The organism is Pseudoflavitalea rhizosphaerae (assembly GCF_003991355.1).
Classification (GTDB): Bacteria; Bacteroidota; Bacteroidia; order Chitinophagales; family Chitinophagaceae; genus Pseudobacter; species Pseudobacter rhizosphaerae.
The window spans coordinates 173,014-288,356 of record NZ_RCSU01000007.1; the positions used below are offsets into that span (position 1 = coordinate 173,014).

90 protein-coding genes (2 of these 90 only partly in view) are annotated in these 115,343 nt (G+C 46.6%); 50 read left to right on the forward strand and 40 right to left on the reverse strand.

Annotation, left to right across the window (positions count from 1 at the left end; translation table 11 throughout):
• The 4 genes from D9Y29_RS13970 to D9Y29_RS13985 all read left to right on the forward strand — a co-directional run.
• On the forward strand, positions 1-1,248 hold the end of the coding sequence (locus D9Y29_RS13970) for a SusC/RagA family TonB-linked outer membrane protein (protein WP_127129153.1). 1,854 nt of this gene lie to the left of the window's left edge; only the last 1,248 of its 3,102 coding nucleotides appear in the window; the start codon falls outside the window, past its left edge; its stop codon occupies positions 1,246-1,248.
• Positions 1,249-1,271: 23 nt separating this feature from the next.
• Positions 1,272-2,714 (forward strand): RagB/SusD family nutrient uptake outer membrane protein, encoded by a 1,443-nt coding sequence (locus tag D9Y29_RS13975; RefSeq protein ID WP_127129155.1) that lies wholly within the window; start codon positions 1,272-1,274, stop codon positions 2,712-2,714.
• A 254-nt stretch (positions 2,715-2,968) separates the two neighbouring features.
• Positions 2,969-6,199, forward strand: a complete 3,231-nt coding sequence (locus tag D9Y29_RS13980; RefSeq protein WP_127129157.1) for a SusC/RagA family TonB-linked outer membrane protein — start codon at positions 2,969-2,971, stop codon at positions 6,197-6,199.
• An 18-nt stretch (positions 6,200-6,217) separates the two neighbouring features.
• Positions 6,218-7,714: a RagB/SusD family nutrient uptake outer membrane protein gene (locus D9Y29_RS13985; RefSeq protein WP_127129159.1), complete on the forward strand. Its 1,497-nt coding sequence runs from the start codon at positions 6,218-6,220 to the stop codon at positions 7,712-7,714.
• A gap of 508 nt (positions 7,715-8,222) precedes the next feature.
• Here the strand turns inward: D9Y29_RS13985 and D9Y29_RS13990 are convergent.
• The 5 genes from D9Y29_RS13990 to alaS all read right to left on the reverse strand — a co-directional run bounded on the left by D9Y29_RS13990 (position 8,223) and on the right by alaS (position 15,682).
• Positions 8,223-9,443: a TlpA disulfide reductase family protein gene (locus tag D9Y29_RS13990; RefSeq protein ID WP_241237935.1), complete on the reverse strand. Its 1,221-nt coding sequence runs from the start codon at positions 9,441-9,443 to the stop codon at positions 8,223-8,225.
• A gap of 10 nt (positions 9,444-9,453) precedes the next feature.
• Positions 9,454-10,902, reverse strand: coding sequence for an Asp-tRNA(Asn)/Glu-tRNA(Gln) amidotransferase subunit GatB (gatB, locus tag D9Y29_RS13995; protein ID WP_127129161.1), 1,449 nt, complete (start codon positions 10,900-10,902; stop codon positions 9,454-9,456).
• A 177-nt stretch (positions 10,903-11,079) separates the two neighbouring features.
• The gene (locus tag D9Y29_RS14000) at positions 11,080-12,111 is read right to left on the reverse strand and encodes a PDZ domain-containing protein (protein ID WP_127129163.1); all 1,032 of its coding nucleotides are present in this window, start codon (positions 12,109-12,111) and stop codon (positions 11,080-11,082) included.
• A gap of 172 nt (positions 12,112-12,283) precedes the next feature.
• A complete protein-coding gene (locus D9Y29_RS14005; RefSeq protein ID WP_127129164.1) occupies positions 12,284-12,895 on the reverse strand; it encodes a class I SAM-dependent methyltransferase in 612 nt (203 codons plus the stop codon).
• A 156-nt stretch (positions 12,896-13,051) separates the two neighbouring features.
• Entirely contained in the window at positions 13,052-15,682 is a 2,631-nt protein-coding gene (alaS, locus tag D9Y29_RS14010; protein ID WP_127129165.1) for an alanine--tRNA ligase, read from the reverse strand.
• 200 nt (positions 15,683-15,882) lie between these two features.
• Between alaS and D9Y29_RS14015 the strand changes: the two genes are divergently transcribed.
• From D9Y29_RS14015 to D9Y29_RS14035, 5 genes are all read left to right on the forward strand, one after another.
• Positions 15,883-16,854: a M23 family metallopeptidase gene (locus D9Y29_RS14015; RefSeq protein WP_127129166.1), complete on the forward strand. Its 972-nt coding sequence runs from the start codon at positions 15,883-15,885 to the stop codon at positions 16,852-16,854.
• A gap of 202 nt (positions 16,855-17,056) precedes the next feature.
• The gene (locus D9Y29_RS14020; protein ID WP_241237936.1) at positions 17,057-17,983 is read left to right on the forward strand and encodes a helix-turn-helix domain-containing protein; all 927 of its coding nucleotides are present in this window, start codon (positions 17,057-17,059) and stop codon (positions 17,981-17,983) included.
• A 708-nt stretch (positions 17,984-18,691) separates the two neighbouring features.
• The gene (locus tag D9Y29_RS27060) at positions 18,692-18,802 is read left to right on the forward strand and encodes a hypothetical protein (RefSeq protein ID WP_206513780.1); all 111 of its coding nucleotides are present in this window, start codon (positions 18,692-18,694) and stop codon (positions 18,800-18,802) included.
• Positions 18,803-18,987: 185 nt separating this feature from the next.
• On the forward strand, positions 18,988-20,160 hold the full coding sequence (locus tag D9Y29_RS14030; protein ID WP_127129185.1) for a PepSY-associated TM helix domain-containing protein: 1,173 nt from the start codon (positions 18,988-18,990) through the stop codon (positions 20,158-20,160).
• 395 nt (positions 20,161-20,555) lie between these two features.
• The gene (locus tag D9Y29_RS14035) at positions 20,556-21,173 is read left to right on the forward strand and encodes a hypothetical protein (RefSeq protein ID WP_127129187.1); all 618 of its coding nucleotides are present in this window, start codon (positions 20,556-20,558) and stop codon (positions 21,171-21,173) included.
• 67 nt (positions 21,174-21,240) lie between these two features.
• Here D9Y29_RS14035 and hemL read toward each other — a convergent pair whose 3' ends face one another.
• The 7 genes from hemL to hemA form a co-directional block, all read right to left on the reverse strand.
• Entirely contained in the window at positions 21,241-22,530 is a 1,290-nt protein-coding gene (gene hemL, locus D9Y29_RS14040; protein ID WP_241237937.1) for a glutamate-1-semialdehyde 2,1-aminomutase, read from the reverse strand.
• Between the two features lie 142 nt (positions 22,531-22,672).
• On the reverse strand, positions 22,673-23,647 hold the full coding sequence (gene hemB / locus D9Y29_RS14045; RefSeq protein WP_127129189.1) for a porphobilinogen synthase: 975 nt from the start codon (positions 23,645-23,647) through the stop codon (positions 22,673-22,675).
• A 38-nt stretch (positions 23,648-23,685) separates the two neighbouring features.
• A complete protein-coding gene (hemF, locus tag D9Y29_RS14050; RefSeq protein ID WP_127129191.1) occupies positions 23,686-24,603 on the reverse strand; it encodes an oxygen-dependent coproporphyrinogen oxidase in 918 nt (305 codons plus the stop codon).
• 139 nt (positions 24,604-24,742) lie between these two features.
• Positions 24,743-25,771, reverse strand: a complete 1,029-nt coding sequence (gene hemE / locus D9Y29_RS14055) for a uroporphyrinogen decarboxylase (RefSeq protein ID WP_127129193.1) — start codon at positions 25,769-25,771, stop codon at positions 24,743-24,745.
• A gap of 15 nt (positions 25,772-25,786) precedes the next feature.
• Positions 25,787-26,506, reverse strand: coding sequence for a uroporphyrinogen-III synthase (locus D9Y29_RS14060; RefSeq protein ID WP_241237946.1), 720 nt, complete (start codon positions 26,504-26,506; stop codon positions 25,787-25,789).
• Positions 26,507-26,508: 2 nt separating this feature from the next.
• On the reverse strand, positions 26,509-27,435 hold the full coding sequence (gene hemC / locus D9Y29_RS14065) for a hydroxymethylbilane synthase (RefSeq protein ID WP_127129197.1): 927 nt from the start codon (positions 27,433-27,435) through the stop codon (positions 26,509-26,511).
• Positions 27,436-27,530: 95 nt separating this feature from the next.
• Positions 27,531-28,772, reverse strand: coding sequence for a glutamyl-tRNA reductase (gene hemA / locus D9Y29_RS14070; RefSeq protein ID WP_127129199.1), 1,242 nt, complete (start codon positions 28,770-28,772; stop codon positions 27,531-27,533).
• Between the two features lie 172 nt (positions 28,773-28,944).
• Here hemA and hemH point away from each other — a divergent pair, with 172 nt between their 5' ends.
• The 4 genes from hemH to D9Y29_RS14090 all read left to right on the forward strand — a co-directional run bounded on the left by hemH (position 28,945) and on the right by D9Y29_RS14090 (position 36,085).
• Entirely contained in the window at positions 28,945-29,970 is a 1,026-nt protein-coding gene (gene hemH / locus D9Y29_RS14075) for a ferrochelatase (protein ID WP_206513781.1), read from the forward strand.
• Between the two features lie 21 nt (positions 29,971-29,991).
• Positions 29,992-30,519, forward strand: a complete 528-nt coding sequence (locus D9Y29_RS14080) for a CopD family protein (RefSeq protein WP_127129201.1) — start codon at positions 29,992-29,994, stop codon at positions 30,517-30,519.
• A 1,287-nt stretch (positions 30,520-31,806) separates the two neighbouring features.
• Positions 31,807-35,178 (forward strand): isoleucine--tRNA ligase, encoded by a 3,372-nt coding sequence (ileS, locus tag D9Y29_RS14085; protein WP_127129203.1) that lies wholly within the window; start codon positions 31,807-31,809, stop codon positions 35,176-35,178.
• A 4-nt stretch (positions 35,179-35,182) separates the two neighbouring features.
• Positions 35,183-36,085 (forward strand): TraR/DksA family transcriptional regulator, encoded by a 903-nt coding sequence (locus tag D9Y29_RS14090; protein ID WP_127129205.1) that lies wholly within the window; start codon positions 35,183-35,185, stop codon positions 36,083-36,085.
• Positions 36,086-36,263: 178 nt separating this feature from the next.
• Here the strand turns inward: D9Y29_RS14090 and D9Y29_RS14095 are convergent, their stop codons facing one another.
• The gene (locus tag D9Y29_RS14095; protein WP_127129207.1) at positions 36,264-38,372 is read right to left on the reverse strand and encodes a S9 family peptidase; all 2,109 of its coding nucleotides are present in this window, start codon (positions 38,370-38,372) and stop codon (positions 36,264-36,266) included.
• 171 nt (positions 38,373-38,543) lie between these two features.
• On the opposite strand from D9Y29_RS14095, the gene D9Y29_RS14100 reads away from it, so the two are divergent.
• Positions 38,544-39,431 carry a hypothetical protein gene (locus tag D9Y29_RS14100; protein WP_127129209.1) on the forward strand — a complete coding sequence of 296 codons (888 nt, stop codon included), beginning with the start codon at positions 38,544-38,546 and terminating at the stop codon, positions 39,429-39,431.
• Positions 39,432-39,548: 117 nt separating this feature from the next.
• Here the strand turns inward: D9Y29_RS14100 and D9Y29_RS14105 are convergent, their stop codons facing one another.
• Complete coding sequence (locus D9Y29_RS14105; protein WP_127129211.1) at positions 39,549-41,387, reverse strand: ABC transporter ATP-binding protein; 1,839 nt, start codon at positions 41,385-41,387, stop codon at positions 39,549-39,551.
• A gap of 63 nt (positions 41,388-41,450) precedes the next feature.
• On the opposite strand from D9Y29_RS14105, the gene rbfA reads away from it, so the two are divergent.
• On the forward strand, positions 41,451-41,825 hold the full coding sequence (gene rbfA, locus D9Y29_RS14110; RefSeq protein ID WP_127129213.1) for a 30S ribosome-binding factor RbfA: 375 nt from the start codon (positions 41,451-41,453) through the stop codon (positions 41,823-41,825).
• Between the two features lie 32 nt (positions 41,826-41,857).
• A complete protein-coding gene (locus tag D9Y29_RS14115) occupies positions 41,858-43,081 on the forward strand; it encodes an FtsX-like permease family protein (protein WP_127129215.1) in 1,224 nt (407 codons plus the stop codon).
• A gap of 50 nt (positions 43,082-43,131) precedes the next feature.
• On the opposite strand, the gene D9Y29_RS14120 is transcribed toward D9Y29_RS14115, so the two are convergent.
• The gene (locus D9Y29_RS14120; RefSeq protein WP_127129217.1) at positions 43,132-43,968 is read right to left on the reverse strand and encodes a transketolase; all 837 of its coding nucleotides are present in this window, start codon (positions 43,966-43,968) and stop codon (positions 43,132-43,134) included.
• A gap of 257 nt (positions 43,969-44,225) precedes the next feature.
• Here D9Y29_RS14120 and D9Y29_RS14125 point away from each other — a divergent pair, with 257 nt between their 5' ends.
• The 8 genes from D9Y29_RS14125 to D9Y29_RS26685 all read left to right on the forward strand — a co-directional run bounded on the left by D9Y29_RS14125 (position 44,226) and on the right by D9Y29_RS26685 (position 50,783).
• The gene (locus tag D9Y29_RS14125; protein ID WP_127129219.1) at positions 44,226-45,359 is read left to right on the forward strand and encodes an MraY family glycosyltransferase; all 1,134 of its coding nucleotides are present in this window, start codon (positions 44,226-44,228) and stop codon (positions 45,357-45,359) included.
• Positions 45,360-45,496: 137 nt separating this feature from the next.
• Positions 45,497-46,060: a ribosome recycling factor gene (gene frr, locus D9Y29_RS14130; RefSeq protein ID WP_127129221.1), complete on the forward strand. Its 564-nt coding sequence runs from the start codon at positions 45,497-45,499 to the stop codon at positions 46,058-46,060.
• Between the two features lie 128 nt (positions 46,061-46,188).
• The gene (locus D9Y29_RS14135) at positions 46,189-46,938 is read left to right on the forward strand and encodes a PPK2 family polyphosphate kinase (RefSeq protein ID WP_127129223.1); all 750 of its coding nucleotides are present in this window, start codon (positions 46,189-46,191) and stop codon (positions 46,936-46,938) included.
• Positions 46,939-47,050: 112 nt separating this feature from the next.
• The gene (gene mscL / locus D9Y29_RS14140; RefSeq protein WP_127129225.1) at positions 47,051-47,431 is read left to right on the forward strand and encodes a large conductance mechanosensitive channel protein MscL; all 381 of its coding nucleotides are present in this window, start codon (positions 47,051-47,053) and stop codon (positions 47,429-47,431) included.
• Between the two features lie 26 nt (positions 47,432-47,457).
• Positions 47,458-48,504, forward strand: coding sequence for a DUF3078 domain-containing protein (locus D9Y29_RS14145; RefSeq protein WP_127129227.1), 1,047 nt, complete (start codon positions 47,458-47,460; stop codon positions 48,502-48,504).
• 134 nt (positions 48,505-48,638) lie between these two features.
• Complete coding sequence (locus D9Y29_RS14150; RefSeq protein ID WP_241237938.1) at positions 48,639-49,715, forward strand: segregation and condensation protein A; 1,077 nt, start codon at positions 48,639-48,641, stop codon at positions 49,713-49,715.
• A gap of 250 nt (positions 49,716-49,965) precedes the next feature.
• Complete coding sequence (locus tag D9Y29_RS26905; protein WP_206513782.1) at positions 49,966-50,430, forward strand: Fic family protein; 465 nt, start codon at positions 49,966-49,968, stop codon at positions 50,428-50,430.
• 26 nt (positions 50,431-50,456) lie between these two features.
• Positions 50,457-50,783: a hypothetical protein gene (locus D9Y29_RS26685; RefSeq protein ID WP_206513783.1), complete on the forward strand. Its 327-nt coding sequence runs from the start codon at positions 50,457-50,459 to the stop codon at positions 50,781-50,783.
• 96 nt (positions 50,784-50,879) lie between these two features.
• On the opposite strand, the gene D9Y29_RS14165 is transcribed toward D9Y29_RS26685, so the two are convergent.
• Positions 50,880-51,509: a murein L,D-transpeptidase catalytic domain-containing protein gene (locus tag D9Y29_RS14165; RefSeq protein ID WP_127129229.1), complete on the reverse strand. Its 630-nt coding sequence runs from the start codon at positions 51,507-51,509 to the stop codon at positions 50,880-50,882.
• A gap of 165 nt (positions 51,510-51,674) precedes the next feature.
• On the reverse strand, positions 51,675-53,603 hold the full coding sequence (gene dxs / locus D9Y29_RS14170; protein WP_127129231.1) for a 1-deoxy-D-xylulose-5-phosphate synthase: 1,929 nt from the start codon (positions 53,601-53,603) through the stop codon (positions 51,675-51,677).
• Between the two features lie 232 nt (positions 53,604-53,835).
• Between dxs and D9Y29_RS14175 the strand changes: the two genes are divergently transcribed.
• From D9Y29_RS14175 to D9Y29_RS14205, 7 genes are all read left to right on the forward strand, one after another.
• Positions 53,836-54,888: a sensor histidine kinase gene (locus D9Y29_RS14175; protein WP_127129233.1), complete on the forward strand. Its 1,053-nt coding sequence runs from the start codon at positions 53,836-53,838 to the stop codon at positions 54,886-54,888.
• 8 nt (positions 54,889-54,896) lie between these two features.
• On the forward strand, positions 54,897-55,631 hold the full coding sequence (locus D9Y29_RS14180; protein WP_192909907.1) for a LytR/AlgR family response regulator transcription factor: 735 nt from the start codon (positions 54,897-54,899) through the stop codon (positions 55,629-55,631).
• A gap of 36 nt (positions 55,632-55,667) precedes the next feature.
• Positions 55,668-56,951 (forward strand): M20/M25/M40 family metallo-hydrolase, encoded by a 1,284-nt coding sequence (locus D9Y29_RS14185; protein ID WP_127129235.1) that lies wholly within the window; start codon positions 55,668-55,670, stop codon positions 56,949-56,951.
• Positions 56,952-56,996: 45 nt separating this feature from the next.
• A complete protein-coding gene (locus D9Y29_RS14190; RefSeq protein ID WP_127129237.1) occupies positions 56,997-58,097 on the forward strand; it encodes a hypothetical protein in 1,101 nt (366 codons plus the stop codon).
• Between the two features lie 582 nt (positions 58,098-58,679).
• On the forward strand, positions 58,680-59,831 hold the full coding sequence (locus D9Y29_RS14195; RefSeq protein ID WP_127129239.1) for a hypothetical protein: 1,152 nt from the start codon (positions 58,680-58,682) through the stop codon (positions 59,829-59,831).
• Positions 59,832-59,836: 5 nt separating this feature from the next.
• Positions 59,837-60,304, forward strand: coding sequence for an Imm26 family immunity protein (locus tag D9Y29_RS14200; RefSeq protein ID WP_127129241.1), 468 nt, complete (start codon positions 59,837-59,839; stop codon positions 60,302-60,304).
• Positions 60,249-61,280 (forward strand): DUF6263 family protein, encoded by a 1,032-nt coding sequence (locus D9Y29_RS14205; RefSeq protein ID WP_127129243.1) that lies wholly within the window; start codon positions 60,249-60,251, stop codon positions 61,278-61,280. Before D9Y29_RS14200 ends, D9Y29_RS14205 begins: the two co-directional genes overlap by 56 nt.
• Positions 61,281-61,294: 14 nt before the next feature.
• Here the strand turns inward: D9Y29_RS14205 and argH are convergent, their stop codons facing one another.
• The 9 genes from argH to D9Y29_RS14250 all read right to left on the reverse strand — a co-directional run bounded on the left by argH (position 61,295) and on the right by D9Y29_RS14250 (position 70,746).
• Entirely contained in the window at positions 61,295-62,596 is a 1,302-nt protein-coding gene (gene argH, locus D9Y29_RS14210) for an argininosuccinate lyase (protein ID WP_127129245.1), read from the reverse strand.
• Positions 62,593-63,666 (reverse strand): M20 family metallo-hydrolase, encoded by a 1,074-nt coding sequence (locus tag D9Y29_RS14215; protein ID WP_127129247.1) that lies wholly within the window; start codon positions 63,664-63,666, stop codon positions 62,593-62,595. The genes argH and D9Y29_RS14215 overlap by 4 nt, the downstream gene beginning before the upstream one ends.
• Positions 63,659-64,444 (reverse strand): acetylglutamate kinase, encoded by a 786-nt coding sequence (gene argB, locus D9Y29_RS14220; RefSeq protein ID WP_127129249.1) that lies wholly within the window; start codon positions 64,442-64,444, stop codon positions 63,659-63,661. Before argB ends, D9Y29_RS14215 begins: the two co-directional genes overlap by 8 nt.
• Before the next feature lie 6 nt (positions 64,445-64,450).
• Positions 64,451-65,422 (reverse strand): Rossmann-fold NAD(P)-binding domain-containing protein, encoded by a 972-nt coding sequence (locus D9Y29_RS14225; RefSeq protein WP_127129251.1) that lies wholly within the window; start codon positions 65,420-65,422, stop codon positions 64,451-64,453.
• Between the two features lie 8 nt (positions 65,423-65,430).
• Positions 65,431-66,585 (reverse strand): aspartate aminotransferase family protein, encoded by a 1,155-nt coding sequence (locus D9Y29_RS14230; RefSeq protein ID WP_127129253.1) that lies wholly within the window; start codon positions 66,583-66,585, stop codon positions 65,431-65,433.
• 21 nt (positions 66,586-66,606) lie between these two features.
• Positions 66,607-67,617: an N-acetyl-gamma-glutamyl-phosphate reductase gene (argC, locus tag D9Y29_RS14235; RefSeq protein WP_127129255.1), complete on the reverse strand. Its 1,011-nt coding sequence runs from the start codon at positions 67,615-67,617 to the stop codon at positions 66,607-66,609.
• Positions 67,618-67,619: 2 nt separating this feature from the next.
• Complete coding sequence (gene argG / locus D9Y29_RS14240) at positions 67,620-68,819, reverse strand: argininosuccinate synthase (RefSeq protein ID WP_127129257.1); 1,200 nt, start codon at positions 68,817-68,819, stop codon at positions 67,620-67,622.
• Between the two features lie 18 nt (positions 68,820-68,837).
• Entirely contained in the window at positions 68,838-69,560 is a 723-nt protein-coding gene (locus tag D9Y29_RS14245; protein ID WP_127129259.1) for a GNAT family N-acetyltransferase, read from the reverse strand.
• A gap of 427 nt (positions 69,561-69,987) precedes the next feature.
• On the reverse strand, positions 69,988-70,746 hold the full coding sequence (locus tag D9Y29_RS14250; protein ID WP_127129261.1) for a phosphoglycerol geranylgeranyltransferase: 759 nt from the start codon (positions 70,744-70,746) through the stop codon (positions 69,988-69,990).
• 925 nt (positions 70,747-71,671) lie between these two features.
• Here D9Y29_RS14250 and D9Y29_RS14255 point away from each other — a divergent pair.
• The 3 genes from D9Y29_RS14255 (at position 71,672) to D9Y29_RS14265 (ending at position 77,111) form a co-directional block, all read left to right on the forward strand.
• Entirely contained in the window at positions 71,672-75,052 is a 3,381-nt protein-coding gene (locus D9Y29_RS14255) for a vitamin B12-dependent ribonucleotide reductase (RefSeq protein ID WP_127129263.1), read from the forward strand.
• A gap of 206 nt (positions 75,053-75,258) precedes the next feature.
• Positions 75,259-76,362 (forward strand): Fic family protein, encoded by a 1,104-nt coding sequence (locus D9Y29_RS14260; protein WP_127129265.1) that lies wholly within the window; start codon positions 75,259-75,261, stop codon positions 76,360-76,362.
• 17 nt (positions 76,363-76,379) lie between these two features.
• Positions 76,380-77,111, forward strand: a complete 732-nt coding sequence (locus D9Y29_RS14265) for an SMI1/KNR4 family protein (RefSeq protein WP_127129267.1) — start codon at positions 76,380-76,382, stop codon at positions 77,109-77,111.
• A gap of 51 nt (positions 77,112-77,162) precedes the next feature.
• Here D9Y29_RS14265 and D9Y29_RS14270 read toward each other — a convergent pair whose 3' ends face one another.
• The 6 genes from D9Y29_RS14270 to D9Y29_RS14295 form a co-directional block, all read right to left on the reverse strand.
• A complete protein-coding gene (locus D9Y29_RS14270; protein WP_127129269.1) occupies positions 77,163-77,984 on the reverse strand; it encodes a hypothetical protein in 822 nt (273 codons plus the stop codon).
• A gap of 124 nt (positions 77,985-78,108) precedes the next feature.
• On the reverse strand, positions 78,109-79,551 hold the full coding sequence (locus D9Y29_RS14275; RefSeq protein ID WP_127129271.1) for an MBOAT family O-acyltransferase: 1,443 nt from the start codon (positions 79,549-79,551) through the stop codon (positions 78,109-78,111).
• 27 nt (positions 79,552-79,578) lie between these two features.
• Entirely contained in the window at positions 79,579-79,824 is a 246-nt protein-coding gene (locus D9Y29_RS14280; RefSeq protein ID WP_127129273.1) for an acyl carrier protein, read from the reverse strand.
• Positions 79,825-79,830: 6 nt separating this feature from the next.
• Complete coding sequence (locus D9Y29_RS14285) at positions 79,831-81,570, reverse strand: HAD-IIIC family phosphatase (protein ID WP_127129275.1); 1,740 nt, start codon at positions 81,568-81,570, stop codon at positions 79,831-79,833.
• A gap of 645 nt (positions 81,571-82,215) precedes the next feature.
• Positions 82,216-84,630 (reverse strand): hypothetical protein, encoded by a 2,415-nt coding sequence (locus D9Y29_RS14290; protein ID WP_127129277.1) that lies wholly within the window; start codon positions 84,628-84,630, stop codon positions 82,216-82,218.
• A complete protein-coding gene (locus tag D9Y29_RS14295) occupies positions 84,596-85,666 on the reverse strand; it encodes a hypothetical protein (RefSeq protein ID WP_127129279.1) in 1,071 nt (356 codons plus the stop codon). The genes D9Y29_RS14290 and D9Y29_RS14295 overlap by 35 nt, the downstream gene beginning before the upstream one ends.
• A 72-nt stretch (positions 85,667-85,738) precedes the next feature.
• Between D9Y29_RS14295 and D9Y29_RS14300 the strand changes: the two genes are divergently transcribed.
• Positions 85,739-86,215 carry a YcxB family protein gene (locus D9Y29_RS14300; RefSeq protein WP_127129281.1) on the forward strand — a complete coding sequence of 159 codons (477 nt, stop codon included), beginning with the start codon at positions 85,739-85,741 and terminating at the stop codon, positions 86,213-86,215.
• Between the two features lie 9 nt (positions 86,216-86,224).
• Here the strand turns inward: D9Y29_RS14300 and gldB are convergent, their stop codons facing one another.
• Entirely contained in the window at positions 86,225-87,268 is a 1,044-nt protein-coding gene (gene gldB, locus D9Y29_RS14305; protein ID WP_127129283.1) for a gliding motility lipoprotein GldB, read from the reverse strand.
• Positions 87,269-87,351: 83 nt separating this feature from the next.
• Between gldB and D9Y29_RS14310 the strand changes: the two genes are divergently transcribed.
• The 6 genes from D9Y29_RS14310 (at position 87,352) to rsgA (ending at position 93,919) form a co-directional block, all read left to right on the forward strand.
• Complete coding sequence (locus D9Y29_RS14310; protein ID WP_127129285.1) at positions 87,352-89,076, forward strand: NAD+ synthase; 1,725 nt, start codon at positions 87,352-87,354, stop codon at positions 89,074-89,076.
• 114 nt (positions 89,077-89,190) lie between these two features.
• A complete protein-coding gene (locus tag D9Y29_RS14315; RefSeq protein ID WP_127129287.1) occupies positions 89,191-90,192 on the forward strand; it encodes an AAA family ATPase in 1,002 nt (333 codons plus the stop codon).
• Between the two features lie 9 nt (positions 90,193-90,201).
• On the forward strand, positions 90,202-91,074 hold the full coding sequence (locus D9Y29_RS14320) for a DUF58 domain-containing protein (RefSeq protein WP_127129289.1): 873 nt from the start codon (positions 90,202-90,204) through the stop codon (positions 91,072-91,074).
• A 5-nt stretch (positions 91,075-91,079) separates the two neighbouring features.
• Positions 91,080-91,967, forward strand: coding sequence for a BatD family protein (locus D9Y29_RS14325; protein WP_127129291.1), 888 nt, complete (start codon positions 91,080-91,082; stop codon positions 91,965-91,967).
• Between the two features lie 2 nt (positions 91,968-91,969).
• A complete protein-coding gene (locus D9Y29_RS14330) occupies positions 91,970-92,977 on the forward strand; it encodes a vWA domain-containing protein (protein ID WP_127129293.1) in 1,008 nt (335 codons plus the stop codon).
• 12 nt (positions 92,978-92,989) lie between these two features.
• Positions 92,990-93,919 (forward strand): ribosome small subunit-dependent GTPase A, encoded by a 930-nt coding sequence (rsgA, locus tag D9Y29_RS14335; RefSeq protein WP_127129296.1) that lies wholly within the window; start codon positions 92,990-92,992, stop codon positions 93,917-93,919.
• Here the strand turns inward: rsgA and D9Y29_RS14340 are convergent.
• The 3 genes from D9Y29_RS14340 to D9Y29_RS14350 all read right to left on the reverse strand — a co-directional run bounded on the left by D9Y29_RS14340 (position 93,916) and on the right by D9Y29_RS14350 (position 95,073).
• Complete coding sequence (locus tag D9Y29_RS14340; protein ID WP_127129298.1) at positions 93,916-94,248, reverse strand: DUF3630 family protein; 333 nt, start codon at positions 94,246-94,248, stop codon at positions 93,916-93,918. The genes rsgA and D9Y29_RS14340 overlap by 4 nt on opposite strands.
• 34 nt (positions 94,249-94,282) lie before the next feature.
• A complete protein-coding gene (locus D9Y29_RS14345; RefSeq protein ID WP_127129300.1) occupies positions 94,283-94,471 on the reverse strand; it encodes a hypothetical protein in 189 nt (62 codons plus the stop codon).
• Between the two features lie 65 nt (positions 94,472-94,536).
• Positions 94,537-95,073 (reverse strand): gamma carbonic anhydrase family protein, encoded by a 537-nt coding sequence (locus D9Y29_RS14350; RefSeq protein WP_127129302.1) that lies wholly within the window; start codon positions 95,071-95,073, stop codon positions 94,537-94,539.
• A gap of 88 nt (positions 95,074-95,161) precedes the next feature.
• Here D9Y29_RS14350 and D9Y29_RS14355 point away from each other — a divergent pair, with 88 nt between their 5' ends.
• Both D9Y29_RS14355 and D9Y29_RS14360 read left to right on the forward strand, forming a co-directional pair.
• Positions 95,162-96,361, forward strand: a complete 1,200-nt coding sequence (locus D9Y29_RS14355) for an aspartate aminotransferase family protein (RefSeq protein WP_127129304.1) — start codon at positions 95,162-95,164, stop codon at positions 96,359-96,361.
• Positions 96,362-96,760: 399 nt separating this feature from the next.
• Positions 96,761-97,822, forward strand: coding sequence for a PDDEXK nuclease domain-containing protein (locus D9Y29_RS14360; RefSeq protein WP_277601127.1), 1,062 nt, complete (start codon positions 96,761-96,763; stop codon positions 97,820-97,822).
• 31 nt (positions 97,823-97,853) lie between these two features.
• Here D9Y29_RS14360 and D9Y29_RS14365 read toward each other — a convergent pair whose 3' ends face one another.
• Positions 97,854-99,416 carry a glycerol-3-phosphate dehydrogenase/oxidase gene (locus D9Y29_RS14365; RefSeq protein ID WP_127129309.1) on the reverse strand — a complete coding sequence of 521 codons (1,563 nt, stop codon included), beginning with the start codon at positions 99,414-99,416 and terminating at the stop codon, positions 97,854-97,856.
• Positions 99,417-99,530: 114 nt separating this feature from the next.
• Here D9Y29_RS14365 and D9Y29_RS14370 point away from each other — a divergent pair, with 114 nt between their 5' ends.
• Together D9Y29_RS14370 and D9Y29_RS14375 are read left to right on the forward strand one after the other, a co-directional pair.
• Positions 99,531-102,986, forward strand: a complete 3,456-nt coding sequence (locus tag D9Y29_RS14370) for an amidohydrolase family protein (protein WP_206513784.1) — start codon at positions 99,531-99,533, stop codon at positions 102,984-102,986.
• Between the two features lie 60 nt (positions 102,987-103,046).
• Positions 103,047-103,556: a DUF4399 domain-containing protein gene (locus tag D9Y29_RS14375; protein WP_127129311.1), complete on the forward strand. Its 510-nt coding sequence runs from the start codon at positions 103,047-103,049 to the stop codon at positions 103,554-103,556.
• A 189-nt stretch (positions 103,557-103,745) separates the two neighbouring features.
• Here D9Y29_RS14375 and D9Y29_RS14380 read toward each other — a convergent pair whose 3' ends face one another.
• A complete protein-coding gene (locus D9Y29_RS14380; protein ID WP_241237939.1) occupies positions 103,746-106,250 on the reverse strand; it encodes a DUF5686 family protein in 2,505 nt (834 codons plus the stop codon).
• A gap of 254 nt (positions 106,251-106,504) precedes the next feature.
• Between D9Y29_RS14380 and D9Y29_RS14385 the strand changes: the two genes are divergently transcribed.
• From D9Y29_RS14385 to D9Y29_RS14400, 4 genes are all read left to right on the forward strand, one after another.
• Positions 106,505-107,149, forward strand: a complete 645-nt coding sequence (locus tag D9Y29_RS14385) for a hypothetical protein (protein ID WP_206513785.1) — start codon at positions 106,505-106,507, stop codon at positions 107,147-107,149.
• A 7-nt stretch (positions 107,150-107,156) separates the two neighbouring features.
• The gene (locus tag D9Y29_RS14390; RefSeq protein WP_127129315.1) at positions 107,157-107,456 is read left to right on the forward strand and encodes a winged helix-turn-helix domain-containing protein; all 300 of its coding nucleotides are present in this window, start codon (positions 107,157-107,159) and stop codon (positions 107,454-107,456) included.
• Positions 107,457-107,609: 153 nt separating this feature from the next.
• The gene (locus D9Y29_RS14395) at positions 107,610-109,190 is read left to right on the forward strand and encodes a DUF4153 domain-containing protein (RefSeq protein WP_127129317.1); all 1,581 of its coding nucleotides are present in this window, start codon (positions 107,610-107,612) and stop codon (positions 109,188-109,190) included.
• A 26-nt stretch (positions 109,191-109,216) separates the two neighbouring features.
• Positions 109,217-110,686, forward strand: coding sequence for a M28 family peptidase (locus D9Y29_RS14400; protein ID WP_127129319.1), 1,470 nt, complete (start codon positions 109,217-109,219; stop codon positions 110,684-110,686).
• Between the two features lie 4 nt (positions 110,687-110,690).
• Here D9Y29_RS14400 and D9Y29_RS14405 read toward each other — a convergent pair whose 3' ends face one another.
• On the reverse strand, positions 110,691-114,242 hold the full coding sequence (locus D9Y29_RS14405) for a hypothetical protein (protein WP_241237940.1): 3,552 nt from the start codon (positions 114,240-114,242) through the stop codon (positions 110,691-110,693).
• A 102-nt stretch (positions 114,243-114,344) separates the two neighbouring features.
• On the opposite strand from D9Y29_RS14405, the gene D9Y29_RS14410 reads away from it, so the two are divergent.
• Entirely contained in the window at positions 114,345-114,986 is a 642-nt protein-coding gene (locus D9Y29_RS14410) for an MBL fold metallo-hydrolase (protein ID WP_127129323.1), read from the forward strand.
• A gap of 3 nt (positions 114,987-114,989) precedes the next feature.
• On the opposite strand, the gene D9Y29_RS14415 is transcribed toward D9Y29_RS14410, so the two are convergent.
• Positions 114,990-115,343, reverse strand: the 3' end of a protein-coding gene (locus D9Y29_RS14415) for a lipopolysaccharide biosynthesis protein (protein ID WP_127129325.1). Its footprint extends 1,176 nt past the window's final position; the window shows 354 of its 1,530 coding nt (coding positions 1,177-1,530); the start codon falls outside the window, past its right edge — the gene reads right to left on this strand; it ends in the stop codon at positions 114,990-114,992.

The window sequence follows — 115,343 nt, forward strand, 5'->3', positions numbered from 1 at the left end:
GATGCCAATAAGGAGATCACTACCTGGTCTGCCGGCGCCATATGGAATGTAATTCGCGAAAAATTCATGGAGAAACAAAATATTGTTTCTGATTTGAGATTGAGGGCCAGTTATGGATCCGTTCCAAATATCGGAAGTATTACTACCGGTAATTATGCCATGTCTCTTGCTGGTATGTATACTATTACCAACTATCTCGGGCCACAGATGCCCTTGTTCGGAACTACAACTGCCTTCGGAGGATCACCTATTACAGGTTTGGTTCCCACTACTCCCGGAAATCCAAGTTTGAAACTTGAATATGTAGTTAAGGCGAATCTCGGGCTTGACTTTTCTGTGTGGAATGACAGGGCAAGGTTTACGGTAGATGCCTATAAGAATACTACTAAAGACCTTTTTGTGAATCAACCAACATCTTATACAGCTGGATTCAATAATGCCAGCCTGCCTATTAATGCTGGTACCATGGTGAATAAAGGGTTTGAATTTTCTGCATTTGTAGACATTATCCGGAACAGCTCAACCAAACTTACCTTCAACTGGAACCATGCCATCAATAAAAACGAGGTTACTGATCTGGGTTTGGTGAATGAATATGTTGTTGGCACTTATATCATCCGTAAAGGACTGCCGTATGGTTCTCACTATACATACCACTACCTGGGTGCTGATGTTCAAACCGGAAGGCCAAGATATCTTACAGAAGATAACAAAGAAACCAATAGTCTTGGTGATGCTGGTAGGTTTGCCACTTTTGGGACTTTTCTTCCGGTTCATGTAGGTGGTTTCGGATTGGATCTTAGCTATAAGCGTTTCAGCATTGGAGTAGGATTCTCATATCAAACGAAGGTTAGCCGCTATAATAACATCTGGAACTGGGTAACAAGAGGTACGCCGGGATATCATAATGCTGTTAACGCATCTAAGGTGATGCTAACAGATCAATGGCAGAAACCTGGCGATGTAAAACTTTATCAATCGCCTCAATATGATCGTGACTTTACATCCGCAGACATCCAGGATGCTAAATTCCTGCGCTTCCGTACACTTAGCGTTGGATATGATATTCCAGGCTTTTCTGCTGGTTCTACCAAGATCATTAAAGGAGGGCGCTTTTTCATACAGGCATTTAATCTCTTTGTATGGAGCCCATGGAAAGGTCCGGACCCGGAAGATAATAATAATATCAGTCTGAATGAATTTCCAAACCCCCGTGCTATGACTGCCGGAATTGAGATTAATTTCTAAGTACTAATATTAAATCTATTATAATGAAAATTGTGAAATATCTATTATTAGCGTCAGTGCTTGCGATAGTGGTATCCGGTTGCCAGAAACTACTGGATGTGCCAGAAACAGATGTGATTGCAGGTGATGTTGCTCTCAAAACTGTTGCGAATAATGAACAGGGAGTAATTGGCGCTTATGCTGCACTTGGTGTAGAAATGAACATCCTGTTAAATGCAACATTTTCTGATGAAGTAAAAACTGTAGGAGAATTCTACAATGCTGCCACCACGCATGAATGGCAATATAGCTCCCAGGATGTGGGTATCAGAGATAATTTTACTGCAATGGGGCCCAACTACCAGATAGTTGATCGGGTTAACAGGGTACTAGCTGCATTACCTACTGCAGACTCAACGCGAACAGGTGATGAAAAGCTGCGTTCAAGATTGCGTGGAGAAGCACTATTCCTGCGCGCATATGCGCATTTTGAGTTGTTCCGTTACTATTGTGAAAAATACACACCTGGTGGACTGGCAATGCCATACCTGGAAAAGTCTATCCTGGAACCAGTTGCCAGGATAGATATGGCAACCTATTTTAGTAAGTTAAATGCCGATATCAGTGAAGCGAAAGGACTACTTCCAAATAACCTGAGCGATAAATTCAGAGCCAATGTTGCCAGTGCTCACGCTTTGCATGCAAGGATAGCGCTTTACCAGGGAGATTGGCCTACTGCTGAATCAAATGCCACGGCTTACATAAATTTACTGCCACTGGCGAGCAGGGCAGACTTTCCTAAAATCTGGACTGATGAAATAACAGACGAAGTATCATTCCAGCTGTTGCGCAACCCTCAGGTTGGCCCGCGAATGGGTAGTTTGTTCAGGGGGATTTCAAGTGTTGTAAATGGGAATATTCAACTGGGCACCATTGTATGGGGAGTGAGCGATAAATTATGGAATAGCTACGATGCTGATGATATCCGGTTTGATGCATACGTAATTGATGAGCCCCTGCTTGCTGACAATGGCCGTCCTTCCAAAATTGTAAAAAAATATGCGGGAGGCGCCTATACAACCGCAACAGAAAACTTCACCAACGGCAAAGTTTTCCGTACAGGAGAAATGTACCTCATCAGGGCTGAAGCACGTGCCGAACAGAACAAATTTTCCGGGGCAAACAGCGCTGAGTCTGATCTTAATGAACTAGGGGCTATGCGGATCTCTGGATACACTCCGATTAGTCTTGGTTCGAAAGATGAGGCTATTACTGCGGTTATGAATGAACGTTTTATTGAGCTTCCATTTGAAGGGCATAGATTTTTCGACTTGAAAAGGAGAGGATTGCCTGTACAAAGAAATGCTTCCGATGCGCCTACAACAAGTTCGGCAACATTAGAGGCAGGTAATTTCAGGTTCGTTTTACCTATTCCACAAAGAGAATTGGAGGCGAATGTATTAATGGAGCAGAATCAGGGTTATTAACTACTGCATCCTGAAAGGAATACGGCCTGCTAAATGATGCAGGCCGTATTTTTTTATGTGATGCCCGCACAGATTCTAATTTCGCTCATGGTAAGTGGGTAGAAATGCTGATCGTACTTATCAAGTATTAATTTTTTGCTAAAAAAAATTAGCACGGTAAGCAGCCAGATCAATACATTTGCTGTCCATAAAGTTGATAACTGTTTCAAAATGCAGTTTCCACTTTAGTTTTACAAAAACATAAACTCACGCACATGAGAAAAATGCTGTTGCTTTTAGCAAGCTTCTTGCTATTATCGTGGCAACTATTCGCCCAAACCCGAACTATCTCCGGGAAAGTTACTGATGACAAATCTAATCCAATTCCCAACGCATCCATCACAGTTAAAGGTGCATCAGTAGGAACAACTACCAACACAGATGGTGTGTTTTCAATTACAGTTCCCGATAACGCAAAAGTGTTGATCATTTCTGCAATTGGAATGACCAGTCAAGAAGTGACAATTGGTTCAAAGACTAATATTTCTGTAGCACTTCTCATTGAGGATAAATCCCTTCAGGAAGTAGTGGTAGTAGGCTATGGTAAGACAACGAAACAGGCCTACACGGGTTCTGCGGTTGTTGTAAACAGTGAGAGACTTACAAATAAAGCAGTGGCGAATGTTTCACAGGCACTCGCTGGCGAGGTTGCTGGCGTACGTGTTATAAATACTTCCGGTCAGCCGGGAACCGCTGCTACTATTCGAATCAGAGGTATTGGTTCTGTAAATGGAAACAGAGATCCTCTCTATGTAGTCGACGGTATACCCTATACTGGAAGTATCAACGCCATCAATATGGCTGATGTTGAATCTACCACAGTGCTGAAAGATGCAACTGCAACTGCGATCTATGGAGCACGTGGCGCAAATGGGGTAATTGTAATTACTACTAAGAGTGGCAGAGGTAAAAGTTTCATCGAAGTGGATGGATCAATCGGCGTGAACAAGGCTATCCTGCCTCGTTACGATGTGATCAGAAGCCCGGAAACATTTGCGATCCTCAGTTGGGAGTCTCTGTATAATGAAGCGCCAAGTTATGGCGTAACCGATCCTGCTGATCGAATAGCTTATGCGAACGAAGAGTTGTTTGGCACGGCCTATGGTATCGGCCCGGAATATAATATGTGGAAGGTTGCTGATGGAGGAGAGCTTATCGATCCTACTACTAAAACTATCAAACCAGGTGTTCAAAGAAAATATGATCCTGAAAATTGGTCTGATTATGCCTTCCAATCTTCCACGCGCCAGGAGGTGAACCTGAAAATCGGTGGGGGAGATAGCAAGACCAGTTTTTATACAGGTTTAGGTTATCTCAATGATGTTGGCTACTCGCTCAATACTGACTACAAAAGGCTTTCTGCCCGACTTAATGTTACTCACGAAGTGAAAAAGTGGTTGAGCGGTTCAATGAATCTTTCTTATGCCAACTCCAAAAATAATACGAACGGACAGGGAAATAACTCCAACAGTGTATTCTGGTTCGTAGATAATCTTCCTCCAATCTATCCCCTTTTTAAGAAAGATGCAAACGGTCAAAATATTCCTGACCCCTATTTCGGAGGGAGTATCTACGATTATGCAGATGAGGCGAATACAGTTGTGGGTAGAAGATTTGGTGCATTTACCAATGCAGTTGCTGATGCAAAGTATGACACTAGAAGGCATGATAAAAATGAATTGGTTGGCGCAGGCGCACTTACTATCAAATTCACGAAGGATTTGTCACTTGAAAATCGTGTTGGTGTACAGTACTTTAATAACAATTATGTCAATAGGTCTAATAAATATTATGGTTCATCTGCATCTCAGTTCGGCTCAATCTACCAGCGAAAATCTGAAATGATTAATTACAATGTGCTTAATCTTCTGCGATATACAAAAGGATTCGGCGATCATAGTATCGAAGCCTTGGTGGCGCATGAGAATGCAGACAACAAACTAACAATCACAGATGCATCAAAATATCGTCTGGTGCAGAATAATAACGAAGATTTCAATAATGCAACTGTTACCAACCCTACTTCACAATGGGTGAATCAATACAGAATTGAAAGCTATTTTGGTCAGGTGAATTATGATTTCAGGAACACTTATTATATTTCTGGTAGCTTCAGAAGAGACGGGTCTTCAAGATTCCTTAAAAATAAGTGGGGTAACTTTGGATCAATTGGTGCTGGCTGGATAATGACGAACGAGAATTTCTTAAGCAACCTTGATTGGCTTACCTTTCTGAAATTGAAAGCCAGCTACGGACTTATCGGCGAACAGGCTGGAATTGGATTCTATCCAGGTTTTGATCTTTTCAGCATTGATAACTTGAACGACAATCCTGCTTTCTCATTTAACTCAAAAGGTAACCCTGATTTAACCTGGGAAAAGTCAAAAATGTTCCAGGTTGGTACTGAGTTCAGGATCGGTAAATTCCTGACTGGTTCATTGGATTATTACATCAAGAACACTGATAATTTGATCTTCGACAGGAGGGTAGGGCCTTCAATCGGTTATGCGCTGTTGAAGGTAAATGATGGTAACTTGCGAAACCAGGGCTTTGAATTTGACTTAACCGGGCATATAATTCAGAGGAAAGATTACTATGTTAATCTGACAATCAATGGTGAGATGTTCAAGAATAAGATTACCGCAATGCCTGTCGATCCTGTTACCAACAAACCGAAGCCTATCGATATTCAGGGTAACTATGGTTGGTCTAAAGGGCACTCAATTTATGACTTCTACCTGCGTGAATGGGCCGGTGTGGATGCTAAAGATGGCAGAGCTATGTGGACACAATACTATGATGATGCTAACAACAACGACCAACTTGATGCCGGTGAGGGTATTGCTTCTCTGACTCAGTATGTAAATGAAAATCCCGACAAAGCCGGCCAATTGAAAACTACAACTACCAAAACCTACGCGAATGCGACCCAGTTCTTTGGTGGCAAATCCGCCATTCCCAAAATAAGGGGTGCAGTAAACCTTACTGCCGGTTATAAGGGGTTTGATTTGGCGGTTCAATTGTTGTATAGCTTTGGCGGTTATGCTTATGATGGGGCATATGCAGTATTGATGAGCAATGATGCTATAGGCTCCAATAACTGGCATACAGACATTCTAAACAGGTGGCAAAAAGAAGGTGATATCACAGATGTTCCAAGGTTGGATAATGGAGTGAACTATCAGGTGAACTCTGCTTCAACCAGATTCCTCACAAAAGCAAACTTTTTTGCTCTTAATAACGTGCGTCTCTCTTACAATATACCTTCAAATGTACTGGGCAAAGTGAATATTACTGATACCCAGATCTGGGTTTCCGGAGATAATCTCTGGGTTCATTCAGCACGTAAAGGTTTCAACCCTGCAACTGCAGAGAGTGGTGCTTCAGATATGTACCGTTATTCACCTCTGTCCACACTTACAGTTGGTCTGAGAGTTAAGTTCTAATCCAAAAAATTGAATCGTATGAAACTTAAATATATTCTTCTGTCTGCCGTTGCTGGAGCGACCATGATCCTCACTGGCTGTAAGAAAGACTATCTGGAATTAAATTCAACTGAATTCATTTCTTATGACCAGCTTCTTGAAGCATCCAGGAAAGATCCTGGACTGCTGGCTGGTACTGTAAATGGCCTTTATGCTACTATGTATCAGGTCGGATCTGGTGGAACGACCGGCCATGACGACTTTGGTCAGAAAGGGTATGATATTTTCCTCGATATGTTAAGCGGAGATATGGCGCTGATTGGTGTAACCTATGGTTGGTATACTCCTGTAGTTCGCTTCCAGGCTTCCCTGGATTATACCCGCAACAACAACTATCAACCATGGCGCTTTTATTACAGACTAATTCTTGGCGCCAATACCGTGTTAGACGCACTCGGCGGTGACACGATTCCACAAACAGAACCTGAAAGGCGCCATATTGCGGGGCAAGCCAAAGCAATGAGGGCCTATGCTTATTTCTATCTGACCCAATTCTATTCTAAAGAATATGGTGACGGTACTGAAAAAATCCTGCCAATTTACACCAATACGAAAATGGTGAACCAACCAAAGAGTACTACAAAACAAGTGTTCGACCTGATGGTGAAGGACCTGGATACTGCACAGAATTATCTTTCAGATTTCAATCGTGCTACAAAAGACCAGGTAAATTCCAATGTGGCGAAGGGTATGCTTGCATATGTACTTGCCTACCGCGGAACACAGGAAGATCTTGAAAGAGTTGTAACACTTACGCAGGAAATTGTAGATGCCAATCCACTCACAACACCTGATGAAACTGTTGCGCGTTTTGTGAATGGTGTACTTCAGAATCCTCAATCTGGGTTCAATAACGTAGCTACTCCAAGTTGGATATGGGGTGTAGACCTCACTCTTGCCAGTAACCTCGACCTTGTTTCTTGGTGGGGACAAATGGACTATTTTACCTATAGTTACGCAGGAGCTGGAGATGCTAAAGTGATGGATGCAAGTCTTCAAGCTTCTATAAAGGCAGATGATATCCGTCGGGGACAATTCCATAGTACCGGCCGCCCACTTCAGAAGTTCTTTGATCCGGCAAGAAAGGCAATGGGACAGCGTTCAGTGACCACGGACTATATTTATATGAGAACAGATGAATTCCTCTTATTGAATGCAGAAGCCAAGGTTCGTCTCGGTCAGGATGGCCCAGCAAGAGATGCACTGAAACTGTTGCTGGATGAAAGAGTTACTGATTACGCTTATGTTGATGCACTGAGTGGCCCAGGATTGTTGGATGAGATCTACAAGCAAACAAGGATTGAACTCTGGGGAGAAGGAAAATCCTACCTTGCAATGAAGAGACTTAAAAAATCAATTACCAGAGGTCCCAATCACTTATATTTTGCCGGCAATACATATGCGTATAATGCACCGGAACTTACCTTCCCTATTCCTCAGGCCGAAGTATTGAACAACCCCGTGTTGAATAACTAAGCTTTTCAATAGAATTCAGGAGAGGCTTTCTGCTTTATAAAAAGCTATTTTCTGCGACAGCACTTTTGAAGGGGCGACCAAAATGGTTGCCCCTTTCTGCGTAGTGAGTTCGGCATGGGTACGCAATTCAGAAATAGAAACAATTCCCAGATGAAGCCATTCTTTTTATTTACAGGAAACTAACTTTTATGATCAGTCTCACAATACAAACTAAGTGTAATTACTTAGTAACCCGGATACAACCAGCCCCTGGATGTATTGATCTGCATTTAATCAATCGAAAATTATAGAGTGTTTTTAGTTAGCTCATATTTTATCGTGATTGGATTACTTTGGCTTTATAATGAAAAAACAATCAGAACGGATTCGTTGCATTATCAACTGGGCTATTTTTTTCTTCCTTGTTGCGAGTTAGGGTACTTAAATATCATGATTAGCCGGATTGATAGTGCAGTTAAAAAAAACGCCGGAGAACTCTCCAGCGTTTTTTATATCAGTTAACAATTACTCACTTCAACACTTCCGCCAGCTTCTCACTCAACGCTTCCCCCCTCAACTCTTCAGCAATCACAATTCCCTTCGGATCCACCAGTACATTATAAGGAATCCCTTCAAACTTATACAACTCAACTGCCTTGCTTTTCCAGAAAGCCAGATCACTGATCTGTGGCCAGTTCAGATTGTCTGCCTTAACAGCCTGTACCCAGGCAGCTTTATCTTTGTCCAAAGAAACGCCAAGCACTGTAAAATTTTTGTCCTTGAATTTATTGAAAGCATTCACCACGTTAGGGTTCTCAGCACGACAAGGCCCGCACCAACTTGCCCAGAAATCCACAAGCACATATTTGCCTTTGAAAGATGAAAGAGAAACATTCTTTCCGTTTGGATCAGGCATAACGATTTCCGGTGCAGGTTTGCCGATCAAAGAATTGGATTTGCGTCTTTCGGCTGCTGCTTCCTGTTGCTTCTGCATCTCTGCCGATTGCACTTTATAAGCTTCATATTTTTTCTTCAACTCACCGAGATTGCCATCATTGGGGAATTTTTTTGTGAGCTTACCGAGTTCAGCTTCAAATTCGCTCTGCTCCAATGTTTGCGCAGAACGTCCTAATGCGAATGCGGCAACAACCGGTTGGTTGATCTCGCTGAGTGATTTCTTCAGGAAGTTGTTCAGGCTGCTCATGGCGGCATTCTTCTTGTTGGTGGCAAGAATGATCGCAGAATCCGGCGCAGAAAATCTTTTCAGGCTGTCCATTGCTTTCATTGATTTTTCGATCTCGTCCTGGTGATCGCTGTAGCCGAAGAGGAAGTCGCGCAATTGAGTGGTAGCGCCTGATCCGGATACAGTGTAGAATTTCTCTTTTCCTGCAAAGTCGATATCGATCGAAATGGGAGAAGCATCATATACTATTGGAGCCATCGGGCCATTCTTGATGATCACATTGAAAAGCCCGCCACTGGCGCCTTTGCCTTTCAGTGTAAATTCTTTCGTGGTTGCGGGAATGGTAATGGAATCCAGTTGCACGGGGGGCAGCTCTCCACCGAAGGGGATTTCGTATAGGAAAAGGGTGATCTTTCCGTCCTCGATCGCTTTGGGATAAAGTTCACTTACCTGGTCTGCGTTGGCCACTGTGCCTTTTACTTCCAGGGATTGTTGGGAACCTCCGGAACATGCCGCTGCCAATGCCATCACTGCCACAACCAGGATCCGGTTGAATTGTTTTTTCATGTAATTTTTTTTAGTTCAGTTTCTTCAATAAAATATCGTTCGTTAACCGGGGGTCTGCTTTTCCTTTGGATACTTTCTTTACTTCTCCAACAAACAAACCCATCAATCCTTTTTTCCCTTTCCTGTATTCGGCCACTTTCTCCGGCATCTTCTGCAATACTTCTTCCACCCAGGCTGCTACATTGCTTTCATCTGAATCCTGCACAAGGTTAAGCGATGCGGCAATATCGAGCGGATTGCGGCCCGGCTCGGCCACCAATGCAGGCAATACCCTGGTGGAGGCAATGGAGAAGTTCAGCTTACCCTCATCAATAAGCGCTATCAGCGCCGCGATTCCGGCTGGCTGTACGGGAAACCCGGAAATAGAGGCACTCTTATCGTTCAACCATGATTTCACGGGGCCCAGCATCCAGTTGGCTGCTGCCTTGTAATTGGAAGTATGGGTAATTACAGATTCGAAATAATCGGCTGTTTCCTTTTCATCACAGAGTACGCGTGCGTCGTATGCTGGTAGTTGCAGTTGCTGCGTGTAGCGGGCGATGCGTTGTTCAGGCAGTTCGGGAATGCTTTCTTTGATGGATTGAAGCATGGCTTCCGTTACGCGGAAAGGCACCAGGTCAGGGTCTGCAAAATACCTGTAGTCGTTCGCTTCTTCCTTGGTTCGCATGGCGAATGTAGTACCGTTGGCGGCGTCGAAGCTGCGTGTTTGCTGAATGATGGTCTCACCGTTCTCCAGCATCTCGATCATCCGTTTGGCTTCCAGTTCGATGGCGCGCTTCACGTTGCGGATGGAATTGAGGTTCTTCACTTCCACCTTGGTGCCAAGTTTGGTGTCGCCTTTTTTCCTGACAGACACGTTGGCATCGCAGCGCATACTGCCTTCTTCCATATTGCCATCGCAGATACCGAGATAGCGGAGCAGTTTGCGGAGCTCGGTAAGATACGCATACGCTTCCTCTCCGCTTCGTATAACCGGGTCCGTTACGATCTCCAGCAATGGAACGCCGGCGCGGTTGTAATCCACGCAGGTATTTTCCGGGTCAACATCATGCAGGCTCTTGCCGGCATCTTCTTCCATATGGATACGGTTCAGCTCGATGGGCCTTTCCGTATCGCCAATGCGGATGGTTACATAACCACCGATACAGATGGGAGTAGTATGCTGGGAGATCTGGTATCCTTTGGGAAGATCGGGGTAGAAATAGTTCTTGCGCGCGAAATAATTATTGGGGCTGATGGTGCAATTACAGGCCAGTCCCATGCGGATAGCGTATTCAACAGCTTTTTTGTTGAGTTTGGGCAGGGTGCCGGGATGCCCGAGGGTAATCGGACTGATATGCGTATTGGGTTCGCCTCCAAAGGCAGCACTGTCGCCGCAAAACAACTTGCTTTCTGTGAGCAGCTGAGCGTGGACTTCCAGTCCTGCCACTAATTCGTATGCATCGTAATTGATCGCCATAAAATGTGTAATGGTCAGAGCATACAAAAATACCTTATTCCATGCGGATTGCAAGCGCGCATAAAAATGCCCGGAATATGGCGCAGATAATACTGATCACATATTCCGGGCTCGTATATCGGGCTGTTTCTGATGGCTATTGGCATTGGGGCCAGCGCCCCAGAATGCTGATATCTTCTACAAATTGGCGGTTTTCAGTTTTTTGGGGAAGGATACTTCCACATTTACTGTTTTTCCATCGCGAAGTATTTTCACGGGGATCTTCACCTTATTGTCTTTGGAAGCAGTAGCCGCTTCTTTGGCGAGCTCTTCTGCGCTGTTCACTTTTTTATTGTTGAACTCAGTGATGAGATCATCTTCTTTGATACCTGCTTTTTCTGCAGCGGATTCATCGTCTACGTTCAGCACTTTTACGCCAACACCATTCTCTGTATCCTGGGCTTTGATACCCAGCCTGGGACCACGATTGGTATTGAACTGTCCGTAAGGCGCATTGAATTCAAAGTTCTTCGGGAACAATTCACCCAATTCATCGAGCCTGAAACTTTTGCCACCTTCCGGGATCGCGAAGCCCTGAGCTTGCGAATCGGTTGTTTTGCCCAGTTTGGCATTGATCACTTTTTCTTTGCCATCGCGCAGCACAGTGATCTTCACTTCTTCATCCGGTTTGCGGGCGCGGATGAGGCGGCTTACATCATTTGCGTCCTGTACTTTTTCTCCGGCGATCTTTGCGATCACATCTTTCTCTTTCAGTCCGGCTTTTTCAGCAGGACTCCCTTTAGATACCTGCAGGATGCGGGCTCCGCCGGGCGCTTCTTCGGTTACTACTCCAAGGAATGTTCTGGTAGCTCCGGCTTTGAAAAAATCATTATTGAAGTTGTAAGACTGGGCGCCACCATGTTCACGGAAAGGCGATAAAGTGATCACCCTGCCAGACCTGCTACGGCGTACACTGATATTGTCGTTCTCAAAATCTTCCAATGGTTTACCATCCACAAACACATCGCCATCCTTGATCTCGATCACAACTTTGCTGTCTTTGTCTCCGTTCTTGCGGATAATGAGCTCGTCGTATTGTTTGAGTTTTTCCTTAGGCTCTTTTGGTTCTTTGGGAGCTTTGGGATCTTTTGTGTCCTGGGCTACGACAGCAGTACCGGCGAGCAAGGCGGTAGTGGCGAACGCGAAGGCCAGGTGAGTGTATCTTTTCATGTCACGAATGATTTATTAATTGTCTACGGAATGTTTCGTAGATCAAATATAAGGAAATAATTGAAATACGAAACAGTTCGGAAATGAACAGGGGGATTTAACGGATCGTTAAGAGCAGTTGGGAAGCGCCACTCGCCGGGCGGCAAGCGACTACCAGCACCAGGCGGGGTTGTCAGCTGTTGCGTTCCATAGCGCAAAAAATAAAGTTCTGTGTTGTGTTGAAAGGAGTTAGATGGTCTTCGGTCTTACAATTGATGACGCTGAATTCAGGTTCAAAAAGTTTTGTAAGCGAGGTCTCATCATACCTTTTAATATAGAGCCCACTGCATTTTTCAGGGCCGTTGGTAGAGAAAGTGCCGATAGATAAGAATTTCCTTACATGCTTTTTCACCAGTTGAACGTAAGTATCTATCTGTTCATCAGTGGTGAGAAAATGGAAAGCGGCCCTGTCGTGCCAGATATCGAAATCCTGTGCCGGTACAAAGCTGGTGATATCGCTGACGATCCAAATCACTTTGGCGGCTTTGTTTCCCAATCTTGTTTGTGCGCGTTCCAGCGCTTTGGCGGAGATATCCAGCACCGTTATGTTTTCATAACCTTCATCTATGAGGAAGTCAACCAGTTTGCTGTCACCACCGCCGATATCGATGATACGGGCGGATTTGCCGAGACCGGACTGATGAATGAGGTCCAGCGAGGTTTGCGGTTTATCCTGCGTCCAGCTTACTTCCTGCGGTGTTTTCGTTTCGTATACTTTTTCCCAGTGTGCTTTGAGGTTATCCATGACAAACTGATTAATAATAACCGGAGAGCTGGCAGTCGCTCGCCTCCCGGCGAGTGACTTGTATTCCGTCGCCTCCGGCGACACGTTGTTCGCCGGAGGCGAACCAATAAAACTCACTCGCCAGAGGCGAGCGAGTGGCGACTCCCGAACATATTCTTACAGTAATCCTTTCACTTTTTCAATAACAGCCTTCAGCTGGCTGGCATCCTGCCCGCCTGCAGTGGCCAGGTTTTTCTGTCCGCCGCCGCCGCCTTTGATCAGCGGCGCGATATGTTCCTTGATGATCTTGCCGGCATCCAGTTGCTTGGCTGCAACCACCGTATCAGAAATACCAACGGCAACAAACGGTTTACCGCCGATATTGGCGCAGAGCACGGCCACATAATCATGTAGGTTGTTTTTCAGATCGAAGGCGAGTTTCTTCAGGGCATCGGCATTGCCTACTTCAATGATCTCACCGATATAGGTGACTCCATCGATGATCTGGTCTTTCTGCAGTAGTTCATTTCTAACGCCAACCAATATGCGGTTTTCGAGATTATCGAGTTTCTTTTTCAGATCGCTGTTCTCGGCCTGTAGCTGTTCAACGGCTTTCACCAGGTCTTTCGGGTTCTTGAGCGTCTGCTTTACCTGTTTCAGTTCTGCGGATTGTTCATCGATATATTTTTCAGCAGCGAATCCACTCACGGCTTCCACTCTTCTTACCCCGGCGGCTACTGCCGATTCGGATTTGAAGCGGAAGATGCCGATCTCTCCGGTGGAGCCAACATGCGTACCACCGCAGAGCTCTACCGAATAATTCGGATCGATGATCACTACGCGCACCACATCAGCGTATTTTTCACCAAACAGGGCCATGGCGCCGGATTGCATCGCTTCTTCCTTCGGCATTTCTTTGATCACTACGGGAATATTCTCGCGGATCTTTTCGTTCACGATGGCTTCCACTTTGCTGATCTCTTCGTCGGTCATTTTAGCGAAGTGGGAGAAATCGAAGCGGAGATAATCTTCATTGACCAGCGAACCTTTCTGTGCTACATGTGTGCCGAGTACCTTGCGCAATGCTGCATGCAGCAGGTGAGTAGCAGAATGATGAACAGCCGTGCATTTGCGGCGTTCAGCATCAACCCTGGCATCCACGGGGGCCGCGATATTCACAGGTAGTTTATCGGTGAAGTGAATGATGAGGTCATTCTCTTTTTTAGTATCGGTAACGGGCACCATTTCTCCATCAAAGCTGAGGAAGCCGGTATCGCCTACCTGACCGCCGCTTTCGGCATAGAATGGTGTGGTATTGAGTACGAGTTGATAAGATTCTTTGCCTTTTGCTTTGATCTTGCGGTACTTCAGCACTTTGGTTTGCAGTTCCAGCATATCATAGCCTGCGAAATTGGGGCTTTGGCTTTCTTTTCCATCTTTCACCAGCAGCACCCAGTCTTCAGTATCCAGTGTGGTTGCGGCACGGCTGCGGTCTTTCTGTTGCTGCATTTCTTTCTCGAATCCTTTCTCATCAACAGTGAGGTTATTCTCACGGGCGATGAGCCGGGTGAGGTCGATTGGGAATCCATAAGTATCAAGTAATTCAAATGCCGCACTACCTTCGATAGTTCCGTTAGTGGCAGTTTTGATTACATCATCAATTCTTTTAAGGCCTTTTTCCAGTGTACGGAGGAAGGCTTCTTCTTCTTCCCTGATCACTTTCATTACAAAATCCATTTGTTGATTCAGTTCGGGGAAAACATTCTTGAACTGAAGTGCAATCACAGGCACCAGTTGGTGCAGGAGTGGTTGTTTGTAATCGAGGTAAGAATAATAATAACGGACTGCGCGACGAAGAATGCGACGGATCACATAACCGGCTTCTGTATTTGAAGGCAATTGCCCATCGGCAATAGTAAAGCTGATAGCGCGGATATGGTCAGACAAAACGCGGAAGGCGATAGCCTGACGGCTATCACTGCCATCATATTTTTTATGAACGATATTACCGATTGCTGCAATGGTTTCGCTGAATACATCAGTGTCGTAGTTGGACTGTTTGCCCTGGAGCACACGCACCAGTCGTTCAAAACCCATACCAGTGTCAACATGTTTGGCGGGCAGGGGTTCGAGAGAACCATCTTTCAGGCGGTTGAACTGTATGAATACATTGTTCCAGATCTCGATCACCTGGGGATGATCGTTGTTCACGAGGGTAGCGCCATCCACTTCGGCTCTTTCATCATCAGTGCGGCAGTCCACATGAATTTCAGTACAGGGGCCGCAAGGACCTGTATCGCCCATTTCCCAGAAATTATCTTTCTTTTTGCCCAGCAGGATACGGTCTTCCGCAATCCATTTTTTCCATTCTGTTGCTGCTTCTTCGTCTTTGGGGAGTTTGAGTTCTGCATCGCCTTCAAAAACGGTCACGTATAAGCGGTCTTTTGGGATCTGGAAAATGCCTGTGAGCAGTTCCCAGCTCCATTCAATAGCTTCTTTCTTAAAATAATCACCAAAGCTCCAGTTGCCGAGCATCTCAAACATGGTGTGGTGGTAGGTATCAACTCCCACTTCTTCGAGGTCGTTATGTTTGCCGCTGACACGAAGACATTTTTGAGTGTCCGCAACCCGCTTGCTGGGCGCCTGTTTGTTACCAAGAAAAATATCTTTGAACTGGTTCATCCCTGCATTGGTGAACTTGAGGGTAGGATCATTTTTCAGAACGATGGGAGCGGAAGGAACAATGGTATGGCCCTTCGATTTGAAAAAATCCAGAAAATGCTGGCGTATGTCGGCACTTGTGATCATAAACGGAACAATCTTTGATAATGTGAAAGCCTCACTGCATACATTCATTTCAACAGATAACTACCGGAATTTTAAGAGAATGCAAAAAAATCCGCTTTTTCCTGTAGGTTTGTAGCGTTGGCTCTGAATAACGTGGTGCAAAGGTAATCCAATTCGTGCTGTTTTATAATGAAATCAAATCCTGGTGACCACGGATTCTCATGAAAAAGATTAAGTATTACTATAATACCAATACGCTTCGTTACGAGAAGCTTGAGACCCCCCTGCGGGTGAAACTCCTCCGGGTACTGGGTTTCATTTCCGCTGCCATCGTTACCGCTATTATAATTGTATCGATCGCTTACCGATACTTCCCTTCAGCTAACGAAAAAAAACTGATGGAAGAGAACGAAAAGCTGGAAGATCAGTTCGAAAGCCTGGAACAGGCAGCCCGAAAATTATCACAGCGATTGACTGAACTGGAGAGCCGCGACAATGATATTTACCGCACCATCTTTGAAGCCAATCCAATCCCGGACAGTATCAGGGCGCTTGAAATGGCGCAGCAGAAAGAATGGAAACTGGTCAATAGTATGACCAACTCTGAACTGGAGAACTCCATCGTTCAAACGCTCAACAACCTGAACAACCGGATGTCTAACCAGGACAAATCTTATAGTGAGATCACCAAGTTCATCGCCAACAAAGAAGAGCTTCTCGCCTGTACTCCGGCCATTCAGCCTGTCAGCAACTCCGATCTCAAGCGTGTGGCATCCGGTTTCGGAAGCCGCATCGACCCGGTATACAAAACCATCAAATTCCACGCTGGTCTTGATTTCTCTGCACCCCAGGGAACGCCCATCTACGCCACCGCCAATGGTTCCATCCGCACTGCCGGCAATCTCGGCAACGGTTATGGCAACCACGTGATCATCAACCACGGCTACGGATATGAAACACTTTACGGGCACATGTTCAAAGTGAAAGTGAAGTCCGGCCAGAAAGTGAAACGCGGCGAGATCATCGGATGGGTAGGCAGCACCGGAAAATCCACCGGTCCGCACTGCCATTACGAAGTTCACAAGAACGGCAGGCCCATCGATCCCATTTATTTCTTCTACAATGACCTCACTCCTGAACAGTTCGACAGGTTGCTGAAAATGGCGGCGAGTAGCAACCAGAGTTTTGATTAACAGGGCATAATCCCTTACAAGCAGGCTGAAACCCAATGCAGGCACGAACTCCCGACAGTTTGCCAGACACCTGACAATCAGGATATTGTCATGGAGGTTTGACAATTTCATGACCCGGTGGCTCAACCTTATTGAGAACTTATGCGTTGTTAGCTGTACATTTGCACCGCCGTATATGCACCATCCGCCCGACATATTAGCAATGGCTTACAAGCAGCCGATCATGCAGGAAGAGATGAATCTGTTGTTCGAGAAAGAGCAGCAGATCCCTGGTTCTGTTCAGTACATGATCCATCGTTACGAAAAGCATTCGCAATGGAGCATCGAGGATACAGGTATGATGGTGTATCATTTTCGCAAGAACGATCCCAAAGAAAATTACCTGGAGCTTCGCTTCTGTTTGTCTGGTAATGTTTATTGCAAACAAAAATCCACTGAGTGCGACCAGTGCAAATTTGGCAACAGCCGATCCTGCAGCGACCGTGCTGAAACAGTGGACGTATTGAGTTTTCGTTTTGCCCCGGCCCATTTATCCCAGTTTGTCCGTTCCAATGCCCCGGTGAATTCTTCATCAGATGAGATCCTCCAGTTCCTGCATCCTTCTTCATTCACCAAACTGCTCAACCTTTGCGGCAGAACACGTATGGTGCTGGAAGCCGTGTTGAATCACAACTACACGGGCAGCATGGAGAATATATACATCAATGCGCAGGTCCAGATGCTGTTGCTCTATAGCCTGGAATGTATGCTGGGTGAAGAGAAAGGCGAAAAAGGGATCGAAGCGTTCCAGTGTAAGTTCCTCGCCAATGAAGCTGATCGCGACAAGATCGTGAAAGCCCGCGAGATCCTCATTCAGCATATCGGTGAGCCCATCACCATCAAGGAGCTGAGCCGCAAAGTAGCGATCAATGAATGCTACCTCAAGAAAGGTTTCAAAGAGCTCTTCGGTACAACTGTTTTCGACTTCTATCAGAACCAGCGAATGGAACATGCGCGTTACCTCCTTTATGAAAAAGGACTGAGCGTAACCGAAGTTTCCATGATGCTTGGCTATTCATCCATTTCACATTTCTCTACGGCGTTCAAGCGTCATACCGGCATCAAGCCATGTGAATTGCTTCTCCATTAATTTCTTTAGTCAAAAGGATATGACGATCCGGGCTGATGAAACATACCAGCGCGGGAGGATTTTTTTGAGCTGTGGTTTGGTTGGATTGGCTGTGGAAATACTATTCAACTTCTTCGCTTATGTTTCAAAGGCCGGATCATTCATATCCTTTTGCCATGGGCCCTCAGGGTGTGCTGCAATTCCATTTCATAATGTCATTCCCATATGCAGCCTTCACATAAGAAATGCTTCACAGGATTTCCCTTTCATCTGTCATAAAGAATACGCCGTACTTTTTCCCCTCCCTTTCTCCCCCGTGAACAGGGACTGGAGCGGGTGAGAGGTGGGGCAGATCCGGCCTTTGAAACAAAAGCGAAAAAGCCCGGTACTGCACCATCGCCCAACCCACTCCAACAACAGCTCAAAAAAATCCTCCCGCGCTGGTTTGTTTCATCAGCCGGATCTGCCCCACCCCTCATTCGCTCCAACAACCCACTCTCAACACATATTTCTTTTCGCGTAAACACTCTTTCCCGTTCCAGTAACCTGTTCACCTCCTCCCCGCTCTACTTTTGCTTCTTATTCAAGGAGGGCAAGGGATAGTGTGTTCTTTCGCATTAGTTTGCCAGAGGTGATGGAGACAGTACAAATCAACCTCAATCACTTTGCAACTCTGTATACCAGGTAAGACTATTTGGGCTGAACGCATTTCGCGTTCCGGCACATTCAGTGAAAATATTTGATGCATCAGGTGAACTCATTGTACAATTTTTTGGAAAAAGGAAACCCGGTTATCCTGAACTGTCCGCCTGGTCGGCTTTTGCCGCTGGCCTGCAGTAACCGGTTGCGTCCCGCTAACTTTTTTCCATAATGTGGAAGGTGCGGCCCTGTTCCCAGGGCGGCACTAAAAATTTTTTTGAACTGGTTATTTCGGCAATTCTCATAGCTGTGTCAAAAATCAGCATTGTAGCAGCTCCTGAGGTCAAATCCAGTGAAAACATTTATTTCTAATTTATTTTCGTGAAATGACCCTCAAAAAACTTGTTGGCAAGCTGCATTTGTGGCTCGGACTGGCGTCCGGGCTTGTTGTTTTTATAATTGCCATCACAGGTTGCATCTATGCATTCCAGGCTGAGATCAGCGATCTCAGCCAGCCTTACCGTTTTGTGGAGAAAAGTGATAAGCCGCAATTGACGCCATCACAATTCAAAGCGATTGCAGACAGCGTGCTTCCCGGGAAACATCCGCACAGCATCAATTACGATACCCGCGAAGGACGCGCTGCCGCCATCATATTTTACAGTCCAGATCCCGAATACTACTATTCGGTTTATGTAAATCAATACACCGGTGAAGTCTTGAAAGTGAAAGACATGCTCCACGGGGATTTCTTTCGCTTCATTCTCGATGGACATTTTTATCTCTGGCTGCCGGATGCGATCGGACAACCTGTAGTGGCCTGGAGTACAGTAGTATTTGTTGTGATGATGATCTCCGGGGTCTTTCTCTGGTGGCCTCGCAACAGGGCAGCCCGAAAACAAAGGTTCAAAGTGAAATTCAACGCCAGCTGGAAACGCGTGAACTACGATATCCATAATGTACTGGGCTTTTACATGAGCTGGGTGGCCATCATCCTGGCTGTAACAGGACTGGTCTGGGGCTTCCAGTGGTTTGCGAAAACGTTGTATGCAGTTACCGGTGGTGAAAAGACCTACGAATTCTACGAACCTCATTCCGCAGACAAGAATATCGCTACCTATACTCCAACAGCAGCAGTGGATGTGATCTACGAGAAAATGAAAGCGGAATATCCCACTGCGGAAATGTTCGAAGTACATTATCCTGAAACAGATTCCTCTTCGCTGGGCGTAGCTATCAATCCCGATGCTGATACCTACTGGAAGTCTGACTACCGCTATTTTGATCAATATACTTTGAAAGAAATTGAAGTAACACATATTTACGGCAAATTCAAAGATGCGCATGCGGCTGATAAGCTGGCGCGAATGAACTATGATCTGCATACCGGCGCTGTATGGGGATTGCCGGGAAAGATCCTCATGTTCTGCGCAAGCCTTATTGCGGCCAGCCTGCCCGTGACTGGCTTTCTGCTCTGGCGTGGAAGGCACAGGGCTAAAAAGAAACTGGCGGGTAAACCTGCTTCCTCCCAAAAAACATTAAACCTGCAGCAAGCTTAATTGATGATGTAACCCAGTGTGCATCTGCTTTTGCATACATTCTAAAAGCAGGGTGGGGTTGTATTGCGCACATTTTCGTTTTTTGATCAACGTCAATGAATACCCGTTTTTTTATTATTTGTTTTTAAGTGAATGGTTTTTTCGTTTCCTTTGCAGCCGCAACATTGATCCAAACCATGAAAAATCAAAACACTGCTCTGAAAACCTGCTGCCGTTACACCCACCACGATAGCTATAAACCGGATTTGTTATTTGATGCAGTAACCAGCATTACCGGATAAGACAGTTTTAAATTTTTCCCATCTACAATTAAACGCTCTGAACAGGCATGAAAATGCCTGAATGGAAATGCTATTGTTCAATATTCAAATAACCTCAATTCAAAACTCAATCAAATGAAAAGATCGTTTGTGTTTTTTTGCGCCTTGATGGCCGGTGCTCTGTCTTTCTCCTCTTGCAACAAAGACCTGAAAGATGACCTTAATGAATTAAAAAGAGATATCGGTGAGGATGAGCCAATCACCGCTACAACCACTTTCACTGATTTAAAGAATACGGAGCGCAAACTGACTGCTACCTTCAAATACAAATGGGATAACAGTTATACAGACGCAATGCACAAGAATTCAAATGGTACTTACGATATCAATATTCGCAGGTATGCGGATAGATATAGCGAGAACGAAATTGAGCTGTCTTTTGTTTATGATCCTGCCACCAAGAAAATTCTTTACAAGTACTTCGAACTCAATTGGGATGACTTGGGACTTTCAAATGGAGAAATTGAGGTTTATGAGGAAGGCGAACCACGAACCGGCCTCACTTTCAATATCGATATCAAAAGCATCGATGTGCAGGCGGGTACCATCAATTTTGATGTGAAGATTGAAGGGACCAAAGAGTTTTCAACTAATAACCCCTACGATGTTCCTAACCGGAATTCCGCTTTCGCAACTGCCTTTTCATTCAATGGAAAGCTCAGTGTGTACGACAATAATGAAATGCCAAACTAATTTGGTGAATCACACATAAAAAGGATGGTCGTAGTAAACAGCGACCATCCTTTTTTATACAAGTATTTTAAAATATCTCTTTCAAACTCTCTTCAGTAGCCTTAATAGTTGCATCCAGGTGTTCCTGCTGCATGGCATTGTTCAGGAACCAGCTTTCAAAGGCAGAAGGCGGAAGATACACGCCGCGTTTCAGCATGGCATGGAAATATTTCTTGAAGAGATCATTGTTGGCGCTGGAAGCAGAAGCGAAATCAGTTACAGGCTTATCGCTGAAATGTACGCTGATCATGGACCCCAGTTGATTGATCACATAAGGTGTACCGGAAGCTTTCAACACTTTGTCAAGTCCATCTCTCAAATACGTTGTTTTATCATCCAGCTCATTCAGCAGATTCGGTTGCTCATTAAGGATAGACAATAATGTATAACCTGCGATCATGGCAATAGGGTTTCCGCTGAGGGTACCCGCCTGGTAAACGCTACCAAGTGGGGCTACCATTTCCATGATCTTGCGTTTGCCGCCGAATGCGCCAACGGGTAATCCACCTCCGATCACTTTTCCATAAGTGACAAGGTCCGCATCGATTTTCAATTTCTCCTGGGCACCACCGCGGGCAAGCCTGAAGCCCGTCATCACTTCATCGAAAATGAAAACGATCCCTTCTGCATCGCAGATCTTACGGATACCTTCCAGGAAACCAGGTTGCGGAATGATGCATCCCATATTGCCGGCAACTGGCTCCACGATGATGGCCGCCACCTGTGATTTGTTTTCAGCAACAAGTTTTTCAACCGCCGCCAGATCGTTGTAAGCGCAGGTTAGTGTATCGGCGGCTGTGGTAGCAGTAACGCCAGGCACAGCCTGGATATTCAATGTGGCCACGCCGCTTCCCGCTTTCACGAGAAAGGAGTCTGCATGGCCATGATAACAACCTTCGAACTTGATGATCTTATTCCTGCCGGTGTAACCGCGGGCCACGCGGATAGCGCTCATACAGGCTTCTGTTCCACTGCTCACCATGCGGATCAGGTCTACGTTTGGCGTCATGGTTTTGATCAGTTCCGCCATTCTGATCTCCAGTTCAGTAGGAGCTCCGTAAGACGTGGAGAACACTGCCTGCTCCTGGATGGCTTTCACCAACGGCGCATATGCATGACCGAGGATCATCGGCCCCCAGGAAGCAATGTAATCGATATAACGGTTGCCGTCCACATCGTACAGGTAAGTGCCTTCAGCACGCTGGATGAAAAGTGGCGTGCCGCCTACGCTTCTGAATGCACGAACGGGAGAGTTAACACCTCCCGGAATGCTTTCCTGTGCACGGTTGAACAGCTCAATGCTTTTAGTATTGTTCATAGAAAGAATGTTATGTTTTGTTTCGCTGCCGCCAGTAGCTCGCCTCTGGCGAGTTACTTCTATTTGTTCGCCTCCGGCGAACACTGCGTCGCCGGAGGCGACTAATCAAAAGTCACTCGCCGGAGGCGAGCGACTGGGCACCCTAACTGATCAGCCTCACTGCGTCCTTTGCGAAGTATGTGGCAATCAGATCGGCTCCTGCACGCTTGATGGCGGTGAGTGTTTCAATGATAGCCTTGTCTTCATCTAAAATGCCGGCTTTCGCAGCCATCTTGATCATGCTGTATTCGCCGCTGATATTGTAGGCGCTAACGGGAATAGTTACGCTATCTTTTACTTCTCGGATGATATCCAGATATGCGAGTGCAGGTTTCACCATTACGATATCTGCACCCTCATCCACATCCATCAATGTTTCTTTGATGGCTTCAATACGATTGGCGTAGTTCATCTGGTAAGTTTTCTTGTCGCCAAAGCCTGGAGCAGAATCCAGGGCATCGCGGAAGGGGCCATAGAAGCAGGAAGCGTATTTGGCGCTGTAGCTCATGATGCCGGTCCGGGTGAAATTGTTTTCTTCCAGGGCTTCACGGATAGCCGCGATACGACCATCCATCATGTCGCTGGGAGCAACAAAGTCGGCGCCGGCCTGCGCGTGGCTCACGCTCATGGCTGCCAGCACTTCCACGGTAGCATCATTCACAATCTCCTGTCCTTCCACAATTCCATCATGACCAAAAGAAGAAAAAGGATCGAGGGCCACGTCCGTCATGACCAGCATATCCGGGCAGGCATTTTTCGCGGTCTTGATGGCGCGTTGCATCAGGCCGTCTGGGTTCACTGCTTCGGTTCCTTTATTATCTTTCAGTTCATCCGGCACTTTCACGAAAAGCAGGATGCTTTTCAAACCGAGACTCCACAATTCTTTCACTTCGCGTGCGAGGTTATCCAGGCTCAGCCTGTAATAGCCGGGCATGGTGCTGATCTCTTCTTTAACGTCTTTACCTTCCACAACAAACAACGGCACGATAAAATCTTCCGGTCTGAGAATGGTTTCTGCCACCATCGCGCGGATGGCGGGAGATTGCCGGAGGATCCTGTTTCTTCTTTGTAAATACATGATCGTTTTATTTTAGTGAGATAACAGTTTTCTTTTTTCTATACCCATTCTTTTGGACGAAGACAGGCTTCGAGTAATCTTTCTTCCTCGCTACCCGGAGCCGGCTGGTAATTGTATTCGAAGCGCACTGTTGGAGGCAGGCTCATCAGGATGCTTTCGATACGACCGTTGGTCTTCAGTCCGAAGAGCGTACCGCGGTCGTGCACCAGGTTGAACTCTGTATAACGGCCACGGCGGATTTCCTGCCAGTGTTTGTTGGCTGCATTCCATTCCATATTTTTCCTCTTTTCCACAATCGGTACGTAGGCGGAAATGAAAGCGTTGCCACATGCCTGTCCGAAACGAAACCAGAAATCAACGTCTTTCGTTTCATTGGGGCGTTGGTGATCGTAGAAAATGCCGCCAATGCCCCTGCGCTCGTTGTTGCGATGCGTATTCACGAAATACTGATCGCATTCGCGTTTGAAATCAGGGTAGAAAGATGTGTCGAACTGATCGCAAACATTTTTATAGGTCGAATGAAAATGGATGGCATCTTCATTGATCAAATAATAAGGTGTGAGGTCTGTGCCGCCACCGAACCAGCGGTCTGTAACGTTGTGGTTCTTATCGTACAATTCAAACATACGATAGTTACAATGTACAGTGGGCACGAAAGGGTTGAGCGGGTGGACCACCAGCGAGAGGCCGCAGGCGAACCAGTTATCTCCATCAATTTTCAATTGATTGCGCATGGCATCGGTAACGGGACCGTACACTACGGATGTGTTCACGCCTCCTTTCTCGAATACTTTTCCATTGGCGATCACGCGGGTCTTGCCGCCGCCGCCTTCCGGACGTTCCCATTTGTCTTCGAAAAAGCGGGCCTGTCCGTCTGCTGCTTCCAGCGCAGCACAGATGTGGTTTTGAAGGTCGTGGATGAACGCGATCCAATTGTCTTTGATGGGATTGTTCATTTATTTTTTTTTTCGAGAGTGGCCAGTCGCTCGCCTCTGGCGAGTGACTTCTAATGGTTCGCCTCCGGCGAACACCGCGTCGCCGGAGGCGACTAAATAAAAGTCACTCGCCAGAGGCGAGCGACTGGGCGGCACTCCGCTATTTTTTCGTATAGGCTTTCACGGTATCAACAAACGCCCTTGCATGATCTACCGGTACATTCGGCAGAATACCATGACCGAGATTGGCGACATGTTTATAGCCGCCGAATCCGTCCAGCATTTTCTTTACAGACTTTTCAATTTCCGGAATGGGGGCTAACAGTCTGGCAGGATCGAAGTTGCCTTGCAGTACCACGCGGTCGCCGGCTTGCTGACGTGCGAACTGTGGTGTATTGCACCAATCGATACCCAGGCCATGTGCGCCGGTTGCCGCCATGCGGTCCAGGCTATGCCAGGCGCCTTTGGCGAAGATGATGGTGAGCACTTCGTCTTTCAGTGCTTCCACGATCTGGCGGATATAGAAAAGACTGTAAGTTTCGAAATCATCCTGGCTCAGGAGTCCGCCCCAGCTATCGAAGATCTGGATCACGTCTACACCCGCCTGCACCTGACCTTTCAGGTAAGCGATGGTAGTATCAGTGATCATCTGCAGCAGTTGGTGAGCTGTTTCAGGTTGGGTATAACAAAATGCTTTGGCTTCGTCGAATGTTTTGGAACCCTTGCCCTGCACCATATAGCAGAGGAGGGTCCAGGGAGCGCCGGCAAAACCGATCAGCGGTACGCGGCCTGCCAGTGTTTTTTTAGTGAGTCGAAGGGCATCGTAAACATAGCCAAGATGCTCATTCACATCAGGGATACGGAGTTTGGAAAGATCATTGATATGCTTGATAGGATCGGGTAAGAGCGGGCCCTTGCTTTCGATCATCTGTACTTCCATTCCCATGGCTTCAGGCACTACCAGGATATCCGAGAAAATGATTGCTGCATCCACACCCACCTGTTCAACAGGCTGAATGGTGATCTCTGTTGCCAGTTCGGGTATGCGGCACCGTTCGAAGAAAGAATACTTTGCCTTCAGTTTCATATAATCCGGGAGATAACGGCCAGCCTGACGCATCATCCATACTGGGGTACGTTCAGTGACTTCTCCTCTCAGTGTTCTTAATAACAGGTCGTTTTGCAGCATCTTTATTTATATTAATTACTTCTTGATAAAATATTCCTTCACCAGGTCAAGCATACATTGCTGGGTAGGCGTTTTACATATGATCACTGTATTGTTCGTATAATCGGAAATGGCTTTGGCTGTTGTGTTACCGATGGCGAAGCATACGGTGGAAGCGGGCAGTTTATTGGCAGAGAAGAAACTGCTTACAGCGCTTGGACTGAAGAACAGTACACCATCGATATTCTCTTTCAGTGTTACCGGTGTTTCGATGGTTTCATAGGTGATTACTTCGTTCACTTCAATGTCATGTTCACTGAGGATATTGGGCAGTTCATCTCTTCGCTGGTTGCTGCAAAAGAAGACTACGCGGTGGATATCGTCGGCGGCAAGAATGGTCTCTGCCAGCAGCGCGCCAGTAAATACATCGCCGGTGGGCTCATTGTCGAATAGCTCGAGAATAGCATCCCTGGTGGTGCCTGCGAGTGAAAAGATCTGCCAGTGCGTAGGTGCGGCATCCAGGTCTTCATTGGCATGCAGTACTGCTGCCACAATTTCCACTGCGTTGCGGCTGGTGAAAATTACTGCCGTGCCTGGCTCATAAGTGAGTGGCAGCACGGTTTCCAGGGTTTCACCGCTGAGCACCGGTTCGATGAGGATCAGTTCTTCCTGGTGGAAGGCGATGCCCTGCTTCACTAAATTTTGTGTGAGTGAAGGGATCAATTTTTTTGTACTAAGGATACTGTATTGCGTCATTTTCAATCAGGAAGATCAGTTTTTTGAATACCATCGGCAATTTCCTGTCCGCCGTTGGCGAGCAGTTCTGCTGCATAAGTTTTTCCTATTCCTGCAGCTTCTGAGATCTGTATCGTTTTATCGATTTCCACTTTATGTTTTCCGTCAACGGAAAGAATGTTACCACGGAAATGCACCTGGTTGTCTGAGATCTGCGCCAGTGCGCTGATAGGAGTTGAACAACCGCCGAGCAGAGCGCGGAGAAAATCCCTTTCAATTTTGGTACAGAGGTCGGTATTGGTATCGTTGAAGGTGCTGCATGTTTGCAGCAGTGATATGTCATTGGTTCTGCAGGCTACGGTGATGGCGCCCTGTGCGGGAGCGGGCAGCATCCAGTCGAGTTCCACGGAGTTTTCCGGACGGAGTGCGATACGTTCCAGTCCTGCTGCGGCGAAGATGGCGCCGTTCCAATTGCTTTCCTCCAGTTTGCGAAGCCGTGTATTCACGTTGCCCCGGAGGTTTTCGATGGTGTGATGCGGATAACGGTTCAGCCATTGTGCTTTGCGGCGGATGCTGCTGGTGGCAATGATGCAATCAGCAGCAGCGAGCTTATTGTCGAAAATAAAATGTTCTCCTTTATAGATCAGCAGGTCTTTCCAGGAAGCCCGTTTGAGAACGGCGGCCTGTGCAATGCCTTCGGGTAATTGTGTGGGCACATCTTTCATGGAGTGTACGGCCAGGTCGATCTTATTATTGAGCAGGGCAATATCGAGGCTGCGGGTGAAGATCCCCTGCACGCCCATTTCATAAAGCGGGGTTTTGAGATCAACGTCTCCTTCGCTTTTGATATAAACCAGTTCTGCTTCAACGCCCTGATCGCTGAGCAGGCTTTTAACCTGGTTGGCCTGCCAAACTGCGAGCTGGCTCTCTCTTGTTCCTATTCTGATCATAACATTTATATACCGGTGATGATAGCGCTGCGGAGGCGCGCGGATGGCCGCAAGGTAGTTGATACCCTGTTATCATCACTCAATTGATGGCAAAGTTAATTCGAACCTGTTGTAATAAACTCGTTGATGGCTTCGATGTACTGGCAGCCGCGAGTGTTTTGCTGGCGCATCTTGGTAGCCATTCCATTGATTACCCGCTGAATCTTCAGATCGGAATCAACCGGGCGGGTTGTTACTGTACCCGGACAAAGTTGAATATATGAAGGGAAGGTTTGAATTTCTTTCAGCTTGGTTTTAACCGCTTTGAGAACGGGCACATGCTTGCGCATCTCGTGCCAGTCTGTGAAGTCTGCAATATGCTCTTCGATAATCGCGAGCGCAAGCGGCACTTCCGCTTCCCTTTTCTGTAAAGTGGCGTCATTGATCTTCGACAGCTCATCAACATTTACAAGTTGAACGTTGGAAAGTTGGCGGGAGGATTCTTCCACATTGCAGGGGATCGAAAGATCGATCACCAGCTTATTGCCCTGGCCCTTGAGATGGGAAGCCAGAATGGTGGGCGTAGCAGCATTGGTGGCTACGATGATAATATCTGATCTGCGGATATGATCTGTGAGCAGATCGGCAGGCACATATTGTACACCCAGTTCAAAAGCCAGTTCCGCAGCTTTTTCCTGCGTACGGTTGATGAGGGTGATATTGGTAGTGCCTAAATAATCGATGATATTCTTGCAGGTGCTTCTGCCGATCTTTCCCGTGCCGAGCAGCAGGATCTCTTTACCGGCAATATCTGCTATGTTTTCTTTGATGAACTGGATGGCGGCAAAAGAAACGGAAACCGTTCCACCACTCAGTCCAGTATTGTTCTTGATGGCTTTGGAAGATTGAAGCACGCTGTTCACCAGCCTTTCCGTGAATGTGCCGATAAATCCTTTCTCGCGTGCAAACTTCACTGCTACTTTCAGTTGACCTACAATCTCATAGTCTCCGAGGATCTGCGAATCAAGTCCTGCGCCCACGGAAAACGTATGTTGAATAGCGCTCATGCCACTTTTCACATAAGCGAGTTGCGAAAAAGTATCTGCATTGCCTTCCGTTTGATGGCACAGTAATTGGATTAATTGTTCCGGCTGATCGGCGAAACCATAAATCTCTGTTCTGTTACAGGTGGAGAGGATGAATAATTCGTTGAGGCCATAAGAAGGCGCCAGTGAAAGAAGGGAAGCGTATTGGTCATTGTTGATAGCGAATTTTCCCCTGATGGCAGCATCTGTCTTCTTATAGTTAATTCCGGCAATAAAAAACTTCGATATGTCTTTGCTACTCTGTCCTGGCATGAAAGTGAATTTCTAAATCACAGCGCAAAAATACCCTCGGAAGCGTCAATCACCTAATCTGTCTGTCATTCTACTGTCATTTTACTGTATGATAAAGGTCACATAAAATAGTGATCAACCTCAGTGAACTTTTCATTCAATACAAAGTTACTTTTGCAAATCATTCGAAAATATGGCAATGGTTAAAAAAGGAATTGTATTGATGAATCTCGGCAGCCCGGATTCTACAGCAGTAAAAGATGTGCGCAGATACCTGGATGAATTTCTGATGGATAAGCGGGTGATCGATACTCCCTTACTCTGGAGAGCTCTGTTGGTGAAAGGTATCATTGTGCCTTTCCGCGCACCAAAATCAGCTGAAGCTTATAAGAGTATCTGGACAAAAGACGGATCTCCGTTGATCGTGATCAGTAAACAACAACAGCAGGCATTGCAGGAACAGGTGGAAGAGCCTGTGGCCATCGCCATGCGTTATGGCAATCCTGCACCCTGGGATGCTTTTGATGAGCTGATGCAGAAAGCACCCGGGCTGGAAGAAGTGGTACTGGTGCCGATGTATCCGCATTATGCCATGAGCAGTTATGAAACTGCTATGGAATATGCTAAGAAAGTGCATAGGGATAGAAAATATCCATTTAAACTGTCGGTTGTTCCCCCGTTCTATAAGGATCCCCGTTATATCGATGCGTTGTCTGAAAGCATCAGGCCCTTCCTGACTGAAGACTATGATCATATTGTATTCAGTTATCATGGGATCCCGGAAAGGCATGTTGAAAAAACAGACCCTTCAGGAAAACATTGCCTGAAGATAGGTGACTGTTGTAATGTTGCTAATCCGGCGCATGCTTTCTGCTATCGCCATCAAATTCTGGAAACTACAAAGCTGGTGGCTGAAAAGCTGAATATCCCGAAAGAGAAATACAGTCATTCCTTTCAAAGCAGGCTGGGGCGTGACGAATGGCTGAAACCCTATACAGCTGTGCGTTTGGCCGAAATGCCGAAGGAGGGGATCAAAAAACTGCTGGTGGTTTGTCCGGCCTTTGTAGCTGATTGCCTGGAAACCCTGGAAGAGATGGCAGAGGAAGGAAAGGAAATATTTTTACATGCGGGTGGAGAATCATTTACATTGATCCCCTGTATGAATGAGCATCCCAAATGGATCGGGGCTTTGAAGGAATTAGTGCAGGACGCGAAATAAATCCTGACCAAACTACTGTTTATGTATCTCTATATCAAAGCGCTTCATATCATTTTTGTGGTCACCTGGTTTGCGGGTCTTTTCTACATGCCCCGGCTGATGGTGTACAATGCGGAGGCTGGCGCACAGCCCGAGCCGGCCCGCGATATTTTGCGGAATCAGTATAATATCATGATGAAACGACTATGGTTCGGGATCACCTGGCCATCGGCGGTACTGACCCTGATCTTTGGGTTAACAACCTGGTACCAGCTCGGCGTTTTTCCGGAATGGTTAAAGATCAAATTACTCTTTGTTACCGGCCTGTTCATTTATCATGGATCACTGCATATAATTGCGAAGCAACAGTGGGGTGGGAACTTCAAATACAGTGGTCAGCAATTGCGCATCTGGAATGAAGTTGCAACAATATTCCTGGTAGCGATTGTGATGTTGGTAGTAGTGAAAGAAAATATGAGTGTTGTGTGGGGGCTATTGGGATTGATATTATTTGTAGTGGTGTTGATGAGTGCGATAAAAATTTACAAACTGGTACGAACGAAGAAATAAAATGTAGAGAATCCGATACAATTCCAGAAAATGGTTTCCCATATCGGGGAAGTATAACCGGAGAAATGTATTTAAACAAAAAGAGCGTGCAGGTTTCTGCACGCTCTCAGCATTTTATAGGGATAGAAATACAGTGGAATAAAGGGAGCCGACTAATTAGCTGCAATCGCTTGTTTTCCTTGTGGATATTGAGTTACAGCGATTTCCATCGAGATGCAATATTACCGGATACCGGAAATTAAAAACGGGAAATGGCGATGATGGAAATGTATTAAAAGAAAAAACCTTTCCTAGTTTTTAGAGTTTTAAAAGGAAAGGGGAGCAGGAATACTCCCCTTTTTAACCCCTAAACCCTAAACCGTAGAAAAGGTTTTTCATATAATGAGTTCAGAATGTCGATTCAAAAAGCTGTTGTTGTCTTTTTCGTTTCAGCATTGCTGTTCACTGACAACATTTATACAGTTTCATAAATTGTGCCAAAGCTTTTAAATGTGGAAAAAGCTGAAGCAAAATTCAAAGAACTTGATCGTTTTAATTTTGTTTTAACGTACCTGCTCCTGATCGGAATTGATGTTTCTATATTCCGAAATCATTCACGGAAAAGCGTCAACAAAACAAGTCAAAACGAACCTGGCTTGCAAGCCGTTTTTTCTTTACAACGATAAAATGAACTGTGCTACTTAGTAATCAGATGAGTCTCGAATTAGTATAACGGTTGTCGTTAGACATGGTGCCGCGTTTCATTGCTACGAATTGACTAATTCAAAAGGAACAGTGGAGCTTTTAACCAGAGTGTATCTCAATCCGGAGGATTGAATGCCTTGTTTTCGGCAGCGTTTCAGAGTTATTTACGAAAAGCAGTTGCTTTCGGTTTTTCAAATATCAGAAATAATTTAACACGACAGCATTAAATCCTGTAATTTTTTTTTAATATATACTTTGATGTAATCGGTGACGTATAACCGAAGTTGTAACAGCTACGCATCACTACCTGCCAACAGGCTGAAAATCTGTGTGGTAAACGGTTTCATCCGACCGTAAAAACACGGTTTCATCGTAAATTGACTAATGACAAAAAAATAAGCGCATTTTTTGCATGCCTGATCCGGTTATTTATCATGACTGATGCAGTGCTTTTTGCCTCCCCGGCATCTCAATTTTATAACAGAGGACCATCCCGGATACCCTGAAAATTCAGTACCTTTGCACACTTTTAAACCACGGATTTTACCAGTTCCGGCCTGCCCCTCCGGGGGAAACGGTCTGGATATTAGCTCGAATCATTATATGTCAGCCAAATACCAGGAATTCTCCAGATTGAACCTGCCTGAAATTGAGCAGGAAACCCTTGCCAAATGGGATGCTTCCCAGGCTTTTGAGCAAAGTGTGTCGCTCCGCGAAGGCGCACCCCATTTCGTTTTCTACGAAGGACCGCCCTCTGCCAACGGTATGCCCGGCATTCACCACGTGATCAGCCGCACCCTGAAAGACCTGGTATGTCGTTACAAGACCATGCAGGGCTTCCAGGTAAAAAGGAAAGCCGGATGGGACACCCATGGCCTCCCCATCGAACTGGGCGTAGAAAAAGAATTGGGCATCACCAAAGAAGATATCGGTAAGAAAATCACCGTTGAAGAATACAACCTGAAATGCCGCGAAGCAGTAATGCGCTTCAAAGACAAATGGGACGATCTTACCCGCAAAATGGGCTACTGGGTTGATCTTACCGATCCCTATATCACTTTCGATAACAGCTATATCGAAACACTCTGGTGGATCCTCCAGCAATTTTACAAGAAAGGATTGCTCTATGAAAGCGTGAGCATCCAGCCATATTCCCCCGCTGCAGGTACCGGCCTCAGTTCCCATGAACTGAATATGCCCGGCACTTACAAGAACGTGAAGGACACTTCCGCCGTGGTGATGTTCAAAGCCATCGAGAACAACCGTACCGCTTTCCTCTTCGAAAAGGCAAGGGCTAACGGTAATGCAGAGTTGTTTTTCATGGCATGGACCACTACTCCCTGGACCCTTCCTTCGAACCTCGGACTCACCGTAGGCGCCAATATCGATTATGTACTCGTGAATACCGTGAACCCTTATACGCATATCCCGGTGAATGTTGTATTGGCGAAGGACCTCCTCGGAAAATATTTTAAACCCGAAGGTGAAAACCTGACGGTTGATACCTACAAAGAAGGCGACAAAATTCTCCCCTGGACCATCCTCACCACTTTCAAGGGGGCCCAGATCGAGGAAGCACGCTACGAACAGCTCCTCCCATACGAAGCCAACAGTGCTGCTGTAGCAGGCGGCGATCCGTTCCGCGTATTGCTGGGAGATTTCGTTACCACGGAAGATGGTACCGGTATCGTACACACGGCGCCGGCATTTGGTGCGGATGACTTTAAAGTGGGTAAAAAATATGGCATCGGCATCCTGATCATGGTTGACAAGCAGGGGAAATTTGTTGATGGCCTCGGAGAATTCAGCAACCGTTACGTAAAAGATTACAAGAACGAAAAGGACTATGTAGATGTGAATGTAGACATCTGCGTGAAATTGAAAAAAGAGAACCGCGCCTTCAAGATCGAAAAATACGAACACAATTATCCGCACTGCTGGCGAACAGATAAACCCGTTCTCTATTATCCGCTGGAAGCCTGGTTCATAAAAACAACGGCACTCCGCGAGAAAATGGTGGAGCTGAACAAGACCATCAACTGGAAACCGAAATCAACCGGCGAAGGCCGCTTCGGCAACTGGCTGGAAAATATGGTGGACTGGAACCTCAGCCGCAGCCGCTTCTGGGGAACGCCGCTGCCCATCTGGAAAACGGATGGAGAAGAGAATATCGAATTCAAATGTATCGGCTCCATCGAAGAGCTGAATACCGAAATCAGGAAGGCCAGTGAAGTATTGGGCGGTGATGTGAACAAGAACTATCTCCATGAAGGTATCCTCGATCTGCACAAACCATATGTGGACGAGATCGTACTGGTTAGCACTACGGGCAGGCCAATGAAGCGCGTTCCTGACCTGGTGGATGTTTGGTTCGATTCAGGCGCCATGCCTTATGCGCAATGGGGGCTGGATTACGAAAAACTGAAAGCCGGCGACCCGCGCCCCTTCAAAGCGCCGTTCGGAACAAACTATCCCGCTGATTACATCGCAGAAGGTGTTGACCAGACCAGGGGATGGTTCTATACCCTGCATGCCATTTCAAGCCTGCTCTATGAGAATGTGGCTTACAAAACCTGCGTGAGTAACGGCCTTGTGCTCGACAAGGACGGCAACAAAATGAGTAAGCGTCTCGGTAATGTGGTGGACCCTTTCAAGACCATCAATGAATTCGGCGCCGATGCCACGCGCTGGTACCTGGTGACCAACGCATCTCCCTGGGACAATATGAAATTCGACCTGGAGGGCATCAGGGAAGTACAACGTAAATTTTTCGGTACCTTATTTAATACATACCAGTTCTTTGCCCTTTATGCCAATGTGGATGGATTTGCCTTCAAAGAAAAATACATCCCACTGGCAGATCGCCCGGAGATCGACCGCTGGATACTGAGCTCCCTGAACACCCTCATCAGCAAAGTGAAAGCGAGCCTGGATGATTATGAACCTACACCGGCAGGACGTGCGATAGAAGAATTTGTTGGAGAGCAGCTCAGCAACTGGTATGTGCGCCTTTGCCGCCGCCGTTTCTGGAAAGGAGAATATGAGCACGACAAGATCTGTGCTTACCAGACATTGTACGAGTGCCTGGAGAAGATCAGCTTGCTGATGGCTCCAATCTCTCCGTTCTTCAGCGACAGGCTGTACAATGCGCTGAATGACGTTACCGGGCTCCGCAAGGAAAAATCCGTACACCATGTGCTGTTCCCTGAAGTAGACAACACTGCAGTGGACGCATCGCTGGAAGAGAGGATGCAACTGGCCCAGGATGCATCTTCGCTGATCCTCAGTCTCAGGAAAAAGGTGAACATCAAGGTTAGACAGCCCCTGCAAAAAGTACTGATCCCCGTTCTGAACCCGGATATGAAAATGCAGATCCAAAAAGTGGAAGACCTCATCAAGAGTGAGGTGAACGTGAAGGAACTGCAATACCTGACCGAAGATGGGTTCATCAAGAAAAAGATCAAGCCGAATTACATTGCACTGGGCAAAAAGCTTGGTCCAAAAATGAAGTCAGTAGCGGCTGCGCTTGGTAGTTTTACACAGGATGATATCAATCGTTTAGAAAAAGAAGGGTCAATTTCATTGTTAATTGATAACGAACCCTTAATATTACAGGCTAATGAAGTAGACATCACCAGTGAGGATATTCCAGGCTGGATGGTAGCGAACAAAGACTCTCTGACTGTAGCGCTCGATATCACCGTAACCCCTGAACTGATCAGCGAAGGCAATGCCCGCGAACTGGTTAACAGAATCCAAAAGATCCGGAAAGACAATGGGTATGAACTAACGGACAGGATCATGGTCCAGTTGACCGATCATCAGGAATTGAAAGGTTCAATCGCTCAATTTAATACCTATATTTGCGCGGAAATTTTGGCAGATAAACTGGAATTGGTCCCTGAATTGCCTGATGGCACTGAAATTGAGGTGAATGATATTCCATTAAAAGTGTTTGTCACTAAAAAAGCCTAACAGTATGGCAACCAAGAAGAAAGCAGCTAAGCCAGCAAAGAAGGCCGTCGCACCGAAAAAAGCGGCGCCGGCTAAAAAGCCTGCTGCCAAACCTGCTGCTGTCAAGAAAACAACTAAGCCTGTTCCGAAGAAGGCAGCAAAACCTGCGCCGGCAGCGAAGTCTGCACCGGCTAAAAAAGTTGCGGCACCTGCGGCTAAGAAGCCTGCTGCTAAACCAGCTGCAAAGCCAGTTGCAAAGGCCGCTTCTGCGCCAGCTAAAGCTTCCAAACCGGAACCTAAGAAAGTAGTGGCTGCCACTGTGAAGGCTGCGGAAGTAAAGAAAGTTGCAGAGCCCAAACCAGAAGTGAAGAAAACTGAAGTAAAAAAACAGGAGCCCGTTGCTCCCCCTCCAATTCCGAAGAAAACTGTACCCCCAACTCCCCCGAAACCGGTTAAAGTGGTGATTCCGGAACTGAAGACGAAGTCTGTTCGTAAGTATGAGCCGGATTTTACCAAATCTGTATTAGATCAACCTGAAAACATACAAACGGGACCTACCATGAGATACAGCGACAGTGAATTACAAGAATTCAAAGACCTGATTCTGAAGAAGCTCGAACAGGCAAAGAAAGAATTGACTTACCTGCAGGGATTAATCACACGCAAGGATGAAATGGGCGGCGATGAGAATGAGAATCGCTATATGACCATGGAGGATGGAAGTGTGAGCATGGAACGCGAACAACTGGCACAAATGGCCAGCCGTCAGATCAATTATATTGATCACCTGGAAAAAGCGCTCATGCGTATTGAGAATAAAACCTACGGTATCTGCCGTGTCACAGGTAAGCTCATCGACAAAGCACGTCTTCGTGCTGTGCCCCATGCTACATTGAGCATCGAGGCCAAACAGATGATGAACAAATAGTAATTAACCTCAAAATTTTAATAGATCCCGGCTGTGAAATCAGCCGGGATTTTTTTTGTCTCAGAGTGGGCACAGTCGCCAGGAGGCGATGCGGTGTTCGCCGGAGGCGAACAAATAGAAGTCACTCGCCGGGAGGCGAGCGACTGCCAGCTCTCCGATCTTTTAGTCAGCCTCTGTTCTATTTGAATTCAGCCGGTACAGGCTTGTTCAGCAGGTTCACATACCAGAACCGTACTGCTTCGTTCCTGTTATGAATGCGTTTGTTCATGCTGTTGGCGCCGATGCTGTGGCGTTCACCAGGATAGATCATCAACTCGAAATGTTTTCCCAGTTCTTCCAGTTTATCAACCAGCACCATGCTGTTCTGCATATGCACGTTATCGTCTGTAGTACCATGCACGATGCGCAGACCGCCCTTGTATTTATTGGCGTAGGTCATCACTGAAGTGTTCTTATATCCTTCAGCATTGTCTTGCGGTGTATCCATGAAGCGCTCTGTATAATGCGTATCATAGAATTGCCAGTCCGTAACCGATGCATTGGCTACGCCGAATGAATACACATCAGCGCCATAGGTGAGTGCCATGCAGGTCATGTAGCCACCAAAGCTGCCTCCTGTCATCGCAAGTTTAGCAGGGTCAGCCCAGGGCTGGCTTTGAAGCCATTTGCCTGCTGCCATGAAATCTTCGATCTCATGAACGCCGAGTTTGCGGTAGATATAGTTCAGTCCATTTTTTCCGAAATGACCACTGGCGCGATTATCAATTGCCACCTGCACCAGGCCTTCCTGGGCCCACCATTGTGTGAGTCCGCCAACAGGTCTCCAGCGATCATACACGGTGCCGGCATCAGGGCCACCATAAATGCTCACAAGGATGGGGTATTTTTTTGTGGGATCGAAGTTGATGGGATAAGTGATGGTCACCGGCAGGTCGAACAATCCATCAGTGGACTTTACGCGTACCAGTTCTGTACGGGGGATTGCGTAGTTGTCGAACTCAGTGCCTTTGGAATCTCCGAGCATACGCACCAGTTTTCCTTTGCCGTCAACAAGCGCCATTGCAGGGGCAGTTGAGAGGTTGGAGTAAGTGGTAATGAAGTATTTTCCACTGGGTGAGATTTGGACCATATCGTGTGAGTAATCCCCGAAACTCAGGCGGGTAAGGCCCTTGCCATTGAGACCAACTCTATACAGATCGAAGCGGGCGGAATTTTCTTTCCTGGCCCTGATATAAAGCATACCTGCTTTCTCATCAAATTTCAGCAGCGATGTACTCCAGAAATTACCATTGGTGATCTGGTTGATCAGTTTGCCGGACATATCGTAATGGTAGAGGTTCTGCCAACCGTCCTTATCGCTTTTCACGATGAAGCCTTTGTTGTTGGAGAGGAATTCGATACGATCATTGTCATCAAGCGTGATCCAGGTTTTCTGTTCTTCTTCGTATACAATATTCTTACTGCCATTGGCTGTATTCACATTAAATATCTTCAGTTGATTCTGATCGCGGTTCATCCATTGGATCCAGAGTTGTCCGCCAGGAGTCCAGTAAGGAGCGCCGAAGTACTGATCATCTTTCTCATTGAAATCGGCCCATGTTGTAGCAGCGGTTTCGATATTCACCACACCCATTTTTACTTCAGGGTTTTTGTCGCCTGCTTTGGGATAGCGTGTGTTCTCGAGATAACCATGCTGGTCTTTCAATACATAGATAGGGAAAACAGGCACCATGGATTCATCAAAGTGCATGTAGCAGATCTGTTTGCTGTCAGGACCCCACCAGAAAGCGCGGTAGTTGCTGGCGCGGCCGAGGATCTCTTCAAAATATACCCAACTCGCATAACCATTAAGGGTAGTAGCGGAACCATCGGTGGTGAGTTGTTTTTCTTTTCCTGAAGCCAGTTCCCTGGTGTAAAGGTTATTGTCTTGTTTGGTATATGCGATCCATTTGCCATTGGGGGAGGCGGTAACGTTGCGGGCGCCCTCAATTTTGGGGAGAGGAGGATAAGAAAAAGCATGATTGGCGGAAGCGATATACGGAGCGGTCTTTCCTGTTTTCGCATTTACGGATACAGTAATGGATTGTCCATTTTCTCCTTTTTGCATTTCAAGATAATGGTCATCATCTGCCCATCCCCTGATATTGGGTAATGGCTTCGTTACATTGGCGGGGAGGTTGTTCTTCAGCAACTGGTCTGCTGTGAATTGTTTTTTTTGTGCTGCTGCAGGGAGACCAATAGTCACCAGCAGTAAACATACAGCAGCAGAGAGCAATCTCTTCATCATGAAAATTTTAATTAAGGGGTGAATGTACGAAAAGAGAGGCCAAAAATGACTGTCAGACCATAATTGGATAACCTGTGTTGCAGAAATGAAAATTTAGGAATCCTGCAGGGAAATATCAATTTCCTTCATTTCCTTTGCACTGGTTTCAATACCCTAATCAAAACTTTATTTATGAAAAAACTAATCTTACCCTTCCTCTCGCTCTCTTTGTTTATTTCCGCTTGCAGCAAAGACGATGACAAAGATCCCAAAGAGATCATTCAGCTCCAGGAAGTGGAAATGGAAGACAGCAAACTAAGTTTTACTTACAATGAGCAGAGCCAGCCTACAAAAATTCAGTTCAGTATGAAGGTGAATGATGAGGCATACCTGCCCATGTATTATCTCGATTTTACTTACAATAATGGTAAGCCGGCAACTGCTGATTTTTTTATCAGGCCGCAAATCAATGAAGGCTACAGGCGTCAGACCAGCGCCAAATTTGTACATGAGGGAGGAAATCTGTCTTATACGGCTTTGTTGGGGTACGATGAAAACGGCACACCTGATGAAGACAGGAGAGATACTCTTTTTTACACTTTCAACGCAGCCAATCGATTGACATCATTAAAAGCCGGGAGTAATGGAGCCGCGATCTCACTCGGATGGGATGGGCGCAATAATCTTCTGGTACCCCCCCATACGCAGGAAACTTCAGGTGAGCGTATCACCTCAAGTTTTGAACATGGTTACGATAATAACACCAATCCCTATTCATTAAACGGACTGGGCTTTTTGTTGATTATCCTTAATTTGAGTCAGGTGGAAATGCCGGATCAATTATTGTCGCCCAATAACGGGTTGTCTTATAAACAAACCATCAAAAGAGAAACGCTCGATAATGGCCAGGTAGTGGGTGAGCCCGCCTACGATTATACGACCATTACCCGTACCATTACACTGGGTGAAAAAGGTTTGCCGGCAACCATTGAATTGAAGGAGAAGAAGACTACCTCTTCCGGATCCGAAGAGAACCAAACGAGAAATTACAAATTCAAGTACAGCATTATAAAACAGTAGATCAATTACAGGAATACCGGGGCTGACTAAAAGGGCGGAGAGCTGGCAGTCGCTCGCCTCCCGGCGAGTGACTTGTATTTGTTCGCCTCCGGCGAACCGCATCGCTTCCCGAAATATTTATTTCACTTCCTGCATTTTCACCAGTTTGTGGTAGAACCCTTCCATGGCAATCAGCTGATCGTGTGTGCCGCGCTCAACGATCTGCCCGCGCTGCAGTACGATGATCTCATCAGCATGCCGGATGGTGCTAAGCCTGTGTGCAATTACGATACTGGTCCTGTTGGCCATCATTTTATTGATTGCGTCCTGCACCAGTCTTTCACTTTCGGTATCCAGGGAAGAAGTGGCTTCGTCCAGAATCAGGATGGGCGGGTTCTTCAGCACTGCGCGTGCAATGGTAAGCCTTTGTCTTTCTCCTCCGCTGAGTTTGCTGCCACGGTCGCCGATATTGGTCTCATAGCCTTCTTCTTTTTTGGAGATGAAGTTATGCGCATTGGCGATGGTAGCTGCATGCTCGATATCGGTCAGCGAAGCATCGGGATTACTGAGTGCGATATTACTGGCAATGGTATCATTGAAAAGGATCGGCTCCTGCGTAACAATACCGATCTGGTCTCTCAGCGACTTCAATGAATATTCCCTGATATTGATGCCATCGATAAGTAATTCACCGCTGCTGACATCGTGGAATCTTGGCACCAGGTCGGCCAGCGTTGATTTTCCCGCGCCTGAAGATCCCACCAGTGCAATCGTCTTGCCTTTCTCGATTGTGAGATTGATATTATCCAGGATGGTAACATCCTCGTATTTGAAAGAAACGTTTTTGAACTCGATGCGGTTATTGAAGCTGGTTAGTGTTTTGGGATTGGCAGCCTCTTCCACTACCACCGGCGCTTTCAGAATTTCTTCCACACGGGCGATGGCGGCGCTTCCGCGTTGTGCATTGTAGAAGGCTGTGCTCAGGGATTTGGCGGGGTTGATGATCTGTGTGAAAAAAACGATGTAGGTGATGAAGGCTTCCGCAGTAAGGCCGCTGGTTTCTCCGTTTGCTTCATTGCCTAATACCATTTGCCCCCCGATCCAGAGGATACAGCTCAGTACAAGTACTCCCATAAACTCGGATAACGGTGATGCCAGATCGCGGCGAAATGCCATCTTCACGCGGAGTGTATGAAGGCGATGGCTTGTATTGAGAAAACGGTTATTGAGCAGTTTCTCTGCATTGAATGCTTTCACCACGCGAAGGCCTGAGATGGTTTCATCGAGGATGGAAAGGATCAGGCCCTGTTGTTCCTGTGCCTGGTTGGATTGTTTTTTCAGTTTACGGCTGATCCTGCCGATGATGAAACCGGTAGCAGGCAACAATACAAGCAGGAACAAACTTAAAGTGGGGCTGAGGAATACAAGGGTAAAAAGAATGATGAGGATGTTGAGCGGATCGCGGATCAAACCTTCCAGTGTACTCATTATGCTCCATTCGATCTCATTCATATCGTTACTCATCCGGCTCATGATATCGCCCTTGCGTTGTTCTGTGAAAAAGCCGATGGGCAGTTTAAGGATCTTCGTATACATATCATCCCGGAAAGTGGTCATTACCCGGTTGCGAAGCGGGATCATGATCCGGAACGAAAGATACAGGAACAGGTTCTTCAGCAGCACAGAAACGATCACCGTGATACAGATGGCTGCCAGCGCATATACCTTGTTATTGTATTTATCGATAAGAAGTGTAAGAAGATATTTAAGATATGTGATCACATACGCCGAACTGAAACTTGCTTCCGGCAGTTCCCGCACCAGCGCTTCCTTTCCGAACAACAATTGCAAAAAAGGCGCTAACATGGCCAGTGATAAGAGTGAAAACACTATCGATAATAAAATACATATAAGGTATAGCAGGAGATTGCCTTTCTGGTTCCGGAGATAAAAGAGAATCGTGGAAAATCGCTTCATGGATTAAAATATAGATAAACAGCGCAAAGTAACTAATTTTACAACGATTAATCCGTTAAAGGAATGCAAGAAGGAAAAAGACAAAAACAGATAGCGGGCCTCCTGAACGAGGAATTGAATGGGATCTTCCAGCGATTGAGCCTGACCATGATAGATGGCGGAATGGTATCCATTTCCGGAGTGAAAATGACCCCGGACCTGCTGGAAGCCCGGATTTACCTGAGTTTCTTCCAGGTAAAAGACGCGGCTGCCGCCCTGAAAAAGATCGAAGACAGGGCCTGGGAGATCAAAAAAGAACTAACGGCCAGGGTGGCTAAACAGCTCAGGCGCATGCCGGAACTGAGATTTTACACGGACGATACCCTGGACCATGTTTTCAAAATGGAGGACCTGTTCCGCCAGATCAAAAAGGATGAAGAAGGGAAAGAGGAAAAATAAGAAACTGCCCAATCACACTATAAGCCCTTAGAATGAATTTTCTCTTCGCCTGGCGCTATTTCAAAGCAAAGAAATCTACCAATGCCATCAATGTGATTGCCTGGGTGAGCATGATCGCTATCATGTGTATCACTTTTGCGTTCATCGTAGTATTGAGTGTGTTCAATGGTTTTGAAGGACTGGTGAAGAGTTTGTATTCATCTTTCTACACCGATATCCGTATCTCGCCGGCAAAGGGCAAACTGCTCACACTCACGAAAGAACAATTACAACAACTCCGCAGCAATCCGCAGGTACGCCACTATTCATTGATGGCCGAAGAAAAAACATTGTTGCTGAACGATGATATCCAGGTGATCGCCGACCTCAAAGGGGTTGACAGCAACTATAAATATGTGGCAGGGGTCCCGGAGAAAATGTTCCGCGGCAGTTTTCTCACAGGTAATGAAGAATACCCCACACTGGTATTGGGCAATGGCGTGGAGAATGCGCTGGGCGTGGAATCCGACAAGAATGTGTTTCCGCTCCTGGTATACCTTTTCAAGCGTGGAGCTACAGTTAATACAGCAAATCCCTACGAGAGTTTTGCTGCTTCCAATATCAATACTGCCGGTACTTTCATGATCCAGGCTGATATCGATAACAAATATGCCATCACCAACCTGGCCTTCATGAAGCGCATGATGAACCTGGGCCCCGATGAATACAGTGCTGCAGAAATAGCATTGGTGGATGGCGAAAAAGCCGATGAGGTAAAAAAACAACTGAGATCGATCTTCGGTGATTCATACCGGATAGAAACAAAATACGAGCAAAACCAAAGCCTGTATAGTGTAATGACCATGGAGAAATGGGCCACCTATGGTATCCTTACCCTGATGCTGATCGTTGCTGCCTTTACCATGATCGGCGGTCTTACCATGCTGGTACTGGAGAAACAAAAAGATATCCAGGCGCTCAAAGCGATGGGGGCAGACAACAGGCTGGTGCAGAAAATTTTCCTGAGTGAAGGCATTTTGCTGGCAGGCATCGGCGCCGGCGCCGGCATTGTGCTGGCCCTGATCTTTTGCTGGGCACAGGTACGGTTCAAACTGATCCCGTTGGAAGGAGGAACTTTCCTCATCGATTATTACCCCGTTAAAATATTGCCACAGGATTTTGTATTGATCGTGATCACAGTACTGTTTGTTGCCATCCTGGCTTCGTGGTTCCCTTCCCGTAAGGCTGCCCTTCAACCGATCGAATTGAAAACATAAAAAATCCCGGCCGAAGCCGGGACCCTATATTATGTTTTTGTGAACTGCGCTTAATAATCGCCGAGAGTTTCCGGCAATTGGGCCAGTGCTTTGGCCAGTTGCTCGTCGTTGGGGGCGATACCATGCCATTCGTGTGAGCCTTCCATAAAGTCGACGCCGGCTCCCATCTGGGTTTTCATCATAATAGCGATGGGTTTTCCTTTTCCTACGAATGTTTTGGCTTTTTCCAGTGCGGCAACCACTTTATCCACGTCATTTCCTTCTTCGAGGCGGATCACTTCCCAGCCGAAAGCTTCGAATTTAGCGCCAATGTCGCCAAGTTTCATCACTTTATCAGTAGGTCCGTCGATCTGTTGTCCATTCCAGTCTACAGTTGCAATGAGGTTGTCCACTTTTTTTGCGCCTGCAAACATGATGGCTTCCCAGTTCTGGCCTTCGTCCAGCTCACCGTCACCACTCAGTGAAAACACGAGATTGCTTTCGCCGTTGAGTTTTTTGGTGAGGGCAGCTCCGATGGCCACGCTCATACCCTGACCGAGGGAACCTGATGCTATCCGGATACCCGGAAGGTGCTCATGGGTAGCGGGGTGGCCCTGGAGGCGGGAGTTCAGTTTACGGAATGTGGCAAGTTCTTTTATGTCGAAATACCCGGCCCTGGCCAGGGTGGAGTAGAAAACGGGGCTAATGTGTCCGTTAGACAAGATGAAGACATCCTCATTGGTGGCATTCATATTGAACTGCGGGTTGTGCTGCATTACCTTGAAATATAATGCTGCAAAATAATCTGTACAACCAAGGGAACCACCGGGGTGGCCGCTTTGTGAGCCGTGAACCATTCTAACAATATCCCTGCGGATCTGTGTGGCGATGTCTTTTAATGCTGGCATAAACAGTCTTTAACGGTCTTTAAATGTGGTGGCAAAACTACAAGAAATTGTAGACCAAGTGATGACTCTATTAAACTTTTCTTTATTTTTGATCTCCAATTGCCCGCCTTAAACAATAAAGTTGCCTGAATTGAAGTTCATTTATAGCGACAAGTGCTGTAGTTTTGAACCTTGGCATCTATTTTGCCCCAACCGGCCAGATTAGCAGCACGTAGATAGTATAAAGACAAATATTTAGGAAACCAAAAACAGGGCTGATGTTTGATGTATTACTCTCGATAGCTATATCCTTTACTGTAACCTTCTTAGCTATCCCTGTAATTATTACAGTAGCCGAAAGAAAAAAACTGTTCGACATTCCGGATGAGCGCAAAATCCATGAAACGCCGATCCCTTCCCTGGGTGGCCTTGGCATATTTGCCGGCTTCGTTCTGGCCTGTCTCATATCCATTCAATTTCAGAAATCGAACGAAATGCAGTATTTCCTGGCTGCAGCTTTCGTGATCTTCTTCCTGGGTCTGAAAGATGATATTTTGGTTATTTCCCCAATCAAGAAATTTATAGGTCAAGTACTGGCCGCCTTCCTGATCATTTACAAGGGCGGTGTACAGCTCTCCAGTATGCATGGTTTCATGGGCATTCATGAGTTGCCTGAATCGTTCAGCCTGCTGCTGACCTACTTCACCGTGATCGTAATCATCAACTCATTTAATCTGATCGATGGCATAGATGGCCTGGCGGGAAGCCTCGGCCTGATGACCTCCATCATTTTCGGATTCTATTTTCTGCAGAATAACATGATCGGGTATGCGATCCTTGCCTTCTCTCTGGCCGGCAGTGTTGCAGCATTCCTGATCTTCAATTTCCAGCCCGCGAAAGTATTCATGGGCGATACAGGATCCTTATTGATAGGGCTTATTACGTCTATACTTGCCGTTAAGTTCATTGATGCAGCCAATGCTACCGATGTGGCCTACCCGCTGATAGCATCACCGGCGCTGGCCTTCACCATCCTGATGATCCCCCTGCTGGATACATTAAGGGTTTTTGGAATCCGTATCTTCAACCGCCGCTCACCTTTCAGCCCCGATAGAAACCATATCCATCACATGCTCCTGGACAGAGGCCTTTCCCACCGTACCATTACGCTGGGCCTGGTAGCTGTAAACCTGCTGTTTGTGGTGGTTGCTTACAGTATGCGCAATTTCGGTTGCACCTGGATCATCCTTGGGGTGATCGGGTTCTTCTTCACCGGTATTGCCGCCCTCTACTACACACGCCCCCAACCCCGCCTTTTTGTGGCCAGATCAGTGGAAAAAGACATCAAGGAAAAAGGTACCACCAAGATCGTTCCTCTTACCAAGGATACAATCCTCGAACACAAGAATTGAGTCCCTTCACATAAATCTCAAGGGTCTTTTACGTTCTTCTGAATTGTAAAAGACCCTGATTTATTAAATTCTCATCCGTTCTCTGTGCAGTTTTTCTGAATTGACGTAGGTTTGCAACGCACTTAATTCATTCAATTATGTCAGACGAGTTAAATATTATCAAAGGCCAGGCTGAAGAAGCCATGGTGAAGGCTATTGACCACCTGGAAGCCGAGCTGATCAAAGTACGTGCAGGAAAGGCCAATCCAAACCTGGTAGACGGTCTTGTTGTTGACTACTATGGAACCCCCACACCTATCAGTCAGGTGGGAAATATAACAGTGGCCGATGCCAGAACGCTGGCCATTCAGCCCTGGGAAAAAAATATGCTGCAACCTATCGAGCGCGCCATCATTGCCGCCAATATCGGTATTACACCCCAGAATGATGGCATGACCATCCGCCTGTTTATGCCGCCACTCACCGAAGAACGTCGTAAAGAACTGGTTAAACGCGCACAGGGTGAAGGCGAACATTCAAAAGTTGCTGTCCGCAATATCCGCAGGGACGCTATCGAAAAAATCAAGAAACTGCAGAAGAACGGCCTCAGCGAAGATGTTTGTAAAGATGGCGAAAAGAATGTACAGGACCTTACAGACAAATTCATCTCTCTTATAGATAAGCATCTCGCAGCAAAAGAAAAAGAAATCATGACTGTATAACAGCAGCCACTATGAGTTTGCGAAGGCTGTCTCCCCGAGGCGGCCTTCTTTATTCAAAATACAGCGAGAGAAAAAGGTACATCCGCAAATCAGAAAAATGATATACCTTAAATCACATATTGTCCGCTATGGGAAAAACATTACTATCCTCTATCAGTACCCGTGCTCCGAAAGAATTTGACAAGCAGGAAACAAAAGCCAAAACCGAAGCCATCCTGCAAAAACTGGATGATCTGCAGAACCTGCTCTACGCAGAATCCAAACATGCCATCCTGATCGTGATCCAGGGAATGGATGCAAGCGGAAAAGATGGCGTGATCCGAAATGTATTCGGTTCCCTCAACCCACAGGGCGTAACCGTGAAAAGTTTCAAAGTGCCTACAGCCGAAGAATTATCCCACGATTTTCTCTGGCGTATTCATGCCCACGCTCCTGGAAAAGGTGTGATACAGATCTTCAACAGATCCCATTATGAAGACATTCTGGTTACACGCGTACATCACCTTATCGACGATGAGACAGCTAAAAAACGCATGAAGGCCATCAACGATTTTGAACAGCTGCTTACCGAACATAACAGTACGCGCATCCTTAAATTCTACCTGCATGTTTCCCCGGAAGAACAACAGGAAAGACTCAACGAACGCATACACGACCCCGCCAAACAGTGGAAGTACAACGCTAACGATTTTGAAGAAGCGAAGAAATGGGACGACTACATGAAAGTATATGATGATGCTTTCACGCATTGCAACAATGTTCCCTGGACCATTGTGCCTGCGGATCAGAACTGGTACAAAGAATACCTGATCGCCAGTACACTGCTCAAAACCCTGCAGGACCTCGATATGAAATATCCCGGTCTAAAGAAAGATTAAACAGCCCCTTCGTGTAACCGAAATCCACATCGTGGAAATCAATATATGGCTGGCAATTATATATTATATAGTTTTGCCATGATTGCATTCATTCAATTAAAATTCTATCTATATGGGAATGCTTAAAGACTTCAAAGACTTTGCACTGAAAGGTAACGTGGTTGATCTTGCCGTTGCGGTGATCATCGGTGGCGCTTTTGGGACCATCGTCTCTTCACTTGTTGATGATGTGATCACACCGTTGCTGTTGACTCCTGCATTGAAGCTTGCCAATGCAGAGAATATCGATAAGCTAACCTGGGGCGCAGTCAAATACGGAAAATTCCTTGCAGCGATTATCAAATTCATCATCATTGCATGGATACTTTTCCTGCTGGTGCGTGGTATGAAAAAGATGGCCGCCAAAAAAGAAGCTGCGGCTGCACCTCCTCCCGGTCCTACTCCTACTGAGCAATTGCTCATGGAAATCAGGGATGAGCTGAAGAAAAAGTAATCTAACCATCATTATATTCTACTACTATGCGAAAAATCTTGCTCTTTTGCGCATTCAGTTTGTCGTTGTATGCCCTGAAGGCACAGGATCCCGGTGTGAGAGAAATGAAATCCACCTCCGAGAAAACTGTAGCTATTGATACCTCTCATAAACACGGATGGAGAAAAGGCGGCATCTTTTCTCTGAACGTTGGACAGGGTAGCAGTAAGAACTGGGCTGCAGGTGCGGAAAAGTTCTCCTTTTCCACTTCAGGTCAACTGAGTGTATTTGCCAATTACAGGGAAGGGAAATTCTACTGGAACAATAACCTCGATCTCGGTTATGCGATCGTAAATACAACGTCGCTGGGTAACCGGAAAACAGATGATAAGATTGATTACTTCGGCAAGCTGGGTCATGATCTTACCAAAACCCTTAGTCTTTCCGGTGTGGTTAACTTCCGCTCTCAATTCACTCACGGGTTCGATTATACGTATCTCGGAAAAGATACCTACAAGCGCAGGACTTCTGCCTTCTTTGCTCCGGCTTACCTGATCGTTGCGCCGGGTATCGACTGGCACCCTGTTCCTTATTTCAGCCTGTTCATTTCTCCGGTATCTGCCCGTACATTATTTGTGACTGATCCCTGGCGCTATTATTTCCCCGGTGGCATTATTCCGGTAGATGATGGCGGCGGCTTCGAGAAGCCACTTGCCACCCTTTACGGAGTAGACCCTCATCAGAAAGTGAGGATGGAACTTGGTGGATTCGCTTCGGCCAACTTTGCCAAAGAGATCCTCAAGAACGTGACCTATAAGAGCCGTCTCGATCTCTATTCCAACTACCTGAGCACTTACCGCTATACGCCTACAGGTTCTTACCAGGTGGAAAGGGAAAAGATCTCGGCCAAGCCACAGAATGTTGACGTTTTCTGGACCAATATCATTTCCATGAAAGTAAATAAGTTCCTGAACGTTACGTATAATTTCGACCTGATATATGATGATGATGTGCGTCAGTTCGGGCCCGATAATACTTCTGCAGGAACTCAGCTCAGGTCCTTGCTCAGTGTGGGTTTTTCAACTAAATTCTAAACAGGATATTTCATACATTTGTCGCCTGCCGTTCCCAGCCGGGAGCTGCAGGCGGCTTTGTTTCCGGGCTGTCCAGCCGGTGCGTGATCCTGAAAGACAGGCAGGTATCCCGGAGAATATTCCAAATCATCAGCATGGTAAATCAGTCTTCGTACCAGATCAGGCTTCCCCAGTTCGAGGGACCATTCGACCTTCTGCTCTTCTTCATCGAGCGGGACGAACTGGATATCTATAATATTCCCATTACCAATATCATCAAGGACTTCCTGGCTTATATCCACGAGCAGGAAAAACTCAATATTGAATTATCGAGTGAATTCATCCTTTTCATCAGCACACTCATGCGTATCAAAGCAAAAATGCTGCTGCCACGAAAAGAATTGGATGCACAGGGTAATGAGATCGATCCACGTCAGGAACTGGTAGACAAGATCCTTGAATACAAACGCTACAAAGAAGCCGCCGTTCAGATGGCAGAAATGGAAGCAATGCGTATGCTGATGGTGCGCAGAGGTAATCTGGCCAAAGAACTTTCTACCATTGGAGAAGAATCCGGCGAAGGCACCGAGATCCAAACCATCACGCTCTTTAAGCTCATGAAGACTTTCGAGCGCGTGATGAAACGGATGGAACAGCGTAACAACAAACCCGTTCACACTGTAGTGCGTTACAACTATACCATGGAAGAAAGCCGTGAGTATATGATCAACACGCTGAAGAAAAACAAAACTGTGCCGTTTGAACGGATTTTCAACAGGGCTAACGACCGCATACAAGCGATATTCCTCTTTCTTTCCATGCTGGAGCTTGTGCAGTTGAAATATCTTACCATCATGGTAGGTGAAGGAAGGAACAACTTCATAGTTGAATACAACGAAAACAGGGAAGAAGATGAGTTTGGACTGGATGGCCTTCCGAACGGGTTGATGTCTGGTGGTAATGAAGAAAAAAGCGGATTGTTCGGAGAAGAGTTTGCAGAGGAATTTGAAGAGGACGATTTTGAAGTTGAAGAAGAAGATGAAATTGGTGAATTGAATGATGGAGCGATTGAAAATAAATCAGAAGAAGCTGAAGAGGGTGATGAAGAAGCTGGTGGGGATGCTGATAAAGATTACAAAGAAGATAGCGATGATGAAGATGAAGACGATGAAAACGAAGAAGATGAAGAAGATGAAGACGAAGATGAAAATAATGAGGCCGATAAAAAGTAAGCTAACATTTAAAATAGGTTCAAGTGCCCGCCACCCGGCGGGCATTTTTTATCCAGGCTAAGTTTCCTTAAGTAAATTTAAAAATTATTAAGTTTACTTTTTATTGACAAAGTAAACTTAATGAGAAGTTGGCTTACTTTGGTTGGATGAAATATTCCAGGCAGACCATTGAAAAATTCAAAGCCGGCCACTCTGAAAAAGGGATGAATTACAAATATTTTGTCCCTTCCAGCATCAATCATTTTTGGGTTTGGGAAGATGGAACAATCAATGCCCTGTTGGAAAAGGCTTATGTAAAGTTGGGGGAGCTCAACTCATATGCAAGCCTGTACCCAGTACAGATCTTTACATTCAATTGCATGTTACCAAAGAAGCTGTAGAGTCCAGCAAAATTGAAGGCACCCGTACTCAAATAGATGAAGCTTTATTACCGGAAGATGAGATTCAACCAGAGCGAAGGTCTGGTTGGATTGAAGTGAATAATTATGTCAGGGCGCTGTATGGCGCTGTCAGGCAACTGGATAAGCTACCGCTTTCTTCAAGATTGCTGCGTCAGGCCCATAAGATCCCATTCTTGGATGGAAATGGAAGGATCGGAAGATTGCTGATCCCACTTTATCTGATCTCAACCGGTATTCTAAAAAAGCCTTTATTATATCTGAGTGTGTATTTCGAGAAAACAGAACACTTTATTACGAAAACCTCCGGCGGGTAAGCGAGAAAAATGACCTGGTGCACTGGTTGAAATTTTTTCTGACAGGAGTGATAGAAACCGCCACCAATGGAGTAAAAACACTGGATGCAGTATTGGAATTGAAGTTCAGGCTTGAAAAGGAAACCCTGACTGATTTTGGCAGGCGCCAGGCCTCCGGTCAGAAACTGCTTGACCAACTATTTCATAATCCGGTGATCAATATAAAAAAAGTGGAAGAGGTTTGCCAGTTAAGTACTAAAGCTGCCAATGATCTGGTGAGGATCTTTGAAGATAAAAAATGGCTTGTACAGGAAAATGGTTCTGTAAAATACCGCTGGTTCGTTTTTGAGCCTTACCTCAGCTTATTTAAGTAAAACGGTTTTATTCCACGCTGCACTTTATCCGGCTCATCATCAATTCAAGCTTTTTTACCAGCGCTGTAAAATTTGACTGTAATTGGGTATTTTATATTATTCGTAGATATACAACAAAACAGGTTTCGGGCTCTTATCGATAATGGCTGCCAGCTTTTTGAGGAAGTCTGCAGATACCGTAGGGCAACCATCACTCTGGCAGATGGGGTAAGGAGTTACTTCATTATTGGGTACGCATTCATGTGAATGCAGCACAACATATCTTTTGAAAGCATTGCTGTTGGTGGCGTCCAGGCCATGCAGTTTGTAGGCCAGTCCGAATTTCCCATGATATGGATTCCCGATCTTGTATTTTCCGAGTGAGGTACAGCCGCAACCTACCTCATTGCCATACTTCCTGCCTTTCAACCAGGTTTCATTACATCTGCCATGTGTTACCAAACTGGCACCCAGCACTGAATCTTTTTTCATATCGTAAATGAAAAAACGGTTCTTGCCGGATTCGATCTTCATATCGATCATAAAGCAAAGCTCTGTATTGAAATTGTTCGCTTTGGCATAGGTTTCAAGTGTTGCGCTTTTCGATCCCAGCTTTCGCATAAGGGTAGCTGTTGGCGCAGGCTTCACAGCAGGAGCTTTACTGTTCTTCTTATAAAGATACCAGCCGCCGCTGGCCAGCAGGAACACGATCAGTAAAGAAACGATGGTGAGAAGGATCCTTTTCATGAAGATGGTTTGCTTTTACTCGGGGAGCAGTCGCTCGCGTCCCCGCGAGTGACGGTTATTCCGTCGCCTCCGGCGACACGGTGTTCGCCGGAGGCGAGCGAGTGGGCTCCCCGGTATTCAGGATGCCCGAAACTATCAACTTCCATAAACTATAAAAACAGGGGATTACAATTTAACGTTTACCTGCACTTTCTCGCTCACCATTTCACGAACGGCAGCTGCAATGCCGGCGGCATCGAAACCACATTCGCGGTGCAGTTCTTTCGGAGTGCCATGCTCCACGATCCTGTCGGGAATGCCGAGGATCTTCACGTCGGCCTTATAGTTATGCGCCGCCATGAATTCCAGAATAGCGCTGCCGAATCCGCCAACTACCGTTCCGTCTTCCACCGTTACGATCTTGTTGTACTTGCTGAATACTTCATGCAGCAGGTCTTCATCGATAGGCTTCACAAAACGGAGATCGTAGTGTGCCGGGTCGATGCCATCTGTTCTGAGTTCACGGATGGCAGTAGTAGCAAAATTGCCCGGGTGACCAAAAGAGAGAATAGCGATTTCCTTTCCGTCTTTGATCTTACGCCCCTTGCCGATGGTGATCTCTTCGAGCGGTGTTCTCCATTCCGGCATCACACCTTCTCCGCGTGGATAGCGGATGGAAAAAGGAAAATCATTCTTTTCCAGTTGTGCTGTATACATCAGGTTGCGGAGCTCCTGTTCATTCATGGGGGAGCTCACCACCATATTGGGGATGCAACGGAAGTACGCGATATCATAGGCTCCGTGATGTGTGGCGCCGTCTTCACCTACAAGGCCGCCTCTGTCGAGACAGAAAACAACCGGCAGGTTCTGGATGGCTACGTCGTGGATCACCTGGTCGTACGCGCGTTGCATGAATGAAGAATAGATATTGCAGAACACGCGCATGCCCTGTGTAGCCATACCGGCGCTGAGGGTTACGGCATGTTGTTCGCAGATGCCCACATCGAATGCACGCTCGGGCATTTTCTCCATCATGAATTTGAGGGAGGAGCCGGAAGGCATGGCGGGGGTAACACCGATAATGCTCTTATTCTGTTCAGCCAGTTCAATAATGGTATGGCCGAAAACATCCTGGTATTTCGGAGGCTGAGGAACTTCGAATGATTTCTTGTAGATCTCGCCGGTGATCTTATCAAACAGGCCGGGCGCATGCCAGCGGGTCTGATCTTTTTCCGCGAGCGAATAGCCCTTACCCTTCACCGTTACGATGTGCAGGAGTTTGGGGCCGGGGATATTTTTCAGATCATGGAGCGTGTCTACGAGCTTGGTGATATTATGTCCGTCGATCGGTCCGAAATAGCGGAGCTTCAGGGCTTCGAAGAGATTGCTGTTTTTGTTGATGAAGCCTTTGATGCTATGCTCGATCTTGCTGGCCATTTCGCGGGTGAAGTTCTTGCCCACGGGCAGTTTGCCGAGCGCTTTCCAGATATCGTCCTTGAACTTATTGTAGGTCTGTGATGTGGAGATATCGGTGAGATATTCCTTGAGCGCACCCACATTGGGGTCGATGCTCATACAATTGTCGTTGAGGATGATGAGTACGTCAGAATCTGCAACGCCGGCATGGTTCATGCCTTCGAATGCGAGACCTGCAGTGAGTGCGCCATCGCCGATCACGGCCACTGCCTTGCGGTTCTCTCCTTTGATCCTGGATGCCATCGCCATTCCCAGTGCAGCGGAGATGGAAGTGGAAGAGTGGCCCACACCGAATGTGTCATACTCACTTTCTTTCCTGTTTGGGAAACCGCTGATGCCATTGTATTTCCGGTTGGAAGGGAATACATCTCGGCGACCGGTAAGGATCTTATGTCCATAAGCCTGGTGGCCTACATCCCAAACCAGTTGGTCGAAAGGCGTATTGTAAATATAATGCAGTGCAACTGATAGCTCCACTACCCCCAGACTGGCGGCAAAATGCCCTCCATGAACACTCACTACATCAATGATGTACTGACGCAGTTCATCACAAACCTGATGCAACTGTTCCCGGCTCAATTGTTTAAGATCGGCCGGAGAATTGATCATGCTGAGTAGCGGGCCTGGGGCGATGTTCATTTCCAAATGAATTTAATGGTCAAAAATACGGCTAAATTTTAAAGTTTCAGGCCTAATCCTTCAGGGGACTTCAGGCGGAAGCCCGTTCCGGAAACTTTAACAAATACACTCGTTTCTTCCGACAAAAGGCATACATTGACATGCCGATAAGCTAATTATACGGCCATATATCCCAAATACGGCATATGACCTCCTCAAAAACGTAGATTTGTTGGGTTCCGATCTTTCGACCATGGCTAAAAAAATATCATATTACTGGCTCTGCCAGATCCTGGGCTGGAGCGCGTTCATTCTGGTTTATATCTTTTTTTATTTGACCCTCCGTAACCGGGAAACGCCTTACTTCTATGAGGTACTCTTCCTGGAAGCGGCAATCGGATTCCTGGTTACGCATGTGATGCGAAGCTTCATCCACCGGTTCAAACTGGTAGACAAGCCAATCAATGAACAGGGCTTCTACATCTTTTTCGTTTCATTTGTATTTGCCGTGATCTATGCAGCATTGGGCACAACACTGGAGCGGGTGCTTGGTTTCGAACCACCCAAACAGGCCGAGCTGGCGCTGATCAACAAGATCCTCCGTGCGGCACTGGGCTGCTTCCTCTTTGTACTGATCTGGAACCTGATCTATTTCGCTTATCATTATATCGTTCGGGCGCGAGACACGCAACTGGACCGTGTAAGGCTTCAGTCGCTGGTGAAAGAACTGGAACTGAAAACCATCAAAGCGCATATCAATCCTCATTTCATATTCAATGCCCTCAATAGTATCCGCGCGCTAATCGATGAAAATCCCAATCGCGCCCGCAATGCCATTACCGAGCTCAGCAATATCCTCCGCAGCAGCATGCAGGCGGAAAAGCAGGAGACAGTGCCGTTCGAGAAGGAACTCAGCATCGTGAAGGACTACCTGGCGCTGGAATATATCCGGTTTGAGGACCGACTCAAAGTGGAATACCAGATAGATGAAGATACCCTGGACCAACCTGTACCGCCCATGATGCTTCAAACCCTGGTAGAAAATGCCATCAAGCACGGTATCGGCAAACAGATCAGTGGAGGCGTGGTGAAGGTGGTGTCTGACTTCAGGAACAATTTCCACGAACTGATCGTTCAGAATACGGGTCACCTCAATGGTTATATGAATACAGGCGATGGCTTCGGACTTAGCAGTACCCGGAACCGCCTGCAATTATTGTTTGGCGAAAAAGCTAACTTTGAAATAAGACAGGTAGACAGCGGACTGGTAGAAGCCCGCATACTCATTCCTGTTGAAAACATTTAACCAGGTATATGATCAGAGCCATCATTATTGACGACGAACGCCTCGCCCGCAATGAGCTGAAAAAACTGCTCACTGAATTCCCGGAAATCGAAGTGGTGGCAGAAGCCGCCAATGCCGGAGAAGGCATCGAGAAAATCGAAAATATCAACCCAGACCTCATTTTCCTGGATATTTCCATGCCAGGCAAAACAGGTTTCGATATGCTGTCTGAACTGGACCGAACCCCGCACGTGATCTTCACCACCGCTTACGATGAATTTGCATTGAAAGCTTTTGAAGTGAATGCACTGGACTATCTCCTCAAACCTGTTGAGCCCAAAAGGCTCGCAGACGCTATCCAGAAATTGCACCAGCATGAGGACCGCGACCAGCTTCCCGTGAACCCTGCCAACGTGAACCACTCCGTATTGAGTGAGAACGACCAGGTATTTGTGAAAGATGGCGAACGCTGCTGGTTTGTGAAGCTCTCCGAAATTCGGTTGTTCGAAAGCGTTGGGAACTACGCGAAAGTGTATTTCGGGCCCAACAAGCCGCTGATCCTGAAATCCCTCAATGCACTGGAAGAAAGACTGGATGAAAAAACATTCTTTCGCGCCAATCGCAAACATATAGTGAACCTCCGTCTGATAGACAAAATAGAACCTTATTTCAATGGCGGCCTGCTGCTGGAATTGAAAGGCGGTGAAAAGATAGAAGTGAGTCGCCGTCAGACCGTGAAGTTCAAGGAAATGATGAGCCTTTAGCCTGTTGCTCAAAACAAAAACACTGAATACATTCCCATGCAGAAAATTCTCTCCATTGTAACCATGCTCGCTATCGGGCAGGTTAGCTATTCACAATCCATCGACAAGGTTATCAATGTTACGGAAGTGGAAAGGATCGAAAAGATCCTGTCCGCCGATGATATGCAGGGCCGCCGCACATTTACCCCCGGTATCGATAAAGCCGCCGATTTCATTGCAGCAGAATTTAAGAAAGCAGGTCTTCAGCCTGTAAAAGGTGATTCCTGGTTCCAGGAGTTCGCAATGATAAAACCGAAATTCCTGAATGCGAACGGTATGGTGAATGGTAATTCCATTCCTGAAAAGAATATCGTGGCGCTCAGCTCACAGAGCAATATCAAAGTGGATAATAAATCCGGCTACACAAACGTGAACATCGGGGAAGCAGACACGCTGTTCCCTGTAGTGATGCGACTGCTGGATTCAAAGAAAAATTATTTCGTTACCGTACACGAGAAGCACGGAAGGATGTTCAATGGCCTCAAGCGTTTCCGCGAGCAATCATTCGAATCTCCTTCCAATATCGTACTGGTGCTTTCCAATGAAGCCGCCAATACCTATTCCGTTGAATTCAACCAGGAGATCACACGGGCTCCGCTGAAAAATGTTGTAGGCATTCTTCCCGGAAAGAAAAAGAAAAATGAATACGTGATCTTCTCCGGTCACTATGATCACCTTGGCATCGGTAAACCGAATGAAGCCGGGGACTCCATCTTCAATGGCGCCAATGATGACGCTTCCGGTGTTACTGCCGTGATCATGCTGGCGCAATACTATGCGCAGCAAAAAAACAATGAACGTACTCTGGTATTTGCAGCCTTCACTGCTGAAGAAGTAGGTGGATTTGGATCGAAACATTTCTCTGAGCAGTTCGATCCTTCCAAAGTGATGGCCATGTTCAATATCGAGATGATCGGTACAGAAAGCAAATGGGGCACCAACTCCGCTTTCATTACCGGTTATGAAAAGACTGATATGGGCACTATCCTGGAAAAGAACCTGCAGGGATCTGCTTTCAAATTCTATCCTGATCCCTATCCCGATCAGCAACTGTTCTATCGTTCAGACAATGCAACCCTGGCCAGACAAGGTGTTCCGGCACATACCATCTCTACATCGAAAATGGACAGTGAAAAATTCTATCATACGCAGGAAGATGAGATCGAAACACTGGATATGAAGAATATGACGGAGATCATCAAATCCATAGCAGTGAGTGCAAAAACTATTGTTGCAGGAAAGGATACTCCTTCAAGAGTGGATACGAAGCAACTGAGATAGTGGATAGTGAGATTTTGAAACACCCTAAACTTAACACCCAAAAATATGAAACACTTATCCTTGCTCTCGTTTTTTTTGATTGCGTCCGGCATCTTGCACCTGAATGCTCAAAATACTTTTCCCTGGCCCGAAACTGGCACTGTTGGTATTGGCACTACTACGCCATTGTACAATCTTCATGTGATGAATACTGGAATTCCGCTAATGACAGAAAATACTGGAACTTCAACCAACAACTTAACAACAGTGCTGGGATTAACGAAAACAACTACAGGTACTATGGTGGATGGCTTTGGTCCGGTAGTCTCTTTTTATGTTCAGGGTAATAGTGCAGTTAGAAATATGATAGGTTTTTTGGGAATGTCTCGAAAGGGGGCAGATAAAACAGGAGTTATGACGTTTCACACTGGTAATGCCGGAACAATTACTGAAAAGATGCGGATAACTAACACTGGTTTTGTTGGAATCGCTAATAACAATCCCCTTTATCCTTTGGACATCAGTAAGAATTCTAATGATGCCAGTCCTACATTGAATATCAGGAACGCTAATGCAGGGGCAAGTTCCCAAACTTCAATTAGTTTTTTTAACAATGCGGGAACTACGTTTAATACCCATGGAGCGATAGTCAGCTTAACCTCTACTACATCTACAATTCCAAACACTCTTCAAATGTGGAACTTTATGAGTGGAGCAGTGAGATTTGGAACCAATAATACAGAAAGAATGCGTATTGCTTCGAATGGAAATGTGGGGATTGGCACTACGAATATCACGGATGTGAATTTCAAACTGTTCGTTGAAGGTAATATTCGTGCCAGGAAAGTACGTATAGACGCAGAAACCTGGCCGGACTATGTTTTTCATCCTGCGTATCAACTAAGGCCCTTGGAGGAAGTAGAGGCTTATATAAAAAGTTATCAGCACTTACCAGATGTGCCATCGGCCGAGGAGGTAAAGACAAATGGGATTGACGTTGGAGAGAATCAGGCTGCATTGCTGAAGAAAATTGAAGAATTGATGTTGTATACAATTGAGCAACACAAAAAAATTGAAGCGCTTGTCAAAAAGAGTGAAGAGCAGGAAAAAAAGAATGAGGCACAGGAAAGGGAGATCGAATTATTGAAAAAGCAAATCAATAAGTAACGAGCGTATTACAATAAATGCAAAAGGTCGCTTCCAAACGGAGCGACCTTTTGCATTTTCAGAGAAGGGGATGGATTGCAGTGTTTATTTCTCTTTGAATATTTTTTCCAGTTTTGCGCGGAAGTGGTTCCTGAGGGGCATGCTGTCAGGGCTGATGAGGTAATTGTTGGGGAAACTAACAATACTTCAATTCCATAATTTATCCTGGTGAATTGTCTCCAAATCGGCAGGGGCCACAAGTGCTGGCACAGAAATCAAACATTACAAATTTCCAATTGAAGTCTGCCAGAGAAACGGGATTGTTGGCAGTATCATATAAGGAATTCACCAGGGTTGACTAAGAAGACAATAGTGGATTCCCCAACATTCAGCGTTTGACTTTTATAGTCAGCTCTATGCGTAATACCAGATTTTATAAGGTGTAAAATTTGGTTTTCCAGCTCCTACTACATAGCACACTTACCAGTGTTTTTGTCACATTTATCAGCTTTAGAATTACGGTTATGAATAATATTGGAATGAAGTCCTATTAGAAGGCTTATTGGCAAAGGACTTAAACTCAACAACTCTTCCAGATTATGGTTGTCTTCTCCATTCCTCGATAATATCCAGGAGGATGCAGATGCTTCTTATAAAATGTTGTTTGCCCATAAATATGACGAATTGGGTAGAAGAGTTCAAAAGACACTTGCTCCTCAGTACAATAATGGACAAGGGTTAGAAACCCTCAATTTTGACTTTAATATCAAAGGCTGGCTTACGGGTATCAATAAAGACTATGCGCTGGGAGAATATAATTCTGATCAGTGGGAGCATTATTTCGGTATTTATATCGGTTATGATAATCGCGATAATAAATTCTCCAATGGGCTTTTAAACGGAAACATTACCGGTGTTCAATGGAAAAGTCAGGGTGATAATACACCAAGAAAATATGAATACGAATATGATAATCTTGATCGCTTAACCAAAGCTACCTTCACTCAGAAAGGTAATAGCAGCGAAGGGTGGAACAATTCCAGGCTCGACTACACAGTGAAAGATATTGCCTATGATGCAAATGGAAATCTGTTTTCCATGACCAATATGGGCACACTGTTGGGAAGCGCATCAAAAGTGGAGATTGATAAACTTAGTTACGTTTACAAACCTTTATCCAACAGGCTGACACGAATTGATGATCTCAGTACAACTGGCGCCAGCAATGGTAAATCCGGAGATTTTAAAGATGGAACCAATACTGGAAGTACTGATGATTATGATTACGATCTTAACGGTAACCTTTCGCTGGACAGAAATAAAGAGATAAGAACAGGTTCTGCAAAAGGTGTTACTTATAATATTTTCGATAAGCCTGTTTCTATCAATGTTGAGGGCAAAGGGCATATCAGGTATGTATATGATGGAGGAGGAAGTGGAAGAGCAAGTGCGGATGTTAGTAAAATTAAGCTTACAGATGTTCAAATCGTTGCAAAAAGAGATGCATTTCACCATATAAAAGGGTTCTCTGCCGCCAAATTAGATCAAGCTAGCTATGATCGATATTCAATACGTGGAAGAGAACAACAATTGATCGATTATAATGGAGGAGCTCAGTCTGATTTGGGCTCACCAAGAAAGTCGGGCAACCCAATCAGAGGTGTGAGTAGATGGAATAAAAAGGGGATGATGTATTGGTTGGCATCAACTCGTGAATTCGGATTATTATTTAGATTTACAGGATACTTTCAATAATTTATATGCGAATTACACATAATAGTAAAGGTCATTTTTTCAGAATTCCAATAGATGAGAAATTTCATTCATACGGGAGGCTTGTAGCTCCTTTTACTTTTATAATATATGATTATAGGACTGATGTTGAGGAGATTGACCTTGAAAAAATAGCTCAGGCCGATGTGTTGTTTCATGCGGTGGTACACAAATCAGCCTATAAGGAGTGGAAAGTGATCGGGGTAAAAGAACTCGAAAATAAAATTGACCTAAATGAAATTGTTTTCTTTTATCAAAATACATATGACCTTTACAATTGCTCCAAAATCAGTTTGGATCAGTTAACTAATATAAAATGCAAACCCGAGGATTGCATAGGCTTGCAGCCTATAGTCATTTATGAACCGTTTCATATTCAGCGACGTTTAAAGTTCCATTATGAAGGCAAGGAGGATCCACAGCTTAATTTATTTAGGCTTCAGTTACCTATATGAAATTGATTTCAAAGAGTTAAAAGCTAATGGTTTTATGAAATTGTTTTTTCGGACAGCCCTGGCGTTCCCTGTTATGGTTTCCGCTTGTAAAGAAAGCACTAATTTAAAAAATGTAAAAGGTACTTCCGCTCAAAGTACGTATTCGCTGCGTTTAGAGCCTGAAGTTGGCCTACGCTACAATTACGATATCCTCAGCGAAAGCAAAACTACTTATGAAATAGGGGGCGAGGAAAAGGAAAGTGGCAACTCTATTAAGATGAATGTGTCTTATGAAACAAGTAAGGATTCAAGTAATAATTTACTTTTTCATATAACCTACAATCGCTTTAAGGCTAAAATTGAAACAGAAAATCAGGAGAGAAATCTCGATGCATCCAACACTTTAGTCGAAGCGCCACCTGCTGAAAAAATGTTCGCTGCTTTTAAAGGAGCACAGCTCAAAGCCGTCATTTCTCCCAAAGGAGACGTAAAATCACTTACAGGCCTATCTGAACTTTTCAAACATATGGAGCAGATTGCAGGAGACGACGAAGAGGCGTTATCTATGCTCAAAAACTCTGTCCAAAAAAACATGGGGCCAGAATACTTTCAAAACATTATCGAAAGCATGTTCAAATTATTTCCGGATTCAGCCCTAAATATTGGACAATCCTGGGAATTAGAAAATACTGTTAATAATGAGTTCAAGTCTTCAGTAAAATCGGTTTTTACATTACGAAAAATCTCAGATGGGATTGCTTTTCTGGATGTAAAAGGAGTGGTTGTGTCGAATGATGAAAAAGTTGCAGTGCAAGGTGTAAATGCACTAGTTAATTTGGAAGGAACCCAAGAGGGTGAAGTACAGATTGAAGAAAAGACAGGAATGCTATTACAAAGTAATTTGAAGCTGAAAGCTAAAGGGGCCATCGATGTGACGGCACGAAAGATACCGTTTACCTTTCAAACAAAGAACGAGGTAAAGGGGGAAAAGCAATAGGCCTCCCCTTCATTCTATGCAAACTTGTTGATGATATTAATCATTTCCTTCTCAATCTCATGATTGCACAAATTCCCCAAACTCCCCTCATGCGTATGATGTAACTGTTTCTTATAATCGAAATTGAACTTCCCTTCTTCAATATGATTCCCTACCTGCTTGTAAGCTTCACGGAAGGGAATGCCTTTGTTCACCAGCTCGTTCACGGCTTCCACGCTGAAAAGGTATTTGTATTTCTCATCGTCCAGAATTCCATCTTTCACACTCATATTGGAGAGCATAAGATGCATCATTTCCAGGCATGCTTTCAGTTCTTCGATAGCCGGGAAAAGAATTTCCTTGGTGAGCTGAAGATCGCGGTGATAGCCGCTTGGCAGGTTGTTCACCAGCAATGTGAGCTCATTGGGTACGGATTGTATGCGGTTGCATTTGGCGCGGATCAACTCGAATACATCGGGGTTCTTCTTATGCGGCATAATGCTGCTGCCGGTGGTGAGCTCCGATGGAAAAGAAATGAAGCCAAAATTCTGGTTGATATACAAACAGCAATCCATTGCCAGTCTGCTCAGGGTATTAGCGATATTGCCGATGCCCTGTCCGAGAATACGCTCCGTTTTACCGCGGCTCATTTGAGCGTACACGGCATTCCAGTTGAGAGTACCGAATTGTAAAAGTTCGGTTGTGCGTGTACGGTTGAGCGGGAAGGAAGAACCATAACCTGCCCCGCTTCCCAGCGGGTTCTTGTTTGCTACATAGTAAGCAGAGGATAATACAGCCAGGTCATCCACCAAACTTTCAGCATAGGCCCCTAACCATAAGCCAAATGATGAAGGCATGGCGATCTGAAGATGTGTGTATCCTGGTAAAAGAACAGCTTTATGTTTTTCGCTGAGGGAGATCAGCAGATCGAATAATTTTTTACTCGCGTCTTTGATGGCGAGGATCTCGGAGCGCAGGTAGAGCTTGATATCTACGGCCACCTGATCATTACGGCTGCGGCCGCTATGGATCATTTTGCCGGCTTCGCCGATGCGTTGCGTAAGCAGCAGTTCCACCTGAGAATGTACATCTTCCACATGCTCTTCGATGCGGAATTTGCCGTCTTTGATCTCCTGCAGGATATTTTCCAGTTCGCGTACTGCTTTTGTTGCATCGGGTTTACTCATCAGCCCAACTTCTCCGAGCATGGTCACATGAGCAATAGAGCCCTGCACATCGAAAGGCGCGAGGAGAATATCGAATTCCTTATCACGTCCTACCGTGAAGTGTTCGATCTGTTCAGATGTTGAAGTGCTTTCTTTCTGCCACAGTTTCATAATACCTGGTTTAAGAGATCAATGTATAATGCAATTCCATCTTCTATTTCTTCGATGTAGATGAATTCATCGGCAGTATGACTGCGCGCTGAGTCACCGGGGCCCATCTTCAAAGCCTGGAAGGGCATGAGGGCTTTATCTGAAGTGGTGGGCGAACCATAATAAGTCCTGCCAAGTTTGATGCCTGATTGCACCAGTGGGTGTTCCAACGCGATGCTGGTGGATCGGAGGCGCGTACTGCGGGGTGTTACTTCGCTTTGAATGTTTTTGCGTATCACGTTCAGTATCTCTTCAAAAGTATAGAGTTCATTTACACGAACGTCAACCACAAACCTGCACTGGGCGGGTACTACATTATGCGCCTTGTTATCGGTTTCAATTACAGTTACGGAGGTTTTTACAGGACCGAGTAATTCAGATACTTTCGGGAACCTGTAAGCGCTGAACCATTCGATATCCTTCAATGCCTTGTAGATGGCGTTCTCTCCTTCTTCACGGGCTGCATGTCCTGCGCGGCCATGAGAAAGTGCATCCAGCACCATCAGTCCGCGTTCTGCTACGGCCATCTGCATGAGGGTAGGTTCTCCAACAATAGCGCAATCGATGGGCGGCAATTCAGGCAATAATATTTCGATCCCTTCTCTTCCGCTGATCTCTTCTTCTGCGGAGGCTGCAAAGAGCAGGTTATATTTCAGATCGGTTCGGTTGTAGAAATGCAGGAAGGTGGCGAGCAGGCTCACCAGCGGGCCACCGGCATCATTGCTGCCGAGGCCGAAGAGTTTTCCTTCCTTAACTATGGGCGTGAAAGGATCGAGTGTATACCCTTTGTTAGGCTTTACAGTATCGTGATGTGAGTTAAGCAGCAGCGTAGGCTTACTTGCATCAAAATGCCTGTTGGCAGCCCATATATTGTATTTGAATTGCTTTGCTTCAATGCCTCGTTCTTCGAGGAATATTTTGAGGATGCTGGCAGTGTCCTGCTCTTCCTTACTGAAAGAGGGCGTAGCGATGAGTTGCTTCAGCAATTCAATCGCACTCTGTTGCAGTTCCTGTATCGAATGATTATTCATGTACGATGCTTGTGCCGGCTTTTCCGGCGATCAGTGCTGGCAGTTCTTCCGCTTTTCCGATAATTACTTTTCCTACGCCACTGCGGATGGCTGCAAAGGCATTATCCAGTTTCGGGATCATGCCTGCAAATATTTTTTCAGTTGATTTGAGTTCCTGGTAGAACCTGGGATCGATGGAGGGGATAACTGTGCTGTCGTCATTTGCATCCAGCAATACACCGCTTTTCTCGAAGGAGTAGATCAGTTGCACGTTATAGTGTTTGCTGAGTCCTTTTGCTGTTTCCTGTGCAATGGTATCTGCATTGGTATTCAGCAACTGTCCTTTGCCGTTATGCGTGATGGGGGCCAGTACCACCGTCATGTTGAGGCTGAGGAGGGCGTGCAACAGTTCTGCATTCACGGCGTCCACATCTCCGGCAAAGCCGTAGTCGATACCCGCTTTCTCGCGCTTATGTGCGAGGATGGCATTGCCGTCTGCGCCGGTGAGTCCGATGGCATTGCATCCATGTGATTGCAATGCTGCCACCACTCTTTTGTTGATATCGCCTGCATATACCATCGTAACGATCTTCAGCGTTGCTGCATCCGTGATACGGCGGCCGTCCACCAACTGCTGGGGTACGTTCATTTGCTCTGCAAGCTGTGTAGCCAGTTTGCCGCCTCCGTGTACAAGGACCTTCTTCCCGGACAATGCAGCAAAGGATTGCAGGAAGTCCGCCAGCTTCTCTGAATGGTCGATAATATTACCACCGATCTTAACTACGTACAGTGTTTCCAATATTGCTTATTTAGATTGGAGGATATTCGACAAAACCGCCTGCGCCGCCCAAACGCGGTTGGACGCCTGCTGGGTCACGATGCTGTTGGGGCCGTCAAGGATCTCATCACTGAGCTCAACGTTCCTTCTTACTGGAAGACAGTGCATCACTTTCGCATTGTTAGTGGTGCTCAACTTTTCGTTGGTGAGCATCCAGGCGGGATCATTGCAATAGATCTTGCCGTATTCGTTATTGAAAGTGCTCCAGTTCTTCACGTATACGAAGTCTGCGTCTTTGAGCGCTGCTGACTGGTTATGGGTGATGGTAGCGCCATTGGTGAATTTAGTATCCAGTTCGTAATCCTCCGGATGCGTGATCACGAAATCTGCATTGCCCCAGGCATTCACCCACTGGGAGAAACTGTTGGCAACACATTGTGGAAGTGGCTTCACGTGTGGTGCCCAGGTGAGCACGATCTTAGGTTTGCGGCCTGCCGGCAGCGGATTTGCTTTCAGCGTTTCCGTGATAGTGATAATATCGGTAAGGCTTTGCAACGGGTGCAGTGTTGCGCTTTCCAAACTCACTACAGGGATACCTGCATAGCGGATGAACTGACGGATGAAAAGTTCACTGTAATCGTCCTCACGATTCTTCAAGGAAGGGAAAGTACGGATAGCGAGGATATCGAAATATTTTCCCATGATCGGCGCCGCATCTTTTACGTGTTCTACAGTGCTGCCGCTCATGATGGCTTCGTCTTCAAATTCCAGCGCCCATCCTTCCTGACCAACATTGAAAACAATGGCTTCCATTCCGAGTTGCTGTGCCGCGATCTGCGTGCTCAACCTGGTGCGCATGCTGGGATTCAGAAAGAGCAGGCCAATACGTTTGTTGGCGCCCAAAGCTTTATCAACGAAGGGTTGTTGCTTGTAAGCCAGCGCCTGGTCCACCAGTGCGGGAATGTCTTGTACGTCTTCTGCGGAGATGAATTGTTTCATTGGTTATGTCAGTGAGCTGGTGAAGAAACCATGGATGCGATAGTGGCTTTGATGGCCATCAGGAACTGGTCAGCATCGTCTTTTGTCAGCGCCAGTGATGGCAGAAGTCGGATCACATTGCCCTTGGCTTCGCCGGTGAATATCTTGTTTTCCCAGAGTAATTTCTTGCGGAGATCCTTCAGGTGCTCAGGTACATCGAAGCCGATCATCAGTCCCCTTCCGCGAACATGCTGCAGTTCAGGGATCTGCTTCAGTCCTTCCATGAGGTAATTGCCCACTTCAGCGGCATTGGCCATCAGGTTCTCTTTTTCCATTATTTCCACCACGGCTAACGCTGCTGCACATGCGAGGTGATTGCCACCGAATGTAGTGCCGAGCATGGAATGTTTTGGCTGTATATCAGGAGCAATGAGGATGCCACCGATGGGGAAGCCATTACCCATGCCTTTGGCCATGGAATAGATATCGGCATTCACGCCTGCAAAATCGTGGGAGAAGAATTTGCCGCTTCTTCCGTATCCGCACTGGATGCCGTCTGCAATATACACTGCGCCATATTCAGTACAGAGGTTGCGGATCTTTTTCAGGAATTCGGGAGTAGCCACATTGATGCCGCCAACGCCCTGGATGCCTTCGATGATCACAGACGAGATCTCGCTGCCCTGCGCCTTGAAACAGGCTTCGAGTGCGGCTTCGTCGTTATAAGGTAGAAAGATGATGTTCGGGTTCTGGTTAACAGGCGCTACAATGGCAGGATTGTCTGTAGCCGCTACTGCCAAGGATGTTCTCCCGTGGAAACCTTTCTTGAAAGCGATGATCTTCTTACGGCCATTCACAAACGAAGCAAGCTTGAGTGCGTTCTCGTTGGCTTCAGCGCCGGAATTCACGAGGAAGAGCTGGTAATCTTCTTTACCGGAAAGCTTTCCGAGTTTGGCAGCCAGCTCTTCCTGCAGGGGCATACGAACGGAGTTGGAATAGAATCCTACCTTGTTCAGTTGTTCCGTCAATCGCGCCACGTAATGCGGGTGTGTGTGGCCGATAGAGATCACGGCATGGCCGCCATACAGGTCGAGGTACTGCGTTCCCTGGTCATCCCATACATTGGAGCCTTTGGCTCTCTCGATGGTGATATTGTTGATGGGATAAACGTCGAAAAGTTTCATTATGCTGCTTTTTCCTTTGTACTAAAAATAGTTTGCTTTCAGCCTGAGGCCTGCGCATTCATCCAGGCCGGAGATCAGGTTCATGTTCTGAACTGCCTGTCCGGATGCACCTTTCAGGAGGTTATCGATCACAGAGTGAACCACCAGTTTGCTGCCTACTTTCTCCAGCTGGATCACACATTTGTTGTTGTTCACCGCCTGTTTGAGGAAGATGGGCTCCTTGCTGAGGATGGTGAAGGGGGCATCCTGGTAAAAATCTTCATACAGTTTGTAGAGCTCTGTTTCGCTGAGATCACAATCTACCTGCGAGCTGATGAAGATGCCGCGGGTGAAATCACCGCGCCAGGGGATGAAGTTGAGATCGCTTTCCTTTTTTCCTTTTTCATTGGCTGCACCGAATCCGGGTTGCAGTTGAGCAAGGCTTTGGGAGATCTCTTTCACATGCTGGTGCGTGAGCGTTTTGTAAGCACCGATATTATTGGCCCTCCAACTGAAATGGCTGGTGGCTGCGAGGCTTTGCCCTGCGCCTGTGGAACCGGTAATACCGGTGGTATTGATCTGTTCCAGCAGACCGGCTTTGGCCAGTGGTAACAATCCAAGCTGGATGGCCGTGGCAAAACAGCCTGGATTGGCGATATTGGTCGCGTTGCGGATGGCTTCCTTATTGAGCTCGGGAAGGCCATATACAAATGCCCTGTTATCGATGGTATGATTAGGCAGCAGGCGGAAGTCCTGCGACAGATCGATGATCTTCACATGGGGAGCGATGGTGTTCTCCTGGAGGAATTTCCTGGCTTCGCCATGACCAACGCAGAGGAAGAGTACGTCGATATCCTGGCTGAGATCTGCGGCAAACACGAGTGGTGTTTCGCCTACGAGGTCCTGGTGGATGGAGCTGACGGGTTTTCCTGCGTTACTGCGACTATGGATGAACGATATATTGGCATTGGGGTGGTTGATCAGCAACCTGATCAGTTCACCGCCGGTGTAACCGGCTCCGCCAACGATACCGATACTGATTTTTGACGCCATGATTATTGCTTGTTTTCTTCTGTTACTGCATTCCAGATAGCTGTCTGGTTACCGAAGATCTTGGAGAATCCTCTCACGTCTTCGCCGCTCCAGCCGTTGTTCATTTCTCCGTACTTGCCGAATTTGCTGCTCATAAGATCGAATTTGCTTTCGATACCGATGATCTGGAATCGGTAAGGCGCCAGGTGAACATACACATCACCGGTTACATTCTGTTGTGCATTTTGGAGGAAGGCTTCGATATCGCGCATCACCGGATCGAGGATCTGACCCTCATGAAGCCAGTTGCCGTAGAACTGCGCCAACTGGTCTTTCCAGTTGAGCTGCCATTTGGTGAGCACATGTTTTTCAAGTGCATGGTGTGCTTTAAGGATAACCATTGGTGCCGCCGCTTCAAAACCTACGCGGCCTTTGATTCCGATGATGGTATCGCCTACATGGATATCACGCCCCACTCCGTAAGCGCCGGCAATTGTTTGCAGGTATTGAATGGCTTCGGCAGGATGCGCGAATGCTTTTCCGTCGATCGCTTTCAGCTCGCCTTTCTCGAAAGAGAGTTTCACTTCGCGTTCTTCTTTGGCAGTAACTTGTGTGGGCCATGCTTCTTCAGGGAGCATGCCTTTGGAGTTGAGGGTTTCTTTACCGCCAACGCTGGTGCCCCAGAGGCCTTTATTGATAGAGTACATGGCTTTGTTGAAGTTCATATCAACGCCCTTACCCCTGAGGTATTCGATCTCTGCTTCGCGGCTCAGTTTGAGGTCTCGGATGGGAGTGATGATCTCCACGTTGGGGATCATGATATGGAAGATCATGTCGAAACGCACCTGGTCGTTACCGGCACCGGTAGAACCGTGGGCAACAGCTTCTGCGCCGAGTTTCTGAACATGTTCTGCGATGTGGACGGCTTGTACAAGTCGCTCTGCACTCACGCTCAGCGGGTAGGTATTGTTCTTGAGTACGTTTCCGTACACGAGGAAGCGAATGATACGGTCGTAGTACGATTTCACGGCATCCACAGTGGTATGTGATTTCACACCGAGCTTGTAAGCATGCGCTTCGATCTGTTTCAGTTCTTCTTCACTGAACCCGCCGGTGTTCACAATAATGGAATGCACTTCATAACCTTTATCTTCTCCGAGATATTTAACGCAGTACGACGTGTCAAGACCGCCGCTGAATCCGAGTACAATTTTCTTTGCCATCGCTTTCTTCCAAATGGTTTAAAAATTAAAGATCTGTTGAAACAGTTTTTTTGATTTGTTGGCAGGTTTGCCGTCTTTGTCTTTACTGTCTTTATTAATGAAAGGTTGCAGGAATTTCCACTGTTTGAAACGGAGGAGTCTTTCCAGCACAGTTTTCTTTTCTTCAAAGAATTCTTTTGTTTCCTGGGGCTGGTAGTGATCTTTGGGATCGAAGAGCATGGCGGTACACATGCAATTCTTTCTCTCTTTGCTCATGAGGATCTCATAGTTCACACAGCTTTTGCAGCCAGCCCAGAATGCTTCGTCCTGGGTGAGCTCGGAATAGGTAACGGGCTCGTATCCCAGTTCGCTGTTGATCTTCATCACAGCAAGACCGGTAGTGAGGCCGAATATCTTGGCATCAGGATATTTCTGCCTGGAGAGATCGAAGATCTTGCGTTTGATCATCTTGGCCAGTCCGCCCTTCCTGAAGTTGGGAGAAACGATCAGTCCCGAGTTTGCCACGTATTCTCCGTGCCCCCAGGTTTCGATATAGCAAAAGCCGGCCCATACGCCATCCTGGTTGAAGGCGATAACGGCTTTTCCTTCACGCATTTTCAGTTGGATATAATCTGGGGTTCTTTTAGCGATGCCCGTTCCTCTTGCTTTGGCAGAGGAAGCCATTTCATCACAGATAATCTGAGCAAAGCTCAGATGGGATTCATCGGCAATAAGAACCTGGAATTTTTGTTGAGTTTCCATTTATGGCTCTACAATAAAAAGGGTGAACAATGACGAGACAATTCAGATGATGCATTGAAGGAACGCAGGATTACCCGCCAGTGGCCGGGCTCGCATAGTTCCAATAAAAGATCAGGGGGAATACTATGGTGATTGAGTATCAACGTCGTACATGGACGGGAACAGGCTGAAAGTAAAAAACTGTACGGAGCTGTACAGGAAAAATCCCACGCACTATAGTACTGGCAGTAAGTGCCAGAACATCAGCGAGTGTATAGTGGAGATTTTTTTGCATTTCTCTAATAGATGTACTTTGAACTCAAATTTTTTATCAGCACAAATGTAAACACGTTTTTTGGTTTACACGGGTTTTTAAGTGTAAAATTTTCGTTTACATTTTCCTGCCCGCCTTGTGGGGCCTGGAGGCAACAGCTTCAAAGGCAGCCTTTTATTTGCTGATTACGGGGATGGAGTGGATAGCAGCGCTCATTTCTCGGATCAGTCCCGCGTCCTTTTCGATGGCATTGCCGATCACGATCACGTCTGCCCCCGCCTTGCAATTGCGGTAAGCCTTCTCAGGATCTGTAATACCACCGCCAATCACGAGGGGGGCCTCAATCACTTTCGATACATTTTCGATCATGCTTTCGGTGATCGGTCTTCTCGCGCCGCTGCCGGCATCCATGTAGATAAGTTTCATGCCCAGCATCTCGCCTGCCATGGCTGTACACATGGCAATTTCATTCTTATCTGCCGGAATAGGTGTTGCATTGCTGATATAACTTACGGTAGTGGGAGCTCCGCCATCGATGACCATATAACCGGTGGAAATGATCTCCAGCCCGCTTTGCTTCACCTGTGGTGCAGAAATCACGTGCTGCCCGATCAGTAATTCCGGGTTACGACCTGAAATGAGCGAAAGGTATAAGAGTGCGTCCGCATGCCTGGACAACTGGGAGGGGGACCCCGGGAATAATACCACGGGAATATTACATTCTTTCTTTACCTGCATTACCACCTCATCGAGGTGATTGGAAACAACGAGGCTACCGCCGATCAGGAGATAGTCTACGGATGCGTCCATTGCCAGGGTTGTTAATTCAGTGATCTTTTCTACGGTCACTTTATCCGGATCAATGAGAACGGCAAACGATTTATGTCCTTTCGCTTTCTGTAAGAGTAGTGATTGGTAAATACGATTCGTCATGCCTGTGCTATTGGATCTATGCAAAAATGCGAAAACTTTTCCGTAATAACGAGGGGAGTTTTAACTCTCTGTCAGGGACATATGAATTTCTATTATTCTCATTTAGGTTGGGGGTGGCCGATTGGGGGTGTTGGGGTGGGCTGACAAAACAAACCAACGCTTTTTTGGGTTATTTGGGTTCTGGCAGGAGGGATGGGCAGTGGAGCTGGGATGGGCTGTGGGGCTTTTGTTTTGAAGGCCCTTCCCAACACCTCCAACCGGCCACTGGGCACTATGAGTGGGCTGGATGGATTTCAAAAAATTCTTATGTCCCTGCAGAGAGTGGGTGGTGGGGGATGGTGGTGGTGCAGCAGGGTGGATTGTTTTTGAGAGCGTGTGTTACTAACATGGTGGGATATGCGGTGGAAAAGTGGACAATTGTTGCCAGCTGTATTAAAGCATCATTAAGTTTTAGGGAAATGATAAAATACCCAATTGCAGTATGTCGATTCAGAGATGCCAGATAAATCCTTACTACAATTAATTTGTTGAGGATTAATATTTCGGGTGATCAATACTGTTAGTATTTGATTGTGGTACCAGATTTGAAGAGAAGGATTTTCACTGCATAAAAAAATGCTGCGGCGGTGGTAAACAAATTCCTGGAATAGCTGTAATTCAATGGCCATTTGGCATAACCGGCATGGGGATTGAATTAGTGCGATATATATAATACAGAATTCTATGATGAAAAACAAAAAAAAGTTTGCCAGGTTCCGGCCGGAAATGCCTCAAAAATCCAGGAACGCAATGCCAGTAAGCGATAGCTAATTTTTACATCTCTTATCCACAGTTTGTGCATATTTAGAAGTCCGGATTTTGGATTCCAAAAGATACTTTCGTTTTCCTCATTCACTATAATCATTAACGTTTAATTTCTAACCTTATGACGAATAAAAAGCAATCTGGCAAGGGTTTGCAGTTCAGCCGTCGCTTTACCCGGGAGGGTACCGATGTGTTCGACCTGTTCGAGTACGATTATCGTACCTCCGTGATCCGCAATCCAAGCGGGGAAGTGGTGTTTGAAATGACCAATGTAGAGGTACCGAAACAGTGGTCGCAGATTGCTACAGATATTCTCGCCCAGAAATATTTCCGCAAAGCTGGAGTTCCCCAGACCGATGGCTCAACAGGCCGCGAAACCTCGGTGAAACAGGTTGCCCATCGTATGGCCAACTGCTGGCGGGTATGGGGCGAACGTTATGGTTATTTCGCAACATCCAAAGATGCACAGGTCTTCTATGAAGAACTGGTATACTGTATCCTCAACCAGTCTTGCACGCCCAACTCTCCCCAGTGGTTCAATACCGGCCTCTTCGAGAGCTATGGCATCAAGGGCAAACCACAGGGCCATTATTATGTGGATCCGGTGGATGGTAAACTCAAGAAATCAACTTCAGCATATGAACGCCCCCAGCCACACGCCTGCTTCATCCTCAGTGTGGAGGACGACCTGGTAAATGATGGTGGTATCATGGACCTCTGGATGCGTGAAGCGCGCATCTTCAAATATGGAAGCGGCGTAGGTACCAACTTCTCCCATATTCGCGGAGAAGGTGAAAAGCTTAGCGGCGGCGGCACTTCCAGTGGGCTTATGAGCTTCCTGAAGATCGGCGACCGCGCTGCAGGAGCTATCAAGTCCGGCGGCACCACCAGGCGCGCAGCCAAAATGGTCTGCCTGGACCTCGATCACCCGGAAGTGCTGGACTTCATCAACTGGAAGATGGAGGAAGAAAAGAAAGTGGCCGCCCTCATCGCCGCCGGTTATCCCAGCGATTATGAAGGCGAGGCTTATCGCACAGTGAGCGGACAAAACTCCAACAATTCCGTTCGCGTCCCCAATGAGTTCTTCACCAAACTGGAGAACAATGAAGACTGGGAGCTGAAAGCGCGTACAGATGGCCGTGTGATGAAGAAAGTGCCGGCCCGCGAAGTTTGGAACCAGATCGCTTATGCCGCCTGGCGCTGCGCCGACCCCGGCACACAATACGATACCACCATCAATGAATGGCATACATCTCCCAAAGGTGGTCGTATCAACGCTTCCAATCCCTGCAGCGAGTATATGTTCCTGGACAATACCGCCTGTAACCTGGCTTCCGCCAACCTCCGCAAATTCTACGATGAGAACACAAACGTCTTCGACGTTGAAGGGTTTGAATATACATGCCGTCTCTGGACAGTAGTACTGGAAGTGTCTGTACTGATGGCGCAGTTCCCATCCAAAGAAGTGGCGCAACTGAGCTATGATTACCGTACTCTCGGTCTCGGATATGCCAACTTAGGCTCCATGCTGATGGTGATGGGCATCGCTTATGATAGTGAGGAAGCCCGCGGTATTGCAGGTGCTCTCACGGCTATCATGACTGGTATCGCCTATAAAACATCCGCTGAAATGGCCGGTATCCTCGGACCATTCGATCGTTATAAAGAGAATGCAGAAGATATGATGCGTGTAATGCGCAATCATCGTCTGGCTGCCTATGATGCAGATGAATATGAGGGATTGAGTGTGAAACCTGTTGGCATAAAAGCAAAATATTGCCCGGACTACCTGCTCAAAGCCGCTACCAAAGCCTGGGATGAAGCGGTTCAGTTGGGCGAGCAATATGGTTATCGCAATGCACAAACTACGGTGATAGCGCCTACTGGAACTATCGGCCTGGTAATGGATTGCGATACTACCGGTGTTGAGCCTGATTTCGCACTGGTGAAATTCAAGAAACTTTCCGGTGGCGGTTATTTCAAGATCATCAACCAGTCTGTTCCGACGGCTCTCAAAAATCTCGGTTATGGACAGAAAGAGATCGAAGCCATTGTGAAATACGCTGTAGGCGCCGGTAACTTTGCAGGCGCTCCGCATATCAATCACCAAACACTCAGTGAAAAAGGATTCATTGCCGAAGAGATCAAAAAACTGGATGCAGCCGTGGGGTCTGCTTTCGAAATAGGTTTCGTATTCAATGTTTATACGCTCGGAGAAGAATGCCTGCAACGCCTCGGTTTCAAACCTGAACAATATTTTAACTTCGAATGGAGCCTGCTGGAAGCGCTCGGTTTCACTGATGAGCAGATAGAAGCAGCCAATGATTATGTTTGCGGAACCATGACCGTTGAAGGCGCACCATATCTCAAAGCCGAACACCTCCCGGTATTCGATTGCGCCAACAAATGCGGCAACAAAGGACAGCGCTATATCCATGCACATGGGCATATCCGTATGATGGCCAGTGCACAACCCTTCCTCAGCGGCGCCATCTCCAAAACCATCAACCTTCCCAACGAAGCAAAAGTGGAAGAGATCGCCGATGCTTATATGATGAGCTGGCAACTGGGCCTCAAAGCCTGCGCCCTCTACCGCGATGGCAGCAAACTCAGCCAGCCCCTCAGCAACAAGAGCGACAAGAAAAAGAAATCGGAAGAAGATACTACTGCTGTAGCAGAACAACAACCTGTAGCCGAACAGCAACAGGAATCCATGATCGTTGACATGAGCAAACTCACGATCCAGGAGCTGCTTGATGAAGTACAGAAACGTGTACAGGCTTCTCCCGATACAAAACTGAAACGCCAGCTGGCACGTATCGTAGAGCATAGAACGCTGCCGGCTAAACGAAGAGGCTATACGCAGAAAGCCAAGATAAACGGACAAACCATTTTCCTCCGCACCGGAGAATATTCAGACGGAACTGTAGGTGAGATCTTCATCGATATGGCTAAAGAAGGCGCCACCATGCGCAGCATGTTGAACTGCTTTGCCATTGCAGTGTCTATCGGCCTTCAATATGGTGTGCCGTTGGAAGAGTTCGTGGATAAGTTCGTGTTCACCCGTTTCGATCCCGCGGGAATGGTGGACCACCCGAATATCAAGAGCACTACTTCGATTGTGGACTTTATCTTCCGCGCACTAGCATACGAGTACCTGAAACGTTCAGACCTGGTGCATGTGCTGGACAGACCCGAAGTGATGAACACCGGTACAGATGATTGGGATGAAATTCCAACTTCGCTGGAGTATGATAAAACAATACCAGAGTTGAGTGATGTTCGTGTGGTGGCATCGAAGTCCGGGTACAAAGCACCGGAGCCGGAGCCATCAAAGAGCCGCGCAGTGAAGGCTGAAACAGGTGGTCTCGATGCAATGAACGCAGCTGCCAAGAGTATGCAAAGCGATGCGCCCGCCTGCAATACCTGTGGTCATATCACTATCAGGAGCGGTACTTGCTACAAATGCCTGAACTGCGGCAATAGCATGGGCTGCAGCTAAACTTAATGTAACCTCTGCAAATAATGACCCGTCAGGAAACTGGCGGGTTTTTTATTGATAATGAATGAGATAGGTGACTCTGAGCCGATTAGCCGAGTTATTCGGCTCAAATTTTAATAATTAATGAGCCGATTAGTGTGAAAACGAGTCAATAACTGGCTCAAAAAATACCTAAATTTGAGCCGAATAACAATTTTATTCGGCTCATGATCTATAATTGGCAATTGTCGGATTGGCTTGATTTCAAGTTTGATCTCCATCCTGTTGAAGATATCCTACTTCAGTTTGCAAGTGAAACGGGTGATGTAAGTGGGATGCTTCGTGCATTGCCTGATAATGCAGCCCAGGAAGCAGTCACCCAAACATTGATTTCTGAAGCTATCAAAACATCTGCTATAGAAGGGGAATTCTTCAGCAGACAGGATGTTGTGTCTTCTATTAAAAATCGGTTAGGCCTTAATGTTACACCGGAAAATGTTAAGGATAAGAAAGCGCAGGGAGCGGCAGAGTTGGTAGTAGATGTGCGTAACAGTTATGCGGAACCACTCACTGAGGATAAATTATTCGAATGGCATAAGGCTCTCCTGAAGCAGAGCAAGCATATAAATACAGGTGCCTGGAGGAAAGATGATGAGCCGATGCAGGTGATCTCAGGAACGATTGGCCGGGAGACCATTCATTTTGAAGCCCCGCCATCGGCCCGTGTTCCTGAGGAAATGAACCGGTTTATCAATTGGTTCAATGATACAGCACCAGGTGGCAAAAAAGAAATCAAAAATGCACCTGTTCGTGCAGCAATAGCTCATTTGTATTTTGAAAGTATTCACCCATTTGAAGATGGCAATGGACGTATTGGCAGAGCAATTGCAGAGAAAGCATTATCTCAAACTATAGGGAGACCAGTGCTGTTGAGTCTTTCTGCTACCATCGAGCGTAATAAAAAAGACTATTATACTTCAATTTCAACTGCTCAAAAAAGTAATGAGATTACGGATTGGATCATTTATTTCACAAAGGTTGCCTTGAAAGCTCAATATGAAACCAAAAGCATGATCGAACTCATATTGAATAAAACAAAGTTTTTCGACAAATATAAAAATAGCCTTAATGAACGTCAATTAAAGGCCATCAACAAAATGCTGGAAGCCTTACCCGAAGGTTTTGAAGGTGGTATGACGGCAAAAAAATACATGAGTATCACCAGGGCCTCTAAAGCAACTGCCACCAGGGATTTGCAGGAGCTTTCCGAAAAAGGAGTATTATTATCTCAGGGCGGCGGAAGAAGCATACACTATAACCTGAATATTTAACCGAAAACTGATCGGCTATGTCTCCACTACAGGCATTGAAGGAATTGCTACAGGATCAATTCACATCAGAGGATGGGGAGGCGTTCAAAGCTACACCGCACAAAGGGCTCAGCGCAACTGAGATCGATGCACTGGCTCAACACCTGCCGGGATTAAGACTGCCGGATGAGATCACAGAGCTGCTCAGGTTTGCTTCAGGATTCGATTGCGAATTCTTTGAAAGGATCAGCTTTATCAACGTGGATGGATTTGGCCTGGAACATTTCTTTCCGAATATTGTAGAACTGGCTGGAGATGGACTAGGTAATTTCTGGCTCCTTGATATCGACTACCAGGGCAATTGGGGACCTGTCTATTATACCTGCCATGATCCGGCAGTGATCATGAAGCAGGCAGAGAACCTCACTGATTTTATTCAGCAGGTGCATGGGTATCTCCGGTCGAATAATGAATCGGTTTTCAGAAAATTATATGAACACAAACCATATGAGATCTGGAAACAACCGGATGGAGGATTCATTACAATAGAAAAAGCGAAAACATCGGGAGATAAAATTTTGAAGGAATTCGCCGGGCAGCTGCCTCCGGACTTTATGATCGCTGATTTACGGAATAAGCCTGCGGGCGCAGGTTTCGCCTGGGGAAAATATTATTCCATCATGGATAAAGAGATCCGTTGCAAGGATCATCCCCTCTGGGGCATCCAACCAAAACGCAAGGGATTCTGGAGCCGTTTGCTTGGAAGATAAAATGCACAAAAAAGCCCGGAAAACCGGGCCTTTTCATTTGTATGCTAAACTTTACTTTGCCGACTGTTTTGCTATGTATTCGCTAATGAATTTCTGCGTTGCCAGTTCTGCTCCTTTCTTGTTCAGGTGTCCCTTCGTTCCAAAATATTTGAAATCGTAGTTGAGATAATCTCCCAGGTAATAGTATTCCATTCCTTCTTGCTGGCAATACGCATTGAAATCGGCGAGATGCTGTTTGGCTTCAGTTGAAGTATCTGCGCGGCCCAACGGTAAAGTAAATAACACGGGAGTGATATTGTTGTCTTTACAAACCTGAATGATCTTTTTGAAATATTTGTAACCCGCTCCTGCCTCTTTCAACTGGAAGTCCAGGCTCACGGTCATGGTATCCGTATTGTCGTAGTGATTGCCATAATCGTAACGCGAGCCGCAGGTGGTATCGAAATCCGGCTTCATGTAATGTCCCCAGGTATCAGCAAAGATATGCGGGCCCCAGTAGTAATTGTATTCAGCGTATTTCCACATGGGCACGTAGCGGTCGAAGTACCATTTAATACCATAAGGTTTGTAGAAATTGAAGACTTCAGGATAATTCATGTAAGGCATCATGCGGCCATCGGCGATATCTGCGAGCACTTCGGTATTGATGGCGCTGGGATTATCGATACAGAAAAATAGTGTTGGCGTTTTGTTCTTGTTCCTGTTGAAAAAGAGGTCTGCCAGCACACTCTGAGTGCCAATCAGGCTGCCGTCCAGGGAAATATTGATCCCTTTCTTTTGGAGCATGCTGTCTGCTACGGCTACATCAAAGCCAACGTATGCGTGGGAGGCACCCAGCACCACGTAATCGTACTGCTGTAGCTTCTTCTGCATGATCCATTGGGTTTTGTACAGCATGGTGCTCTGGTATCTTTTTTTCCATCCAGAAGTGCAGCACAGTGGCGATCACTGCCAGTATAATCAATCCTGTGATAACATATTTAGGTCTCATGATCGCTTAGAATTGAAAGTAAATAAAGCTTTGTGCGTTCTTGAAAGAACCAAAGAAAATAAACAACAGGAACATATATCCGAATACCGCGTAGCGGAGTTTGATATTGCCCTCATATTTTTCTTTCCATTTTTCGTTTCTCCAGAATTTCTCCAGGACCAGGAAATTGATCAGTACAAACACGCCTACCAGCATTGAGTAACGGATAGCAGCGGTGAATGTAGGGAACTGAGAGATGAAATCTTCCCAGTTGAAGATCCCTTTGATTACCCGGAATGCGGTGGCGAAGGAATCGGCCCTGAAGAAGATCCATACAAATTGCAGGAAGAGGAAAACCAGCAATTGACTGAGGCCGTTGTTGAGCCAGAGCGGCATCTTGCTGAATGTTTTCTTTCTCCATTTCTTTGTCCAGAACTCATAGCTCATGGCAATGCCGTGCAGCAGTCCCCAGATGATAAATGGCCAGCCGGCTCCGTGCCAGAGTCCGCTCATGAAAAAGGTGAAACAGAGCCCGAATACCACGGCCCATTTTCCCCAGTCGCGGCGATTGATCACGATCGGCGTATACAGGTAATCGTTAAACCAGGTAGATAGCGAGATATGCCATCTGCGCCAGTAGTCGGTAATACTCTTTGCCTGGAATGGGAAGTTGAAGTTTTTCATCAGCGTGAAACCCATTACCCTGGCCGATCCCAACGCAATGTCCGAGTAACCGGAAAAGTCGCAGTAGATCTGGTAAGCAAAGAAGAAGGTACCGATGAATACCCAAACGGTATTGTATCCGTAAGCGCCACCGTACATGGCATCCACCACAATGGAAAGCCTGTCTGCGATCACCACTTTTTTGAAAAGCCCCCATATCATGAGACGCAGGCCGCTCATCACCCTGTCATAATCCCAGTACATTTTCTGGTGCATCTGGTGGAGAATATTCTGCGGGCGCTCGATAGGGCCGGCCACCAGCTGCGGGTAGAACATCACATACAATGAATAGATCCCGAAATGTGTTTCCGCCTTCTGATTACCCCTGTATACTTCGATGGTATAGCTCATCGCCTGGAAAGTATGGAAGCTCAGACCGATGGGCAGGATGATAGTCAGGTACGGTATCTGGTTCTCGTATCCGAAAAGATTGCAGAGGCCGGTGATGTTATCATTGATGAAGTTATAATATTTGAACACTGCCAGTACGCCGATATTTGCGATCAGGCTGAGCACAAGGAACCGTTTCCGTTGGGCCTGTGTTTTGGCGGACTCGATCCAGATACCTGCGTAATAGTCGATCACGATGGTAAAGCCGAGGATCAGGATGTACTCCGGTTTGAAGAACATATAGAATCCGCAACTCGCAATCAGCAGTAAGAGCCAGCGCCACTTATGGGCCAGGCTGAAATACAGGGTAGTGACAAAAACAAAAAATATCAGGAACTCAATCGAATTGAATAACATTCATCCGGTTTAAAGGGTTTACAGATACTAAGCAGCCAGTTTGGTCTTTACGGCATTGGTCATATCGCCCACATTTTTCCAGCTCTGGATCTCGGAGGCTGTGAATTTTATTTTGAAATGTTTTTCAATGGCTACTACCAGTTGGATATGATACAGGCTGTCCCACTCTTCGATATCGGCGGCGGTGGTTGTTTCCGTGAGCCTGATATCCTCATTGTCCAGTACGTCTACAAAGATCTCGTTCAACTTTTCCAGAATCTGTTGCTGTTCCATATTGTATTATTTTCTTTTGATGTATACTTTTTTATCGTTGGGGTATTGATCAGCGATCAGTGAATAGAGGTTATCTCCGCTATTGGCGAAGCCAAGTTTGGTATAATGTTCTCTCACCAGTTCGTTCTTTTTGGTAGGGATATATTCCCCGGTAATTTCAGAGAAGCCTGCTTCTTTGGCTAGAGCCAGGATATTCTGCAGCGTGAATACTTCCATCCCTCTTTTCAGTACGCGGCAACTCATGATCCAGCTGTCAACAAAGAGTGTATTGTTTTCCTTTTTTTCCAGGATCACAAAAGCGATCAGGCCATAATCGCCATAAATATCTTTCAGGGAAAAGCTGAGCGTGAGGTGATCCGGCGATTGTGCGATGCGCCTGATGTCTTCTTCAGTATATCTTACAGTACGCAGATTGAACTGGTTACTACGCTGTGATAACTGCGCGATACGTGGAATACTAAAATTATCGAAAGGCTTCACTTCGCATTCCATGCCCAGGCTGGCGAGGAATTCATCTTCATTGGCGAAGCTTTTTTGCAGGGTGTTGCGATTGGCTTCTTCCTGGTATTGTTTGGTGCGTTGTTCATCCTCTTCCGTGAAACTCGCAGTTTCGAAGAGGTTGAGCGTACGCAGGTAGGGCATGTATTCTGCGGGGTCTTCGGGTAGATCGGGAACAGTGATATCGGGGATATTCTGTTTTACCATTTCCCTTTCGAAAGGATTATCGTCCAGGAACACCATTGAATCGAAACCGATATTGAGGATGCCCTGGATATGCCGGATATTGTCCACTTTTGTTTCCCAGTTGGCAACAAAAACGGCGATGTCTTCCAGGCGGAGTTTCATATCCGGGTGACTGATGAAGGGCTCCCTGGCGATGCTTTCTGTATTCTTGCTGCAAACGGCAACGATGATGCCGCGCTTTTTGAGCTCTTTTGCCCAGAGTTGAAGATCCGTGAAAGCCTTGCCCAGACCGAGATCCCCGATCTGAATGCCTTCCATGCCATCATCTCCGATGATGCCGCCCCAGGTAGTATTATCGAGGTCCAGGATCAGGCATTTCTTGAAGCTGCCTGCAATGGCCTGGATCACTTTGTGCAATTGCTCAGCCAGGTCAGGAAGCATATCGATGCTGAAAACCATGTCTGCGCTGATATACATTTTGGCATCGGTGAGCTGGGAATATCCTTTCTGCGTAACAAGAGCGGCCAGGTCTACAAGGAACAGGTTTTTGGATTCCTGTGCAAGGTCCATCAGCCCGATATTGGTCTTGCGCAACTGGTATAAGAAAGATGAATTTGTTTTTGTACTGAAGTTTCCAAAAACGCCATCGTTAAGTTCAGGAAAGGTATTGAAGATCACCCGGGTCTTCAGCTGACTGTTGATCTGCTGGTAGATATTTTTCGCATAAGCAGCCTGGTTAGTACCGAACTGTGCTTTTTCTTCGCCCGGGAGGGAATAGAATTTCTTCAGCAGTTTTTCGGAGCTGCGAAGTATGATCACATAATCGGGCTTGCTCTCATATAGTTCAGAGCCTGGGTCGAAGACCTGCAGGTCTATCTGGTTATAGTCTGCTTCAAAAATATCGTAATGGATGCCTTCTGCAATGCCGTAACCTTTGAGGGCCTGGTGAATGAATTGTGAGGCAGAATCGGCTACGATCGCAACCCGAATGGTCTTCAATCCATCAAGGGGCTTCTTCAATAATTTCTTCAGTGCAATAAAACTCCGGTTATCAGGTGCCATATGCTATGATTCAAATGTCGGATCACGATTATTTGTAATATCAACAACAGGAAGACCTATAGGAATTTTCTATGCTATAACTCAGGAGTATGCTGAAATATTGCAAGATTAAAGAGGTGTTGCCTGTATTAGCATTTCATGGTATAGGAGATTAATGAAAAGGCTATTCTATAGGCTATCAGCAGGCTGCGAAGATAATATATAAGAACACAAGGAACAAATGGAGGCTTTAAAAAGCAGGGTGATTGGGGTGTTTTGCCCGTATCCGGCCAGTGTTTTGCCTCAAAATGAAATTTTGGCACATTTTCTGGGTATAGCAGTTGCATTATCTGGACAGTGCGTTTAGGTTTAACCTTTACCCTTAATAAACCCAAACCGGACGGTTATGAAAAAACTCCAATTACTGGCGCTAATTGCGCTGGTGCTATTCGCTTCCTCCTGCAATCGCTACATTACTACTTATGAAGCCGCAAATGGAAAGGCTAAATGCGGGAGGTATATTAAATAGCTTCTCCCAAACTGCAAAATCTTACAGACATTAATCATTGAACCTTACTGGTATTTGTCAAATGTGGTTGACAGGTATCAATAAAAACGCGCGGCCTGAAATATGGCCACGCGTTTTTTATTGGTTCAGGTGATCTCTTATTTCACCTTTCTCACAAAATCTTTCAGGTAGCTACAGGTGTTCACTGCTTCCTTATAAAAGGCGGTATTGCTGTATTGCTTTGCCAGCGTTGTGAAATGCGGGCTGGACATCATCTTCTTTTGTTGGGCAAGTTTGGCCCTTTCGTATTCATCATAGCTGGTATTGCGCCCCCATACAGGTCCGGGTATCTGCTTTTGCTCGCATTTGGCAACCATGAAGAGACTGCGGGCCTTGAAGTTGGGATCCTTGCTCAGCGTATAGGCCTGCTGGTAATGGTCCCTTGCTTTGAAAACGCCATAGTATTCTTTCTCTCCGGGCTTCAGCGAAGATTGGTCGGAAGGGAAAGTGGCGCCACCACCCCAGCCATATTGGGAGAGGATCCAGCTATTGCCCCAGTAGCTCATGCCGTACATGCCTTTGGCCAGTTCATAGTGCAGTTGCGCTTTCTTTTCCGGGTCACTGGCTTTGGCGAGATCACGCTCCAGTTGCATCATCTTTTGTGTGAAGCTGAGCTTGGTATACTTCTTCGTGTCTTGCGGAGTAGGCGCATGCGTGTCTTCTATCAGGTCTGCAAAAGGATTGGCCGTGAGATAAGTGCTATAGGGTTCCTGTGCATAGTAAGAAGCCGGGATCTTTGCAAACCATTTTTCGGCTTCGGCAAACTTGAACTCGCGGAGCAGGGCTGTGCCGGTAATATCGTTCACATCGTCTTTGTTGAAGGTATTATGGCTCACCATGAATTTCTCCAGGGTGTTTAGTTTGGAGTTGTTCATCAGCGTGAACAGTTGTTGTATCTGACCGGCTGAAAGATCGTTGCGCAGCATGCTGGTTGAGCTCAGCCAGAAGCCCCATCCCTCTTTCACGTATGTTTTTTGCACCCACTCTGCTGTACCTACGCAAAGCAGGTATTTCACCTGGTCTGCATTGTTGAGCTGCTGGTAACGGGGTGCCAGGATATCAGAGAAGATACGGCGATAGAATAACGCATAGTCGTTACTGGTAGCAGCTTTCTTTTCCAGCCATTGTAAAGATGGGAAGATCTGTTCTTCAAAACTTCTATCGATACTGGGCTGACTGTTGATGGCCAGCAGCAGGTTGGTCATGGCCCATTGGTCCTGCAGTTGGGAAGAGAGACTGATCTTTTTTGCTTCATCAAGTTGCCTGCGTGCGCCTGCATAGTCTTTATTGATCAGCAGGGCGTGGGCGGCAGCTACAGAGAAGAGTCCTTTGTTGGTTATGTTTTTTTGTTTGGCGGCATCCTGGCAGAGTGTTACAAAGGCGGGGATTGTTGCTTTCCAGGAGTTGGTGGCCTTATCTCCTTCATCACCATAATATTGACGGATGGCGAGGGGTTCTTTCTTCTTCGCTTCTGTTTCGGGTGTGAAATAATTATCCTCCAGTTTGTTCAGTTCGCGGATCAGAAGGATCTCCAGCATGGGCGAGTTGGGCGCCATTTTCCGGATCGACTGAAGTGTTTTTAATTCGCTGCGATCACTACCCAGTGCAAAGAGGCCAAGTACGTTTGCGCGCTCTTCATCAGTTTTGCAAAGCGCCAGAACTGCCTGGCGGTTCTGCTCATCGAATCTTTTCACAGACCAGTCGAAGCTCATGTAATTAGAAACGCGCATCACTTCATTCCTGGTGAAGAGCTGGCTGAAGAGATACGCACCTTCATTCTTTTTACCGGTGCGGGTGAGCGCTCCGGCTTTGAGCGAAAGGCTCATGTCCTGCAATATACTTTTGGTGGTATTGGGTTTCACCAGTTGATCGTAGTGGAGGATGGCTTCATCATAACGGCTGGCATAATGCGCCAGCCTTACAACCTGGTAGGCGTAGCGGAGCCTGATGAATTCATTTTTTGCAACGTTGTATAGTTGAAGGCCGTTCTTCTGGAGTTTGGCCATTTTCTCCTTGTCTCTCGCGATGGGTTCCCATGCGCTCCAACTGCCGGTAACATTGGGTTCCACCTGTTTGGCATACATGATGTACCCCAGCGCTTCCAGGTCTTTGCTCTTCATGAACCAGTTGGTCATCCCATTTTTTGAAATGGAATCCGGCAACTGGAGCGGCTGGTTCTTTTCCAGGTGGTAGTAGAGATTGGAGAGATGCCTGCGATCATATTTCACTACAAAATCAATGGCATCTTTCTTCGTAAAACTGTTGTTGCCGTAACCAACCCATTCAGCAGCGGTAACATCTGAAGTGGTAACGGGTTCTTTTTCTTCATACAGGAACTGTACATCGGTGTAGTAGAAAGGCGAATATCCCTGCACGTTACTATTGTTCTTCGAGAAGAAGCTTACATAATAATCATAGGGATCTGAATCACCTCCGGCACATCCAATGATGTTGTAGGGGAAGCATACAGCAATAGCATTAATGCAGACTAAGAAAAATAGTTTGTATTTCATGGGTTGAATAGTTGTCCAGCGTTATTGAATCGAGATGATAAAGTGATAATGTCAGTTTTTCGTTCCTGATCTTTTCTTTCAGGATCCGGGCCGACCTGAGAATATCGCCAAAGTTACTATCTTCCTGCCTGATCAGATCATCTTTGTGCAGATCATATCCGAGCAGTACTGTGTCTTTCAGCAAACGGTACAAATTTCCTTCCCTGTTAGTGAGTAATTTACTGTCAAGGTTTTCCGTGGGTAAATTCTGTATCAGACCTGCATATTCATTTTTTCTGAACAACACTTTCCAGTTGAAAATTGGAAGGGCCACATCGAGGTCAAGCGGGTACTCGTGGAGATTACTTGTATATTTTCCCATTTCTTCCGGGTCCAGGATAGAGTTCCTGGTCAGCGGGTTTTTGAGATTGCCCATATTGTAACACATGAGCAGTCCGCGGTCTACCGGGGGAACGCCGCTTTTGAGCTTGTATTTGCATTGGTAGAGCCGGATGGTGGCGGAAAGTTGCTTTCCCTGGAAACCGGGATGCTCCTTCAGTTTCCGCAATAACAAAAAATAGCGGTCGCGGGTGGTGGCGGTCCAGTCGCAGTCGATCTGGATTTCTTTTACAGGTACTGAGGAAAGTTCTGTGGCCCTGATGCTTTCTATCAGTCCTGCAATCTGAACGGCAGTGGAGATCACAGCGTTTGAATCCAGCATCATCATAGTTTCGTTGGTGATGAAAACTGTGGGCACGAGTTCTATTTTTCCGGATGATAACAATCTGCGGGTACTGTCGCCAAATTGTACTTTGGCTGTAGGAATGGCAGCTTGTTGTGGAGCATTCCAGGCCACATCGAAAAACTTCACATAAAGTTTACCTGCCATTTGCAGTGCGGTCTGTTCTTTTGTATTGAGTACAGCCTGCGATTTCCAGAAATAAAATGCCGGAGTAACGCTGTGATGTTGCTGAGATCCGTTGCAACCTGCGGCTACAATAGCCAATAGACCTGCCAGAGCTGCTATTGGCAGGTATTTATATCTAGTGAAATTCATGGTTGCCCAAAAGTAAATTGTTTTTTGGGTATGATTTCCTCTCCTTACATTTACGGCCCTTAAAGTGTGCTAATGACGGTTCAATTTGGTTATGACAAAAAGCAGGTGATACAGGCTTTGCGGTATCACTTCCTGATGAGGCCTGAGATCAAGATCCTGCTGATCTTTATCAACGTATTTGCAATTCTTTCCGCGATATTGTTCGCTTATAAGATCATTCAACCAGTTTCTTTCCTGATGTTTTCCATACTGTGGTTCGTACTGATGCTGGTGATCTGGAGGGTGCTTCCATCCAGTATCTATAAAAGGTCCAGCACTTTCAAGGACCATTTTATCATGCATTTCAACGAGAGTGCGGTAACGCTGGAGACCGAGCGCGGTTCAAAAGACTGGAGCTGGGATGCTTTCAGTAAGTTCATCGAGAGCCCGTACTTCTTTCATTTGTACTTCGATGCCCGTTCTTTCTTTATCGTTCCCAAAGAAGCGTTTGTGGATATTTCCGACCTGCAACAGGTAAGGCAGTGGATGAAGACCAAGATCTCCCAATAAAAAACCGGGTTACCCCGGTTTGTATTTACTCTCTTCAAATATTTTCCTGGGATCTGTTTGCAATAATTGCTGCAAGCTTACGGATTTGTGCTTTTCCACGTATTTCCGGATGATCTGTCGCCCAACCCACATACCGATAAAGCCGGGTGAGCCCCGTCCAAGCGTTTGTGTAAAAGGTCCGTCGGTTACATATTCCTTGATGAGGTCAGGTTCGTTCTTATACAAGAGCCCGTTGGTGAGGAAGAAATTCCAGATATTCCCTTCGTTTTCGACACAGCCTTTTAATTGTTTGGCCGTATATCCGGTAAGCAGTGAATCTTCAGTGTAGGGCAACAATTTTTCCAGGGCGTACAATCTTTTTCCTTTTTCCACCATTTGTTCCACCAGGTTGAGACCGCGGATCCTTTCAGGATGGATATCGTCGATGATATTCTTCATACAGTTGACAGCAATGTATTCGGGTGCAAACCGCCTGGAAATATAGGTTGGATACAATTGCTGTCCCATTTCCGAATGATAGACCGAGAAATTGCTGCCAAGATGGAGCTGCAGTCCAATGGCCAGTCCATCCTGTGTGATCACATCTCCGTACTTTCCGAGGGCGGCTTCAAAAGCGGCGTCCATCGGACCGATATAGGTAATGAGTTTTTCAGGAAGATGATAGGTGGGGAAGTAGTATTTGACAAACTGCAGTCCTTTTTTCACTTCCTTTTCGTATGGGGCGAAATTGCGGAACAATTTATCTGCACTGTCTTTGATCGGCTGGTAATCCTTCAGGAAATGTCTTAATGGAATTTCCGGGCTCACTATGGCAGAATCAGCCAATGGTACAATACCCAGGATATTCATCACATAATCGTTGAGGAATCCGCCGTACCGGGGCGCGAGTTTTTGCATACCACTTTCGATATTGTTGGTATCGATGGCAAAAAAATCCTGCTCAAACCGCTGTACGGTCAGGTTCACTTTGATGCCGGAAACATCAGGCACATTCTTGTCCTTACAGGCGAAAAGCCCGGTGGCCAACAGGAGGGCGAAGGCGGTTTTCTTCATGCCAGTCAAACGTTTGTGGCAAAAATATGTTGTAAAAGGAAAACCAAAATTTAAAATCCCGGGATGGGGCTTAAATTTGAGGTATGAAGATCGCTTTAGCGCAACAGAATTATCATATCGGCAACTTTGAAGACAATACCCGGAAGATCATTGGCGCCATTCAATACGCCAAATCAAGAGGAGCAGACCTGGTTGTATTTTCAGAATTGAGCGTTTGTGGCTATCCTCCGCGCGATCTCCTCGAGTTCAACGATTTCGTGAATGAATGCTACAAGGCAATCGATATCATCAAGGAGCATACAGACACCATCGGGGTGATCATCGGCTCTCCTCAGCGTAATCCGGAGAAAGAAGGAAAGGACCTTTTCAATGCAGCCTGGTTCCTTTACGAGAAGCAGGTATTGGGCGTGGCACAGAAAACCTGTCTGCCTACTTATGATGTATTTGATGAGAACCGTTATTTCGAGCCCGCCTACCATTGGGAAGTGATCCGCTTCAAAGGGAAACGCATCGCACTTACCATTTGTGAAGATATCTGGAATTTGGGCGATAATCCCCTGTACCGCATCAATCCGATGGACAAATTGATTGTGCAACATCCCGATCTCATGATCAATATTTCGGCCTCTCCTTTCGATTATGATCATGATGACGACAGGCTGGAAGTGATCCGGGCCAATGTGCTCAAGTACAAACTCCCCATGTTCTATTGCAATACCATCGGTTCGCAAACCGAAGTGGTGTTCGATGGCGGCAGCCTGGTGATGGATGCGCAGGGCCGTGTGATCAAGGCGATGAAGGTGTTTGAAGAAGATTTCGCCATCGTGGATACAGACCAGGAACAATCTACTGTAACCACCAGGGCTCCGGCTCCGCTGAAGCGCGCCACCACTGCCTTTGATAAGGAAATGCGTGTGTCAAAAGTGGATGATCCCGACAAGATCATCGATTATCTCACTTCAGAAAAGAATATCGGGGAGATCCACCAGGCATTGATCCTGGGCATCCGGGATTATTTCAGGAAAATGGGATTCTCCAAAGCGATCCTCGGCTCTTCCGGTGGTATCGATAGCGCTGTAGCATTGGCGTTAGCCTGCGAAGCATTGGGGAAAGACAATGTGCGGGCCATCCTGATGCCATCTGAATTTTCATCAGACCACTCTGTTACTGATGCGGAACAATTGAGCAGGAACCTGGGCAATCCCTATGACATCATTCCCATCAAAGATATTTATAACCAGTTCCTGGGCACCCTGGAACCTGTATTTAAGGGATTGCCTTTCGGACTGGCAGAAGAGAATATCCAGAGCCGCACACGCGGAAACCTGCTGATGGCCATTGCCAATAAATTCGGATATATCCTGCTCAACACCTCCAATAAAAGTGAGCTGGCAACCGGTTATGGTACACTCTATGGCGATATGGCCGGTGGTCTCAGCGTGCTGGGCGATGTATACAAAATGCAGGTATATGCATTGGCAGAATACATCAACCGGAACGGTGTGATCATCCCGGAAAATATCATTCACAAAGCGCCTTCAGCAGAGCTCAGGCCTGAACAGAAAGACAGTGATAGTCTTCCTGAATATCCAGTACTGGACAAAGTGCTGTATCAGTATATCGAAAGAAGACAGGGGCCGAAGGAGATTATTGAAATGGGGATCGGGGAAGCCCTGGTGCGCAGGATCCTGAAACTGGTGAATACGGCGGAGTATAAACGAAATCAGTTCTGTCCCATCATACGTGTCAGCAGTAAGGCTTTTGGTGTTGGAAGAAGAGTGCCGATCGTAGGAAAATACTTAAGCTAAAAAAACAGGCAGCGCTCTGTCCGGGCCTTCGGCCGGCAAGTTGGCAAGCATATTGCAACTGCATTTCGCGTAATTTTATATCTTGTTATCATTCATTCATGCTAAACCCGGTTTATGGTATTAACAGCCGATGATATTCGCCAACTCAATGAGAAGATCCAGTCTCATAGCTCATTTATAGACCGTCTCCGCGACGAAACAGCCCGGGTGATCGTAGGCCAGCACCAAATGCTGGACAGGCTGCTGATCGGCCTGCTCTGCAATGGGCATATCCTCCTGGAAGGAGTACCCGGTCTGGCAAAGACCCTTACCATCAAGAGTCTCGCCCAGGCGGTACAGGCTAAATTCAGCCGGATCCAGTTCACGCCCGATCTGCTGCCGGCAGATGTGATCGGCACCATGATCTACAACCAGCAGCAGCATGAATTCATCGTGAGGAAGGGACCCATCTTCGCCAATTTCGTTCTTGCGGATGAGATCAACCGTGCACCGGCCAAGGTACAGAGCGCCCTCCTGGAAGCCATGCAGGAAAAGCAGGTGACCATTGGCGATACCACCTACAAACTGGATGAGCCATTCCTCGTACTGGCTACACAGAACCCTCTGGAGCAGGAAGGTACCTATCCGCTTCCCGAAGCGCAGCAGGACCGTTTTCTCATGAAAGTGATTGTAGAATATCCTACCAAAGAAGAAGAACAACTCATTATACGCCAGAATGTGCAGGGACTCAAAGGCCCGCAGGTTTCACCGGTAGTGACCATGCAGGAGATCATGCAGGCCCGGGACCTGGTAAGACAGGTGTATATGGATGAAAAAGTGGAACAATATATTCTGGACATCGTGTTTGCCACCCGTTTCCCGGAGCGCTACAAACTTGACAAGCTGAAGCCGCTGATCTCATACGGAGGATCGCCACGCGCCAGTATCAATCTTGCTTTGGCAGGTAAAGCACATGCATTCCTGAACAAACGCGGCTATGTGATACCTGAAGATATCCGCAGTATTTCGAAAGATGTTTTGCGCCATCGTATCGGCCTCACCTATGAAGCAGAAGCAGAGAACGTGAATGTAGTGGATGTGGTGGACGATGTTCTCCGCGCCATCCAGGTTCCTTAATCCCAATTCATGCTCACAACAACCGAGATATTAAAAAAAGTAAGAGAGCTGGAGATAAAAAGCAAACGGCTTACGCGGCATATTTTCACCGGTGAGTACCACAGTGCTTTCAAGGGAAGGGGCATGCACTTCAAAGAAGTGCGCGAGTACCACGCTGGCGATGATCCGCGCTTTATAGACTGGAACGTGTCTGCACGGTTCAATCATCCTTTCAGCAAAATGTTCGAAGAGGAACGTGAGCTCACTGTGATGCTGATCGTAGATGTGAGCGCCAGCTCCCTCTTTGGCACTACTCATGCACGTAAGAAGGACCTGATCACGGAAATAGGCGCAGTACTTGCCTTTTCGGCCATCAGCAATAATGATAAAGTAGGCCTGATCTTTTTCAGCGATAAAGTAGAAAAGATGATACCGCCGAAAAAAGGAAGGGACCATGTGCTCTATATGGTTCGTGAATTGCTGTCCATGCAGCCCAAACAAAAAGGGACCAACCTGGGAGAAGCGCTCCGCCGTTTCACTAATTCCACCCGGCAGCAATGCATCGCTTTTTTGCTGAGCGATTTTCTGGATACAGGTTTCAACGATGCACTTAAAGTAGCAGGCCGCAAACACGATCTCATCGGTATCAAGATCTACGACAAGATGGAGATGCAATTGCCGGATGCAGGAATGATACTCGCAGAAGATGCAGAAACCGGGCAACAGTTCTATGTAGATACCAGCGATTTCCTGGTCAGACAAAAACACCAGTCCGAATTCTTCCGTCATACAGAATATTGCAAGCAGGTTTTCACCCAGGCCGGCTGCGATTTGCTGCATATCCGCACGGATGAGGACTATGTGAAAGTGTTACAAAAATTCTTTATCGGCAGAAATAAATAGGATCCATGAAAACAGCTTTGCTGTGGTTTATTGCGTTATTCAGTACCCTGGGTTTGAATGCACAGGTATTGGTAAAAGCTTCGGTTGATAAGGATGCCATCCTGATCGGCGAGCCGGTGAAGCTATTGCTGGATGCGAGGATGCCGCTCGGCGCCCAGATCAACTGGTTCACACTGGATTCCATTCCAGCTTTCGAATTTTTGGAAAAAGGAAAAGTAGACACCGTTGAAGGTGTGGACGGTAAGAAGGTCCAGCAGGTGGTTACGATCACCAGTTACGACAGTGGCTATCGCGTGATCCCTCCGCTCTCGATCAAAGTAGGCAATACTGTTTATGCCACGGATTCCATCGGCATCAACGTTTCTTACACACCTTATAATCCGGAAGCAGATTACAGGGATATCAAAGAGATCATAGAAGTACCGAACCCTTCTGCGGGAGCTATCCCCTGGATCATCGGCGCAGTTACCATTCTGGCCCTTGCTGCCATCGTTTGGCTACTGATGGCGAAGAAAAAGAAAGACATCCCCATTGCAGAAAAAATACCGGAGCTTACACCTTATGAAGAAGCGCTCAAAGCGCTGGATACCCTGAAACAAAAAGGATGGCCGGCGCCTGCAGAAAGCAAGGTTTTCTATACACAATTGAACGATGTATTGCGGGTGTTCGTAATGCGGAAATTACGGATATCCTCACTCGAAAAAACAAACGATGAGCTCACCAGGGCCCTGGTTACTTTAAAGCCCGATGCAGAGCAGTTCAGCCAACTGGCGAATGCACTGCAGATCGCAGACTTTGTGAAGTTTGCAAAATACACACCCGGAGATACAGAAAATGAGCAGAATTTCAACAGCATCCGCTCTGCTATTACCACACTCAATAATCTTACCTGACCTTGCTTTATAACTGGTTCCAAAATATCACATTTGCCCATCCCTGGTTCTTTGCCCTGCTGGCTGTGCTGCCGGCTATGATCTGGTGGTACCTGAAGAAGGCCGGCAACCAGGAGGCAACGGTGCTGTTGTCAACAACAGTCAGTTTCAGGCAGGGCTCTTCCTGGAAAAATCTTTTCAGGCATTCGCTATTCATTTGCCGTTGCCTGGCGGTGCTATGTCTCATTATTGCATTGGCAAGACCGCAAACCCGCTTTGATGAAGAATTGAAAACAGGACAGGGCATCGATATCATTCTTTGCATGGATGTAAGCGGAAGCATGTTTGCGCAGGACCTCTTACCTAACAGGCTGGAATCAGCGAAACAGGTGGCGGCAAATTTTGTGGACAGCCGGGTTACAGACCGTGTTGGCGTAGTGATCTTCTCGGGCGAAAGCTTTACCCTTGTTCCGCTCACTACAGATAAGGAAGTGCTGAAAAGCGCCATCTACAATATTCAGCTTGGCGCATTGGAAGATGGCACCGCCATCGGTGATGGATTGGGTATCAGCGTGGCCAGGCTGAAAGATTCCAAAACAAAATCGAAAGTGATCATCCTGCTCACCGATGGCGAGGACCAGGGCGGAAGGATCAGTCCGCTTGAAGGCAAAGACCTGGCCCGCACTTATGGTATCCGCGTATATACGATCGGTGTGGGTACTGATGGATATGCGCCTGTGCCCATCCCTGACGAGTCCGGTCGGGTGGTTACGCGCCAGCAGAAAGTGAATATCGATGAAAAGCTGCTGAGGCTGATTGCGGAGCAGACAGGAGGTCTTTATTTCCGGGCCCGCGATAATGAAAGCCTGAAGGGCGTTTACAGGGAAATTGATCAATTGGAGAAGTCAAAGATAGAAGTCACCACCTTCCGCCGGTACACCGAGCGTTTTCATCCCTTTGCGATTGCCGCCGCTGCATTACTTTTGCTGGAAATGGCATTGCGGTTTACCCTGTTCAGGAAATTCCCGTAGTGTATTACCAATATGAAAGCAAGGGTCTACAAATCAACAGGAAGCTGGTACGTGGTGAAAGCGGATGATGGCCGTTTTTACAATGCCCGTATCAAAGGTGTTTTCAAGATAGATGATATCACATCCACCAACCCGATTGCGGTAGGTGATATTGTGGGTATCAGTCCTGAGCCAGGCACCGATAACAGCGCCATGATCGATGAGATCAGTCCGCGGAAAAACTATATCAACCGTCAGTCGCCTTCCCACCGGAAACAACATCATATAGTGGCAGCCAACCTGGACCAGAGCCTGTTGTTTGCTACGCTCATAGATCCCAAAACATCACAGGGGTTCATCGACCGTTTCCTGGTCACCTGTGAAGCCTACCATGTTCCTGCCATCATCGTTTTTAATAAAGCAGATCTCTACAGGAAGAAGGAAGAAGAAAGATTTGAAGAGCTATCGGAGATGTACACACGAATCGGATATAAGGTAGTATCCATGTCCGTTGCACAGAACAAGGGTGTTGAGGAAGTGAAGGAATTATTGAAAGATAAGATCACGCTTATGAGCGGGCATTCCGGCGTAGGCAAATCATCTTTCCTGAATTCCATTTTCCCTGAGCTGGGGCTGAAAACCCAGGACGTGAGCGGCTGGAGCGGAAAGGGGATGCACACTACCACATTTGCAGAAATGTTCGATCTGCCATTCGGTGGCAGTGTGATTGATACGCCCGGTGTACGGGAGTTTGGCCTTGTTGATATTTCAAAACAAGAGCTCTCCCATTATTTCCCTGAGATGGCAAAGCTGATCACAGCATGCCAGTTCAATAACTGCCTGCATGTAAATGAGCCCGGCTGCGCCGTGAAAACTGCGGTGGAGGAAACGGGCGAAGTAGCGGTAGACAGGTATGTGAGCTATCTGAACATCCTGGGCACCATCGATGAAAAGAATTACTAGGCTACATATCTTTTGAAATGATGCACCTGTAATTTTTTCTCCAGGAAGGAAGCTACTTCTACTACTGCATCATTTTCTTTTCGCTGCGCTTCACGGAATTTGAATGGATAGATGGTTACGCCCGTGTAGATATTGTAATGAAGGGTGAGGGCGAATCCTTTGTAATGGAAATCCCAGTAACTGCTGTCTGGACTGTCTGATTTTTGGGAGAACTGAATATCGAGATCGTTTGTAAGGATGCCGGCTATTTCAAAGAAACGGTTATAGCCACAATCATCATCAATAATAGCTTCGGTGCAGCCGAAGTCGGTACGAAGTGCGAGGCTCATACGGTACGGATTTAGGTGAATAAGGACCCGGTGCTTATGATTTGAACTTCTTTGCCTTTGGCAGTTTTTCACCGCTAAGGATCCGTTCGGCGCCGGCATTCTTGCTATTGGCAGGGCAACCGTATTTGGGGCCGAACACACTATTCCAGAGTTTACAGGAGGAACTGCCTGAAACAATCAGGAAGCTGGCTGTGATCAATACGATCGAACGGATGGTTTTCATAAGCGATAATATCTTCCGGTTAAACGATTTCAAACTAAGAATATTATTTCACCGGGTCAATAGTTCTACCCATTTTCGCCGGTCACCTGGTCCCTGAACCAGTCTGAATAGCGTACATAATTGTTTGCTATTCTGTCTATTTCGCCGTGAATTTGAGATGCGTCAATATCTTTTACTTTTTTTGCGGGAACGCCTGCCCAGATGGTGCCTGAGGGTACTTCCGTTCCTTCCAGCACAACGGCCCCGGCTGCAATGATACTGTTACTGCCGATCTTTGCGTTGTCCATCACAATGGCTCCCATGCCAATCAGTACATTGTCATCGATAGTACAGCCATGAACAATGGCATTGTGGCCAATTGAAACATTATTGCCGATGATGGTCTTTGTTTTTTTGTACGTGCAGTGGATCACGGCGCCGTCCTGGATATTCACTTTGTTTCCCATGCGGATGCTGTTCACATCACCTCTCACTACGGCATTGAACCAAACACTTCCTTCATCGCCCATCACTACATCTCCTACGATGGTAGCATTGGGGGCTATAAAACAATTTTGTCCGAACTGCGGATATACTCCGTCTACATGTAAGATTAGTGGCATGCAACAAATATCCTGAATTTTCACCAGTTGAAGGAATTCTGTTCAAATGCCGGAATTTAGTTTTATTTGTACTCATAAGTATATCAGTATGAACCAAAGGGAAATGTTTTTAAGGCATGTGGCGCAGACCTCCCCGGCTCCGCTGGCGCTCGAAATTGTGAAGGCATCCGGAAGTATATTGATCGATGCTAAAGGAAAGGAGTATATCGATCTGATAGCAGGGATCAGTGTTTGTAATATCGGTCATCGTCACCCGAAAGTGGTGAAGGCCATCAAACAACAGGCTGATGAATACCTGCATCTGCTGGTATATGGAGAGCTGGTGGAAACCCCACAGGTTGAATACGCGAAACTGCTCACAGATCATCTTCATAATTCTCTGAACTCAGTATACTTCACCAACTCGGGAGCAGAGGCGGTGGAAGGAGCTATGAAGCTCGCGAAGCGCGCCACCGGCAGAACACAGATCATTGCATTCAACCAGAGCTATCACGGTTCCACGCAGGGAGCTTTAAGTATTATCGGTGATGAATATTTCCGCAATGCATTCCGTCCTTTATTGCCGGATGTGCTGCATATGGAATACAATGATTATGATGCTATCGAAGCTATCAGCACCCGTACGGCCTGTGTGATTGCAGAAACCGTACAGGCGGAGCGCGGCATTTATGCGCCTACCAAAGAATGGATGAAAGCGTTGCAGCAAAAATGTAAGGAAACAGGCTGTTTGCTGATCCTGGATGAGATCCAGACCGGATTTGGAAGAACAGGCACGCTCTGGGGATACCAGCAATTCAAGGTGGTGCCGGATATTGTATTACTGGGAAAGGCGCTCGGTGGGGGCATGCCCCTGGGAGCGTTTGTTGCTAATCGTAAGTTGATGAATCATCTTACAGCAGATCCTGTATTGGGACATATTACTACTTTCGGTGGACATCCGGTTTGTTGCGCAGCAGGACTGGCAGCCATGAAAGTATTGCTTAAAGGAGGGATCATGGAGAAAGTGCAAGAGAAGGAAATGTTATTTCATAACCTGCTCCACCACCCGAAGATAAGAGCAGTAAGAAGTTGTGGTTTGATGATGGCAGTTGAGTTCGATAGTTTCGAGACCAATAAGAAAGTGATCGATGCCTGTATCAACAGAAAGAAAGATCAGAGACGTGTGCTGACAGATTGGTTCTTGTTTGCTCCGCAATGTTTACGAATAGTACCGCCCCTAACGATCAGCAATAAAGAGATTAAAGAAGCATGTGAGATAATACTTGAAGCGGTAGATAAAATTAAATGAGTTGAGATCCCCGGCTTAGCCGGGGATCTTTGTTTTAAGGAAAGTATTAAGTCATTGTTGTGGAGGAGGATTTAGCGAAGTAGGAAGTGTTAAGTATTAGACTACTATATATTATAAATCTGGCTAACCCAAATTGTTCAGACAGTGTCTGAACAATTTATAATTGACTGACTTTTAAATTATTGCATCCTATACACTTATAGAATTCAAAGATTTCAATTTCAAAAAATTGATATTGTTACTATTGGTCATTGCTAAAAAAATTAGTAAAAATTCCGATCCAAAGCTTCATTTTATTCGTATCTATTGCTCGGTCATTTATTAACTAAAAAAGCTTTTATGAAGAAGAACAAAGACAAATTAGTAACGAACAATTTTGAAAGCCTTACACTTTCAATTATGGATGCCAATCGATTTTTTTTAGATCAGGTTCAAAAGCAGGTGAATGCTGCAATGACAATTCGCAATTGGTTAATTGGGCATTATATTTATGAATATGAGCAAAAAGGTGTTGACAGAGCTGAATACGGCGATAAAATTTATAGAGGTTTGGCAGATAATCTAAAATCTAAAGGTGTGAAAGGATTTTCTTTCACCAATCTGCATCTTTACAAGCAATTTTACATTACCTATCCTGAAATTGCCAGCACATTGAGTAAGTATTCAGATGTAATTGATAAACAGTTTTTCGGAATTTCCCAGACACTGTCTGGAAAATCTTCAGACCTGAAACAAACTCCTCCGGACACACTCATTAATCGCCTCTCTTTTTCACACTTCATTGAACTCATCAAACAAGATCAGCCACTCAAACGCCTCTTCTATGAAACCATGTCCATCAGCAACAACTGGTCGGTTCGTGAATTACAACGCGCCATCTCCAGCATGCTCTACGAACGTACAGGGCTAAGCGAAGACAAGCAAGCCGTTCTGGAAAGCCATCAAAAAGGAAGCGGAACAAGGCCCGAAGACTTCCTTCGCAATCCTTATGTTCTGGAATTCCTCAACGTCGAAACCAAAGCCATCCTGGAAGAATCGGACCTTGAAGGAGAGATCATCAGCCAGCTCCAGAACTTCCTGCTGGAAATGGGCAAAGGGTTCTGCTTTGAAGAAAGACAAAAGCGCATCACTTTCGACAACACACATTATCGTATCGATCTCGTGTTCTATCATCGCATTCTCAAATGCCATGTGCTGATCGATCTGAAGATGGAAGATTTCTCACCCGCGGATGCAGGCCAGATGAATATGTATCTCAACTATTACAGGGAAAACGAAATGCAGGAGAACGACGCGGCTCCTATCGGCATCATCCTGTGTGCAGGCAAGAGCGAAACCCTGGCGAAATATGCTACTGCAGGATTATCTCAAAAGGTTTTTGTTTCGAAATACCTCACCAGTCTTCCCAGTGAAGAACAACTACAGCAGCTCATTCGTTGCGAGCAGGAGAAGGCACTGTAATAGCTAACTGACTTCGCCTCACCTCACCTGCTCAAATTCCTTGCGGTAAATAATTTCCTGCCACCTTCGTGAATGCTTCCAGATCCTTCTTTATCCAGTTTTCATCTTTTCCTGTCAGGTCTGCTATCAGGGCGGCCACTACAGGAGCTGCTTCCAGCGCTGCTTTCGCATCCAATAAGATTGCTCTCGTTCTCCTGCTGAGAATATCTTCAACAGTAACAGCCCATTCTTCTCTTACTCCCCATACAACCATAGCTTTCGTGTAGGGCAGTGCCGGATGGATCAGTTCAGCCAGGGAAGGATCGGATTGCACCAGTTTATCGATGCCGCCGATATCGGTACCATAATAATATTCAGCAATGTTGAAGTTGCTGGTGGGGTTTGCGCCGCGGATACTGAGAGATGCGGTTATACATTCACGATAGGGAAGCTGTGCATTCACGGCAGCAGTGTTCACTGTATCTTCCGCCATCTTTCTGTAGGTTGTCCATTTCCCGCCGAGTATACTAACAAGACCCGATTCAGAAACGGTGACCTGGTGATCACGGGAGATCTCTGCAGTTTTTTTGGCAGTGCTTTTCACCAGGGGACGTAAACCGGCAAAAACACTTTTGATGTCAGCAGCAACTGGATCTTTGGTCAGATAGCGCGCTGCATGATGTAAAATGAAATCAACTTCTTCCTTCAACGCAACCGGCTCGGGAGAAATAGTATCCACCGGCGTATCGGTAGTGCCTACGATGATCCTGTTATGCCAGGGAACAGCAAAGAGTACGCGGCCATCATCTGTATGTGGTATCATGATGGCGGCTTCGCCGGGAAGAAAAGATTTATCCAGCACCAGGTGGATCCCCTGGCTGGGCGAAATGCTGGCGGGCCTTGAAGGATAATCCATGTGCTGAACGGCATCAGAAAAAACGCCGGTTGCATTGATCACTACTTTGGCCTGCACTTCATATTCTTTGCCGCTGAGTTGATCTTTCACCTGAACACCAGCGATATGGTCATTGGTTTTAAGAAAACCGGTAACGCTGCAATAGTTGAGAATGGTGGCGCCTGCGCCTGCGGCTGTCTGCGCAAGATTTACGGCCAGCCGCGCATCGTCGAACTGACCATCATGATAGAGCACGCCGCCGCGCAATCCTTCTGAATCCAGTGTGGGAGCCAGTTTCAGCACTTCTTCGGTACTAAGCCATTCGGAAGTTCCCAGCCCGAGGCTGCCGCTCATCCAGTCGTACACCTTCAAACCGAATCCGTAGTAAGGGCCTTCCCACCATTTGTAATTGGGAACGATGAAAGATTGATTCTTTACCAGGTGTGGTGCATTCTGTTTGAGTAGTCCTCTTTCGCGAAGCGCTTCCATTACCAGTTTGATATTTCCCTGTTGCAGGTATCGCACTCCGCCATGCACCAGTTTGGTACTGCGGCTGCTGGTACCCTTGGCAAAATCATACTGCTCGAAAAGAATGGTGGAATACCCTCTGGACGCTGCATCCACAGCGGCTCCCAGTCCGGAAGCCCCGCCGCCGATGATTACGATGTCCCATACGCCATTGAATTGTTCCAGTTGGTCAAGGTGTACTGCTCTGTTCATTTGCCGATCAATTTTTTAGTTGAAAAAAATGCCGTTCATAACAATTCATACAGGGCTGGGGGAATTACTCTTTTTTGGTTGTATATTCCTTTACAAATAAAACTAAGTTTTGTTATGCAATCTACTATTTTACGCCGCCCCGCCCACGGGGGCCTCTGGCTGGCTATGCTGCTGACATCCGGTGCAGCGCTGGGCGCCGGATCTCATGGACAGCGGCTAATCGATACTGTTCCTAAAAAAGGCTTCACGTTCACAGAAATGAAATCACTACCGCTAAAGCCTGAACGAAATATCTCTTTCAATACTGATGAAGGCACCTGGATATCGGTAGATATCAGTCCTGATGGCAATACCATCGTCTTCGACCTTATGGGCGATCTCTACACTATCCCCGCTACCGGTGGTAAGGCAACCCGTATCACCCGCGGATTTGCTTTCGATACACATCCCCGCTTCAGCCCCGACGGAAAAAAGATCCTCTTCACTTCAGACCGAAGTGGTTCAGAAAATATCTGGTACATAGATACTGAAAAGAATGATACCGTGCAGGTAACAAAAGACAAAGACCAGAATTTTCCCAGTGCTGCCTGGACACCAGATGGCAACTATATTGTAGCAGCGCGTGGCCGCCTGGATGTTAAACTCTGGCTCCTTCACAAAGATGCAGGCTCCGGCGCGCAGCTCACAGATGCTCCGGGTATCAAAACCATCGATCCGGCAGTAAGCCCCGATGGACGCTATATTTATTTTTCCCAACGCGCAGGTTTCTGGAACTACAATGCCATGCTGCCGCAATACCAACTGAGTGTGTTCGACCGGGAGAATGGAAAAACGCAAAGCATCAGCACACGCTACGGATCTGCATTTACACCGGTATTGTCGAAAGACGAACAATGGCTCGTATATGGTACGCGGTATGAAGACAAGACCGGCCTCGTGATCCGGAATCTGAAGAATGGTGATGAACGATGGCTCGCTTATCCGGTGCAACGCGATGAACAGGAATCCATCGCCACCATGGGCGTATTGCCTGGAATGGCTTTCACGCCGGACAGCAAAGCCCTGATCGCTTCCTACGGTGGAAAGATTTATCGCATACCTATTGACGGTGGTAATCCTGAGCTGATCCCCTTCAATGCAGATGTTGACCTGGAACTGGGGCCACGGCTTGAATTCAAATATCCTGTTTCAGATTCGGCCTATGCACTGGCTACACAGATCCGGGATGCCGTGCCTTCTCCGGATGGAAAGAAGCTGGCCTTCACAGTACTCAACCGTTTATATGTAATGGATTATCCGGGCGGCACACCAAAGCGCCTTACCAATAATGATTTCACCGAAGCTGAACCAGTATGGTCGCCGGACGGAAGCCAGATCGTTTTCACTACCTGGTCTGCAAATGGTGGCCATCTGTACAAAGTAGCCGTGAATGGAAAAGCGCCTGCACGGCAATTGACGAAAGAGACCGCGCTCTACGCAAATCCGGCCTGGAACTATACCGGCGATAAGATCGCTTTTGTGCGCACGAGGAACCAGCGATACAAGAATGCGATCAGTCCATTCGGTTATGGTGGCGAAGATGAGCTCTGCTGGATCAGCGTCAATGGCGGGGATGTCAATTACATCGATAAGGCCAATGGCAGAAGCAATCCACATTTCATTAAAGGCGATGATCGTTTGTACCTGAACCAGGGCGGCAGCCTGATTTCACTCCGCCTTGACGGAACAGATGAAAAAACACTGGCGCGCGTAACGGGTATCACCACTTATGGCCTCAGTAACCTGAAAGATAACAGTCATGATCATGTGCTGGGCGCCACCAACTATTGTATGCTGTCCCAAAACATGGCGGAAGCGATGGAGGTGCAAACTCCCGCTTCAGCGGCTGTTGTATTATTGTCGCCCAATGGCGACCGCGCACTTGCACAGGTGAACAATGATATTTTTGTTTTCACGATGGTAAAAACAGGAAAGCCGCTAAGCATCTCCGTTGCAGACGCGGGTTCCACCATTTATCCTGCCCGAAAGCTCACAGAGCTGGGTGGCGAATTTCCCGCATGGGAAAGTGATGGAAAGAAAATTCACTGGTCAATCGGCAACTCGCATATCGTGTACAACCTGGAAGCGGCAGAACGGTTTGATGACAGTCTGAAACTGGCGAAGAAAGAAGAGGCAAAGAAAAAAGCTGACACTATTATCAATAAATCTGACTCCACCAAAAAGGCGCTGGCAGCTAAAGCCCCCAAAGAAGAGCCTTCCTACAAGCCTGCTGAAACGCAGGTGAAACTGTATTTCGAGAAAGATCTTCCAAAAGGAACCGTCTTGTTCAAAGGCGCCCGCATCGTAACAATGAAAGGGAACGAAGTGATAGAGAACGGCGATCTGTTGGTAGTGAACAATCGCATCCAATCCGTAGGTCCATCAGGCACACTACAAGTACCGTCAGGAGCCAGGGTGATCAATTGTAACGGCAAGACCATCATCCCCGGCTTTGTTGATACGCATTCGCATATGTGGAATCCCTGGCGTATCCAGAAAACAAATTCCTGGATCTATATGGCTAATCTTGCCTACGGCGTAACCACTACCCGGGATCCGCAAACAGCTACTACCGATGTGCTCACTTACAGCGATATGGTGGATGCCGGTAAAATGCCAGGGCCGCGCGTGTATTCCACCGGCCCCGGTGTTGGTTTCTGGATGTATAATATCAAAGACTCTGCGCATGCCAGCAAGGTGTTGAAACAATATAGTCAGTATTACAATACCAAATACATCAAAATGTATATGCTCGGGCCGCGCCAGGTTCGTCAATGGATCATCAAGGCCGCGAAAGATCAGCAACTGATGCCTACCACTGAAGGTGGATTGAACTACAAAATGAATATCACCAATCTGCTGGATGGTTATCCCGGTCATGAACACTCGTTCCCGGTATTCCCGCTTTATAAAGATGTAACAGGCGCAGTGGCCGGATCCAAAATGTGCCTGACGCCTACGCTGCTGGTTTCTTATGGAGGCCCCTGGGCAGAGAATTATTATTATGAAACGGAGATGCCATACAATGACAAGAAGCTGGCTTACTTCACTCCTTACGAAGAGTTTGCGGCCAAGACACGCAGGCGCAGCGCCTGGTTCATGCCCGAAGAACACGTGTTCCGGAAGCATGCAAAAAGTATGAGATCAATGGTGGAAAAAGGTGCGCTGGCGGGTATCGGTAGTCATGGACAATTGCAGGGCCTGGGATATCACTGGGAGCTTTGGTCAATGCAAAGCGGTGGCATGACCAATCTCGATGCGCTGAAAACCGCTACCATACTGGGCGCTGAAGGACTGGGCCTTGATCACGATCTCGGCAGCATCGAAGCCGGCAAGCTGGCAGACCTGATCATCCTGGATAAGAACCCGCTTGAGAATATCCGCAACAGCAATTCCATCCATTCCGTAATGAAGAACGGCAGGTTGTACGATGGTAATACGATGGATGAGATCTATCCCACAACCAGGAGGCTCAACCGAAGTGAATGGAATTATCCCGCGCCCGTTAACAATACAGGTGTAAAAGAATAATTCTAAACGGCTACCTTTGTTCAAGCTTGTAATTATTCGTTCACTCTATAAAAAATCGCTATGCGCAATTTTCAATTTGTTCCTGCACTGATGATACTGGGCATGGTAGCCTGTAATGAAGCAACTTCAGAAAAGAAAGCCGATACAGACACTACTGCTTCAGCCAGCCATGATGGTCATGATCACCATGCTCCCGCAGCAGGAACTGACATCGCGCCTGTTCCGGAAATCCCCGCAGGCGCAAAAGTGTACTTCAAGAATCTGAAAGACGGACAAACTGTAATCTCTCCATTTAAAGTGGAAATGGGAGCAGACAATATCGCAGTGGATACTGCCCGCGAGATCTTACCGGCTTCCGGTCATCACCATATCCTTATTGGATTGGATTCCCTGCCATCAGGAACAGTTGTTCCAAAGGACTCTCTGCATCTTCATTTCGGCAATGCACAGAAAGAGGCTGAGCTGAGCCTGCCTCCCGGCAAGCATAAGATCTCTCTCCAGTTTGCAGATGGCATCCATCGTTCTTATGGTTCCAAACTGAGCACAACCATCACTGTAAATGTGAAATAGTGTTTCGGTCCAAATGGGGCTGACTAAAAAGGTAAGAGAGCTGACAGTCGCTCGCCTCCGGCGAGTGAGTTTTATTTAGTCGCCTCTGGCGACGCAGTGTTCGCCGGAGGCGAACAAATAGAAGTCACTCGCCGGGAGGCGAGTGACTGCCGACTCTCCGCCCTTTTTAGTCAGCACCACTTTATTTTTTTAGAATGACAGTTTGAAGCTGAAGAACACACCGAATTTCTTCACGTTCTCTTTCGGCAACGGTGTGGGAGATACCCTCCACAGGAAATCGAGGCGGAAGAGTTTGAAGATATTGTCAACGCCGGTTCCGATCTCCACATAAGGTTTACCATCCAGCAATTCGAAAATATAAGGTGAACCCACAGGCATATTGTATGCTTTATTCTCATCGCTCAATCCTCCCCACAATGCTTTGGCACTCCAGAACTGACGGAACTTGAATTTACGCGTCAGCGGAAGGAAGCGGAAAAGGCCGGGTCCGATATTATGCTCCACATTCACACCCGCATAGCGGTCGTGCAGGTATTCATAACGGTTCATCAGGTTGAACGCATATTTGTTGTAATAGTAGATCTCGTTGCCTGGTGCTACATCCAGCATCATGTATGGCAGCTTGCCGTATGTGCGGCCTGCAAATACATTGTAGTAAAGCGTTCCGAATGGCGGGATCTTGGCGTAATCGGAAACGCTTGCGTTCAGTTTATGGTAATCGAATCGGCTGTTGAAGACGCCGCTCACACCTCTCGTGTAACGGAACTCCACGATGGGGAAGTCGCTGCCCAGGCTATAACGGTTGAAAGTGCTTTCCAGGAATTTCTCAAGATAGGCGTAACGCAGGCGGATGGAGAACTCGGCCGTTTTGAGGCTGCTGTCTTTCACGCTGGCTGCAAACATGCTCTTATAGGGAAGGTTGGCAACAGGATCGAATTCCTTGTGCGAACCTGAAACAGTTACGGAGAGGCCGATCTTTGAATCCCTGAAGAATTCCAGTTTGCGTTCGTCCATCATCAGGAACTTGATGGGTACGCCACTCTTGCGGATGGCGAGCGCAAAGATATTATCCTGGCTGATCTCGTCGTAGTACTGTTGTCCTCGATCGAAATCGTGACGCACCATCCAGCTCACGTAAGTTCTCGGGCTCTTGTCGAAGAACCAGCGGCCGTCGAACTGGTATTTGAATTCCTGGTCTTTGAAGCCATATGCGAGATAACCGTGCAGGAAAAGGTTCTTGTTGAAATATTTATTGGTGCCCAGATCGAAGCGGGTCCTGAATCCTTCCTGTTGGTTATAGGTGATCCAGTTGTACCAGGGGCCGATCTCATAATTGCCTATATTCCTGTAGCCGGTCACCAGGAAATTAACGGTTTTGGCTACACGCCGGAAGGCAGGCAGGCTCAGCAGGGTATCGATGGTTTTGTACAACGCTTGCTCGTGTTTGCTCAGGTCTTCATGGCGGGCTTCCACCCAGAAGCTGTCTGGCACTTTCATGGCTTCAGGAGGCATCACGGTCTCTTCCAGGATACTGTTCTTGGCCAGTTCGTTGAGAACGCTGCTGTCGTTCACGATTACATTTTCGTAGGTGGTGCTTTTGCGGCCAATGGCGGAGAGGTGCTTGTCGCCGGTGAGCGACATATCCACCACAAATTTATCGCGGCTGAGGAACCATGTGGAATCGTTGATCAGTTTGAATTCCTGGATGAGACTGAGCTTGTCCACGAAATTGATATTTGCATCTTTTGTGAGGCGCAGGTTCATTTTTTGGATGGCCCAGGTAGGATCATGCACCCAGCAGTCGCCCTCGAAAGTATTTTCTCCTTTTCGTTTAGGCGTAAAGGTTACGTGAATGAGCCGCTGGTTATTTACATACTGGGTGTCCAGTACGCGGAAACGGTAATAATTATCGCCGTTATCACTGATCGGGCTTACAAACTGTTTGTCGAATACCGGGATAAAATTGGAATAGAAGTTAATGTTCTGGTCCATGCCCCCGAGGAGCTTACCCACGCTCTCGTTATTGACGCCGATGGTTTTGATGCCTTTGAATACTTCCCGGCGTTTTTTGGGCGATTTCTGGTAATAGTAGTCGGATATAGCTTCCGTAAGGTATACGGGAAGGAAGGTATTGCCTTCTTCGGTGGTATCGATATTGTTGAGTACAAATTTGAATTGCTTCACGAAGGGCAGCTTTCCGAATTTATCTTTCTTGATATTCTTCAGGTCTATCTCCAGTTTGTTGTAGAGTTCGTAGGAGAAGTTCTGAAAGCGGTAACGGTCGTTCTTTGGTTTGTGCTTAACGATGCGTTTCCACATGAGGTAGCCGCGATCGATCTTTTGCCTTACCACTACTTCTTCCACAAACTTGCCCCGTTCCAGCATAATGGTAAGGTCCAGCACACCGTTCTTTTCCTTACTGACGAGTGCGGAGTCAATTACCAGGAAGAAGTCCTGGAAACCAACATAGGTAACTTTGATGGTATCTGCGGGCCATTGATCGAAGCGGAAGATGAAGGCGCCGGAGGAGTCGCTGACGCCACCGTTACCTCTTTTAAGGAATTGCATGGATGCGAACGGTACGCGTTCGTCGCTATGTGCATCTTTAATGATCCCTCTGAGGATCTTCGTTTGTGCCTGTGATATACCCTGAAGGCAGAGCAATAAAACTATCAGCGATATACAGCCTCTCATACTTTGTTTTTCCACGGACTTGATTTGATCTTGTTCAAAAATACGTCAATGCCTTTAATCATATCTTGTTAAAAGTGCATGAATGGTGGCGTACCATCTTTTAACATAACCTAAAGGGCCGGGCTGGGGCCATTTTGAACGCAGCTACCCGGGTTTTAGTATAACAACTGAAAGCAGAATTTCCCTCATATCGGGAGAAAAAAACTTGCAGATATGAAAAACTTATTGCTACTTTGTATCACAAAGTGCTTTTTATGACATCAGAACACCAATCACTGGATGCTTTACAGGACATTAAACGGATGATGGAACGCTCGTCCCGTTTTATATCACTGAGTGGATGGAGTGGTGTAAGCGCTGGTATCTGTGCGCTGATCGGCGCCTGGTTTGCCAATAATACATTGGCGAATTTGCAGGGTGGCGATATTGAGCAGTATTCCAAAACGCCCATCATTATTTCCAGGATCCAGGTATTCCGTGAACTTATCATCATTGCGATCTGTACCTTCGTGGCCGCAGTTATAAGTGCTTTCTTTTTTACCTGGATCCGGTCCAGGAAACAGAAAACACCCTTATGGGATCGCACGGTACAGCGGCTCATGTGGAATACCGTCCTTCCACTGGGCATTGGTGGAATAGTGATTTGGCGTTGTCTTGAACTCGGATATTTTGAAATGATCGCTCCAGGTTGCCTTATCTTTTACGGACTGGCGCTGGTAAATGCATCCAGGTACACCCTGGGCGAGATCCGTTACCTGGGGTACGGACAGTTGATCCTGGGACTGATCAATCTCTACAGTCTTGGCCTGGGGCTGTATCTCTGGGCCATCGGATTCGGCGTATTGCACATCGTATATGGATTGGTGATGTGGTGGAAATACGAACGAATCAGTCAATAAGCATTGCATGAAGAACCCAATTGAACATCTCAATAAAATTTTCGATAATCGCGTACGCCTTGGGGTGATGAGTACTCTTATGGTGAACGAAGAGATCAATTTCAATGATCTCAAACAACTCATGGATGTTACCGACGGAAACCTGGCTTCCCATCTTTCCACACTCGAAGAACATGGGTATATCAAAGTGCATAAAGGATTTATCGGGCGAAAGACCAATACCACCTATTCTATTACCAAGGCGGGAGAGAAAGCATTCAAAGAACATATCGAAGCGCTCGAAAGCATGATCAGGGGTATAAAATAATTTTTTTGTCATTTCACTTTGAAATACAAAGTACTTTTTAATATGCTTAATAAATTTTCATGAGAAAACTCCGGCATGTGATTACCCTGACCCTCAAAAGGAAAACAAACTGCCGGTGCGCCAAGGCCGGCAGTAATTTCTAAAATTCATTGTATGCAAAATAATCCAACAGCTATCCGCTGGGTATTGGCCGGCGGTCTGCTCTTCAGTCTTGTGTTCTTTCATGAGAAACTGGCCTTGAACCTTGTACTGTTCGATCTTTTTATTCTGGCAGCATTATTCCTTCAATACGCCGAAGCCAGGCAAAACGCTGCGGTGAGATGGTTTGCACTTGGCCATCTCACCAGCCTGGCTATGCTGGTGTTGCACAACACAGCGCTGAGCGTGTTCGCCTGCGTTATCACACTGGCGCTCACGGTGGCGTATGGATTATACCTGCACAGAAGTCCATGGTATGCCGGTGCTTCAGGGATCGCCAATATTCTTGTGAGCCCTTATCTTTTTTTCAGGGACCTGTTCGCAAATCAAAAAAGAGAAAAGAGGAAAAGAAAATGGACGAAGCTGGTCCGCTTCGCTATCCTTCCTGTTTTCCTGTTCCTGTTCTTTTTCGGCATCTACTCACTCGGCAACAGTGCGCTGAACCAGTTCACTGAAAAACTGGTCAACGAAATTTCACGGGCACTCGAAAGATTCATCGAAACCTTTTCCTGGGGCCGGTTCCTGCTCCTGCTGCTGGGACTGATGGTCTCTTCTGCCTTATTGCTTAAAAGACAATCACGCTATCTTTCCGAAAAGGACCTTGCACACAGGGACGACCTCCAAAGAAAGCGCATCACCTGGGCTGTGAGAAGCCACAATCCCTTTTACAACCTGGTAGCCACTTTCATGGGTAAACTGGCAACGGGAATAATGGCGTTGAAGAATGAAAATACAACAGGACTGATCAGCCTTTTATTACTGAATGCCCTGCTGCTGGTTGTGAATATCCTCGACCTCAATCATATCTGGCTCAATTACGATCACTCCAATGAGCAGCTAATGTCACAACTGGTGCATGAAGGCACTTATGTGCTTATCTTCTCCATTGTGATGGCCATGATGGTGGTGCTGTTCTTCTTCAAAGGCAACCTGAATTTCTACAACAGGAACAAATGGTTGAAGTACGGCGCTTATTGCTGGATCATTCAGAATACTTTCCTGGTAGCTTCGGTATTTATGCGCGACCTCTACTATATCCAGTATTACGGGCTTGCCTATAAAAGGCTGGGTGTGTTGTTCTTCCTGTTGTTGGTGTTGATCGGACTGATCTCTGTTGCGCTAAAAGTGAAAAACAGGAAAACGAATTATTACCTGCTCCGGGTGAATGCAACAGCTGCGATAGTAGTACTGGTAATGGCCAGTACAGTGCATTGGGACGAACTGATTGCCGGTCATAATCTGAGCAGGAAAGATAAGCTGGAACTGGATGTACCCTTCCTGCTCACTTTATCTGATAAGACCATTCCTCTCCTGGAAAAGAATATCGCCTTCCTGCAGCAACTGGAAGACAAAGCGCCGCCAAAAGTGGAACGTGATTTTTATGACGCGGGGTCCTGCAATGCCTGTTTTGTTGAGCAATTGAAATACAAAGAAAAACAGTTTCTGAAAAAACAATCTGCATACTCATGGCTTAGCTGGAACTATGCAGACAGCTACGTGAAACGATATTTGGCTTATCTTTCAACATCACATTGAATCATTTTTTCAATTAATGTTGACTCATGAAGAAACACGTATTGCTGTTCACATTGCTCACAACCGGAGTGTCGGGCATTATGGCGCAGGATGGCTTGCAAACTGTATTTCAATCCATCAATACCGAAGTATTGTCCAATTCCAAAGCATATGAAACACTGAAGGAATCCACTCTCAGGATCGGTCATCGTCTTACCGGTTCTGCCAATGGAAAGAAGGCCGAGCAGCAGGTGTTCGATCTTCTTAAATCTTACGGTTACCAAAATGTAAGGTTTCAGCCATTTGAAGTGGAGAGCTGGAGCCGCGGCCATGTTCATCTCGATCTGCTCAGTACTTCAGGGGAAAAGATCGAAGAGCTGAAGGCAGTCACGCTGGCCCACTCACCTGTACGTGTAAGCGAATCTGCTGAAATTGTTGATATGGGCAGCGGCCTGGAAGAGGATTACCTCGTCAATCCGGGAAAAGCGAAAGGTAAGATCGTGCTGGCCTCTCTCTGGCTTAGCGCCGGCAGCAAGCCCGGTACACAAAACCTGCATCGCTCGGAAAAAACAGCACTCGCCATTAAATACGGAGCAAAGGGTATTATGTTGTTCAATGGTGTGAAGAATGGTGTTCTGCTCACCGGTACCGCTTCTGTTACAGGAAGGCTCAATCCGATCCCAGCAGTGTGCATCACCAATGAAGATGGCCTGCGGTTGAGGGAGATGCTGAAGCAGAAACAATATCATGCAAAACTCAGCATGGATAATCATAGCGGGCCCATCAAAGCACGCAATGTGATCGCCACGCTGCCCGGCACAAAATATCCCAACGAGAAAATAATTGTCTGTGGCCACCTGGATAGCTGGGACCTGGCTACCGGCGCCACTGATAATGGTCTTGGTTCATTTGCCATCGTTGATATGGCGCGTACCTTCAAGACGCTTAGCCTGAAAACTGATCGCACCATCGAGTTTGTATTGTTCATGGGAGAAGAGCAGGGGCTGCTGGGATCACGTGCATATGTAGCCGACGCCGGCAAAAGAAAAACACTCGACCAGGTGAAATACGTTTTCAATTTCGATATGTCTGCCAATGCCATTGGATTTACGGCCGGAGGAAGAAAAGAAGCGGAAGCTTTTTTCAAGTCAACCGGGGAAGCCATCAGGGCCATCGATACTGTTTTTCAGAACAAGACCAGTGCAGGTGGTGCGGGATTGCACAGCGATCATCAGCCATTCATGCTACAGGGCATTCCTACAGCCACATCGGTTACCAATATTCCTTCAGAAGTTTTCCGCTGTTATCATGCGGATTGTGATGATATAAGCCTGATCAACCGGAGTTGGATGGTTGACCAGGTCAGATTCAGTACGATGTTCATTTATGCTATCGGCAATGCGGCGGAGCTGCCTGCCAAACGTATGGACGATGCCACAACCAAGCAGTTCCTGATCGATAATAAGCTCAAAGAGGCATTACAGATCGCGGGAGACTGGAGATGGATGGGAGAATAAGATCTTAGAAATCCACTCCCATCGCAAAATGTAAAATGGGCTTGCCACCAAAAAAGCGGCCCATTTCCCATCCTGCATCCAGGCGAAGGAAATAACCCAGTAACATACTGCGCACACCAAATCCGTAAGTACCGGCGAAAGGCCCGATACCACCGGCTTTGCTCTTCAGGTAAGTGAAGTCCGGTAAGTTGGGGTCCGAAGGATAAGTGAGCGATGGCCTTGATAATTTATTGTACTCTCCATTCCAGGCGGTGCCCAGGTCAAAGAACTGGATAACCTGGAAATTGCGGACGAAGGCATTGTTGATCGGCCTGTTGATCAGCGTGGAGAATACAGGGAAACGAAGTTCACTGTTGATCACAAGTGCATTGTTGCCATTCGCGATATTCTGTTTGAAGCCGCGGAGATTCACTGCCAGCGATTGATACGCATAGGTTGGGTCCTGTGGTTGAGGCACAGGATAGTATTTGGGGAATAACCAGCCGTCTGACCCGCCGAGATAATAGATGATCTTCTTATCTCCGAAACTCATGTCACCTGCACCACGAACAGCCCAGATGAAGTTCCTGTAGATGGGGAAATAATAACGGGCATCGAAGCCGATATTAGTGGTCATCCTTCCCGTTTTCTGCGTATTGGTAGCCTTGTCTTCGGGCTTATTCACCTGAGCATTCAGGTCGGCATAGATCTTATAACGAAGCCCATTGAGGATATTGGTTGCTTTCTGGATAGAATTATCGTACACATATTCCAGTCTGGATACAGCAAAGGTCTGGTTGGCGATCTCCGGAGAGTCCAGTGAGATCTCTGCGCCCTGGCGCCAGTCTGTGCGCAGGAATACCTTGTCTGTGCGGATGCCGGCGGAGAGGCGGAGGCTACGGACCCTGTCGAACGGATATTTGATCACCGCCTGGTAGAGGTTGGTGAAGGATTTGGCTTCCAGGTTCAGGAGGTTGCCATTCACCAGCGGCACCTGGCCGATTTCTGTTTTCCTGTAATACAGGAGCGAGAAGTCGAGCCTTTTCTTCAGGTAATCCACACGGGCGAACCATTCGCTGCCACCATCGAAGAGCGACTGGTTAACGGGAACATAAATTCCTGCTCCGCCGGTACCGATAGAAGCGCCGCCACCCGAACCAATACCACCGATCAGCGGTAAACGAAATGCACCTGTGAAGCGGATATCTTCAAACAGGTCGAAGATGGAGGCCTTGATCATACCGTTGAAGGAAGAACCGTTCTGCATGGACACAGGCAATGAGCCGGTATAGATCTGGTAACGGCTGATCAGTACATCGTTATTGAAACCTCCGGACACATTGTCTACGGAGAATTTGAGTTTATAATCGAAGAGCTTGGCCTTTCTGAGGATGGGCTCTTTGCCAACGGGTTCTTCACCACCGGTATCGAAGATGCTGGCAATGCGTTGTGCTGCAACGGCACTGTCCTGGGCAGTGATGGCCCTTGCCGGTTCTGTAACAGGCGGATTGGTGGGTGGTGGTTCTTTTTCGAAGCCAGTTTCAAAGGCATCGTTCTTTGTAGTATCGCGGTTGCCCGGCGTTTTCAGTTGGATGGCGTGACCGGCTGAAGCCCTGGTTGCATCCTGTCCGAGAATGCGTTTACGGTATTCCGTTGGTTTGGGATTCACGTTCCTGCGCCTGAGGGCGGTTTCGTCTATGCGGAGGCGGTAGAGGAATTTGAGATTGCCCTGCTGCCTGGTTTCGCTGATCATGCCTTTATCTCCCGCGATCTTTGTTTCCAGCAGGTTGCTGGCGTAGTTGGTGATGGGAAATACATAGGCGGAATCGTTGGTCATGGAGAAGGAGAACATGCTGTCTGGTTCGTTCTTGCCCCATGCTTTGAGGGTTGAGTCCAGCACCAGGGGATCCGGGTTGCGGAGGATCTCATCGCCCACAATGAAAACCGTGTCTGCACCAGCACGCACTGTGTGGAAGAAACCGGCAAAGCGGTTAGCGATACCCGTTTGGTCGCTCACAAAAGTGAAGTGAGACGTATTATACTGCATCGGGTATCGGGCATTGCCGTACTGCATATTGGTGAGCTGGCTGATCTGCCTGAATTCGCTCCTGTTCCAGTTGTCTGCCAGGAAAATATTGTATCGGTTATTGGGGACCGTTGTATCATCTGATTTCAGGTCGAAGCTGCCGCTGGGCCTGTTGGAAGAGAAGATGATGCCTGTTTTGCTGGGGAAGGCCACAAATGAAGGATCGAGATCGGAGTATACATCGTCTGTGATCTGTTCGTAGCTGTCTGAGTCGATCTTGTAAATATAGATATCCGTCTGGCCGTTCCTGACAGCGCTGAGGAGAAGGGTATTATCGTCCAGGCCGTATTTGAAATCGAGTATTTGTTCAAAAGGGGAGATTTCCTGTTTGATCCTTTTGAAACGGACCACGCCATCGTACACAAAGAGATGTGTTTTCCCTTCTTTCCAATAGATGCAGGCCAGTTTGGTGCCTTTGCCATTCCAGGCGAGCAGCGGATAGTTGGGGTTCACTTCGTTCTCATTGCTTTTTACACCGCTTTTCAGCAGTACTTTCCTGTCCACCATATTTTCCCAGAGCACTACCTGGTGCTGGCCTTTCACGTATTCCACTACGGCATAGGTCATGCTGCGGGGAGCTGGATTACCGGTGAAGCGGAAATAGTCCCTGTTGTGCTTCACTTCTTCCACTACGGTAGCGGCCCCTTTGGGTGCGTCACGGCGGCCTTTGAGATCGGCATAATATTTTTCGGTGGTCTTGTCCATGAAGTCTTTCAGTACATCCTTGAATTTTTTCTTGGCAATCCTTTGTGAGGCGGTATTGAGATTACGGTAAACACGGGCGAGATAGAGGAAGTAGGTTACATTTTCTTTCTTGTAGGTTTCCGCGATATAGTTCCAGAAAGCGTGGCCTGCAAGCATTGGCTTCTCGAAGGCGAACTGGTAGAAGTTCTTGTATTCGCCGGAGAGGAGAGCGAGCTTGAGTTCATTATCGAGGTCTGTGCTCCAGGCTTCGCCGGCATATTCAACGTATCCGTCTACCAGCCATTTGGGAAGATCGAGCAATGCCTGGTTGGCGGCGAACTCTCCAAGATCATCTCCAAAAAGCAGGTTGTCTACGAGGATCTTTGCAATGCCCTGACGGATCTGTTTGCGGAGATGCTCATGGTTGCCATCGAAATAAAGGATCATCTTGTTGTTCACCAGCTTGGTGATGCCGCCGGTGGTTTGCCAGTCCATATTGAGGCCGATATTGGATTGCTGCAGTTCATCGAACGTATTGTAGATGGCGATATTGGCGCGGCGTTGCAATCCGTATTCAACAAATTGCTCCATAGCGGGAAGTTCTTCTTCGGCTACCTGTGCTACAAAGTTGGCAATGGTTTTACCATTGTCGTAGAAGTAAGTGTTGAAGTTGGTGGACTGATAATACTGCCACTTGAATTTCCTGAACTGAACGCGGTTCTTTCCAAACTCCACAGTATTGACCTGGGCGGTCAAATCAACATATAGCAGCATTGTAGCAAGGAATACGAAAAATACTTTTCTCATTGGCTTAATCTGTTGAAATTCCATAGCCTCTCATTAATCTTTTAAAGTTAAAACAATCCGTATTACCGAAAAAAAATACAATTTGCGCAAAACCGCGCCACCATGCTTACTATAAAGAAGTTCTCATTCAACCCGCTTCAGGAAAATACCTATGTGGTGTATAATGAGCAATCCGATTGTCTGATAGTTGATCCCGGCTGCTATTTCGAAAACGAACGCAATGAATTGAAACAATTCATTGAACAGAATGGTCTCCGGGCTAAATATTTGTTAAATACCCATGGTCATTTCGATCATGTTTTTGGCGATCAGTTCGTGTTCACCACCTGGGGGTTGAAGCCACGCCTGCATGAAACCGAAAAGGCCGTATTCGACAGGGCTTTGTTGGCTGCGGAACGGTGGGACATGAGCTTTGAACCCTATTCCGGGGACGTAATCTTTTTACGCGAATATGATACCATACGGTTGGGTACTGACCAGTTAACGGTGCTCTTCACTCCCGGCCATTCCCCCGGCCACATCAGCTTCTACTGCAGAGAGCAGAACTTCATACTGAGCGGCGATGTGTTGTTCCGCGACAGTATCGGCCGCACAGACCTTCCCGGCGGGGATTTCAATCAGCTGGCCGAAAGTATTAGAACCCGTTTGTATGTGTTGCCCGATGAAACCATCGTTTATTCCGGCCACGGACCTGAAACCCGGATCGGGTACGAAAAGCAGCATAATCCTTTTGTACTGGGATAGACCTTATCTGGTTGCCGGCCCGGCAAAGAATTTTCCTACAAGAGGGAGGCGCGCCAGCTCCTTTCTTTCCACTTTCATGATCAGCAAAGTGAACAGGAGGAAGAATAACAGTCCTGTACCGTAGTAGGTTATTTTGTAATACGAGCTGTGCGGGTCCAGGTTACGGGCAATCACTTCATGAAGGATATACATCAACGTTACGATCACCAGGTATGTGATCAGCTTCTTCTTAGCGTAGGGGATGGGGTAATATTTTTGTCCCAGTACATAGCTGATGGCCATCATAAAGAAATAGCAACAGAAAGTGGCCCAGGCTGCTCCTGTGTATTTGAAATGCGGGATCCACCAGATATTGAG

Bases quoted from the DNA above. Each gene is read 5' to 3' on its own strand.
- D9Y29_RS13975 (WP_127129155.1), top strand. From the start codon at position 1,272: ATGAAAATTGTGAAATATCTATTATTAGCGTCAGTGCTTGCGATAGTG.
- D9Y29_RS13980 (WP_127129157.1), top strand. From the start codon at position 2,969: ATGAGAAAAATGCTGTTGCTTTTAGCAAGCTTCTTGCTATTATCGTGG.
- D9Y29_RS13985 (WP_127129159.1), top strand. From the start codon at position 6,218: ATGAAACTTAAATATATTCTTCTGTCTGCCGTTGCTGGAGCGACCATG.
- D9Y29_RS13990 (WP_241237935.1), bottom strand. From the start codon at position 9,443: ATGAAAAAACAATTCAACCGGATCCTGGTTGTGGCAGTGATGGCATTG.
- gatB (WP_127129161.1), bottom strand. From the start codon at position 10,902: ATGGCGATCAATTACGATGCATACGAATTAGTGGCAGGACTGGAAGTC.
- D9Y29_RS14000 (WP_127129163.1), bottom strand. From the start codon at position 12,111: ATGAAAAGATACACTCACCTGGCCTTCGCGTTCGCCACTACCGCCTTG.
- D9Y29_RS14005 (WP_127129164.1), bottom strand. From the start codon at position 12,895: ATGGATAACCTCAAAGCACACTGGGAAAAAGTATACGAAACGAAAACA.
- alaS (WP_127129165.1), bottom strand. From the start codon at position 15,682: ATGATCACAAGTGCCGACATACGCCAGCATTTTCTGGATTTTTTCAAA.
- D9Y29_RS14015 (WP_127129166.1), top strand. From the start codon at position 15,883: ATGAAAAAGATTAAGTATTACTATAATACCAATACGCTTCGTTACGAG.
- D9Y29_RS14020 (WP_241237936.1), top strand. From the start codon at position 17,057: ATGGCTTACAAGCAGCCGATCATGCAGGAAGAGATGAATCTGTTGTTC.
- D9Y29_RS14030 (WP_127129185.1), top strand. From the start codon at position 18,988: ATGACCCTCAAAAAACTTGTTGGCAAGCTGCATTTGTGGCTCGGACTG.
- D9Y29_RS14035 (WP_127129187.1), top strand. From the start codon at position 20,556: ATGAAAAGATCGTTTGTGTTTTTTTGCGCCTTGATGGCCGGTGCTCTG.
- hemL (WP_241237937.1), bottom strand. From the start codon at position 22,530: ATGAACAATACTAAAAGCATTGAGCTGTTCAACCGTGCACAGGAAAGC.
- hemB (WP_127129189.1), bottom strand. From the start codon at position 23,647: ATGTATTTACAAAGAAGAAACAGGATCCTCCGGCAATCTCCCGCCATC.
- hemF (WP_127129191.1), bottom strand. From the start codon at position 24,603: ATGAACAATCCCATCAAAGACAATTGGATCGCGTTCATCCACGACCTT.
- hemE (WP_127129193.1), bottom strand. From the start codon at position 25,771: ATGCTGCAAAACGACCTGTTATTAAGAACACTGAGAGGAGAAGTCACT.
- D9Y29_RS14060 (WP_241237946.1), bottom strand. From the start codon at position 26,506: ATGACGCAATACAGTATCCTTAGTACAAAAAAATTGATCCCTTCACTC.
- hemC (WP_127129197.1), bottom strand. From the start codon at position 27,435: ATGATCAGAATAGGAACAAGAGAGAGCCAGCTCGCAGTTTGGCAGGCC.
- hemA (WP_127129199.1), bottom strand. From the start codon at position 28,772: ATGCCAGGACAGAGTAGCAAAGACATATCGAAGTTTTTTATTGCCGGA.
- hemH (WP_206513781.1), top strand. From the start codon at position 28,945: ATGGCAATGGTTAAAAAAGGAATTGTATTGATGAATCTCGGCAGCCCG.
- D9Y29_RS14080 (WP_127129201.1), top strand. From the start codon at position 29,992: ATGTATCTCTATATCAAAGCGCTTCATATCATTTTTGTGGTCACCTGG.
- ileS (WP_127129203.1), top strand. From the start codon at position 31,807: ATGTCAGCCAAATACCAGGAATTCTCCAGATTGAACCTGCCTGAAATT.
- D9Y29_RS14090 (WP_127129205.1), top strand. From the start codon at position 35,183: ATGGCAACCAAGAAGAAAGCAGCTAAGCCAGCAAAGAAGGCCGTCGCA.
- D9Y29_RS14095 (WP_127129207.1), bottom strand. From the start codon at position 38,372: ATGATGAAGAGATTGCTCTCTGCTGCTGTATGTTTACTGCTGGTGACT.
- D9Y29_RS14100 (WP_127129209.1), top strand. From the start codon at position 38,544: ATGAAAAAACTAATCTTACCCTTCCTCTCGCTCTCTTTGTTTATTTCC.
- D9Y29_RS14105 (WP_127129211.1), bottom strand. From the start codon at position 41,387: ATGAAGCGATTTTCCACGATTCTCTTTTATCTCCGGAACCAGAAAGGC.
- rbfA (WP_127129213.1), top strand. From the start codon at position 41,451: ATGCAAGAAGGAAAAAGACAAAAACAGATAGCGGGCCTCCTGAACGAG.
- D9Y29_RS14115 (WP_127129215.1), top strand. From the start codon at position 41,858: ATGAATTTTCTCTTCGCCTGGCGCTATTTCAAAGCAAAGAAATCTACC.
- D9Y29_RS14120 (WP_127129217.1), bottom strand. From the start codon at position 43,968: ATGCCAGCATTAAAAGACATCGCCACACAGATCCGCAGGGATATTGTT.
- D9Y29_RS14125 (WP_127129219.1), top strand. From the start codon at position 44,226: ATGTTTGATGTATTACTCTCGATAGCTATATCCTTTACTGTAACCTTC.
- frr (WP_127129221.1), top strand. From the start codon at position 45,497: ATGTCAGACGAGTTAAATATTATCAAAGGCCAGGCTGAAGAAGCCATG.
- D9Y29_RS14135 (WP_127129223.1), top strand. From the start codon at position 46,189: ATGGGAAAAACATTACTATCCTCTATCAGTACCCGTGCTCCGAAAGAA.
- mscL (WP_127129225.1), top strand. From the start codon at position 47,051: ATGGGAATGCTTAAAGACTTCAAAGACTTTGCACTGAAAGGTAACGTG.
- D9Y29_RS14145 (WP_127129227.1), top strand. From the start codon at position 47,458: ATGCGAAAAATCTTGCTCTTTTGCGCATTCAGTTTGTCGTTGTATGCC.
- D9Y29_RS14150 (WP_241237938.1), top strand. From the start codon at position 48,639: ATGGTAAATCAGTCTTCGTACCAGATCAGGCTTCCCCAGTTCGAGGGA.
- D9Y29_RS14165 (WP_127129229.1), bottom strand. From the start codon at position 51,509: ATGAAAAGGATCCTTCTCACCATCGTTTCTTTACTGATCGTGTTCCTG.
- dxs (WP_127129231.1), bottom strand. From the start codon at position 53,603: ATGAACATCGCCCCAGGCCCGCTACTCAGCATGATCAATTCTCCGGCC.
- D9Y29_RS14175 (WP_127129233.1), top strand. From the start codon at position 53,836: ATGGCTAAAAAAATATCATATTACTGGCTCTGCCAGATCCTGGGCTGG.
- D9Y29_RS14180 (WP_192909907.1), top strand. From the start codon at position 54,897: ATGATCAGAGCCATCATTATTGACGACGAACGCCTCGCCCGCAATGAG.
- D9Y29_RS14185 (WP_127129235.1), top strand. From the start codon at position 55,668: ATGCAGAAAATTCTCTCCATTGTAACCATGCTCGCTATCGGGCAGGTT.
- D9Y29_RS14190 (WP_127129237.1), top strand. From the start codon at position 56,997: ATGAAACACTTATCCTTGCTCTCGTTTTTTTTGATTGCGTCCGGCATC.
- D9Y29_RS14200 (WP_127129241.1), top strand. From the start codon at position 59,837: ATGCGAATTACACATAATAGTAAAGGTCATTTTTTCAGAATTCCAATA.
- D9Y29_RS14205 (WP_127129243.1), top strand. From the start codon at position 60,249: ATGAAGGCAAGGAGGATCCACAGCTTAATTTATTTAGGCTTCAGTTAC.
- argH (WP_127129245.1), bottom strand. From the start codon at position 62,596: ATGAAACTGTGGCAGAAAGAAAGCACTTCAACATCTGAACAGATCGAA.
- D9Y29_RS14215 (WP_127129247.1), bottom strand. From the start codon at position 63,666: ATGAATAATCATTCGATACAGGAACTGCAACAGAGTGCGATTGAATTG.
- D9Y29_RS14225 (WP_127129251.1), bottom strand. From the start codon at position 65,422: ATGAAACAATTCATCTCCGCAGAAGACGTACAAGACATTCCCGCACTG.
- D9Y29_RS14230 (WP_127129253.1), bottom strand. From the start codon at position 66,585: ATGAAACTTTTCGACGTTTATCCCATCAACAATATCACCATCGAGAGA.
- argC (WP_127129255.1), bottom strand. From the start codon at position 67,617: ATGGCGTCAAAAATCAGTATCGGTATCGTTGGCGGAGCCGGTTACACC.
- argG (WP_127129257.1), bottom strand. From the start codon at position 68,819: ATGGCAAAGAAAATTGTACTCGGATTCAGCGGCGGTCTTGACACGTCG.
- D9Y29_RS14245 (WP_127129259.1), bottom strand. From the start codon at position 69,560: ATGGAAACTCAACAAAAATTCCAGGTTCTTATTGCCGATGAATCCCAT.
- D9Y29_RS14250 (WP_127129261.1), bottom strand. From the start codon at position 70,746: ATGACGAATCGTATTTACCAATCACTACTCTTACAGAAAGCGAAAGGA.
- D9Y29_RS14255 (WP_127129263.1), top strand. From the start codon at position 71,672: ATGACGAATAAAAAGCAATCTGGCAAGGGTTTGCAGTTCAGCCGTCGC.
- D9Y29_RS14260 (WP_127129265.1), top strand. From the start codon at position 75,259: ATGATCTATAATTGGCAATTGTCGGATTGGCTTGATTTCAAGTTTGAT.
- D9Y29_RS14265 (WP_127129267.1), top strand. From the start codon at position 76,380: ATGTCTCCACTACAGGCATTGAAGGAATTGCTACAGGATCAATTCACA.
- D9Y29_RS14270 (WP_127129269.1), bottom strand. From the start codon at position 77,984: ATGCAGAAGAAGCTACAGCAGTACGATTACGTGGTGCTGGGTGCCTCC.
- D9Y29_RS14275 (WP_127129271.1), bottom strand. From the start codon at position 79,551: ATGTTATTCAATTCGATTGAGTTCCTGATATTTTTTGTTTTTGTCACT.
- D9Y29_RS14280 (WP_127129273.1), bottom strand. From the start codon at position 79,824: ATGGAACAGCAACAGATTCTGGAAAAGTTGAACGAGATCTTTGTAGAC.
- D9Y29_RS14285 (WP_127129275.1), bottom strand. From the start codon at position 81,570: ATGGCACCTGATAACCGGAGTTTTATTGCACTGAAGAAATTATTGAAG.
- D9Y29_RS14290 (WP_127129277.1), bottom strand. From the start codon at position 84,630: ATGAAATACAAACTATTTTTCTTAGTCTGCATTAATGCTATTGCTGTA.
- D9Y29_RS14295 (WP_127129279.1), bottom strand. From the start codon at position 85,666: ATGAATTTCACTAGATATAAATACCTGCCAATAGCAGCTCTGGCAGGT.
- D9Y29_RS14300 (WP_127129281.1), top strand. From the start codon at position 85,739: ATGACGGTTCAATTTGGTTATGACAAAAAGCAGGTGATACAGGCTTTG.
- gldB (WP_127129283.1), bottom strand. From the start codon at position 87,268: ATGAAGAAAACCGCCTTCGCCCTCCTGTTGGCCACCGGGCTTTTCGCC.
- D9Y29_RS14310 (WP_127129285.1), top strand. From the start codon at position 87,352: ATGAAGATCGCTTTAGCGCAACAGAATTATCATATCGGCAACTTTGAA.
- D9Y29_RS14315 (WP_127129287.1), top strand. From the start codon at position 89,191: ATGGTATTAACAGCCGATGATATTCGCCAACTCAATGAGAAGATCCAG.
- D9Y29_RS14320 (WP_127129289.1), top strand. From the start codon at position 90,202: ATGCTCACAACAACCGAGATATTAAAAAAAGTAAGAGAGCTGGAGATA.
- D9Y29_RS14325 (WP_127129291.1), top strand. From the start codon at position 91,080: ATGAAAACAGCTTTGCTGTGGTTTATTGCGTTATTCAGTACCCTGGGT.
- rsgA (WP_127129296.1), top strand. From the start codon at position 92,990: ATGAAAGCAAGGGTCTACAAATCAACAGGAAGCTGGTACGTGGTGAAA.
- D9Y29_RS14340 (WP_127129298.1), bottom strand. From the start codon at position 94,248: ATGAGCCTCGCACTTCGTACCGACTTCGGCTGCACCGAAGCTATTATT.
- D9Y29_RS14345 (WP_127129300.1), bottom strand. From the start codon at position 94,471: ATGAAAACCATCCGTTCGATCGTATTGATCACAGCCAGCTTCCTGATT.
- D9Y29_RS14350 (WP_127129302.1), bottom strand. From the start codon at position 95,073: ATGCCACTAATCTTACATGTAGACGGAGTATATCCGCAGTTCGGACAA.
- D9Y29_RS14355 (WP_127129304.1), top strand. From the start codon at position 95,162: ATGAACCAAAGGGAAATGTTTTTAAGGCATGTGGCGCAGACCTCCCCG.
- D9Y29_RS14360 (WP_277601127.1), top strand. From the start codon at position 96,761: ATGGATGCCAATCGATTTTTTTTAGATCAGGTTCAAAAGCAGGTGAAT.
- D9Y29_RS14365 (WP_127129309.1), bottom strand. From the start codon at position 99,416: ATGAACAGAGCAGTACACCTTGACCAACTGGAACAATTCAATGGCGTA.
- D9Y29_RS14370 (WP_206513784.1), top strand. From the start codon at position 99,531: ATGCAATCTACTATTTTACGCCGCCCCGCCCACGGGGGCCTCTGGCTG.
- D9Y29_RS14375 (WP_127129311.1), top strand. From the start codon at position 103,047: ATGCGCAATTTTCAATTTGTTCCTGCACTGATGATACTGGGCATGGTA.
- D9Y29_RS14380 (WP_241237939.1), bottom strand. From the start codon at position 106,250: ATGAGAGGCTGTATATCGCTGATAGTTTTATTGCTCTGCCTTCAGGGT.
- D9Y29_RS14385 (WP_206513785.1), top strand. From the start codon at position 106,505: ATGACATCAGAACACCAATCACTGGATGCTTTACAGGACATTAAACGG.
- D9Y29_RS14390 (WP_127129315.1), top strand. From the start codon at position 107,157: ATGAAGAACCCAATTGAACATCTCAATAAAATTTTCGATAATCGCGTA.
- D9Y29_RS14395 (WP_127129317.1), top strand. From the start codon at position 107,610: ATGCAAAATAATCCAACAGCTATCCGCTGGGTATTGGCCGGCGGTCTG.
- D9Y29_RS14400 (WP_127129319.1), top strand. From the start codon at position 109,217: ATGAAGAAACACGTATTGCTGTTCACATTGCTCACAACCGGAGTGTCG.
- D9Y29_RS14405 (WP_241237940.1), bottom strand. From the start codon at position 114,242: ATGAGAAAAGTATTTTTCGTATTCCTTGCTACAATGCTGCTATATGTT.
- D9Y29_RS14410 (WP_127129323.1), top strand. From the start codon at position 114,345: ATGCTTACTATAAAGAAGTTCTCATTCAACCCGCTTCAGGAAAATACC.